The organism is Streptomyces sp. 3330 (genome assembly GCF_031456635.1).
Classification (GTDB): Bacteria; Actinomycetota; Actinomycetes; order Streptomycetales; family Streptomycetaceae; genus Streptomyces.
Window position 1 is genome coordinate 1 of the sequence record NZ_JAVDVA010000015.1, and the last position, 115,343, is coordinate 115,343.

Here is a 115,343-nt window from a genome sequence, read left to right on the forward strand (position 1 = left end):
CCGGGAAGACCCCCCCCTTGTTGGACGGGTTCGAGCTGCGCGGGCGGCGCCGCGGTTCCGCGCTGGGGGGCATCTGCCCCCCCACCACCCCCCCGCCGGGGGTGGGGGGGGGGGGGGCCCCCCCCGGGCGGGGGGGCCCCCCCCTCGACATTTGCCCGTGCCCTGCCGCTTCCCCGCTACCACCGGGGCTTCGCGGTCACCGCGACCCGCGTCCCAGGCCCCTGCAGAGCCCTGTGACCACCTGCGCCGCCCATGCCGGGCCTGCGCGCGCTCCCGGGCCGGTTTCGGCTCCGCATGGCCCGGCCCCGATGCGGCCCGGCCCCGATGCGGCCCGGCCCCGATTCGGCCCGGGCCCGGTTAGGCCCGGTCAGGCCCGGGACGGGCGGCCGGGCTTCGCCGTGGGCGCTGCCCGGCCGGAGTCCGGCACCCGTGTGATGTCCTGCCCGGCCCCGGGCCCGCTGCTGCTCGGCCCGGAGCCGCTCATGCTCCTGCTCCTGTTAGGCCCGCTCCTGCTCCTGCTCGGCCCGGGCCCGCTGCTGCTCGGCCCGGGGCCGCTCCTGCTCGAACAGGGCTCAGGCGTGACTCGTGCCGGGCTCAGGCATTGCCCGGGCCGTGCGCGGGCGTGGTGCGGGCCGGGCGCGGGCGTGGTGCGGGCCGAGCCCGGCCCTCCGTCGGGAGGCCGGCCCGGCCCTTCCTCAGGCGCTCGGCTGCTCGCCCTGCCGACCGGACGGGCGGCGCACGAGAGTCGCCAGACGGGCCGACCAGGACGCCTTGAGGGCCGTCCAGCGGTCGTTGAGGTCCCAGATCGCACGGATGGCGGAACGCGGCGCCACGACGGCACGTACCCGCGTGGTCCAGCCGACCCGCTCGCGCAGGGCCCCCCGCACCTTGCGCACCTCGTCGGCCAGGCCCGCCTCCGCTCTCGGCTCCGGAGCGAACAGCACCTGCTCCACGGCGCCCGCGACCCGGTGCACCGAACGGCCCACCGTCTCGTCCAGCTCCCCGATCCGGACGATCCGCGCGGCCGCCCGCCGTGGGGTCAGCGCGTCGTCCGGCTCGATGCCGTAGTCCCAGGCCGTGTCGGTGAGCTCGCGCCAGACCGCCAGCACGTGCTCGGCGGCCGCCTCACCGGCCTCCTGCGGCGGCACGTCCAGCAGCACCCCGGGACCGGTGTCGCCCGGCTGCCGGCCGTCCCCGCCGTCCTTGCGCCGGCCCGGGGGCGCCCCGGCCGCCGAGGCCGCGGAGTGCTGGGCGGACGCCAGCCGCACCGCACGCCGTCTCAGCCGCCAGAGCATCGGCAGCAGCGGGAGGGCGAGCGCGGCCGCGCCCAGCAGTGTCCATCCGGCGATCCCGTACCAGGGGGTGCCGCCGCCGTCCTGCTCGGTCGGATCCAGCGGCAGCGCGGCGGCGCAGCCCTCGAGCTTCTTGTCCTGGGCCGAGCAGCTCGTGCTCGCCGAGGGCTCGGTCGAGGGCACCGCGTCCGCCGAGCGGGAGGCCTGCGGCAGGTCGGGAACCGCCTCGCCCGAACTGTCCGGCAGCGTGTACGTGGGTGTCGAGCCCCGGGTCGGGGTCGGCTCGAAACGGGTCCAGCCGACGCCCTCGAAGTACAGCTCCGGCCAGGCGTGCGCGTCCTTCAGACCGACCGACAGCGACCCGTCCGCCTGCGGGGAACCGGGCGCGAAGCCCACCGCCACCCGGGCCGGTATGCCCAGCGTGCGGGCCATCGCGGCCATCGCGAACGAGAAGTGGACGCAGAAGCCCTGCTTGTCCTTCAGGAAGCGGGCGATCGCGGTGGGGCCGTTGCCGACCTCGACCTCGGTGTCGTACTCGAAGCCGCCCGTCACCGCGAAGTAGTCCTGGAGCGCGACCGCCTTCTCGTAGTCGCCCGCGGCGCCCTGGGTGATCGCCCTGGCCTGCTGCGCCACCACCGCGGGGAGGGAGTCCGGGACCTTGGTGTAGGTGCTCTTCACCGAGCCGGGCGCCTCGGGCGCCGAGGCCAGCTGCTCCGCCGTCGGCTGCACGTCGAGGCTCGTCACCTGGTACGTCTTGCCGCTGGTCTTCTGGCCGTGGTCGCCGACCAGGGTCATGCCGACCGGCTCGTACCGCCAGTTGCCCTTGATCTGCACGCTGCTGGGCGGGTACGGCATCGGCAGCCAGTCCTGGCCGTAACTGGCGGCCGCCGCGATCCGGGTCGTGACCTCCGTGCGCTTGACGTCCTGGCCCAGCCCGGTGGGCGTGGGGAACTCGTCCGGCACGGCGATGATGTGACGCTTCGCCGGTTTCCACGTCGTGCCGTCGAAGTCGTCCAGCGACACGATCCGCAGGTACAGGTCCGAGATGTTGCTGGTGGTGGTGCGCAGGGTCAGGACCGTGCGGTCCTCGTCCACGTTCAGGCTGTCGCGCAGCGACACCAGCGGGTTGACCGCGGAGATCGTGCCCCCGCTGCCGTTGCCCGCGCCGACTCCGGTGCCCGCCCCGTCCAGCAGACCGCCCTGGACGGCCGGCAGCGGCAGCAGCGGCACCACCAGGGCGACGCCCAGCGCGGCCATCCCGATGCGCCGGCCGGTGCGCACCGGAGCCACGGGGCCGGGCGCGCCGCCCGGAGCCCGCGGGGTCCCGCCGAAGACCCGGCCCCACTGCGAGAGCCGTTCCCGGCCCTCGGCGAGCAGCAGCATCAGATATCCGGCCGCGGCGACCAGGAACCACAGCCAGTCGGTCACCCCGTCGGACAGACCCGCGGCGACCGAGTACAACGCCAGCAGCGGCAGGCCGGCCGGGGCCGCGTTGCGGTAGGTCACCGCGAGGGTGTCCACCGCCAGACCGATCACCAGCACCCCGCCGATCACCATCAGCCGGATGCCGTCGGACAGCGGGGCCGGGATCGCGTACCGCCCCACGTCGTCGGTGCCCGCCTGGAGCAGGTCGCCGAAGTGGCGGAAGGCCTCCGGGCCGGGGACCAGACCGGCGAGGGCGTATTGCCGGGCGAAGAGCAGGGTCAGCAGCATCAGCGTGACCAGGGTCTGGGCGGCCACGGTCAGCGGCCGGGCCAGCGGCACCCGCCGGGTCGCCGCGCCCACCCCGGACTGGACCGCCAGCAGGAACGCCGCCTGGAGGAGCCAGGTCGCCGGGGTGACGAGGGGCAGCAGGGCGCAGGAGGCCATCAGCGTCGCCGCCGCCGAGCACAGCGTCAGTCGGGCCCGCCCGCTCATGACCATCCCTCCCCGCCGTTCGTCCCGCCGGCCGTCAGCACGCCCGCCCGCTCGCGGTCCGCCTGGCGCCACAGCTCGTTCAGCGAAGCGCCCCGCGGCACGCTCAGGGCCGTCCAGCCCGCCTCGCGCAGCATCCGCAGCCGCTCCTCCTGCCTGTTCATCGGATGGGGTGCGCCGTTCGGTTCACGCCCCCAGCTGTCGCCGTCCATCAGGAAGGCGACCGCGCCTCCGCTGCGCTGGCGCATCTTCGCGGCCACCGCCGCCTGCTCCTCGTCGAGATCGCCGAGGAAGGCCACCAGCAGTCCCTCGTTGCCGCCGCGCAGCACGTCGTACGCCCGGGACAGCCCCGTGCCGTCGGAGTGGTCGACCACCGCCAGGGTGTCCATCATCAGCCCGGCCGCGTCCGCCGACTCCTGGCTCGCGCCGGCGAACCCGTCGGAGCCCTCGCCGGGCACCGAGTTGCCCGTGTCCGTCAGCAGCCGCACCGAGAAGCCGCGCTCCAGCATGTGCACCAGCACGGAGGCGGCGCCCGAGACCGCCCATTCGAAGGCCGAGTCCGGGCCCGCGCCCTGGTAGGAGAGGCCCCGGGTGTCCAGCAGCACCGTGCAGCGGGAGCGTTGCGGCTGCTCCTCGCGGCGCACCATCAGCTCGCCGTAGCGGGCGGTCAGGCGCCAGTGCACGCGGCGCAGGTCGTCGCCGTAGCGGTAGCCGCGCGGGATCACGTCGTCCTCGCCGGCCAGCGCCAGCGCGCGCTGGCGCCCGTCGCCGTACCCCTTGGCCTCGCCGCTCAGGCGGACCGGGGGCAGCGACTCGACGCGCGGGATGACCGTCAGCGTGTCGTAGGTGGAGAAGGCCCTGGTGAGTTCGCACATGCCGAAGGGGTCGCTCAGGCGCAGCTGGAGCGGGCCCAGCGGGTAGCGGCCGCGCAGGTCGGAGCGGACCCGGTAGGACACCTCGCGGCGGCCGCCCGCCTCGACCCGGTCCAGGACGAAGCGGGGGCGCGGGCCGAGCACGTACGGCACCCGGTCCTGGAGCATCAGCAGGCCGGTCGGCAGCCGCGAGACGTTGTCCATCCGCAGGTGGACCCGGGCCTCGCTGCCGGCGGGCACCCGTGCGGGGGAGAGCCGACGGCTGCCGGCGACCCGGTAGCGGGTGCGGTAGACCACGGCCGCGCAGATCAGCGGCAGCGCGGCCAGCAGCAGCCCGACCCGCAGCAGGTCGGGCTGTCCGAGCACATAGGCGCAGACGGCGGCGGCGACGCCGGCGGCCAGGAAGGAGCGGCCGCGGGTGGTCAGACCGGCCAGGGCGGTGCGCACGCCGCCCTTCTCGCCCTTCTCCCCGTGGCCGGTGAACGGCTGTCCGGTCCCCCCGGCGGTCATCACAGCCTCCGCGACTGCTGGCCGTACGTCTGTGTGCCGTGGCCCAGGCCGTACCCGTGCTGCTGGGGGGTCGCGGGCACCGAGGTGTGCTGGATGATCTCCTCGACCACCTGCTCCGCCGTGCGGCGGTTCAGCTGCGCCTGCGCGGTGGGCAGCAGCCGGTGGGCCAGGACGGCCACGGCGAGGTTCTGCACGTCGTCCGGGAGCGCGTAGTCGCGGCCGCTGAGGGCTGCGGTCGCCTTGGCCGCGCGCACCAGGTGCAGCGTCGCGCGCGGGGAGGCGCCGAGTCGGAGGTCCGGGTGGGTCCGGGTGGCGGAGACCAGGTCGACCGCGTAGCGGCGGACCGAGTCGGCGACGTGGACACCGCGGACGGCGTCGATCAGCTTCACGATCTCGTGGGCGTGCGCCACCGGCTGGAGGTCGTCCAGCGGGCTGACCCCGCCGTGGACGTCGAGCATCTGGAGCTCGGCCTCCGGGCTCGGGTAGCCGATGGAGACCCGGGCCATGAAACGGTCGCGCTGGGCCTCGGGCAGCGGGTAGGTGCCCTCCATCTCGACCGGGTTCTGCGTGGCCACCACCATGAACGGGCTGGGTAGCTCGTACGTCGTCCCGTCGATGGTGACCTGGCGCTCCTCCAGTGACTCCAGGAGCGCCGACTGCGTCTTGGGCGAGGCGCGGTTGATCTCGTCGCCGATCACGATCTGCGAGAAGATCGCGCCCGGCTTGAACTCGAATTCCCGGCGCTGCTGGTCCCAGATGGACACCCCGGTGATGTCCGAGGGCAGCAGGTCGGGCGTGAACTGGATACGGCGCACCGAGCAGTCGATGGACTTCGCCAGCGCCTTGGCGAGCATCGTCTTGCCGACGCCCGGCACGTCCTCGATCAGCAGATGCCCCTCGGCGAGGAGCACGGTCAGCGAAAGCCGTACGACCTCGGGCTTGCCCTCGATCACTCCCTCCACCGAACTGCGGACACGCTCCGCAGTGGCGGTCAGATCTGTGAGGCTCGCTCGCTCGTCATAGGTCGTCACCCGGCCCTCCTCGGCCCAAACTTTCTCCGGGCCGACGCTCTGTGCGGCAAACCGGCCCACCCCGAATCACGGACGCCGTGCACGAACTGCTCAGCGTGACGTCACACCCGCATTCTTGCTGCCGTTACCGATTCGTGTCACTCGCCTGTGGACAACTGTCCGCGATATGTCGGTGTTATGACTATTTGGGCGTCCGCGGTAGGGAAATCAACAGCGAAACGACAGCGAACGACGGCATCCGTGAACGGTCGCACAGGGTGGAGGGAGCGGCTATCCGGGGTCGACCTCGCGCAGCAGGCCCGTCTTCACGTCGAACACGAAACCGCGCACGTCGTCGGTGTGCAGCAGGAACGGTGAGGTGCGCACCCGCTGCATCGACTGCCGCACGTCCTGGTCGACGTCACGGAAGGCCTCCACGGCCCAGGCCGGACGCTGGCCGACCTCCATCTCCAGCTCGGTGCGGAAGTCCTCGGTGATCGCCTCGAGGCCGCAGCCGGTGTGATGGATGAGCACGACGCTGCGCGTGCCCAGCTTGCGCTGGCTGATCGTGAGCGAGCGGATCACGTCGTCGGTGACCACGCCGCCGGCGTTGCGGATCGTGTGGCAGTCGCCGAGCTCGAGGCCGAGCGCCGCGTGCAGGTCGAGGCGGGCGTCCATGCAGGCCACGACCGCGACGTGCAGGACGGGGCGGGCGTCCATGCCGGGGTCGGAGAAGGCCGCCGCGTACCGTTCGTTCGCCTCGACGAGGCGGTCGGTGACGGTGCCGTCCGTTATGGCGCCTTCGGGCCGAGCGGGAACCGATGCAGAAGTCGTCATACCGATGACGGTACTGGTCACGCGCGTTCCGGGCCTGCTGTGAGAACGGAAAAAGAGTGTCATCACGTGCTCTTTGTGAGGTAAGCCACAGAGGAGACGGGGAGCGGGCCTCCCCTCGGCCGCGCCGCGCAGGCCGGTTGATTGACCGCGAGACACCGTGGACTAAAGTGACGCGAAGCGGGAGGCGACGATCTCCCTGCTGGACTGAACCCCGTGAGACCCCGGCCCGGCCGCCGGAGATCTCCCCGCGGCGCCGGCAGGCCTTCCCTTCCTCAGGGGGCGGGGACCCGGCGATGCGTACACCCGCCGGATCTGAGAGGGCCCCTTGAGTCACAGTCGACACGTCCCGGTGATGCTCCAGCGGTGCCTGGACCTGTTGGCCCCCGCCCTCCAGCGGCCCGGCTCGGTGGTGGTCGACTGCACGCTCGGCCTCGGCGGCCACAGCGAGGCGCTGCTGACGCAGTTCCCCGAGGCCCGGCTCGTCGCCCTGGACCGCGACAAGGAGGCGCTGCGCCTGTCCGGCGAGCGCCTCGCCCCGTTCGGCGACCGCGCCACCCTCGTCCACGCCGTCTACGACGAGCTGCCCGAAGTCCTGGACCGGCTCGGCATCGCGCGCGTGCAGGGCGTCCTGTTCGACCTCGGCGTCTCCTCCATGCAGCTCGACGAGGCCGACCGCGGCTTCGCCTACGCGCAGGACGCCCCGCTCGACATGCGGATGGACCAGACGACCGGAGTCAGCGCCGCCGAGGTCCTGAACACGTACCCGCCCGGTGAACTGGTGCGGATCCTGCGGGCGTACGGCGAGGAGAAGCAGGCCAAGCGGATCGTCTCCGCGGTGGTGCGCGAGCGCGAGAAGGAGCCGTTCACCAACAGCGCGCGGCTCGTCGAGCTGATCCGCAACGCCCTTCCCCAGGCCGCCAAGCGCACCGGCGGCAACCCGGCCAAGCGCACCTTCCAGGCGCTGCGCATCGAGGTCAACGGCGAACTCTCCGTCCTGGAGCGGGCGATCCCGGCCGCCGTGGAGGCGATCGACGTGGGCGGGCGCATCGCCGTCCTGTCGTACCACTCGCTCGAAGACCGGCTGGTGAAGCAGGTGTTCGCGGCCGGCGCCGCCAACACCGCGCCGCCGGGGCTGCCGGTCGTCCCCGAGCGCTACCAGCCGAGGCTCAAGCTGCTCACCCGCGGTGCCGAACTTCCCACCGAGGAAGAGATCGCCGAGAACCGGCGTGCCGCCCCGGCGCGCCTGCGCGGGGCCGAGCGGATCAGGGAGTCCATCGAATGACGGGCGTGAGCCGAGGGTTCGGAATTCCGACCCGGGGGAGGCCGAGTGAGTAGGAAACCCGAACTGAAGGGGAGGGCCGCCCGGCTCGCGCGGCTTTTCCCGGCCGGCCCGCGGCAGGCCGCCCGGACCCCGTTCGTCCTTCTTGTCGTCCTCCTCCTGGGCGGCGGGCTCATCGGACTGCTCGTGCTGAACTCCGCGCTCAGCGAGGGCTCGTTCAAGATGGACGACCTCCAGAAGGACACCAAGAGCCTCACCGACGAGGAGCAAGGGCTCCAGCGGGACATCGACTCGTACTCCGCCCCCGACGCCCTCCAGCGCCGCGCGCGTGAACTCGGCATGGTCCCCGGCGGAGACCCGGCCTTCCTGAACCCCGACGGCACCGTGAAGGGCGTCCCCTCGGCCGCCGCCCAGCAGTCCCTGGAGGAGGCCCCCGCCGCCGTGCAGCCGCCGGAGGCCATCCCGCTCTCCCGGACGGACGAGGCGCCGCCGTCCCCCGGGACGCCCCCGCCGAGCCCCCTTTCCGAGCCGGCCGAGCCGACCGGCCCTCCGGCCCCGAGCGCCGCCCCGACCGAAGCCATCCCCGAGAATCCCGGCAGGTGACGGAAGTGTCCGACAGGGAACCGCCGCGCCGGCGCGTGCCCGGCCCCGCCCGGCCCTCCCGCCCCGGGGCCGCCCAGCGGCGCCCGGGCCCCGGCGCCCGTCCCGCCCGTCGCCCGGCCGCAGCCGCGCCACGCCCCCCGGCCCAGCGCTCCATCCGGCTCGGCAGCCCCCGCCCGCGCCTGCGGATGGTCGGCCTCGCGCTGGCCCTGGTGCTGATCGCCTTCGTCGTCCGGCTGCTCCAGGTGCAGGCCGTCGACGCGAGCGCCTATGCCGCCAAGGCGGAGCAGAACCGGTACGTCGGCCAGGTGCTGGCCGCCGAGCGCGGCGAGATCACCGACCGCACCGGCGTGGCCTTCGCGACCAGCGTGGACGCCTACGACATCACGGCCGACCCCACGATGTTCACGCGCGCGCAGCTGAAGGTCGGCGACGCCCCCGAGCAGGCGGCCGCCCTCCTCGCGCCGATCCTCGGCCAGGAGCAGTCCGCGCTCGTCAAGAAGCTGCGGCCGAAGGACGCGGGCCTGCGCTACGTCAAGCTGGCGGGCCGGCAGACCCCGCAGGTCTGGAAGCAGATCAAGGACCTGAGGTCGGCGCTGTCCACCAAGGCGGAGACGGACAGCACCACCGTCAACGTCCTCGCCGGCGTCTTCTCCGTTCCCAGCAGCAAGCGCGTGTACCCCAACGGCAACCTCGCCGCCGGGATACTGGGCTGGGTCAACGCCGACGGCAACGGCGGCGGCGGTGTCGAGCAGCAGCTGAACGCGACCCTGACCGGCAAGGACGGCAAGATCCGCTACGCCCAGTCCGGCGGCCGCCAGGTGCCCACCGTGGGCTCCACCGAGACCCCCGCGGTGCCCGGCTCCGACGTCGAGCTGACCATCGACCGCGACATCCAGTGGGCCGCGCAGAACGCCATCACCGAGCAGGTGAAGGAGTCCCGGGCGGACCGCGGTTACGTCATCGTCCAGGACAACCGCACCGGTGAGATCCTCGCCATGGCCAACTCGCCCGGCTTCGACCCCAACGACCTCTCGCAGGCCGACTCCGCGGCCATGGGCAACGCCTCCGTGCAGGACGCCTACGAGCCCGGCTCCACGGCCAAGGTCATGTCGATGGCCGCCGTGCTGGAGGAGAACGCCGCCACGCCGCTGACGCACGTCACCGTGCCCAACCGGCTGCACCGCGGCGACCGGCTCTTCCAGGACGACATCGACCACCCCACCTGGTACCTCACGCTCAACGGCGTGCTCGCCAAGTCCAGCAACATCGGCACCATCCTGGCCACCGGCCAGCTCGGCAAGACGCAGGCGCAGGCCAACCAGGTGCTCTACTCGTACCTGCGCAAGTTCGGCATCGGCAGCCACACCGGACTCGGCTTCCCCGGCGAGACGAAGGGCATCCTGGCCCAGCCCGGCAAGTGGTCGACCTCGCAGCAGTACACGATCCCCTTCGGCCAGGGCATGTCCCTCAACGCGCTCCAGGCGGCCTCCGTGTACTCGACGATCGCCAACGGAGGGGTCCGGGTCGAGCCCACCCTGGTCCGCGGCACCAAGGGCCCGGACGGCCGCTTCACCCCCGCCGAGGCGCCCGCCAAGACCCGGGTCGTCAGCCAGAAGACGGCGAAGACCCTCGCCCAGATGCTGGAGTCGGTCGTGGACGACCAGGAGGGCACGGGCGCCAAGGCGCGCATCCCCGGCTACCGCGTCGCCGGCAAGACGGGCACCGCCAACCGGGTCGACCCGGCCACCGGCACCTACAAGGGCTACACCTCGTCGTTCGCCGGGTTCGCGCCCGCCGACAACCCCCGCGTCACCGTGTACTGCGCCATCCAGAACGCCACCCAGGGCAGCTACTTCGGCGGCCAGATCTGCGGTCCCGTCTTCAAGCAGGTCATGGAGTTCTCTCTGAAGACCCTGCAGATCCGGCCGACCGGCGCCAAGGCCGCGAGCCTCCCGGTCGCCTTCACCCCCTGACCTCCCGTACCGCCCGCCCCGACCCCCGCCCCGTCACTGTTCAGCGCCGAACAAGCCAGGAACCAGCCCGTGACCATGATCACTCCCGACCCCGGGAAGCCCGCACCGCCCGCCGCCGCGTCCGCGCCCTCGCTTCGCCCGCAGGCGGGTACGCCCGGTACGCTCACCGCCGTGCCACACGCTGATCAGTCCCAAACCACCCAGAAGGGCGCTTCCGTGACCTATCCGGGACCGCCGCGGCCGGCCCAGGTCTCCGCCACACCCCTCGCGGAGCTCGCCGACCAGCTGGGTGTCGAGCAGCCGGGGGGCGCCGCCGTCGAGGTCACGGGCATCACCCATGACTCGCGCGCGGTCCGTCCCGGCGACCTGTACGCCGCCCTGCCGGGCGCCCGCCTGCACGGCGCCGACTTCGTCACCCAGGCCGCGGGCCTGGGCGCGGTCGCCGTCCTGACCGACCCCACCGGCGCGGAGCGCGCCGCCGCGACCGGCCTGCCGGTCCTGGTGGCCGACGACCCGCGCGGACGGATGGGCGAACTGGCCGTCACGATCTACGGCGCCCCGGGCCGCGACCTGCTCCAGATCGGCATCACCGGCACCTCGGGCAAGACCACCACGGCGTACCTCATCGAGGGCGGCCTCAAGCCGGTCAGGTCCACCGGCCTGATCGGCACCGTCGAGATGCGCATCGGTGACGAGCGGATCAAGTCCGAGCGCACCACCCCCGAAGCCACCGACCTGCAGGCCCTGTTCGCGGTCATGCGCGAGCGCGGCGTCGAGGCGGTCGCCATGGAGGTCTCCAGCCACGCCCTGGTCCTGGGACGGGTCGACGGCTGCGTCTTCGACATCGCCGTCTTCAACAACCTCAGCCCGGAGCACATGGAGTTCCACTCCGGCATGGAGGACTACTTCCAGGCCAAGGCGCGGCTGTTCACCCGGGAACGCAGCAAACTCGGCGTGGTCAACTTCGACGACGAGTACGGCCGCCGGCTGATCCGGGAGGCGGAGGTGCCGGTCGTCACCTTCTCCGCCGAGGGCCACCCGGACGCCGACTGGCGCGCGGTCGACGTCGAGATCGGCCCGCTGGACTCGACGTTCACCGCCGTGGGCCCGGACGGGGTGCGGGTCGCCGCCAGGTCGCCGCTGCCGGGCTCCTTCAACGTGGCGAACACCCTCGCCGCGATCGTCTCCCTCGCCGCCGCGGGCATCGACCCGCGGACCGCCGCCGACGGTGTGGCCGCGGTGCCGGGCGTGCCGGGCCGGCTGGAGCGCGTGGACGCCGGTCAGCCCTACCTCGCCGTCGTCGACTACGCCCACAAGACGGACGCCGTCGAGTCGGTCCTGAAGGCGCTGCGCAAGGTCACCAAGGGCCGGCTGCACGTCGTCCTCGGCTGCGGCGGCGACCGGGACCGCACCAAGCGCGTCCCGATGGGGGCCGCCGTGGCCCGGCTGGCCGACACCGCCGTACTGACCTCCGACAACCCCCGCTCCGAGGACCCCCTCGCGATCCTCGCGACGATGCTCCAGGGCGCGGCGTCCGTGCCCGCGCACGAGCGCGGCGACGTCCTCCTCTTCGAGGACCGGACCGCCGCGATCGCCGCCGTCGTCGCCCGCGCGCACGCCGGGGACACCGTGCTGGTCGCGGGCAAGGGCCATGAGCAGGGCCAGGACATCGCCGGGGTGGTCCGTCCGTTCGACGACCGCCAGGTGCTTCGCGAAGCTATCCAGCAGACCCAGGGATGAACTTGTGATCGCCCTCTCCCTCGCCGAGATCGCAGCAGTCGTCGGCGGGCAGACGCACGACATACCGGATCCGTCCGCGGAGGTCACCGGACCGGTCGTCCGGGACTCCCGCGAGGTGGTGCCCGGCAGCCTCTTCGTCGCCTTCGTCGGCGAACGCGTGGACGGCCACGAGTACGCGGCCGCGGTCGTCGAGGCGGGCGCGGCGGCCGTACTGGCCTCGCGCCCCGTCGGCGTCCCCGCGATCGTCGTGGACGACGTCCAGGCGGCGCTGGGCGCCCTCGCCCGGCACGTCGTACGCAAGCTCGGCGCGACCCTCGTCGCGCTCACCGGCTCGGCCGGCAAGACCAGCACCAAGGACCTCATCGCGCAGGTCCTGCGGCGCAAGGCGCCCACCGTCTTCACGCCGGGCTCGCTCAACAACGAGATCGGGCTGCCCCTGACCGCCCTGTCCGCGACCGAGGAGACGAAGTTCCTCGTGCTCGAGATGGGCGCCCGCGGGATCGGCCACATCCGCTACCTCGCCGATCTGACGCCCCCGCGGATCGGCCTCGTCCTCAACGTCGGCTCCGCGCACATCGGCGAGTTCGGCGGCCGTGAACAGATCGCACAGGCAAAGGGCGAGCTCGTCGAGAGTCTCCCGGCGGCCGCCGAGGGCGGCGTCGCGATCCTCAACGCCGACGACCCCTTGGTCCGGGCCATGGCCTCCCGTACGAAGGCGAAGACGGTCTTTTTCGGAGAGTCCGGCGAAGCGGACGTTCGGGCCGAGAACGTGCGACTCACGGACAGCGGACAGCCCTCCTTCAGCCTTCACACACCCTCCGGGTGCAGCGATGTGACCATGCGCCTGTACGGTGAGCACCACGTGTCGAACGCGCTCGCAGCGGCCGCCGTCGCCCATGAGCTGGGCATGTCCGCGGAAGAGATCGCCACCGCGCTCTCCGAGGCGGGCTCCCTCTCCCGCTGGCGGATGGAGGTCACCGAGCGCCCGGACGGCGTGACGATCGTCAACGACGCCTACAACGCGAACCCCGAGTCCATGCGAGCCGCCCTGCGCGCGCTCGCGGCCATGGGCAAGGGGGGCCGGACGTGGGCGGTGCTCGGCAAGATGGCCGAGCTCGGGGACGAGGCGCTCGCCGAGCACGACGCGGTCGGACGGCTCGCCGTCCGGCTCAATGTCGGCAAGCTCGTCGCGGTCGGGGGCAGGGAAGCCGCCTGGCTGCAACTGGGCGCATATAACGAGGGTTCGTGGGGTGAGGAGTCGGTGCACGTGTCCGACGCACAGGCGGCGGTCGACCTGTTGCGCAGCGAGTTGCGCCCGGGGGACGTCGTACTCGTGAAGGCGTCCCGTTCGGTCGGCCTCGAGAGCGTCGCGCAGGCGCTGCTCGCGACCGGCACCGAGGGTGAGGTCGCCGCCCGATGATGAATCAGATCCTGTTCGCGGGTGTGATCGGCCTCTTCCTGACGCTGGTCGGTACGCCGCTGCTGATCAAGCTGCTGGCGCGCAAGGGCTACGGCCAGTACATCCGCGACGACGGCCCGCGCGAGCACGCCAGCAAGCGCGGTACGCCGACCATGGGCGGCATCGCCTTCATCTTCGCGACGATCGCCGCGTACTTCCTGTCCAAGGTGATCACCGGCAAGCCCCCGACCTACTCGGGTCTGCTGGTGCTCGGCCTGATGACGGGCATGGGTCTGGTCGGGTTCCTCGACGACTACATCAAGATCGTCAAGCGGCGTTCGCTGGGTCTGCGGGCGAAGGCGAAGATGGCCGGCCAGCTGATCGTCGGTATCGCCTTCGCGGTGCTCTCGCTGCAGTTCTCCGACTCGCGCGGCAACACCCCGGCCTCCACGAAGCTGTCGTTCATCACGGACTTCGGCTGGACGATCGGCCCGGTGCTGTTCGTCGTCTGGGCACTGTTCATGATCCTCGCGATGTCCAACGGCGTGAACCTGACGGACGGTCTGGACGGTCTCGCCACCGGCGCCTCCGTCCTCGTCTTCGGCGCCTACACGTTCATCGGCGTCTGGCAGTTCCAGGAGTCCTGCGCCAACGGCGAGACCCTGACCAACCCCAGCGCCTGTTACGAGGTGCGCGATCCGCTGGACCTCGCGGTCATCGCGTCCGCGCTGATGGGCGCCTGCCTCGGCTTCCTGTGGTGGAACACCTCGCCGGCCAAGATCTTCATGGGCGACACCGGTTCGCTGGCGCTCGGCGGTGTGCTCGCGGGACTCGCCATCTGCTCCCGCACCGAGCTGCTGATCGCCCTCCTGGGCGGCCTGTTCGTGCTGATCACGATGTCGGTGGTCATCCAGGTCGGCTCCTTCAAGCTCACCGGCAAGCGGGTCTTCCGGATGGCGCCGCTTCAGCACCACTTCGAACTCAAGGGCTGGTCCGAAGTCCTGGTCGTGGTCCGTTTCTGGATCATCCAGGGCATCTGTGTGATCGTCGGACTGGGCATCTTCTACGCGGGATGGGCAGCGGACAAGTGACCGACTGGCAGGGGAAGAACGTCACCGTCGCCGGGCTCGGCGTCTCCGGCATCCCGGCGGCCAAGGTGCTGCACGGGCTCGGCGCGAAGGTCACTGTCGTCAACGACGGCGACGACGCACGCGCGCGTGAGCAGGCCGCCGAGATGGAGGCGCTGGGGGTCACCGTGCGCCTCGGTGACGGGGCGACCCTGCCCGAGGGCACCGAACTCATCGTCACCGCGCCCGGCTGGAAGCCCGACAAGCCGCTGTTCGCGGCGGCCCGTGCGGCCGGGGTGCCGGTCTGGGGCGACGTCGAACTCGCCTGGCGGCTCAGGGAACTGGACGGCCGGAAGGCCGCGCCCTGGCTGTGCGTCACCGGCACCAACGGCAAGACGACCACCACCCAGATGCTGGCGTCGATCCTGAAGGCGGCAGGCCTGCGCACGGCGGCCGTCGGCAACATCGGCGTCTCCCTGCTGGACGCCGTCCTCGGCGAGGAGCCGTACGACGTCCTCGCCGTGGAACTCTCCAGCTACCAGCTGCACTGGGCGCCCTCGCTGCGCGCCCACTCGGCCGCCGTCCTGAACCTCGCCCCCGACCACCTCGACTGGCACGGCTCCATGGAGGCGTACGCCAAGGACAAGGGCCGCGTCTACGAGGGCAATCAGGTCGCCTGCGTCTACAACGTCGCCGACAAGGCCACCGAGGACCTGGTGCGGGAAGCGGACGTCGAGGAGGGCTGCCGGGCCATCGGCTTCACCCTCGCCGCCCCCGCGCCGTCCCAACTCGGCGTCGTGGACGGCATCCTGGTCGACCGCGCCTTCGTCGAGAACCGGCAGCAGAACGCGCAGGAGCTCGCCGAGGTCTCCGACGTCCGCCCGCCCGCCCCGCACAACATCGCCAACGCCCTTGCCGCGGCGGCCCTCGCGCGCGCCTTCGGAGTGCCCGCCAAGGCCGTACGGGACGGCCTGCGGGCCTTCACCCCGGACGCCCACCGCATCGCGCACGTGGCGGACGTGGACGGCGTCGCCTACGTCGACGACTCCAAGGCGACCAACACGCATGCGGCGGAAGCCTCGTTGGCGGCCTACGAGTCGATCGTCTGGATCGCCGGCGGACTGGCGAAGGGCGCCACCTTCGACGAACTGGTCGCCAAGTCCGCGAAGCGGCTTCGCGCGGCGGTGCTCATCGGCGCCGATCGCGCCCTGATCCGTGAAGCCCTGGCGCGACACGCCCCGGAAGTACCCGTCGTCGACCTCGACCGGACGGACACTGGGGCGATGCTCGCGGCTGTCCGGGAGGCCCGGCGCCTCGCCGTCGAGGGCGACACGGTGCTCCTCGCCCCGGCCTGCGCCTCCATGGACATGTTCGTCAACTACAACCAGCGCGGTGACATGTTCGCCCAGGCGGTCGGCGAACTCGGAACCTGACCCGGCCGCCTGCCGGGCGACCTTGGGAGGGACGCGTGGGAACGTCACGGCCGGCGTACGGCGCGGCAGCCGAGTCAAGCGGCTGCGCCGCGCGCCAGGGAGCAGCGGATGCCCGGTAGCCGTACCGGGCGTCCGCCCGTCCAGCGCACCGTCCGCAGACCCGCGGCAGCCTCCCGCCCGCTGCGCGACAATCCCGTACGACGGCTCCACACGCGCGCGCGGAAGGCCTGGGACCGCCCGCTGACGGCGTACTACCTGATCTTCGGCGGCAGCCTGCTGATCACCGTCCTGGGCCTCGTGATGGTCTACTCGGCCTCGCAGATCACCGCGCTCCAGATGTCGCTGCCGGGATCGTTCTTCTTCCGCAAACAGTTCCTGGCCGCCTCGATCGGGGCCGCGCTGCTGCTGGTCGCCTCCCGGATGCCGGTGAAACTGCACCGGGGGCTCGCCTACCCGATCCTCGCGGGCGCCGTCTTCATGATGGCGCTGGTGCAGGTGCCGGGGATAGGGATGTCGGTCAACGGCAACCAGAACTGGATCTCGCTCGGCGGCTCCTTCCAGATCCAGCCCAGCGAGTTCGGCAAGCTCGCGCTGGTGCTCTGGGGCGCCGATCTGCTCGCCCGCAAACAGGACAGGAAACTGCTCGCGCAGTGGAAGCACATGCTGGTGCCGCTGGTGCCGGTCGCGTTCATGCTGCTCGGGCTGATCATGCTCGGCGGCGACATGGGCACGGCGATCATCCTGACCGCGATCCTGTTCGGACTGCTCTGGCTCGCGGGGGCGCCCACACGGCTCTTCGTCGGGGTGCTGTCGATCGCCGCGACCCTCGGTGTGATCCTTATCAAGACCAGCCCGAACCGGATGGCCCGGCTGCAGTGCATCGGCGCGACCGATCCGGGCCCCGGCGACGCCTGCTGGCAGGCCGTGCACGGGATCTACGCCCTGGCCTCCGGCGGGATCTTCGGCTCCGGACTCGGTGCGAGTGTGGAGAAATGGGGCCAACTCCCCGAAGCCCACACCGACTTCATCTTCGCCGTCACCGGTGAGGAACTGGGTCTGGCGGGGACGCTGTCGGTACTCGCCCTGTTCGCGGCTCTAGGCTATGCGGGTATCCGCGTGGCCGGACGCACGGAGGACCCCTTCGTGAGGTATGCCGCGGGAGGCGTGACCACCTGGATCACCGCTCAGGCGGTGATCAACATCGGTGCGGTGCTCGGCCTGCTGCCGATCGCCGGCGTCCCGCTCCCGCTGTTCTCCTACGGGGGTTCCGCCCTGCTGCCGACCATGTTCGCCATCGGGCTGCTGATCGCATTCGCACGCGACGAGCCCGGTGCGCGGGCGGCGCTTGCGATGCGGCACCCCCGCTTTGGTAGAAAGCGGGGGGCTGGGGGCTCCGCGTTCGACCGGAGCCCCCGGAGATGGAACACGATGCGACGGCGTGCCTCGGCGGCGCGCGCGTCCGGAGAGCGGTGAATTTCGGTGCATGTCGTACTCGCTGGTGGGGGGACCGCCGGCCACATCGAGCCCGCGCTCGCCCTCGCGGACGCCCTGCGCAGGCAGGACCCCACCGTGGGGATCACGGCACTGGGCACGGAGCGCGGCCTGGAGACCACGCTCGTTCCGCAGCGGGGCTACGACCTCGCGCTGATCCCCGCCGTGCCGCTGCCGCGCAAGCCCACCCCCGAACTGATCACCGTCCCGGGCCGGCTGCGCGGCACGATCAAGGCCGCCGAGCAGATCCTTGAGCGCACCAAGGCGGACGCCGTGGTCGGCTTCGGGGGTTACGTGGCCCTGCCCGGCTACCTGGCCGCCAAGCGCCTCGGCGTGCCGATCGTGGTCCACGAGGCGAACGCCCGCCCCGGGCTGGCCAACAAGATCGGTTCGCGCTACGCGGCCCGGGTCGCGGTCTCCACGCCCGACAGCAAGCTGCGGGACGCCCGCTACATCGGCATCCCGCTGCGCCGCTCCATCGCCACCCTGGACCGCGCCGCCATGCGCCCCGAGGCCCGGCACATGTTCGGCCTCGACCCCAACCTGCCCACCCTGCTGGTGTCCGGCGGTTCGCAGGGCGCCCGCCGCCTCAACGAGGTCGTCCAGCAGGTCGCGCCCTGGCTCCAGCAGGCCGGTATCCAGATCCTGCACGCCGTCGGCCCGAAGAACGAACTGCCGCACGTGCAGCAGATGCCGGGGATGCCCCCCTACATCCCGGTACCGTACGTGGACCGGATGGACCTCGCGTACGCCGCCGCCGACATGATGCTCTGCCGCGCGGGCGCGATGACCGTCGCCGAACTCTCCGCCGTCGGGCTCCCGGCCGCCTATGTCCCGCTGCCCATCGGCAACGGCGAACAGCGGCTGAACGCCCAGCCGGTGGTCAAGGCGGGCGGCGGACTGCTGGTCGACGACGCGGAACTGACCCCCGAGTGGGTCCGGGAGACCGTCCTGCCCGTCCTCGCCGACCCGCACCGGCTGTACGAGATGTCCCGCGCCGCCAGCGAGTTCGGCCGCCGGGACGCCGACGATCTGCTCGTCGGCATGGTGTACGAGGCGATCGCCGCCTCCCGTGCACACCGTTAGGCACGTTTGACGAAAGGGCAGGGAGCGTGGCCGGATCCGCCACCGCCGAGCGCGGTGCACGCCAGCAGGAGTCGTCCGGCCCGCCCCTCGTCCGGTGGTGGGGGCCCCGCCGACTTCGTATGATCATCATCCTCGTGCTGGCCGTCGTGCTCCTCGGCGGAGGCGCCGGGTGGGTGCTGTACGGCTCGCAGTGGCTGCGGGTGGAGCGGGTCTCCGTGTCCGGCACGCAGGTGCTGACGCCGCAGCAGGTGCGCGCCGCCGCCGCCGTCCCGGTCGGATCTCCGCTGGTCTCGGTGGACATCGACGCGATCGAGAATCGGTTGCGTACGGAATTGCCCCGAATTCACTCGGTCGACGTGGTGCGTTCGTGGCCCCATGGAATCGGCCTGAAAGTGACGGAGCGTACGCCGGTCCTGCTTGTGCGAAAGGGGTCGAAGTTCGTGGAAGTGGACGACGAAGGCGTCCGTTTCGCCACGGTTTCCGAGGCTCCGAGAGGCGTTCCGCTGTTGGAAATGGCCGTTTCCTCCTCACGTTCGGCCGCCGCGAGCCTGCGCCGCTTCGGCGAGGACCGGCTGGTGCGGGAGGCGGTCGAGGCCGCCGGTTCCCTGCCCGCCGCCGTCGCCCGGGCGACCCGGGTCGTCAAGGTCCGTTCCTACGACGACATCTCGCTGGAGTTGAGCGGCGGCCGCACGGTCGACTGGGGCAGCGCCGAGAAGGCCGCGGCGAAGGGCCGTGCACTCACCGCTCTCATGAAAGCCGCCCCGGCCGCGCGGCACTTCGATGTCAGCGCTCCCACCGCCCCTGCGTCAGCGGGGAGTTGACGCACATCCGCGCAGGCCAGCACCCTGGTTGGGCAGTGACACGCCTGATCACATAGGGTGAAAAGAAAAACGGGAGGTTCGGCGTGTTCGTTGAACGGGCGCCACTTGTCGACTTAGTGTCCTGTTCAGAAGACTCCAAGGAACAGACACACTGGTAACCCTAAACTTCAGCGTTAGGGTTCGGGTCGGCGAAACGGACCGGCCCATTCGGCATCAGTCGTCGGATCACATCACCTGTGAGGCGACGACACGTAACTCGAGGCGAGAGGCCTTCGACGTGGCAGCACCGCAGAACTACCTCGCAGTCATCAAAGTCATCGGTGTCGGCGGCGGTGGTGTCAATGCCATCAACCGGATGATCGAGGTCGGTCTCAAGGGCGTCGAGTTCATCGCCATCAACACCGACGCGCAGGCGCTGTTGATGAGCGACGCCGACGTCAAGCTCGACGTCGGCCGTGAACTCACGCGCGGACTCGGCGCCGGCGCCAACCCGGCCGTGGGCCGCAAGGCCGCCGAGGATCACCGCGAGGAGATCGAGGAGGTCCTCAAGGGGGCCGACATGGTCTTCGTGACGGCCGGCGAGGGTGGCGGCACCGGCACCGGCGGCGCGCCCGTCGTGGCCAACATCGCGCGCAACCTCGGCGCCCTCACCATCGGCGTGGTCACCCGCCCCTTCACCTTCGAGGGCCGGCGCCGCGCCAACCAGGCCGAGGACGGCATCGCGGAACTCCGCGAAGAGGTCGACACCCTCATCGTCATCCCCAACGACCGGCTGCTGTCCATCTCGGACCGCCAGGTCTCGGTCCTCGACGCCTTCAAGTCGGCCGACCAGGTCCTGCTCTCCGGTGTCCAGGGCATCACCGACCTGATCACCACCCCCGGTCTGATCAACCTCGACTTCGCCGACGTGAAGTCGGTCATGTCCGAGGCCGGTTCCGCTCTCATGGGCATCGGCTCGGCCCGGGGCGACGACCGCGCGGTGGCCGCCGCCGAGATGGCGATCTCCTCGCCGCTCCTGGAGGCCTCCATCGACGGCGCCCGGGGCGTCCTGCTCTCCATCTCCGGCGGCTCCGACCTCGGCCTGTTCGAGATCAACGAGGCCGCCCAGCTGGTCAGTGAGGCCGCGCACCCCGAGGCCAACATCATCTTCGGCGCCGTCATCGACGACGCCCTGGGCGACGAGGTGCGGGTCACCGTCATCGCGGCCGGCTTCGACGGGGGACAGCCCCCGGCCCGCCGGGAGACCGTCATGGGCTCGTCCTCGTCCTCGGCGCGCCGCGAGGAGCCCACTCCGGTACGGCAGCAGCAGCCCGAGAGCCGGCCGTCCTTCGGCTCGCTGGGCAGCGTGACCCCCAAGGAGGACCCGCAGCCGGCGCCGGAGCCGGTGGCCGACCTTCCGGTCTCGCCGCCGGTGCCGCCGTCGCGGTCCTACTCGGACAGCGCGGCCGAGGAGCTGGACGTGCCGGACTTCCTGAAGTGATAGGACAGCGCGAGAGCGCGAGCGGCGCGCACTTTGCCTTCACCGACCGGTGGGGCGGGGTGAGCGCCGCTCCGCATGAGGAGCTCAACCTCGGCGGAGCGGTCGGCGACGACCCCGACGCCGTGCGCGTCAATCGTGAACTGGCCGCCAAGTCGCTGGGCCTGGACCCCGGCCTGGTGGTCTGGATGAACCAGGTGCACGGCAACGACGTCGCCGAGGTCGAGGGACCGTGGACCACCCGGCTCACGCCGCCGGTCGACGGTCTGGTGACCGCGACCCGTGGACTCGCCCTCGCCGTACTGACGGCGGACTGCGTGCCCGTCCTGCTGGCCGACCCCGTCGCCGGGGTGGTCGCGGCCGCCCACGCCGGGCGGCCCGGCATGGTCAAGGGGATCGTGCCCGCCGCGGTCGACGCCATGCGGTCGCTCGGCGCCGACCCCTCCCGGATCGTCGCCCGCACCGGACCCGCCGTGTGCGGGCGGTGCTACGAAGTGCCGGAGGACATGCGCGCCGAGGTGGCCGCCGTCGAGCCGGCGGCGAGCGCCGAGACCAGCTGGGGGACTCCCGCGGTCGACGTGGTCGCCGGGGTGCACGCGCAGCTCGACCGGCTCGGGGTGCGCGACCGGGAGCGGTCGCCGGTGTGCACACGGGAGTCGAACGATCACTTCTCGTATCGGCGCGACCGCTCCACGGGGCGACTCGCGGGATATGTCTGGCTGGACTGATAGGGCATGACGGACCGTAAGCACGAACTCGCCGCGAACCTGGCGAAGGTGGACGACCGGATCGCCGCCGCCTGCGCGGCCGCGGGCCGCGCGCGGGAGGAGGTGACCCTGATCGTGGTCACCAAGACCTACCCGGCGAGCGACGTCCGGCTCCTGTCGGAACTCGGCGTGCGCCATGTCGCCGAGAACAAGGACCAGGACGCGGCGCCCAAGGCGGCCGAGTGCGCCGGGCTGCCGCTGCGGTGGCACTTCGTCGGCCAGTTGCAGACCAACAAAGTGCGATCCGTGGTCGGTTACGCGGACGTGGTGCAGTCCGTCGACCGGGCCAAGCTGGTGACGGCCCTGTCGAAGGAGGCCGTGCGGGCCGGGCGCGAGGTGGGCTGTCTGCTCCAGGTCGCGCTCGACGCCGGCGCGAGCGAGCGGGGCGAGCGGGGCGGGGTGGCCCCGGGCGGGGTCGAGGAGTTGGCCGCTCTGGTCGCCGGATCGCCGGGGCTGCGGCTTGACGGACTGATGACCGTCGCACCCCTGACCGGGGAGTACGCGGGACGCCAACGGGAGGCCTTCGGGCGGTTGATGGATTTGTCGACTGACCTGCGCCGAGCCCATCCGGCTGCGAACATGGTGTCGGCAGGGATGAGTGCGGACCTCGAGGATGCCGTGGCGGCCGGAGCGACACATGTACGCGTCGGCACTGCGGTACTCGGAGTCCGCCCCAGGCTCGGGTAACGTCGCCAGGAAGTCGGACCACAGCAGAAAATATGGTCATTACCGCCGAAGGGCGGACACAAGGGCCACGTGGATCGCGGGACTTGGCAGTTGAAAGTCGATCCACCACAGAGCGGAGGACTCAGAGAATGGCCGGCGCGATGCGCAAGATGGCGGTCTACCTCGGCCTCGTGGAGGACGATGGGTACGACGGCCGGGGCTTCGACCCCGACGACGACTTCGAACCCGAGCTCGACCCGGAGCCCGAGCGGGACCACCGGCGACACGAGCCGTCCCACCAGTCACATGGTGCGCATCAGTCCCAAAGGGACGAAGAGGTGCGAATCGTGCAGCCACCGGCGCAGCGTGAGCCGGTGGCTCGTTCCGCTTCGCCAGGCGCGGAATCCGGGCGTCCGGCGCGCATCGCGCCCGTGGCATCCATCACACAAGAACGTCAGTCCCTGGAGAAGAACGCACCGGTGATCATGCCCAAGGTCGTGTCGGAACGAGAGCCGTACCGGATCACCACGCTTCACCCCCGGACCTACAACGAGGCCCGTACCATCGGGGAACACTTCCGTGAGGGCACCCCGGTGATCATGAATCTGACTGAGATGGATGACACAGACGCGAAGCGACTTGTCGACTTTGCGGCCGGTTTGGTGTTTGGTCTTCACGGCAGCATCGAGCGGGTGACGCAGAAGGTGTTCCTGTTGTCGCCTGCTAACGTCGATGTCACGGCGGAGGACAAGGCCCGCATCGCAGAGGGCGGGTTCTTCAACCAGAGCTGAGACACAAGGCCGGGAACAGCAGTACAGAGAAGCACGGAACAGGGGAGAGGGAAGCACCGAACATGAGCGTGGTCCTGGATGTCGTCTACATCGCGCTGATGGTCTTCCTCATCGTGCTCATCTTCCGGTTGGTCATGGACTACGTCTTCCAGTTCGCCCGCTCATGGCAGCCCGGCAAGGCGATGGTGGTCGTTCTGGAGGCCACCTACACTGTCACCGATCCACCGCTCAAGCTTCTGCGGCGGGTCATCCCGCCGTTGCGTCTCGGGGGCGTGGCGCTCGACCTGTCCTTCTTCGTACTGATGATCATCGTCTACATCCTGATCTCGATCGTGAGCCGGCTGTGAGCGATGTGAACTACCGTCTTGCCGATGCCGACGACTACGTTGAGGTGAAGAGATGCCGTTGACCCCCGAGGACGTGCGGAACAAGCAGTTCACGACCGTCCGCCTCCGAGAAGGCTATGACGAGGACGAGGTCGATGCCTTCCTCGACGAGGTCGAAGCCGAACTGACCCGCCTGCTTCGTGAGAACGAGGACCTGCGGGCCAAACTGGCCGCGGCCACGCGCGCTGCTGCCCAGAACCAGCAGAACATGCGCAAGCCGCCCGAACAGGACCAGCAGCAGGGTGGCATGCCCCAGCAGGGCGGCATGCAGCAGGGCGGTATGCAGCAGCAGGGCATGCCCCAGCAGGGGATGCCTCCGCAGGGCATGCCGCAGCAGGGCATGCGAGGCCCGGGCGCTCCGGTGCCCGCCGGCATATCGGGCCCGCCGCAGCAGCAGATGGGTGGCCCCATGGGTGGCCCGCCCCAGCTGCCGAGCGGTGCGCCGCAGCTGCCCGCCGGTCCCGGCGGTGGCCAGGGTGGTCCGCAGGGCCAGGGCCCCATGGGTCAGGGTCCGATGGGCCAGAACCCCATGGGTCAGGGTCCGATGGGCCAGGGCCCGATGGGTCAGGGTCCGATGGGCCAGGGCCCGATGGGCGGCCAGAACCCGATGCAGCAGCAGATGGGTGGCCCGATGGGCGGCCCCATGGGCGGTCCGATGGGCGGCCCCGGTCAGGGCCCCGGTGGCGACAGCGCCGCCCGTGTCCTCTCGCTGGCCCAGCAGACCGCCGACCAGGCGATCGCCGAGGCCCGTTCCGAGGCCAACAAGATCGTGGGTGAGGCGCGTTCGCGTGCCGAGGGTCTGGAGCGGGACGCCCGTGCCAAGGCCGACGCCCTGGAGCGGGACGCGCAGGAGAAGCACCGCGTCGCGATGGGCTCCCTGGAGTCCGCCCGCGCCACGCTGGAGCGCAAGGTCGAGGACCTGCGCGGCTTCGAGCGCGAGTACCGCACGCGTCTGAAGTCCTACCTCGAGTCCCAGCTGCGTCAGCTGGAGACCCAGGCCGACGACTCGCTCGCTCCGCCGCGCACTCCGGCCACGGCATCGCTGCCGCCGTCCCCGGCGCCTTCCATGGCCCCGGCCGGCGCGGGTGCCCCGTCCTACGGCGGCAACCCGGGCATGGGCGCTCCCAGCCCGGCCGCTCCGTCCTACGGCGGGCAGCAGCAGATGTCCCCGGCGATGACCCAGCCGATGGCTCCGGTGCGGCCGCAGGGCCCGTCGCCGATGGGTCAGGCTCCCTCGCCGATGCGTGGCTTCCTCATCGACGAGGACGACAACTGACGGCCTGTAGTACGCCTTAGGCGTCGGCAGCGTTCAAAGGGCGGGACCCCGGATCACCATCCGGGGTCCCGCCCTTTTTACGCGTGTTGACGGCGATCATGCAGGCGACTTGCCCCGCCGGGCCGCCGTGCGTGCGCCGTGTCCGCCGTGCGGCCGTACGCCGGAATGCGAAGGGCCCGGCCCCCCTCGGGGGGAGCCGGGCCCGCGCACGGGTGCCTACGCCTTGCGCAGGCGGAACGTCAGCGTCAGGCCCTCGTCCGTGAACGGGGCGCCGTAGGTGTCGTCCGCCTCGCCCTGGGCGAAGTCCGTGGCGAGGACCTCGTCGGCGATGAGGCCGGAGTGCCCGGTCAGGGCGTCGGCGGTCGCCGGGTCGGTCGCGGTCCAGCGGAGCGCGATGCGGTCCGCGACGTCGAGGCCGCTGTTCTTGCGGGCCTCCTGGATCAGCCGGATCGCGTCCCGGGCGAGGCCCGCGCGGCGCAGCTCCTCGGTGATCTCCAGGTCGAGGGCGACCGTGGCGCCGGAGTCGGAGGCGACCGACCAGCCCTCGCGCGGGGTCTCGGTGATGATGACCTCGTCGGGGGCCAGGGTGATCGTCTCGCCGTCGACCTCCACCGCGGCCGTGCCCTCGCGCAGGGCGAGGGAGAGCGCAGCCGCGTCGGCGTTCGCGACGGCCTTGGCCACGTCCTGCACCCGCTTGCCGAACCGCTTGCCCAGGGCGCGGAAGTTGGCCTTGGCGGTCGTGTCGACCAGGCTGCCGCCGACCTCGGAGAGGGACGCCAGCGACTCGACGTTGAGCTCCTCCGTGATCTGCCCGTGCAGTTCGCGGTCGAGGGCGTCGAAGCCGCTCGCGGCGATCAGGGCGCGCTTGAGGGGCTGGCGGGTCTTCACGCCCGACTCCGCGCGCGTGGCGCGGCCCAGCTCCACCAGGCGGCGGACCAGGAGCATCTGCTTCGACAGCTCCGGGTCGATCGCGGAGAGGTCGGCCTCCGGCCAGGCGGCCAGGTGCACGGAGTCCGGGGCGTCCGGGGTGACCGGCACCACGAGGTCCTGCCAGACCCGCTCGGTGATGAACGGCGTCAGCGGGGCCATCAGCTTGGTGACGGTCTCGACGACCTCGTGCAGGGTGCGCAGCGCGGCCTTGTCGCCCTGCCAGAAGCGGCGACGGGAGCGCCGGACGTACCAGTTGGACAGGTCGTCGACGAACGCGGAGAGCAGCTTGCCGGCGCGCTGGGTGTCGTACGCCTCCAGAGCCTGCGTCACCTGGTCGGTGAGCGCGTGGAGTTCGGACAGCAGCCAGCGGTCCAGGACCGGACGGTCGGCCGGGGCCGGGTCGGCCGCGCTCGGCGCCCAGCCGGACGTACGGGCGTACAGGGCCTGGAAGGCGACCGTGTTCCAGTACGTCAGGAGCGTCTTGCGGACGACCTCCTGGATGGTGTTGTGGCCCACGCGGCGGGCCGCCCACGGGGAGCCGCCGGCCGCCATGAACCAGCGGACCGCGTCGGCGCCGTGCTGGTCCATCAGCGGGATCGGCTGCAGGATGTTGCCCAGGTGCTTGGACATCTTGCGGCCGTCCTCGGCGAGGATGTGGCCCAGGCAGACGACGTTCTCGTACGACGACTTGTCGAAGACCAGCGTGCCGACGGCCATCAGCGTGTAGAACCAGCCGCGGGTCTGGTCGATGGCCTCGCTGATGAACTGCGCCGGGTAGCGGGACTCGAAGAGGTCCTTGTTCTTGTACGGGTAGCCCCACTGCGCGAACGGCATCGAACCCGAGTCGTACCAGGCGTCGATGACCTCCGGCACGCGCTTGGCCGTCCGCCCGCAGCCGTCCTGGGGGCAGGGGAAGGTGACCGCGTCGATGTACGGGCGGTGCGGGTCCAGCCCGGACTGGTCGGTGCCGGTCAGCTCGGTGAGCTCCGCGCGCGAGCCGGCGACGGTGAGGTGGTCTTCCTCGCAGCGCCAGATCGGCAGCGGGGTGCCCCAGTAGCGGTTGCGGGAGAGCGCCCAGTCGATGTTGTTGTTCAGCCAGTCGCCGTAGCGGCCGTGCTTGACCGTGTCCGGGAACCAGTTGGTCTTCTCGTTCTCCTGGAGGAGGCGGTCCTTGACGGCGGTGGTGCGGATGTACCAGGACGGCTGCGCGTAGTAGAGGAGCGCGGTGTGGCAGCGCCAGCAGTGCGGGTAGCTGTGCTCGTACGGGATGTGCCGGAAGAGGAGGCCGCGCTGCTGGAGGTCCTCGGTCAGCTTTTCGTCCGCCTTCTTGAAGAAGACGCCGCCGACCATCGGGACGGACTCCTCGAAGGTGCCGTCCGGGCGCACCGGGTTGACGACGGGCAGGCCGTAGGAGCGGCAGACCTTGAGGTCGTCCTCGCCGAAGGCGGGGGACTGGTGGACCAGACCGGTGCCGTCCTCGGTGGTGACGTACTCGGCGTTCACCACGTAGTGGGCGGGTTCCGGGAACTCCACGAGCTCGAACGGACGTTGATAGGTCCAGCGCTCCATTTCGGCGCCGGTGAAGGTCTGGCCGGTGGTCTCCCAGCCCTCGCCGAGCGCCTTGGCGACCAGCGGTTCGGCGACGACGAGCTTCTCCTCGCCGTCGGTCGCCACGACGTAGGAGACCTCGGGGTGCGCGGCCACGGCCGTGTTGGAGACCAGCGTCCAGGGCGTCGTCGTCCAGACGAGCAGGGCGGCCTCGCCCGCGAGCGGACCGGAGGTGAGCGGGAAACGGACGTACACGGACGGGTCGACGACCGTCTCGTAGCCCTGGGCCAGCTCGTGGTCGGACAGACCCGTGCCGCAGCGGGGACACCAGGGGGCGACGCGGTGGTCCTGGACCAGCAGGCCCTTGTCGAAGATCTCCTTCAGCGACCACCAGACCGACTCGATGTACTCGGGGTCCATCGTGACGTAGGCGTCGTCGAGGTCGACCCAGTAGCCCATGCGGGTCGTGAGCTCGGAGAACGCGTCGGTGTGGCGGAGCACGGACTCGCGGCACTTGTCGTTGAAGGCGGCGATGCCGTACGCCTCGATGTCCTGCTTGCCGGAGAAGCCGAGCTCCTTCTCGACCGCCAGCTCCACCGGGAGGCCGTGGCAGTCCCAGCCGGCCTTGCGGGCCACGTGGTAGCCGCGCATGGTGCGGAAGCGCGGGAAGACGTCCTTGAAGACGCGCGCCTCGATGTGATGGGCGCCCGGCATCCCGTTGGCGGTGGGCGGGCCTTCGTAGAACACCCACTCGGGGCGGCCCTCGGACTGCTCCAGGCTCTTGGCGAAGATCTTCTGCTCGCGCCAGAAGTCGAGCACCGCGTGCTCGAGGGCGGGCAGGTCGACCTGGGCGGGCACCTGGCGGTACTGCGGCTGCGTATTCAACGAGCTTCCTCCGGCGGACATACTGCCTTCCGTCGGAGGGACGAGAGCCGACTTGCCTGTCTACGCCATGTGCGGCGCGCTCCCGCGGTACCACCCTCCTTGGCCCTCCGGTGCGCTCTGTGCGCCGGTGAGCCCCCTCATTGGGGTCGCGATGCCGGTTCTACTGGCCCCCGCCTGTCGGCTGCGGCTTTCTTCCGGCGGCTCCGGGGTGATCTTCACGTCGCGCTCGCCCCCGGGCTTCCACCGTCCCCGGGTCGCTCTGGGCTGCGTACGCCGCTACTCGTCCCCATCCACACTTTTCGCTCCGCCCAGTGTACGGCTCCCCGACGACAGCGGCCGACGGGTTTTCGGGGGTGCGGGGCCCGGTCGACAGCGTGGCCCGGAATGACCCTAATGGTCGCTTTATGTGATGGTATGGGCGTTCGGATTCCGGGATGCCCGGCTCGGCGGATTACCCGGCGGGGAGCTGGGCACAACGGATGCAGGCTTGCCGCGTGGCGTGCGCGAGGCGGGCGAATCGGGCGGTGCGCCCCGTTGCCGCGGGCTCCAAGTCGATTTATCGTCCCAGCACGATTCGCGTGCAAGATCACAATATGTGAAGGGGCCGCGGCCATGGTGGCGAAGAAGACCGCCGTACAGCAGTCGGCGTCCGGCAGCTCCACGAGTGCCTCGGGTGCTTCCGGGAGCGCGGCCAAGGACCTCGGGGCCGTGAAGACGGTGCGGTCCGCGACGGCCGGGGCGCCGGGGAAGAGGGCGGCCGGGAAGGCCGCCGCCGCGAAGGCGGCGGCCCGAAGACCTGAGGAGGGGGAAGCGGCCGAGGCCGGGGCGACCGGGCCCGTCGAGAGGGACGGACCGGCCGGGAAGACGCCGGCCGCCAAGAGGAGCACCGCGAGGAGCGCGGTGAAGAAGGCGGCCCCGGAGGCGGCGGGTGCCCCGGACGCGGTCGCGACGAAGGCGGTCACCGAGAAGCCGGTCACCGAGAAGGCCGCGGCCGGGAAGACGGTCACCAAGAAGGCCGCGGCCAAGAAACCGGCCGCCAGGAAGACGGCCGCCAAGAAGGCCGCGGCGAGGAAGGCGGCCCCGGCGAGGACGACCGCGAAGGACGCGGCTGCCGGGAAGGTCACCGCCGGCGAGGGGGCGGGCGAGAAGATCGCCGGCGCCGAAGGCGTGACCGGGACGAGCGCGGGCAGGAAGAGCACGGCCAAGAAGGTGGGCGCGGCCTCGGCCGCGGAGCAGACGGGAGCCACGACTGTGGTTGCGAAGAAGACTCCGGGTACGGCCACGGCGGCGAAGACCGCTGTCCCCAAGGCGCGACTCGCGGCGGTGGAGCCCGGCGAACTCGCCGTGCGCCCCGGTGAGGAGCCGTGGACGCCGCAGGAGGTCGAGGAGGCCCGTGCGGAGCTCCAGTCCGAGCAGGGGCGGCTGCGCGCGGAGCTGGCCTCGTCCGAGGCGGCCCTGACGGGGCTGATGCGGGACTCGGGCGACGGCGCGGGCGACGACCAGGCGGACACCGGGACGAAGAACATCACACGTGAGCACGAGCTGGCGCTGGCCGCCAACGCGCGCGAGATGCTGATCCAGACCGAGCACGCCCTGGAGCGGCTGGACGCCGGCACCTACGGCCTGTGCGAGAACTGCGGCCAGGCCATCGGCAAGGCCCGGATGCAGGCCTTCCCGAGGGCCACCCTGTGCGTCGAGTGCAAGCAGAAGCAGGAGCGCCGGTACTGATCACCTGGCTGTCGGGGGGTGTGCCGTACCCTCGTCCTCAGTCAGGTACCTAGGTTGAGGGACTCACGTGGCAGAGGCGGAGCGCGTCATCGGTACGCCGGACATCCCAGAGGCGGGATCCGAGCCGGAGCAGTCGTCCGGCCCGGACGGGCAGGAGAGCACCGGGGCGCGGTCCCGGGGCAAGCGCCGGATCGCCGTGCTCTTCACCGTCGCCACGGTCGCGTACGTGATCGACCTGGTGAGCAAGATGATCGTGGTCGCCAAGCTGGAGCACCACGCGCCGATCGAGATCGTCGGGGACTGGCTGAGGTTCGAGGCCATCCGCAACGCCGGCGCGGCCTTCGGCTTCGGTGAGGCCTTCACCATCATCTTCACGGTGATCGCGGCGGCCGTGATCGTGGTGATCGCCCGGCTCGCCCGCAAGCTCTACAGCCTGCCCTGGGCGATCGCCCTGGGGCTGCTGCTGGGCGGCGCGCTGGGCAACCTCACCGACCGGATCTTCCGCGCGCCGGGCGTCTTCGAGGGCGCGGTCGTGGACTTCATCGCCCCGAAGCACTTCGCGGTGTTCAACCTCGCCGACTCGGCCATCGTCTGCGGCGGCATCCTGATCGTCCTGCTGTCCTTCAAGGGCCTGGACCCGGACGGCACCGTCCACAAGGACTGACCGACCGGCGGTTGTCCACAGGGCCGTACGGCGGTACCGGAGCCGTCCGGCATACTCGACGGGTGAGCACGATTCCCGAGACCCGCACCCTGCCCGTGCCGGACGGCCTGGAGGGCGAGCGCGTAGACGCCGCCATCTCCCGCATGTTCGGCTTCTCCCGTACGAAGGCCGCCGAGCTGGCTGCGGCGGGGAAGGTCACGGTCGACGGCTCGGTGGTCGGCAAATCCGAGCGGGTGATCGGCGGGGCCTGGCTGGAGGTCGAGATGCCGCAGGCGCCGGCGCCGGTGCAGATCGTCGCCGAGCCGGTCGAGGGCATGGAGATCGTGCACGACGACGACGACGTGGTCGTGATCGTCAAGCCGGTCGGCGTGGCCGCGCACCCGTCGCCCGGCTGGAGCGGGACGACCGTCATCGGCGGTCTCGCGGCCGCCGGGTACCGCATCTCCACCTCCGGCGCCGCGGAACGCCAGGGCATCGTGCACCGGCTCGACGTCGGCACCTCGGGGCTCATGGTGGTCGCCAAGTCGGAGCGCGCGTACACGTCGCTCAAGCGCCAGTTCAAGGAGCGCACGGTCGACAAGCGCTACCACACGCTCGTCCAGGGCCACCCCGACCCGACCAGCGGCACCATCGACGCGCCCATCGGCCGGCACCCGCACCACGACTACAAGTGGGCGGTCACGGCCGAGGGCAAGCCGTCCGTCACGCACTACGACCTGATCGAGGCCTTCCGCGCGGCCTCCCTGCTGGACGTGAAGCTGGAGACGGGCCGTACCCACCAGATCCGCGTCCACATGGCCGCCCACCGCCACCCCTGCGTCGGCGACCTGACGTACGGCGCCGACCCCACGCTGTCCAAGCGGCTGGGCCTGACCCGGCAGTGGCTGCACGCGGTGCGGCTGGGCTTCGAGCACCCCGGGGACGGCGAGTGGGCGGAGTTCTCCAGCGACTACCCCGAGGACCTGGCCAAGGCTCTGGAGCAGGTCCGCGAGGAGACCTACGGATGAGCGGGCCGCTCGGCTACGCGGTGCGGACCGCCGAGGACCCCGCCGACCGCGAGGCGTGCTTCGCGGTCCGCAAGGAGGTCTTCGTCGGCGAGCAGGGCGTGCCCGAGGACCTGGAGTACGACGCGCACGACGCCGACGCCGTCCATGTGCTGGCGGTCCGGGAGGACGGACTGCCGCTCGGCACCGGACGGCTCCTGTACGGCGAGGCGGCCGCCGCCAGGACCGGCGGCGACCCGTCGGTGGGCTCGCTGGGGCGGCTCGCCGTGACCCGGGAGGCGCGCGGACTGGGCGTCGGGGTCGCGCTGGTGCGGGCCGTCGAGGAGGCGGCACGCGCGCGCGGGCTCGCGGCCGTGGACCTGCACGCGCAGACGCAGGCGCTGGGGTTCTACGAGCGGCTGGGATACGCGGCGTACGGGCCGGAGGACATGGAGGCGGGGATTCCGCACCGGTCCATGCGGCGTTCCCTGTAGCGGAGGGTGGTCGTGCGACGCTGGAGGTCTGGATGTTCTTGATCGTCTAGACCGGAGCGCTGACCGTGGACCAGCTGGCCCTGTTGTTCGTCCTGTTGCTCGGGGCCGTGGTGAGCGTCCCGGTCGGGGACCGGTTCGGGTTGCCGGCGCCGGTGCTCATGACCCTGCTGGGGATCGTCCTCGCGGTGCTCGAGTTCGTGCCCAACGTGGACATCCCGCCGGACCTGATCCTGCCCCTGCTGCTGCCGCCCCTGCTGTACGCGGCGGTACGGCGGACCTCGTGGCGGCAGTTCGCGGCGAACGTGCGGCCGATCTTCCTGCTGGCCGTGGCGCTGGTGTTCGTCACGACGGTGTGCGTGGCGGCCGTGGCCCACGCGATCGTGCCGGGGCTGCCGATCGCCGCGGCCGTGGCGCTGGGCGCGCTGGTCGCGCCGCCCGACCCGGTGGCCGCCACCGCCGTGGCCGGACAGCTCGGGCTGCCCCGCCGGCTGGTGTCCATCCTCGAGGGCGAGGGACTGTTCAACGACGTCACGGCCATCGTGCTCTACCACGTCGCGATCGCCGCGGCCGTGAGCGGGTCGTTCTCGCCGTGGCAGGCCGGTCTCGACCTGGTGCTGTCCGCGGTGGTGGCGTTGGCGGTGGGCGTCGGGCTCGGCTGGGGCGCGAACAGGCTGCTGGACGTCCTCGGGGACACGACGTTGCAGATCGGGCTGACGCTCCTGGTGCCGTACGCCTCGTACGTGCTGGCGGAGGAGTTCCACGGGTCCGGGGTGCTGGCCGTCCTGACGACCGCCCTGTTCCTCTCCGAGTACGCCACCGACCCCGACGACGTGCTGACCCGGCTGGCCGGGCACACCTTCTGGGACATCATCGACACCCTGGTCACGGGCGTCGCGTTCGGGCTGATCGGCCTGGAGCTGCACAACGCGATCCGGACGGCGTCCGGGCGGTGGGGGGAGATGCTGGGCTGGGCGGCGGTGATCGTGGCCGTGGTCGTCGTCGTACGGCTGCTGTGGCTGCTGCCGGCGACCTGGCTGACACAGCGGCTGCACGCCAGACAGGACCACCTCGAGGACATCCCGACGAACTGGCGGGAGACCCTCGTCATGTGGTGGGCCGGGATGCGCGGGGTGGCCTCGGTGGCGCTGGCGCTGGCCGTGCCGCTGAAGACCGACGACGGCGGGCCCTTCCCCGACCGGGACGAGATCATCTTCATCGCGTTCGGCGTGATCATGGCGACGCTGGTCCTCCAGGGACTGACCCTGCCGTGGCTGGTGAAGCGCCTCGACGTGCGGTCGGACGCCGACCGGGAGAAGGAGTTCGAGAAGGAGCTCGCGGTGCGCGCCGCGAAGGCGGCGAAGCAGCGGCTGCGGGAGATCGAGGCCGAGGAGGACCTGCCGGAGGAACTGTCCGAGCAGATGCTGCGCCGGGCCTTCGACATCGGGCTGCGGATCAGCCCGGACGTCGGGGAGGACGAACGGCGCGAGGGCCACGACCATCGGGTGCGCAGGCTGAAGCGGGTGCGGCGGATCCAGGCGGAGATGCTCAGCGCGGCCCGGCACGAGGTGGTCGCGGCGCGCAGCGAGCCGGGCGCCGATCCGGAGATCGTGGACCGCGTCCTGCGGCACCTGGACGTGCGCAGCCTCAAGTGAGGCGACCGGGCCCGCCCTCGGCCGCGGCCCGTTCCGTGGCGGTCGTGTGAACCGCCACGTCCGCGGCCCGCACTCCTCGTACGCTCGGACCATGGCACGCAACGTGGTGATCAGTGGAGGCGGAACGGGAATCGGGCTCGCCGCGGCGCGGGTCTTCGCCGCGGACGGGGACCGGGTGCTGCTGCTCGGACGGCGGGCGGAGGTGCTGGAGAAGGCCGGGGTGGCCGGAGCCCTCACCTACGCCGCGGATCTGAGCGAGCCGGAGCAGGTGCGGGGCGTCGCCCGGTTCGTCGAGGCGGAGTTCGGCACCGTGGACGTGCTGGTCCACAGCGCCGGGGGCGCCGGGCACCTGGAACCGCCGGGGGAGAGCGCCGATCCGCTGGACCGCGTCGCGCACCACTGGACCGTCAACTTCCGCAGCAACACCCTCAGCGCCGCCCTGCTCACCGAGGCCCTGAAGGACCGGCTCGCCTCGCCGGGCGGGCGGGTGCTGTTCATCAGCTCGATCGCCGCCTACCGGGGCTCCGGCAGCGGGGCCTACGGCGGCGCCAAGGCCGCGCTGCACCCGTATGCGCGCGATCTCGCCCGGGAGCTGGGGCCCCGGGGCGTCACCGTGAACGTCGTCGCCCCCGGGTATGTCGAGGACACCGGGTTCTTCGGGGACGCCATCGACCCCGCGCGGCGCGAGCGGCTCGTCGGCGAGACCTTCACCGGACGTGCCGGGACGCCCGGGGACATCGCCGCCACACTGCACTGGCTGGCTTCCCCGGGCGCCGGTCACGTCACGTCGCAGGTCGTCCAGGTCAACGGCGGCGCGGAGCGCGGGAACTGACGGTCAGCGGCCGGCCCGCGGCGGCTCGTGGACGCGTCGGGCCGCGCCGTCGGGCGAGGTGGACTGGCCGGGCAGGCGGCCCGGGGGCAGCGCCGCGTCCGCCGTGTTGACCCTCGGGAGCGCGTACGGGTGCTCCCGCGACAGCCAGCGGATCATCTCCTCGCGGACCCTGACCCGCACCGTCCAGATGTCGTCGGCGTCCTTCGCCGTGACCAGGGCCCGCACCTGCATGGTGTTGGGCGTGGTGTCGGTGACGTCGAGCCCGCAGGCGCGGCCGTCCCAGGCCGGGCACTCGCGCAGGATGTCGCGCAGCTTCTCGCGCATCGCCTCCACCGGCGCCGCGTGGTCGACGTGCCAGTAGACGATGCCGGTCATCTCCGGGGTGCCGCGGGACCAGTTCTCGAAGGGCTTCGAGGTGAAGTACGAGACCGGCATCGTGATCCGGCGCTCGTCCCAGGTCCGCACGGTCAGGAAGGTCAGAGTGATCTCCTCGACCGTGCCCCACTCGCCGTCCACCACGACCGTGTCGCCGATGCGCACCATGTCGCCGAACGCGATCTGGAAGCCGGCGAACATGTTGCTCAGCGTCGACTGGGCGGCCACACCGGCGACGATGCCGAGGATCCCGGCCGAGGCCAGCAGGGAGGCTCCCGCCGCGCGCATGGCCGGGAACGTCAGCAGCATCGAGGCCGCCGCGACGACTCCGACGACGGCCGCCACCACCCGCATGATCAGCGACACCTGGGTCCGCACCCGCCGGACCCGGGCCGCGTCACGGTGCACGCGCGCGTAGCGCGAGTAGGACGTTTCGACGATCGCCGCCGCGATCCTGATCACCAGCCAGGCCGCCGAGCCGATCAGCACCAGGGTGAGGAACTGGCCGATGCCGGTCCGGTGGTCCTCCAGCAACCGGGCGGCGTCGTACGAGCCTCTCAGCAGCGCCGCGCAGAGCACGAGCTGATAGGGGATGCGGCCACGGCGCAGCAGACCCCACAGCGGGGTCTCCGGGTGGCGCAGGTCGGCCTTGGACAGCAGGCGGTCGGTGGCCCAGCCGATGAGGACTGTCAGCACGACCGAGCCGCCGACCACGATCACGGGGCGGAGCAGGTTCTCCATGCCTTCGAACGTAACCGGGTCGGAGGGGTCCTGAACATGCGGTTTCTGTGAGGAGACGCACGCACGGGGTTGTCGGTGCAGGCTGGCACCATGGGCACATGAACATCATGCTCTTTCACTCGACCTACGGTCCGCGGCCCGCGGTGGGCGCCGCGGCGGACCGGCTGCGCGCCGCCGGGCACGAGGTGTGGACCCCGGACCTCTTCGAGGGCCGCACCTTCGACACGGTCGAGGAGGGCATGGCGTACAACGAGGAGATCGGCAAGGACGAGCTGCTGAAGAGGGCCGTCCTGGCCGCGGCGCCCTACTCGGAGCGCGGGCTGGTGTACGCGGGGTTCTCGCTCGGCGCGTCGATCGCCCAGACCCTCGCCCTGGGCGACGCGCGGGCGCGCGGCCTGCTCCTCCTGCACGGCACCTCGGACCTCGCGCCGAACGTCTCGGTGGACGGCCTGCCGGTGCAGCTGCATGTCGCGGAGCCGGACCAGTTCGAGACCGACGACTGGCTGAGCGCGTGGTACCTCCAGATGGGCAGAGCGGGCGCCGACGTGGAGGTCTACCGGTACGCGGGAGCCGGACACCTGTACACCGACCCCGATCTGCCCGACTACGACGAGGAGGCGGCCGAGGCCACCTGGCGGGTGGCGCTCGGCTTCCTCGATTCGCTCTAGACGGGACGTGACGCGGCCCCGGGCGGGGGCCCGTGCCGCGCCCTAGACCGGGTCGTAGGTCCGTTCCACCTTCTGCGTGCCGCTGCGCGTGCGGTACGAGCGGGACCAGGCGGAGGTCGCGGTGCGGCTGGTCCGGTCGGACAGGACGTAGTAGTCCATCTGCGCGCGCTCGGCGGTGATGTCCAGGACGCCGTAGCCGTGCCGGTCGGTGTCCACGTAGTGGACGTGCCGGTTCGCGGCCCGGATGACCGGGGAGGCGATCGCGGTGAGCGTGCCCTCCGGGACCTTCACGATGTCGTCCAGGTTGTCCGAGGTCACCGAGGTGACCACGAACTCCGTGGCGGCCGAGGCCGACAGCGGGTAGGTCCCGGCGTCCACCGGCACGTCGTTGGCCCACGCCATGTGGATGTCACCGGTCAGGAAGACGGTGTTGCGGATCGCGTTCGCGCGCAGGTGGGCCAGGAGCTCACGGCGGTCGTCGGTGTAGCCGTCCCACTGGTCGGTGTTGAGGGCTATGCCCTCCTGCGGGAGGCCCAGCAGCTTGGCGAGCGGCTTGAACAGGTCCGCGGAGAGCGCGCCGATCGCGAACGGCGAGATCATCACCGAGTTGCCGACCAGCCGCCAGGTGGTGTCGGAGGACTTCAGCCCGGCCTTCAGCCAGTCGAGCTGGGCGCGGCCGGTGAGCGTGCGGTCCGGGTCGTCGACGGTGCCGTTGCCGACGGCGGCCTGCTGCGAGCGGAAGGACCGCAGGTCCAGCAGGGACAGATCGGCGAGCTTGCCGAAGCGCAGCCGTCGGTAGGTGGTGCCGGCGATGGCCGGCCGGACCGGCATCCACTCGAAGTAGGCCTGCTTGGCTGCCGCCTGACGGGCGGACCAGGCCCCCTCGGCGCCCTCGGTGTGGTTCTCGGCGCCACCGGACCAGGTGTCGTTGGCGAACTCGTGGTCGTCCCAGATCGCGACGACCGGCGCCTTCGCGTGCAGGGCCTGGAGGTCCGGGTCGGTCTTGTACTTGCCGTGCCGGGTGCGGTAGTCGGCGAGGGTGAGGATCTCGTGCGTGGGCGCCGTCTGCCGGACGACGGTCCCGCGCGTGCCGTACTCGCCGGTGCCGTACTCGTAGATGTAGTCGCCGAGGTGCAGCCAGGCGTCCAGGTCGCCGCGGGCCGCGAGATGACGGTACGAGGAGAAGTAGCCGGCCTCCCAGTTGGCGCAGGAGACCACGCCGAAGCGCAGGCCCGGCACGGCCGCGTCCGCCGCCGGCGCGGTGCGGGTGCGCGCCACCGGGGAGTCGGTGCCGCCGGCCGAGAAGCGGAACCAGTAGTCGGTGGCGGGCGCGAGACCGCGGATGTCGGCCTTGACGGTGTGGTCGGTCGCTGCGGAGGCGGTCGTCGAGCCCTTGGCGACCACGTTCGTCAGCGCCTTGTCGGTGGCGACGACCCAACTCACGTCGGTGGCCGGGCCGAGCCCGGAGCCGGGGGTCGCCTCGGGGACGGGTGTCACCCGGGTCCACAGCAGGACGCCGTCGGGCAGCGGGTCGCCGGAGGCGAGGCCGTGCAGGAAGACGGGGGCCTCGGCGGCCCGGGCGGGCAGCGCGGCGGCGAGCGGGCCGGCCAGCACGGCGGTGGCGGCCACGGCCTTGAGCGCCGTACGGCGGCGCGGCGACAGCGAGTTGGGGCGCTCTGACGAGGTGTCGGCGCTCTCGGAGGATCTGTATCGACTGGTCACGGACGATCAGATTACTGACCAGTACGACAGAAGAGCGGCCGAACTCCCAAAAGTTCGCCCGCTCTTCATGCCGGTTGATCCCTGCCCGCCCCTCCAGCGATGGCAGCGGCGGTCAAGAGCCGCTGAGCATCAGGCAGTAGCCGATCCTCGGAACATGTTCTTCGGGGATCCGCCTGCCCCATCCTGGTGCCAGGTGATGACTGTGACCTTTTGGCCTTCCGTCAGGTTCTTGTTGCCCTCGGCGCAGGAGTTTCCCGAGCCGTTCGTGTCCTGAATCCGGAGTACGTGGCTTCCGCTGGAGTCACCCCACTGGACTTCCAGAACCGCCCGGTGTCCATCTGCGTAGTTGTCGCGGACTTTCCAGTGGTCGCCGTCGTGGTAGAAGTAGCCGTCTGCGTGCTCAATGGTGGTGCAGCCCAGGGCTCCACAACTCTCGCTGTATGACTTGAGATGAAGATTGGTTCCCGCGAAGGCCGGTGCGGCACTGAGCGTTACCACTGCCGCGGCCACGCCGGCCCCCGTCAACGCGCGCTTGATGTTGCTGCTCCAGTCGGTCAACTTGGAGTCACCCCGATTTCCACTTGTTCTTCCGTGATCACCCCACCCGAACAAACGTGCGAATATTCGGGTGGGGTGATCACGTTGCTGTGGAGATCGGACGTCGAACAAGGTCATAAACAGGCCGACGAGGCTGAGCCTGCCTGTCTTTGTGGGTTCGAAGGTGGGATCAGTCCTTGAGTGCTGCCGTGATCGCCGTGGTGAAGTCGGCCACGGTCATCGGGGCGTTCTGGCCGCCGGAGTCGGTCAGCTTCTTGCCGTCCATGACCAGGGTCGGGGTGCCGCTGACGTCGTCCTTGTTGGTGTCGAAGGTCTTCGACATGGCCAGCGCCCACGCGTCGTACGTACCGTTCTTGACGGCGGTCTGGAACTTCGTGTTGCCCTTCAGAGCGGGAACCGTGTCGGCCACCTCGATGAGATAGCTGTCGCTCTTGAACTTGTCTTCCGACTCTTCCGGGTGCCACTTTGCCGAGTAGAGCGCAGTCTTGTACTCCAGGAACGCCTCCTGGCTGACGTTCAGCGCAGCACCCATGGCGCTCATCGCGTTCTTGGAGCCCTCGCCGCGCGAGCCGATCGTGCCGTCCTTGAGCTGGTCGCCGTCCAGGAACGTGCCGCCGACGTACTGGATCTTGAACTTGCCGGCGTCGAAGTCGGTCTTCACCGCGGGACCCACAGTCTGCTCGAAAGAGGCGCAGACCGGGCAGCGCGGGTCCTCGTACATCTTGAGGACCTTCTTGGCCGTGCTCTTGCCGAGGATGACGGTCGTGCCGTTCGTGCCTGACGTGTTGGCGGGAGCGACGACCTTGGCGTCCTTGGCCTCCTCCCAGTAGCTCGGCTTGTTCGCCTGGACGACGGCGTAACCTATGCCGCCCGCCAGGGCGAGCACGCCGACGACCGAGCAGGCGACGATGATCTGCCGCTTGACCTTGGCGCGCTTGGCCTCGCGCTCGCGCTCGATGCGCAGCCGCTCCCTGGCCGCCGTCTTCGCCGCCGCGCTGTTCCGCTTGCTCATGGTGTTCTCCAAAGGGGCGCGCACGGATGCCGTACGCGGAAGTTCGTGTGGGGACTGAGGGACTGGGGGTGGTGCTCGGGGTGCCGGGCCCGCGCAGACGTGAGGGTCTGTTCAGGCCGCGGCGGGCGAGCACGGCGGTCCACGCCGTCCCAGGGAGTGCACGAGAATCCGCTCGCGGACGGTGGTCGACCGGCGGACGGGCCGCGGCAGGCGGCGGGCCGCCGGGGCGCGTCGCACGGTCACGGCGGCGACGGCCAGCAGCAGCGGCCGGAACGTGGTCGCGGTCGCGGCCCGCAGCAGCTGGGCCAGCGCCCGCTCGCCCCGGCGCAGCCAGGCGGCCGCGATCAGGCCGACGCAGACGTGCGCGCCGAGCAGCAGCCACGCGGCGGCCGGGTCGGGGTGGGCGAGGAGCCCGCCGAGCTGGTCCGGGTCGGTGCCCGTGACCTGGGCCAGCGGGGTGCCGACGGGTGTGCCGTCGCCGCACAGCACGTCCCAGCCGACCGAGGCCAGCGGGCCGGCGACGGGGCCGCCCGCCCGGCCGTAGCAGACGTGCTGGCCGGTGGTGAAGACCGTGTCGGCCGCCAGCTCCAGCGGGATCAGCACGGCGGCGATCCGCCCGAAGCCGCACTCGCGGCCCGCGAGGACGTACGCGAGGGCGAACACGGCGGCCGCGACGGCGGCCACCGTGTTGAGCGGCAGCGGGGCCCGCGACAGCAGCACGTGCGACGCGGTGCTGAGCGTCACGACGCATGCCGTGAACAGCGCCGCGCGTACGGCTCTGAGGCGGGTCCCGGATATGTCCATAGCGGAGGAGAGTGTGTCACGTGCTCCCGTAGGAGGCCCCTAAAGGGTCCCTGTGAGAACGCGGACCGTCACAGACCTGGAATACGGCCGTTGCGGAACAGGTCGACGAAGATCTGGTGGTCGGTGCGCGCGCGGGCGCCGTAGGTGTGCGCGAAGTCGACCAGGAGCGGCGCGAAGCCGTCCTCGTCGGCCGCGATCGCCGCGTCGATGGCGCGCTCGGTGGAGAAGGGCACCAGGGACTCGCCGGAGGTGTCGTCCGCCGCCGCGTGCATGGTGGCGGTGGCCCGGCCCAGGTCGGCGACGACGCCCGCGATCTCCTCCGGGTCGTCGATGTCGCCCCAGTCCAGGTCGACCGCGTACGGCGAGACCTCGGCGACCAGCTGCCCCGCGCCGCCCAGCTCGGTCCAGCCCAGCCACGGGTCGGCGTGCTGCTGGAGGGCGCGCTGGGAGATCACCGTGCGGTGACCCTCGTGCTGGAAGTAGTCCCGGATCGCGGGGTCGGTGATGTGCCGGGAGACGGCCGGCGTCTGGGCCTGCTTGATGTAGATCACGACGTCGTTCTCCAGGGCGTCGCTGTGGCCCTCGAGGAGGATGTTGTACGACGGCAGGCCGGCCGAGCCGATGCCGATGCCCCGGCGGCCGACGACGTCCTTCACGCGGTAGGAGTCCGGGCGGGCCAGGGAGGTCTCCGGCAGCGTCTCCAGATAGCCGTCGAAGGCCGCGAGCACCTTGTAGCGGGTGGCGGCGTCCAGCTCGATCGAGCCGCCGCCCGGCGCGAAGCGGCGCTCGAAGTCACGGATCTCCGTCATCGAGTCCAGCAGCCCGAAGCGGGTCAGCGAGCGGGCGTCGCGCAGCGCGTCGAGCAGCGGGCCCTGCGCGGTGTCCAGGGTGAAGGGCGGCACCTCGTCGCTCTTGGCGCCGGTGGCCAGCGCGTGGATCCGCTCCCGGTACGCGCCCGCGTACACCTCCACCAGCTCGCTGATCTGCTCGTCGCCGAGCGCCTTGGCGTAGCCGATGAGGGCGATGGAAGCGGAGAAGCGCTTCAGGTCCCAGGTGAAGGGGCCGACGTACGCCTCGTCGAAGTCGTTGACGTTGAAGATCAGCCGGCCGGTCGCGTCCATGTACGTGCCGAAGTTCTCGGCGTGCAGATCGCCGTGGATCCACACGCGCGAGGTGCGCTCGTCGAGGAAGGGGCCGCCCCGCTTCTCGGCGTCCACATCGTGGTAGAAGAGGCCGGCGGTGCCCCGGTAGAACGCGAACGCGGAGGCCGCCATCTTCCGGAACTTCACCCGGAACGCGGCCGGGTCGGCGGCCAGGAGCTCGCCGAACGCGGTGTCGAAGACGGCGAGGATCTCCTCGCCGCGGTGCTCGTCGTTGAGCTGCGGAACCGACATCGCTGGTGCCTCCTGGTGCATGACATGTACGACAGCGTTTCTGTCGCATCCAACGGGCGGGGGCGGACGAAAGTGCCCGCGGCCCCACCCGTGAAGGTACGTGGGGAACGAGCCCGGGTGTCAGTCGCGAGGCATAGACTTCGACGCTGTCCCCCGGACCGCCCGCAACCTGTGGGACACCTGTCGACGCATGTTCCCCTTGGAGGCCGCAGCCGTGTCAAAGCCGCCGTTCACGCACCTGCACGTCCACACCCAGTACTCGCTGCTGGACGGTGCCGCGCGGCTGAAGGACATGTTCAACGCGTGCAACGAGATGGGCATGACCCATATCGCCATGTCCGACCACGGCAACCTGCACGGGGCGTACGACTTCTTCCACACCGCGAAGAAGGCCGGAGTCACCCCGATCATCGGGATCGAGGCGTATGTCGCCCCCGAGTCGCGGCGCAACAAGCGCAAGATCCAGTGGGGCCAGCCGCACCAGAAGCGCGACGACGTCTCCGGTTCCGGCGGCTACACCCACAAGACGATCTGGGCGGCCAACGCGACGGGCCTGCACAACCTCTTCCGGCTCTCCTCGGACGCCTACGCCGAGGGCTGGCTCCAGAAGTGGCCCCGGATGGACAAGGAGACCATCGCCCAGTGGTCCGAGGGGCTCATCGCCTCCACCGGCTGCCCCTCCGGCGAGCTCCAGACCCGGCTGCGCCTCGGCCAGAAGGAGGAGGCGCTCAAGGCGGCCGCCGACTACCAGGACATCTTCGGCAAGGACCGGTACTTCCTGGAGCTGATGGACCACGGCATCGAGATCGAGAGCCGGGTCCGCGACGGCCTCCTGGAGATCGGCAAGAAGCTCGGCATCCCGCCGCTGGTCACCAACGACTCGCACTACACGTACGCGCACGAGGCGACCGCCCACGACGCGCTGCTGTGCATCCAGACCGGCAAGAACCTCTCGGACCCGGACCGCTTCCGCTTCGACGGCACCGGCTACTACCTGAAGTCCACCGACGAGATGTACGCCATCGACTCCTCGGACGCCTGGCAGGAGGGCTGCGCCAACACGCTCCTGGTGGCCGAGCAGATCGACACCACCGGCATGTTCGAGGCGAAGAACCTCATGCCGAAGTTCGACATCCCCGACGGCTTCACCGAGGTCACCTGGTTCAAGGAGGAGGTCCGCCGGGGCATGGACCGCCGCTTCCCGGGCGGCGTCCCCGAGGACCGGCAGAAGCAGGTCGAGTACGAGATGGACGTCATCATCCAGATGGGGTTCCCGGGCTACTTCCTCGTCGTCGCCGACTTCATCATGTGGGCGAAGAACCAGGGCATCGCCGTCGGTCCCGGCCGTGGTTCCGCGGCCGGCTCGATCGTCGCCTACGCGATGGGCATCACCGACCTCGACCCGATCCCGCACGGCCTGATCTTCGAGCGGTTCCTCAACCCCGAGCGCGTCTCCATGCCCGATGTCGACATCGACTTCGACGAGCGCAGGCGCGTCGAGGTGATCCGGTACGTGACGGAGAAGTACGGCGCCGACAAGGTCGCCATGATCGGCACCTACGGCAAGATCAAGGCGAAGAACGCCATCAAGGACTCCGCGCGTGTGCTGGGCTACCCGTACGCGATGGGCGACCGCCTCACCAAGGCCATGCCCGCCGACGTCCTGGGCAAGGGCATCGACCTCAACGGCATCACCGACCCCTCGCACCCGCGCTACAGCGAGGCGGGCGAGATCCGCGCGATGTACGAGAACGAGCCGGACGTCAAGAAGGTCATCGACACCGCCAAGGGCGTCGAAGGACTGGTCCGGCAGATGGGTGTGCACGCGGCCGGCGTGATCATGTCCAGCGAGCCGATCGTCGACCACGCCCCGATCTGGGTGCGGCACACGGACGGCGTGACCATCACGCAGTGGGACTACCCGCAGTGCGAGTCGCTCGGCCTGCTGAAGATGGACTTCCTCGGCCTGCGCAACCTGACGATCATGGACGACGCCGTCAAGATGGTGAAGTCCAACAAGGGCATCGACCTCGACCTGCTGGCCCTGCCGCTGGACGACCCGAAGACCTTCGAACTCCTCCAGCGCGGCGAGACCCTCGGCGTCTTCCAGTTCGACGGCGGCCCCATGCGCTCGCTGCTGCGCCTGATGAAGCCCGACAACTTCGAGGACATCTCCGCCGTCTCCGCGCTCTACCGGCCCGGCCCGATGGGCATGGACTCGCACACGAACTACGCGCTCCGCAAGAACAAGCTCCAGGAGATCACCCCGATCCACAAGGAGCTCGAGGAGCCGCTCGAAGAGGTCCTCGCGGTCACCTACGGCCTGATCGTCTACCAGGAGCAGGTGCAGAAGGCCGCCCAGATCATCGCCGGGTACTCGCTCGGCGAGGCCGACATCCTGCGCCGCGTGATGGGCAAGAAGAAGCCCGACGAACTGGCGAAGAACTTCACCATCTTCCAGGCCGGCGCCAAGAAGAACGGCTACAGCGACGAGGCGATCAAGGCCCTGTGGGACGTGCTGGTCCCGTTCGCCGGCTACGCCTTCAACAAGGCGCACTCCGCCGCGTACGGCCTGGTCTCGTACTGGACCGCCTACCTGAAGGCGAACCACCCCGCCGAGTACATGGCCGGACTGCTCACCTCGGTCAAGGACGACAAGGACAAGTCGGCCGTCTACCTCAACGAGTGCCGGCGCATGGGCATCAAGGTGCTCCCGCCGAACGTCAACGAGTCGGTGCACAACTTCGCCGCGCAGGGCGACGACGTGATCCTCTTCGGCCTCGAGGCCGTGCGCAACGTCGGCACCAACGTCGTGGAGTCGATCATCAGGAGCCGCAAGGCCAAGGGCAAGTACGCCTCGTTCCCCGACTACCTCGACAAGGTCGAGGCGGTCGCGTGCAACAAGCGCACCACGGAGTCGCTGATCAAGGCGGGCGCGTTCGACACCCTCGGGCACACCCGCAAGGGCCTCACCGCGCACTTCGAGCCGATGATCGACAACGTGGTCGCGGTCAAGCGCAAGGAGGCCGAGGGCCAGTTCGACCTCTTCGGCGGCATGGGCGAGGAGGAGACGAGCGAGCCCGGCTTCGGACTCGACGTCGAGTTCACGACCGACGAGTGGGAGAAGACGTATCTGCTCGCCCAGGAGCGGGAGATGCTCGGTCTGTACGTCTCCGACCACCCGCTCTTCGGCCTGGAGCACGTGCTGTCCGACAAGGCGGACGCGGGCATCGCCCAGCTCACCGGCGGCGAGCACGCGGACGGCGCGGTCGTCACCATCGGCGGCATCATCTCCGGTCTCCAGCGGAAGATGACCAAGCAGGGCAACGCCTGGGCGATCGCGACCGTCGAGGACCTCGCGGGCTCCATCGAGTGCATGTTCTTCCCGGCGACCTACCAGCTCGTCTCGACCCAACTTGTCGAGGACGCCGTCGTCTTCGTCAAGGGCCGCCTGGACAAGCGGGAGGACGTGCCGCGGCTCGTCGCCATGGAGCTCCAGGTCCCCGACCTGTCGAACGCGGGCACCAACGCCCCGGTGATCCTCACCATCCCGGCCACCCGGGTCACCCCGCCGATGATCAACCGGCTGGGGGAGATCCTCACGCACCACCGGGGCGACAGCGAGGTCCGAATCAGGCTCCAGGGCCCGACCAAGACGACCGTCCTGCGGCTGGACCGGCACCGGGTCAAGCCGGACCCCGCGCTGTTCGGCGATCTGAAGGTGCTGCTCGGCCCGTCCTGCCTGGCCGGCTGAGCGCGGCGGGCACGAAGGACACGTCGTTCCCCGGAACACCCGGCGGACGACAGGGCAGGACACGCGCGAGGGGCGCATCCGGTACCGGATGCGCCCCTCGGTGCGTCCGGGCCGTCACGGCCCGTCGCCCGGCTGTCAGTTGTGGCCGAAGCGCTTCTGCCGGCCCTTGCGGGCGACATCGGCCGGCGTCACCTGTGCGATGCGCTGCTCGGCCTGCGACTCCATCGAGGACTGCTGGGCCGCCTGCTGGCCACGCTCGGACTGCGGCTGTTTACGCTCCTGCTTCTTGTTCTTGGCCATGGTGATCTGCCTCCTGGGGGGATCGGGGGGCCATCGACGGGACCAGACTCACATAGGCTGACTTACAACGCATTTCGGATAATTACCGTCTGTAACAGGGGTTGTCGGAGCGGAAGCTCCCGAAACGCCACGCCGAAGATCGAGTTCCGGCCGTTAACCTCCGCGCCGTCGGGCAGACTCGAAGAAGGCCCGATGCAAACCTCCCGGAAAGAGGGTGAGTCGTGTGGACCGCTGCATCGTCCTGGTGGACGCCGGGTATCTGCTGGGGGCCGCCGCCAGCCTCCTCGCCGGGGAGCCCTCGCGATCGAGGATCACCGTCGACCACAACGCCCTCGTCCAGGGTCTGCGCGAACAGGCCGAGTCCGAGACCGAGCGGCCGCTGCTGCGCATCTACTGGTTCGACGGCGCCCCGGACCGCGTTCCCCAGCCCGAACACCGCAGACTGCGCGTGATGCCCCGGGTGACCGTCCGGCTGGGCGCGCTGACCCGCAGCGACGGCCGCTGGGCCCAGAAGGGCGTCGACGCCGCCATGCACGCCGAGCTGACCGAACTGGCCCGCAACCGCGCCTGCTCCGACGTCGTCCTCGTCACCGGCGACGGCGATCTGCTGCCCGGCATGATGGCTGCCAAGGAGCACGGCGTCGCCGTCCACCTGTGGGCCGTCCAGGCCGCCGACGGCGACTACAACCAGTCCGAGGACCTCGTCGCCGAGGCCGACGAACGACGGGTCCTGGACCGCACCTGGATCACCAAGGCCGTCCGCGCGAAGGAACTCGCCGGCACCTGCGCGTCGCCGCCCGCGCCCCGGCCCGAGATCGCCGCGATCCTCTCCGCGCCGCTGCCCGACTCCGGCCTCGCCCGCCCCGCCGAGCGGGGCCCCGAGGAGACCGAGCACGCCTCCGCGGCCGGCGCCTCCGAGAACGGCGCCGAGGAGCGGGCGCCGGCGCCCAAGGGCGGTGTGCCGACCCCCAAGGACCTGGCCGCGCTGCGCGCCCCCGGCGCGCTGGCCGTCCAGCACCCCACCACGGCCACCCTGCGCTGGTCCTCCGACAAGGGGTGGGTCGACCGTCCCGGGATCCCCGCCGAGCCCTCCGAGGTCGCCGCGATGCCGACGCTCGCGCAGCTCACCACGGCGGAGCAGCGGTGGGCCGACCGCGAGGAGGACATCACCACCGTCGGCGGCGACCCGTACGAGGTGGGGCAGGTCTTCGCGCGCCGGTGGATGGCGCGCCTCGGCGAACAGGGCCAGCTCCAGAAGCTGTCGGGCATGTACCCGCGCATCCCGCACCGGATCGACGGCGAGCTGCTGAGATACGCGGCCCGCTTCGGACTCCTCGCGCACAAGGACGACCAGATCGACGAACACGACCGGTACGCCATCCGGGCGGGATTCTGGCGCGAGATCGACGTGCGGACCGCCGCCGAGCACGCCCCGGCGGGGGACTGAACCCCCCGCGGGAGACGCCCCGACGGACAGCGACGGTCCGTGACCCCGTAGGCTCGTCCCTTGTGAGTAAGCGCGCGGCACCGCCCATTCGGCACCGGGACGAGGTCGTGTGTGCCGTGCGCGGGCTGACCAAGACCTATCCGGCCGTCCGCGGCCGGCGCGGCACTCCCGCGACACCCGAGGTCCGGGCCACCGACGACGTGCACCTCGACATCCGGCGCGGTGAGATCTTCGGGCTGCTCGGGCCGAACGGCGCCGGGAAGACCACCCTCGTACGCCAGATGACCGGGCTGATGCGGCCCGACACGGGCAGCGTGGAGATCCTCGGCCACGACATCGTGCGCCACCCCGAGCGGGCCGCGCGGATCCTCGCGTACCTCGGGCAGGAGTCCACCGCCCTCGACGACCTCACCGTCTCGCTGGCCGCCGAGACCACCGGACGGCTGCGCGGCCTCGACGTGCGCACGGCGCGCCGGGAGCGCGACGCCGTCCTCGACGAGCTGGGGCTCACACCGATCGCCGGACGTCCGCTGCGCAAGCTGTCCGGCGGGCAGCGGCGGCTGGCCTGCTTCGCGACCGCGCTGGTCGGGGAGCGGTCCCTGCTCGTGCTGGACGAACCGACCACCGGCATGGACCCGGTGGCCCGGCGGGCCGTGTGGGCCTCCGTCGACCGGCGGCGGGCCGAGCGCGGGACGACCGTGCTGCTCGTCACCCACAACGTCATCGAGGCGGAGACCGTCCTCGACCGGGTCGCCGTCATCGACCAGGGCCGGGTCATCGCCTGCGACACCCCCACCGGGCTCAAGGAGCAGGTCGCCGACGAGGTGCGGGTCGAACTCGTGTGGCGGGAGCGGGCGCCGCTGGACGTGCCCGAGGTCGCCGCGCTGCGCGAGCGGGCCGTGGAGTCGGGACGCCGCTGGACGCTGCGGCTCGCGCCCGACGAGGCCCGCGCGGTCGTCGCCACCGTCACCGGCGGGGCCGCCTTCGCCGCCCTGGACGACTTCACGCTCGCCACCCCCAGCCTTGAGGACGTCTACCTGGCGCTGGGCGGGGCGGCGCGGCAGGGACTGGTGCGGGCATGAGGGCGGCGGGAGCGCCGGGCGCCGAGGTGAGCGCGCGAGCCTCCGCGCCCGTATGGCACGGTAGGGGAACCGTAGGGAAGAGGAGCAACGTCACGTGAGTGTCGTACCCGCCGAGGTTCTGCCGGGAAGCGCCCGGGCCGCCGCACCGACGGCCCCCCGCGCCACCGCCGCCGAGCTGGCCCCCCGCGCGCGGCTGTGGCCGTCGCTGGTGGCCGTGTACCGGGCGCAGCTGTCCCGGGCCCGGGTGGCGCGCATCCCGCTGCTGTTCGTGGCGACCTTCCAGTCGGTCGGCATCCTGATCATGATGCGCGGTGTGGTCGACGGCGGCCGCGAGGCGGAGGCCGTGGTGGCGGGCTCCGCGGTCCTCGTGGTCGCGTTCGTCGCGCTGAACCTGCTCGCGCAGTACTTCGGGCAGCTGCGGGCGAGCGGCGGGCTGGACCACTACGCGACCCTGCCGGTGCCGCCGGCCGCCGTGGTGCTCGGGGCGGCGGGCGCGTACGCGTCCTTCACCGTGCCGGGCACGCTGGTGACCGCGGTCTTCGGATGTGTGCTGTTCGGGCTGCCGCTCACCCATCTGTGGGTACTGGTGGCCGTGATCCCGCTGGCCGGCGCCGCGCTGTCCGGGCTCGGCGCGGCCTTCGGGCTGCTCGCGCCGCGGCCCGAGCTGGCCACCGTCCTGGGGCAGCTCGGCATGTCGGCGGCGCTGCTGCTGGGCGTGCTGCCGCCGGACCGGATGCCGGAGGCGGTGCGCTTCGCCCGCGATCTGCTGCCGTCGACGTACGGGGTCGAGGCGTTCGCCCGGACCTTCCGGGCCAGTCCCGACTGGGCGTTCGTCCTCGGTGACCTCGCCGTGTGCGCCGGGGTCGGCGTCGTTTCCCTGGGCGTCGCCACCTGGGCGTACCGCCGGGCCGCCGTCCGGTGACGCGCGGCACAGGCGCGCCTGGCACGATGTCAGAGTGACCGCACCGCTGACTCCGCCTCCGCCGCCGCACGAGCCCTCCCCGCACACGGCCTGGCCGCCGCCGCCCGGCGGGTACGCGGGGGTGGCCACCGCGCCCCACGACGTCGCGTACGGACAGGACGGGCCCGGCATGAAGACCGAACTGCGCGAAGCCGCCGTCATCACGGTGGCGGTCGCGGTCGCCGGGGCGCTGCTCGGGCTGCTGTGGGTGTGGCTGGCGCCGAAGGTGCCGCTCGTCGGCGAGCTGGTGGACGACAACTGGGTCGTCTACTTCAAGGACACCGAGGGCGAGCAGGCGATCGGCGTGGACGGGACGTTCACGCTGCTGGCCCTGGCGTGCGGGGCGGTGAGCGCCGTGGCCGTGTTCCTGTGGCGGCGGCGCGGCGGAGTGCCGCTGGTGATCGCTCTCGCCGTCGGCGGGTTCCTCGGCTCGCTGCTGGCGTGGCGGCTGGGGGTGTGGCTGGGACCCGAGTCCGATGTGATCGCGCACGCGCGCTCGGCGGGCAAGGGGGTCACCTTCCCGGCGCCGCTGAAGCTCGGCGCGAAGGGCGCGTTGCTGGCGTGGCCGTTCGCCGCGGCGCTGGTGCATCTGGGGCTCACGTCGCTGTTCGGGCCCCGGGACCCTGATCCGTATCAGCTGCAGACGAGTGTGCCCAAGGACGGGTACGGGTCGCCGATGGGCTGAGGGAGGGGTCCGCCCTCAGCCGGCCTGTCCCCGCCCTTCCCGCCCGTTCCCGTCCCGGTCGCAGCGCCCGGGGGCTCCGCCCCCGGAACTCCCGGCAACGGCCCGTTGGCCCCGGCCCCGGGAGCCGGACGGGCTGTTCAGGCGCGGGCGATCCCGGACAGGACCGCCCCCGTGAGGCCCGCCAGATCGGCCGGGGAGAGTTCCACCTCCAGGCCCCTGCGGCCCGCCGAGACGCAGATCGTGGAGTGGGCCGTGGCCGAGGCGTCCAGGACCGTGGGGAGCTTCTTGCGCTGGCCCAGCGGGGAGATGCCGCCCCGGACGTAGCCCGTGGTGCGCTCCGCGAGCGTGGGGTCGGCCATCGCCGCCCGCTTCCCGCCCACCGCCGACGCCAGGGCCTTCAGGTCCAGGGAACCGGCCACCGGGACCACGGCCACCGTCAGGGCGCCGTCCACGTCCGCGACCAGCGTCTTGAAGACCCGGTCGGGGGAGACGCCCATCGCCTCGGCCGCCTCCTCGCCGTAGGACGGGTGGCTCGGGTCGTGGTCGTAGGCGTGGACGGTGAAGTCCACGCCCGCCGCCGTCAGGGCCACCGTCGCGGGCGTGCCCGCGGACTGCTGTTTCTTCGGCTTCTTCGCCATGCGGGCCTTCAGTTGAGACTGGTCGGGCCGCGCGTCAGGTCCGACGCGGGCAGCGAGGGCAGGCTGCGGATGATCGCCGTCTCCGCGCGCAGCAGCCTGAGCTCGTCCCGCAGGCGGGAGGCCGTGTCGGGGGCCTGGAGCAGGCGCTGCTTGGTCGGGGTGTCCAGCATCATCGCGGCCGCCACCAGGTACGACACCACCGACGGGTCGTCCGGGAGGTCCGCGCCGGTGGTCAGTGAGCGCTCGCGCGCTCCCGCCAGGCGCTTCTGGTACTGGCGGAAGGCCCGCAGCACCCCCTCCGCGAGCGCGCCCGCCTCGTCGCCCGGGTCCTCGGGCAGTTCCTGCAGCTCGGCGGTGAGGAACGGGCCCGACGCGTCCACCGACAGCAGTTTCACGCGGGTCGTGCCCGTCGCCAGCACCTCGAAGGTGCCGTCGGCGCGCTCGCGGATCGTCGCCGCGTCGGCCACGCAGCCGACGTCGTGGAACGCCTTGAGCGGGGCTTCGCCGAAGCCGGCCGCGGGGCCGCGGTCGGGCAGCGCGGTCTGGTCGGGCAGGCCGGGGGAGCTGGGGGCCACCTCATGGCCGTCGCGGACGGCCACGACGGCGAACCGGCGCGATTCGTCCTCGGGGGTCTTCAACAGATCGCGCATCATGGCGCGATAGCGCTCCTCGAAGACGTTGAGCGGAAGCACGAGCCCCGGGAACAACGCCGAGTTCAGGGGGAAGAGCGGCAGACGGACGGTGGTCACGACGCAGAAGCCTAGTGGTCCGGGGCGTGGGCTCGTCCGCCGTGCCCGATCCCTGGACTCCAGGGCGGCCGCTCGGACGGCCCCGAGCGCACGTCCTCGCGTACCGCCAGGAAGTGTCCCAGCGGGTCGTCCGACAGCCGGTCCCAGGGGAACGACGTGGCGTACGGGCCGATCAGGCGCAGCTGCGTGAGGGCCTCGTCGTGACGCTCCAGGCGGACCAGGACGTACGTCAGCACGTTGCGGATCTCGGCCGGCCACGGGTCGCCGGACGGGAAGCGGGCGGAGAGCGCGAGGGCACGGTCGGCCGCCGCGTCCAGTCGCTCGCGCGGCACCTCGGGCCCGCAGCCGTCGGTCAGGTACGCGAAGGCGGCCCGGGCCGGCAGCGCCTGGACGAGGGAGCCGGCCGGCGCGTCCTGCGCGGCGCGGTCGGCGAAGTCGAAGCACTCCCGGTGGGAGCCGTGCCACGACTCGGCGAGATAGCGCTTGGCGGCCACATGGCAGCCGTAGTGGTGCGGTGCGCGGCGGACCGCCGCCGACCACAGCTCGCCGAAGTACTTGTGTCCCGCACGGGTGCCGCGCGCGTGGTCCAGGGCGATCCGCCACGGCACCGGATCGCGGACGTCGCTCTGCGCGGCGGCCGTGATCAGCGGGCTCACCTCGCGCAGCAGCTCGGCCCGGGCCGGTGAGCGCCAGGCCCGGTCCACCGCGAGCTGGGCGGCGACGAGCAGCACGTCCGGGTCGCGCGGGGCGGCGGCGCACCAGTCCTCGAACCACTCCGAACGCGAGTGCGCGAAGGACGCGAGCCGGGTCGCGTACCGGTCCCGGTACTCCCACTCGGCGCGTTCCCGGGTCTCCGCCATGAGCCGGGCGGCGGGCGCGTAGGCGCCGAGCCCGGCGGCGACCAGGGCGGGTCCCAGCCGGTCGTCGGGCACGTCGAGGAGCACCTCGTCGTCGGCGGGGAGCCCGGCGGCGCTGTGGGGGGCGGCGGCGTTCCGTGCCGTCCGGGAGGCCCGGGAGGCGCGGATGAACGGGGGCAGCAGAGCCATGGTGCCGACCATTGAAAAGCCGCGGGTTCAGATTGCGCCAGAGGGTTCCGGCACCTTCACGAAAGTTGTACACCCCAAGGTCAAGGGGCGGTAAAAGGTGACCGTCCGCCGACCGCCCGGCAACCGTCGGTGAGCCCGCCGCCGGTCAGCCCCGGCGCAGCAGCCGCGTGGCCCCCGCCGCCACCGTCGTCGCGAGGATCCAGCCCAGCAGGATCAGCGCCGCGGACAGCCACTGCCAGCCGCCGCGCAGCTGCCACTCGCCGACCTGCCCGAGGTCGATGACCGGCAGCAGCAGGTCGAGGGCGAAGAGGGCGGGATTCCAGGGCGGGTGCCCGTCCCGGTGGACGGGCGGATGCGCGGCGTGCGCGAAGGCCAGCGAGCCCGCCGCCCACAGCACCGCCATCCACACCGCCGCGCGGCCCGGCCGGTACCCGTAGGCGACCGTCCAGTCCTGGACGTAGCCCCAGAGCTTCGCGGCCGGCGGCAGGGTCTCGCGGCGCCGCCGCTGCTTGGCCAGCAGCACCTCGCGGGCGTCCTCGTCCTCCCCGCCGGCCCGCAGCACCGTGGCCAGCCGCTCGTACGGCTCCGGGGCGTACTCGGCGGTCGCCGCGGCCACCCAGCGCAGCCGCTCGGCCAGCGGGAACGGCCCCTGCGGCACCAGGTTCTCGTAGGCGAAGCCGCCCATGTGGACGCTGCCGGGGCCCGGCCACGCGCTCGCCCGGTCCACCAGGTTGATCACCCGGGCGCCCGACAGCACCACCTTGCCGCGCGGCGGCCGCTCCCCGAGGAAGCGCAGCTCGGGCGTCTGCACCCGGCGCAGCGACAGCTCCTGGTCCTCCAGAAGGACGAACCGGGCCCGCTCCAGGTCCACGGCGTCCCCGAACCGCCCGTCGTCCAGCCGCAGCCCGCCCCGGCACTCGAAGCGCTGGATGCGGGTCCCGCGCGCGGGTGTCGTGCCGCTCAGCGCCTGGCCGCCCACGCCGGCCGGGGTCAGGTACAGCGAGCGCTCCACCGTCAGCTGGGGCGCGTTCAGCGCGAGCCGCGCGTACGGGTTGGACAGCCGCGCCCCGCGCAGGCTCAGCGACACGCCGATCTTGGCGCTGCGCAGGCTCAGCTCGCCGTGCGATTCGAGCAGCTCGGCCTGGAAGTCCTGGCCGACCGTCAGGCCGTCGGCGGCGATCGAGCGGCCGCTGCGGTCGCGGTCGACGATCGCCTGGTTGAGCAGCAGGTCCGTGCCGATGTGCGCGTCGGTCAGCCGCACGCCGTTGTGGAAGCGGCAGCGGGGGAGGTGCAGATCGCCCTCCGTGTGCACCCGGGCCGCCTCCAGCCGCGGCACCGAGCAGTCCACCATCCGCAGGGTGGTGAACCGCGCCTCGGGCAGCAGCACCTCGTGCTCGAACCGGCAGCGCTTCATCTCCAGGTACGGCACCACCGTGCCGCCCGCGAGGTCCAGGGTGCCGCTGATCTGCACCCCCGCCAGTTTCAGCGAGGCGACCCGGCCGGCCAGCGCGGGCGGCCCGGCCAGCAGCAGCCAGGCGACGATCCGCGCCCGCACGGTCCGCGACGCGCCCCACGGATGCCCGCCGTGCGGGTCGTCGACGACCGTGTCCCCGCTGCTCAGGTCGTACACGCTGCCGTTGCGGAAGGCCTGCCACATGCCGGCCTCGGCGGCGGTCAGGTCGTCCGGCAGATCCCCGGGATCGTCTCCCGCCCGGCTGCCCACACCCTCGGTCACACCCCTCACCTCCCTCGCCACTCACCGTGTTCGCACAGCTGTTCATGCCCGGTGAGTGACGCCCCGAACGCCGGGCGTGAACGTGATCCTCCGGATTCCGGCCAGGTTCTGTATCAGCCATTGATACGCGCGGACGACGCCCGATCCCGGTCTGAGAGAATTGACGGCGTGATCTCCCGAATCGATCTGCGCGGCGACGCCCTCCCCGAGGGCCCCGCCCTGCGCGACCTGCTGCCCCGAGCCGACTTCGACGTCTCGGCCGCCCTCGAGAAGGTGCGTCCGATCTGCGAGGCCGTGCATCATCGGGGCGACGCGGCGCTGATCGACTTCGCCGAGAAGTTCGACGGGGTCCGGCTGGAATCCGTACGCGTCCCGGCGCGGGCGATCACCGACGCGCTCGAGCAGCTCGACCCGGCGGTCCGCGCGGCCCTGGAGGAGTCCATCCGCCGCGCCCGTCTGGTCCACCGCGAGCAGCGCCGTACGACCCGCACGACCCAGGTCGTGCCGGGCGGCTCGGTCACCGAGAAGTGGGTGCCGGTCGACCGCGTCGGTCTGTACGCGCCCGGCGGACGGTCGGTCTACCCGTCCTCCGTCGTCATGAACGTCGTCCCGGCCCAGGAGGCCGGCGTCGAGTCGATCGCCCTCGCCTCGCCGGCGCAGGCCGAGTTCGGCGGTCTCCCGCACCCGACGATCCTCGCGGCGTGCGCGCTGCTCGGCGTCGACGAGGTGTACGCGGCCGGCGGCGCGACCGCCGTCGCGATGTTCGCGTACGGCACCGAGTCCTGCCCGCCCGCCGACATGGTCACCGGCCCCGGCAACATCTGGGTCGCCGCGGCCAAGCGCTACTTCACCGGCAAGATCGGCATCGACGCCGAGGCCGGCCCCACCGAGATCGCGGTCCTCGCGGACTGCACGGCCGACCCCGTGCACGTCGCCTCCGACCTGATCAGCCAGGCCGAGCACGACCCGCTGGCCGCCGCCGTCCTGGTCACCGACTCCGTCGAGCTGGCGGACGCGGTCGAGAAGGAGCTGGAGCCGCAGGTCGCGGCGACCAAGCACGTCGAGGACCGCATCGTCCCGGCGCTGCAGGGCCGGCAGTCCGCGATCGTGCTCGTCGACGGCGTGGACGAGGGCCTGCGGGTGGTCGACGCGTACGGCGCCGAGCACCTGGAGATCCAGACGGCCGACGCGGCCGCCGTGGCCGACCGGGTCCGCAACGCGGGCGCGATCTTCATCGGTCCCTGGGCGCCGGTCTCCCTCGGCGACTACGCGGCCGGGTCCAACCACGTGCTGCCCACCGGCGGGTGCGCCTGCCACTCCTCGGGCCTGTCCGTCCAGTCCTTCCTGCGCGGCATCCACATCGTCGACTACACACGGGACGCGCTGGCCGACGTCGCGCACCACGTGGTGACGCTGGCCGAGGCGGAAGACCTGCCCGCGCACGGCGCGGCGATCAAGGCGCGGTTCGGATGGAAGGTTCCCGAGAGCAAGTGACCGGCATCGACGATCTCCCCGTACGGGACGAGCTGCGCGGCAAGTCCCCCTACGGCGCGCCCCAGCTGGACGTCCCCGTGCGGCTGAACACCAACGAGAACCCCTACCCGCTGCCCGACGCACTCGTCGAGCGGATCACGGAGCGGGTGCGCGAGGCGGCCCGCGACCTCAACCGCTATCCGGACCGGGACGCCGTCGAGCTGCGCACGCGGCTCGCCGCGTACCTGACGGACACCTCCGGCCACCCGGTCGGCCCGGCGAACGTTTGGGCCGCCAACGGCTCCAACGAGGTCATCCAGCAGCTGCTGCAGACCTTCGGCGGACCGGGCCGCACCGCGATCGGCTTCGAGCCGTCGTACTCGATGCACGGCCTCATCGCGCGCGGCACGGGCACCGGATGGATCTCGGGCCCCCGCAACGAGGACTTCACCATCGACATCGCGGCCGCCGAGAAGGCCGTCGCCGAGCGCCGCCCCGACGTCGTCTTCATCACCACCCCCAACAACCCCACCGGCACCGCGGTCCCGGCCGAGACGGTCCTCGCGCTGTACGAGGCGGCACAGCGGGCCAAGCCCTCGATGGTGATCGTGGACGAGGCGTACATCGAGTTCAGCCACGGCGACTCCCTGCTGCCGCTGCTCGAAGGTCGGCCGAATCTCGTCGTCTCCCGCACCATGTCGAAGGCCTTCGGCGCGGCCGGTCTGCGCCTCGGCTACCTCGCCGCGCACCCGGCGGTCGTGGACGCCGTCCAGCTCGTCCGGCTGCCCTACCACCTGTCGGCCGTGACCCAGGCGACCGCGCTGGCCGCCCTGGAGCACACCGACACCCTGCTGAAGTACGTCGAGCAGCTCAAGGCGGAGCGGGACCGGCTGGTGAGCGAGCTGCTCGCGATCGGCTACGAGGTCACGGCGTCCGACGCCAACTTCGTGCAGTTCGGCCGGTTCGAAGACGCCCACGCGGTCTGGCAGCAGATCCTCGACCGGGGCGTCCTGGTACGGGACAACGGCGTGCCCGGCTGGCTTCGGGTCACCGCCGGAACCCCCGAAGAGAACGACGCGTTCCTCGACGCGGTCCGTGATGTGAAGAAGGAGCAGAGGCCATGAGCCGCGTAGGACGTACAGAGCGCACGACGAAGGAGACGTCGGTCCTCGTCGAGATCGACCTCGACGGCACCGGCAAGGTCGACGTGTCGACCGGCGTCGGCTTCTTCGACCACATGCTGGACCAGCTCGGCCGGCACGGTCTGTTCGACCTGACCGTGAAGACCGACGGCGACCTGCACATCGACTCCCACCACACCATCGAGGACACCGCCCTCGCGCTCGGCGCCGCCTTCAAGCAGGCCCTCGGCGACAAGGTGGGCATCTACCGCTTCGGCAACTGCACGGTCCCGCTGGACGAGTCCCTCGCCCAGGTGACCGTCGACCTCTCCGGCCGGCCCTACCTCGTGCACACCGAGCCCGAGAAGATGGCGCCGATGATCGGCGAGTACGACACCACGATGACCCGGCACATCCTGGAGTCCTTCGTCGCCCAGGCGCAGATCGCGCTGCACGTGCACGTGCCCTACGGGCGCAACGCGCACCACATCGTGGAGTGCCAGTTCAAGGCGCTCGCCCGGGCCCTGCGCTACGCCTCCGAGCGCGACCCGCGCGCGGCGGGCATCCTCCCCTCCACGAAGGGCGCCCTGTAGCACCATGAGCGGACTGTCGACCGTCCTGATCGTCGTCGGCCTCTTCCTGGTCGGCGGCATCTACTCCTTCGTCAAGCAACAGATGCCGAAGAGCCTGATCGTGCTGCTCTCGATCGGCGCCGCCATGTGCCTCGTGGCCGGCGTCGTGCGGCTGGAGGTATGGAATTGAGCAGCGCCCCCCACAGCGCGAAAAGCGCGAAGAAGGTCGTCGTCTTCGACTACGGCTTCGGCAACGTCCGTTCCGCCGAGCGGGCCCTCGCGCGCGCCGGGGCCGACGTCGAGATCACCCGTGACTTCGACACGGCCATGAACGCCGACGGACTGCTCGTGCCGGGCGTCGGCGCCTTCGCCGCCTGCATGCGCGGCCTCAAGGAGGCCCGAGGCGACTGGATCATCGGCCGCCGGCTGTCCGGCGGGCGCCCCGTGATGGGCATCTGCGTCGGCATGCAGATCCTCTTCGCGCGGGGCATCGAGCACGGCGTGGAGACCGAGGGTCTCGACGAGTGGCCCGGCGCGGTCGAGCCGCTCCAGGCCGAGATCGTGCCCCACATGGGCTGGAACACCGTCGACGCCCCCGCCGACTCCGAGCTGTTCGCCGGCCTGGACGCGGACGCGCGCTTCTACTTCGTGCACTCCTACGCCGTCCAGGAGTGGTCCCTCGACGTGCACAACCCGCTGCTGCGGGCGCCGAAGGTGACCTGGTCGACGCACGGCAAGCCGTTCGTGGCCGCCGTGGAGAACGGCGCCCTGTGGGCCACGCAGTTCCACCCCGAGAAGTCCGGCGACGCCGGAGCCCAGCTCCTCACCAACTGGATCGGAACACTGTGAGCAAGCTCGAACTCCTCCCCGCCGTCGACGTCCGCGACGGCCAGGCCGTCCGCCTCGTGCACGGCGAGTCGGGCACCGAGACCTCCTACGGCTCCCCGCTCGAGGCCGCCCTCGCCTGGCAGCGCGCGGGCGCCGAGTGGCTGCACCTGGTCGACCTGGACGCCGCGTTCGGCACCGGCGACAACCGGGCCCTGATCGCCGAGGTGGCCGAGGCCATGGACATCAAGGTGGAGCTGTCCGGCGGCATCCGCGACGACGACACCCTCGCCGCCGCGCTGGCCACCGGCTGCACCCGGGTGAACCTGGGCACGGCCGCCCTGGAGACCCCCGAGTGGGTCGCCGAGGTCATCGCCGAGCACGGCGACAAGATCGCGGTCGGCCTGGACGTCCGGGGCACCACCCTGCGCGGCCGCGGCTGGACCCGCGACGGCGGCGACCTCTACGAGACGCTGGCCCGTCTCGACAAGGAGGGATGCGCGCGATACGTCGTGACCGACATCGCCAAGGACGGCACGCTCCAGGGCCCGAACCTGGAACTGCTGAAGAACGTGTGCGCCGTGACGGACCGGCCGGTCGTGGCGTCGGGCGGCGTGTCCTCCCTCGACGACCTGCGGGCCATCGCGGAGCTGGTGCCCCTCGGCGTCGAGGGCTCCATCGTCGGCAAGGCCCTGTACGCCAAGGCATTCACCCTGGAAGAGGCCCTGGAGGCGGTCGCCCGGTGAGCGAGGTACGACGCATCACGACCGGCGCGCCCTGGGAGGAGACCTTCGGGTACTCCCGCGCGGTGGCGCTGCCGAACGGCCTGGTGCTGGTGTCCGGCTGCACGTCGATAGTGGACGGCGAGATCGCCGGCGGCGGCCCCTACGAGCAGACGGTCAACGCCTTCGGCGTCGCGTTCGCGGCGCTGGAACAGCTGGGCCTCGGGCGCGACGACGTCGTGCGCACCCGGATGTACCTCACCCACGCGCGGGACGTGGACGACGTCGGACGCGCCCACAAGGAGCTGTTCGAGACCGTCCGGCCCGCCGCGTCCATGCTCATCGTCTCCGGCCTCGTGGACCCCAGTCTGGTCGTCGAGGTCGAGGTGGAGGCCTATCGAGGAGGGGCCCCGGCATGACCCTCGCCGTACGAGTCATCCCCTGCCTGGACGTCGACAACGGCCGGGTCGTCAAGGGCGTCAACTTCCAGAACCTGCGCGACGCGGGCGACCCCGTCGAGATGGCCAAGGTGTACGACGCCGAGGGCGCCGACGAGCTGACGTTCCTCGACATCACCGCCTCGTCGGGCAACCGCGAGACGACCTACGACGTGGTGCGCCGCACCGCCGAGCAGGTGTTCATCCCACTGACCGTGGGCGGCGGGGTGCGCGCCCCCGAGGACGTCGACAAGCTGCTGCGGGCCGGCGCGGACAAGGTCGGCGTCAACACGGCCGCCATCGCCCGCCCGGAACTGATCAAGGAGATCGCCGAACGGTTCGGCAGCCAGGTCCTGGTGCTCTCCGTGGACGCCCGGCGGACCCCCGCCGGAACCTTCGAGGTGACGACGCACGGCGGCCGCCGGGGCACCGGCATCGACGCCGTCGAGTGGGCGCACCGCGCGGCCGAGCTGGGCGCGGGCGAGATCCTGCTCAACTCGATGGACGCGGACGGCACCAAGGACGGCTACGACCTGGAGATGATCGCCGCCGTGCGCAAGCACGTCACGGTCCCGGTGATCGCCTCCGGCGGCGCCGGCAAGCTCGCCGACTTCGCGCCGGCCGTCGACGCGGGCGCGGACGCGGTGCTCGCCGCGTCCGTGTTCCACTTCGGCGACCTGCGGATCGGCCAGGTCAAGGACGCGCTGCGGGAGACCGGGCACCCGGTGCGCTGACCTCAGCGCTTCGGCTGGGTCAGCTGCACGAAGTTGCCCACCGTGTCGTCCAGGACGGCCGCGACGACCGGCCCCTGGTCCTGCGGGGGATGGGTGAAGCGCACGCCCAGCCCCCGCAGCCGCTCGTACTCCGCGTCGAGGTCGTCGACCGAGAAGACGATGCACGGCAGCCCCGCCTCCCGCAGGGCCGCCCGGTACGGCTCCGCGATGGGGCCGTGGCCGGGCTCCAGCAGCAGCTGGAGATCCGGCTGGGCCCCTTCCGCCGCGCCCACGGTGACGAACAGGGTGCCCCCGCCGAGATCCATGTGCAGACGCGTCTCGAAGCCCAGGACCCCGGTGTAGAACGCGTGGGCCTTCGTGACGTCGTCGACGTACACGCTCGTCATGGCGACCTTGATCATGTGCGGCCTCTCAGATTCCGAGCTGCTTCCCGCCGTGCAGCCTCGTGATCGCCTCTTTCTCGCCGTCCAGCTCCACCTCCGCGGCGCTCTGCCGGCCGTACAGGAACAGCAGCAGCTCCGAGGGCTCCCCGGTGGCCGTCACGACCGGCGTGCCCCGGTTGGCGACCGCCGTCCGCCCGTCCGGGCGCCGCAGCACCAGGCCGGTCGGGGCGCCGCGGCCCATCAGACGGGCGGTGCGCTCCAGACGGGACCACAGGGCGTCCTGGAAGACCGGGTCGAGCGCGCGCGGCGTCCAGTCGGGCCGGGCACGGCGGACATCCTCGGTGTGCACGTAGAACTCGATCGTGTTGGACGCCTCGTCGAGCTGCTTGAGCTGGAAGGGGGAGAAGCGCGGCGGGCCCGTGCGGATCAGCTGGAGCAGCTCCTCGTAGGGCTTCGCGGCGAACTCCTCCATCACCTTGTCCAGGCGGGACGCGAGCTGCTTGATCAGGATGCCTCCGGCGGCGTCCGGGCGGCGTTCGCGCACCACCACGTGCGCCGCGAGGTCCCGGGTCTGCCAGCCCTCGCAGAGGGTCGGAGCCTCGGGACCCGCCGTTTCCAGGAGGTCGGCGAGCAGAAGTCGTTCACGCTTGGCGAAAGTCGACATGCCGTCAGCCTACGACTGCGCGGAAGGTCCGCCCAGTGGACGCGGCCCGTCACTGTCAGTGGCGCACGGCACAATGGCAGACATGACCAGCACGCCCCCGCCCAGCGCACTCGACCCCCGGATCGCCGCGCGCCTCAAGCGCAGCCCCGACGGGCTCGTCCCCGCCATCGCCCAGCAGTACGACACCGGTGAGGTGCTCATGCTCGGCTGGATGGACGACGAGGCGCTGCACCGCACGCTCACCACCGGCCGCTGCACCTACTGGTCGCGCAGCCGCCGGGAGTACTGGGTCAAGGGCGACACCTCCGGCCACTTCCAGTGGGTCAGGTCCGTGGCCCTCGACTGCGACGCCGACACGGTCCTCGTCAAGGTCGACCAGGTGGGCGCCGCCTGCCACACCGGCGCGCGCACCTGCTTCGACGCCGATGTGCTGGTCGAGAACGCCGATTCCGGCGACGTGCCGGTCGCGGACGCCGATTCCGGCGACGTGCCGGTCGCGGACGCCGATTCCGGCGTACCCGCCGACGATCAGTAAGGTCAGCCGCCATGGACCTCGAGACGTTCCGCAAGCTGGCCACCGACCGTCGCGTCATTCCGGTCACCCGCAAGCTCCTCGCCGACGGCGACACCCCGGTCGCGCTCTACCGCAAGCTCGCCGCCGAGCGCACCGGCACCTTCCTGCTGGAGTCCGCGGAGAACGGCCGCTCGTGGTCCCGGTACTCCTTCGTCGGCGTCCGCTCCGCCGCGACCCTCACGGCGCGCGAGGGCCAGGCCCACTGGCTCGGCACCCCGCCCGTCGGCGTCCCGGTGGACGGCGACCCGCTCGCGGCCCTGCGCGCCACCATCGAGACCCTCCACACCCCCCACGAGGAGGGCCTGCCGCCCTTCACCGGCGGCATGGTCGGCTACCTCGGCTACGACATCGTGCGCCGCCTGGAGAAGATCGGCCCCGGCGACCGCGACGACCTGCGGCTGCCCGAGCTGACCATGCTCCTGACCAGCGACCTCGCCGTCATGGACCACTGGGAGGGCTCCGTCCTGCTGATCGCCAACGCGATCAACCACAACGACCTCGACACGGGCGTCGACGAGGCCTACACCGACGCGGTGGCCCGGCTGGACGCCATGGAGGCCGACCTCTCCCGGCCGGTCGCGCAGCCCCCGGCCGTCCTCCCGCCCTCGGAGCTGCCCGAGTACAGCGCCCTGTGGGGCGGCCCCGACTTCCAGAGCGCCGTCGAGGACATCAAGGAGCGCATCCGCGCGGGCGAGGCCTTCCAGGTCGTCCCCTCCCAGCGCTTCGAGACGGCGTGCACCGCGAGCGCGCTGGACGTCTACCGGGTGCTGCGGGCGACGAACCCGTCCCCGTACATGTACCTGTTCCGCTTCCCGCACGGGGACGGCGAGGCCTTCGACGTCGTGGGCTCCTCCCCGGAAGCCCTCGTCAAGGTCGAGGACGGCCACGCCATGGTCCACCCCATCGCCGGCACCCGGCACCGCGGGGCCACCCCGCAGGAGGACCAGGCTCTCGCCGACGAACTGCTCGCCGACCCCAAGGAGCGCGCCGAGCACCTCATGCTCGTCGACCTCGGCCGCAACGACCTGGGCCGGGTCTGCGAACCGGGCTCCGTCGAGGTCGTCGACTTCATGTCCGTCGAGCGGTACTCGCACGTCATGCACATCGTCTCGACGGTCACCGGGAAGGTGGCGGCGGGCCGCACCGCCTTCGACGTCCTCACCGCCTGCTTCCCCGCCGGCACCCTCTCGGGCGCTCCCAAGCCGCGCGCCATGCAGATCATCGACGAACTGGAGCCGTCCCGACGCGGCCTGTACGGCGGCTGCGTGGGCTACCTCGACTTCGCCGGCGACTCCGACACCGCCATCGCCATCCGTACGGCCCTCCTGCGCGACGGCACCGCCTACGTCCAGGCCGGCGCGGGCATCGTCGCCGACTCCGACCCGGTCGCCGAGGACCAGGAGTGCCGCAACAAGGCGGCGGCCGTCCTGCGCGCCGTCCACACCGCCAACCGGCTGGGCGGCCACGGCGCTTCCTGACGGACGGCCGGGGCGCGCGCCGAAGATAGGACGCGTCTCACGTGAACCCCGGGTGACGGTTCGCCCGGGGTTCAGGCGATAGTGGAGTACGTGACTGCTGTTCCGCACCCCCGATCCGAATCCGCCGCCCCCGCCGGGTCCGGCCGCCGAAGCCTCGCGCTCGCCCTGCTGTTCGGCGCGCTGGGCTCGGTCGTGACCCTGCTCTCCACCCGGCAGCGCTGGTCGGAGGGCGAGGCCACGGTGGCCGGCGGCGCCTTCCCGCTGACCGCCAGGGGCAGTGACGTCACGGGCGTGCCCGCGGCGCTCGCCATAGCCGCCCTCGCCGCGCTCGTCGCCGTCTTCGCCGTCCGCCGAGCGGGCCGCTTCGCGGTCTCCGGGCTGCTCGCGCTGTCCGGTGCCGGCATCATGGCCGCCGCCCTGCTCGGCGCCTCCGACGGCTCCGCGCTCGACGAGCAGGCCGCCCGGGCCTCCGGCGACACCTCGGCGACCGTCGCCTCCTTCAGCCACACCGCCTGGCCCTACGCCGCGGCCGCGGGCGGCGCCCTGATCCTGCTGGCCGGCCTGCTCGCCCTGCGCTACGGCCGCCTGTGGCCCGCGATGTCCGGCCGCTACGAGCGCGACGGGACGCCGCGCCCCCGGCGCGCGGCCAAGCCCGTCGACCCGGACCGGCCCGAGGACATCTGGAAGGCCCTGGACCGGGGCGAGGACCCGACAGGCGCGGACCCCGCCTGAACCCGACCGCGCGCGGCGTCCGGCCGGCGTCCGCTCGCGCGGGTCCCGAATGTGGTGCATCAGACGCGAGCGGAGGCCACCCCGGCGTCCACGACGCGCGCGAGTTACGGGACAATGGACGACGAGCGTCCGGCTCGGACGGACACAGAGACAGCAATGAGGAGCAAGTCATGGCGGGCAGCAGCCACGGACACACCCCGGCCGCCTGGACCGGTGTCACCATCGCCTTCATCGGGTTCGCCGTCGCGGGCGCGTTCATGGTGATGGCCGAGCCGCTCGGCTTCTGGGCCGGCATGGTGATCGTGGCCCTCGGTGGTGTCGTCGGCGGCGTCATGCGCGCGATGGGCCTCGGCATGCCGAAGGACGCCCACCCGGCGCCCCAGGTCACGGCCACCCGCGAGCCGGCGGCCGCGGAGGCCTGAGCCGCCGTACGACGTCGGCAGGACGTCCGCGGGACCTCGTGAGGGGCGGCCGGTGCTCACCGGCCGCCCCTCACGCGCGCGGGACGCCCCGGCGGGGCACAATGCGAGGCGTGAACGCCGACAGCCAGCGAGTGACACCCCGGACGCCCGGGACACCCCCGCCGACCGTGCTCGGACGACTGGCGGTGCCCGCCGGGATCCTCGCCGCGGTCGCCGGCGCCTTCGCGTACGTCGCGGCCGTCGACCCCAACGAACCCGGCCACTACCCGGTCTGCCCCCTGCTGAGCCTCACGGGCCTGTACTGCCCGGGCTGCGGCGGACTGCGCAGCGCGCACGCCTTCGCGCACGGGGACTTCGCCGCCGCGCTGCACGACAACGCGCTCGCGGTCGTCGGCTACCTCGGCTTCGCGGTGCTGTGGACCGTCTGGGTGGTCCGCGCGGTGCGCGGCCGCCCCGCGCGCGTGGAACCCACCCCGGCACGGCTGTGGACGCTCGGCGCGTTCCTGCTGGTCTTCACGGTTGTCCGGAACCTGCCGTTCGGTGGCTGGCTGCATCCTTGATCAACTGGCGAACGTCCAGTACGGGGGCACCTCCCGCCCGAGCATGCGAAGCTTGGTCGAGGGCGGGGGAGGGACCGCCGTCAACCGGATGTGAGGCCTTCGCCCTCCTCCGGATACCATCGCAGTGACCACCTCTTTTCTACTGGTCGCTGGAACGTCACCCGTCTCTCAACCGCTGGAAGGGGGCCGCTCGCGTGAGTGTGCTCGACGAGATCATCGACGGAGTCCGTGCCGACCTCGCGGAGCGGCAGGCGCGCGTCAGCCTCGACGAGCTCAAGGAGCGCGCGGCGAAGGCCCCCGCGGCCAAGGACGGGGTGGCCGCGCTCCGGGGCGACGGCGTCAAGGTGATCTGCGAGGTCAAGCGCTCCAGCCCGTCCAAGGGCGCGCTGGCCGCGATCGCCGACCCGGCCGGCCTGGCCGCGGACTACGAGGCGGGCGGCGCGGCCGTCATCTCCGTCCTCACCGAACAGCGCCGCTTCGGCGGCTCCCTCGCCGACCTCGAGGCGGTCCGCGCGCGGGTCGACATCCCCGTGCTGCGCAAGGACTTCATCGTCACCTCGTACCAGCTGTGGGAGGCCCGCGCGTACGGCGCCGACCTCGCGCTGCTGATCGTGGCCGCCCTCGAGCAGCCCGCCCTCGAGTCGCTGATCGAGCGTGCCGTCTCCATCGGCCTCACCCCCCTCGTCGAGGTCCACGACGAGGACGAGGTGGAGCGCGCGGTCGACGCGGGCGCCAAGGTGATCGGCGTCAACGCGCGCAACCTGAAGACCCTCGAGGTCGACCGGGGCACCTTCGAGCGCGTCGCCCCCGAGATCCCGGCCCATGTCGTCAGCGTCGCCGAGTCCGGCGTCCGGGGCCCGCACGACCTCATCGCGTACGCCAACGCCGGCGCCGACGCGGTCCTGGTCGGCGAGTCCCTCGTCACCGGCCGCGACCCGAAGACCGCGGTGGCCGACCTGGTGGCGGCGGGCGAACACCCCGCTCTGCGGCACGGCCGCGGCTGATCCCCCGGTAGGATCGGGCCCGATGACACCCACGACGACGGCCATGGACCGGTACGCCCGCCTCGCGCGCGGCTGCCGCCCCCGTGGCTGCCGCGCGCCCGCCCGCCGGGTGCACGGCAGGCGTGTGCGTTACGTCATCGGGGACGAGCCCGGCCAGGTCAACGGCATGCGATGGCAGCGCCCCGTCAGGGGCGCGGGGCTCTTTCGGATGTGCGGCTGCCGCCGCGCGGGCGTGACCGGCCACGACGGTCACGCAACCGGCTGACCATCCCCTCCCCGCCCCCACGGCGACCGTGTCCGACACACACTCACCGTGAGGTTTCCGCATGCCCAGCGAGTTCTTCATTCCCGACCCCGAGGGTCAGGTCCCCAGCGCCGAGGGCTACTTCGGCGCGTTCGGCGGCAAGTTCATCCCGGAGGCCCTCGTCGCCGCCGTGGACGAGGTCGCCGTCGAGTACGACAAGGCCAAGCACGACCCCGAGTTCGCCCGCGAGCTCGACGACCTGCTCGTCCACTACACCGGCCGGCCCAGCTCCCTCACCGAGGTGCCGAGGTTCGCCGAACACGCCGGCGGCGCCCGGGTGTTCCTCAAGCGCGAGGACCTCAACCACACCGGCTCCCACAAGATCAACAACGTGCTCGGGCAGGCACTGCTCACCCGGCGCATGGGCAAGACGCGCGTGATCGCCGAGACCGGCGCCGGCCAGCACGGCGTGGCGACGGCCACCGCCTGCGCCCTCTTCGGCCTCGAGTGCACCATCTACATGGGCGAGATCGACACCCAGCGCCAGGCGCTCAACGTGGCGCGCATGCGCATGCTGGGCGCCGAGGTCGTGGCCGTGAAGTCCGGCAGCCGCACGCTGAAGGACGCCATCAACGAGGCCTTCCGCGACTGGGTCGCCAACGTCGACCGCACCCACTACCTGTTCGGCACGGTCGCCGGACCGCACCCCTTCCCGGCGATGGTGCGCGACTTCCACCGCGTCATCGGCGTCGAGGCCCGCCGCCAGATCCTGGAGCGGGCCGGCCGCCTCCCCGACGCGGCGGTCGCCTGCGTCGGCGGCGGTTCCAACGCCATCGGCCTCTTCCACGCCTTCATCCCGGACGCCGGTGTCCGGCTGATCGGCTGTGAGCCGGCCGGTCACGGCGTCGACACCGGCGAGCACGCGGCGACCCTCACCGCGGGCGAGCCCGGCATCCTGCACGGCTCGCGCTCGTACGTCCTCCAGGACGACGAGGGCCAGATCACCGAGCCCTATTCCATCTCGGCGGGCCTGGACTACCCGGGCATCGGCCCCGAGCACTCCTACCTCAAGGACAGCGGCCGCGGCGAGTACCGCGCGGTCACCGACGACGCCGCCATGCAGGCGCTGCGTCTGCTGTCGCGCACCGAGGGCATCATCCCGGCGATCGAGAGCGCGCACGCGCTGGCCGGGGCCATGGAGGTCGGCAAGGAACTGGGCAAGGACGGGCTGATCGTCGTCAACCTGTCCGGCCGCGGCGACAAGGACATGGACACCGCCGCCCGATACTTCGGCCTGTACGACACCGACGCCGAGGTCGCCGCCAACGCGGCCGACACCGCCGAGATCGAGGGGGACGCCAAGTGAGCGGGTCCGAATTCACCGGTGGGAACAGCGGGCTGCTGTCGGACACCCTCGCCGAGGCCAGGGCCGAGGACCGCGCCGCGCTCATCGCCTACCTCCCGGCCGGGTTCCCGACCGTGGACGGCGGCATCGAGGCGATCAAGGCCGTCATCGACGGCGGCGCGGACATCGTCGAGGTGGGCCTGCCGCACAGCGACCCTGTCCTCGACGGCCCGGTCATCCAGACCGCCGACGACATCGCCCTGCGCGGCGGAGTGCGGATCGCGGACGTGATGCGGACGGTCCGGGAGGCCTTCGAGGCCACCGGGAAGCCGATCCTCGTCATGACGTACTGGAACCCGATCGACCGCTACGGCGTCGAGCGCTTCACCGCCGAGCTGGCCGAGGCGGGCGGCGCGGGCTGCATCCTGCCCGACCTGCCGGTCCAGGAGTCGGCGCTCTGGAGGGAGCACGCCCACAAGCACGGCCTCGCGACCGTCTTCGTCGTGGCGCCGAGCAGCAAGGACGCGCGGCTCGCGGAGATCACCGAGGCGGGCAGCGGCTTCGTCTACGCCGCCTCGCTGATGGGGGTCACCGGCACCCGTGAGTCGGTGGGCGCGCAGGCCCACGACCTGGTCGAGCGCACCCGGGCCACCGGCACCGGCCTGCCCGTCTGCGTCGGCCTGGGTGTCTCCGACGCCACGCAGGCCGCCGAGGTGGCCGGCTTCGCCGACGGCGTGATCGTCGGCTCGGCCTTCGTCAAGCGGATGCTGGACGCGCCGGACGACGCGGCCGGGGTCGAGGCGGTCCGCGCGCTCGCGGCCGAGCTGGCGAAGGGCGTGCGCCGACAGGTGTGACCGGGGACCGGCGCGACAGAGCGGGACATCGCGCCGGTCACTCGAACGGGTGGACCTGGGGTCGGGGAGGCGCAATGCGCCTCCCCGGTTCGTTCTGGGGGTGTGAGCGAGAAGAATCGTGCGGGAAAGCGCACCGCCAGGGAGCGGCTGGCGGACGAGCGAGAGAAACAGAAGGCCGCGGAGCGCCGGCGGCGGACGCTGATCGTCGCGTCGAGCGTCGTCTGCGTCCTGGGCCTGGCGGCGGTGATCGGGGTCGTCGCGGCCAACTCCGGGAAGGACGACAGCAGCGACAAGGCGGGCCCGGTCGTGGCCCCCTCGGGGGCGCAGGGCGAGGACGCGCTCGCGATCCCCGTCGGCAAGGACGGCGCCAAGTCCACGCTCACGGTGTGGGAGGACTTCCGCTGCCCGGCCTGCAAGGCCTTCGAGACGGCGTACCGCCCCACGATCCACGAGCTGACGAACGCCGGGAAGCTCCGGGTCGACTACCACCTGGCCACCCTCATCGACGGCAACATGGGCGGCAGCGGCTCCCGCAACGCGGCCAACGCGGCGGCGTGCGCGCAGGACGCCGGGAAGTTCCCCGCGTACCACGACGTGCTGTACGAGAACCAGCCGGAGGAGACGGACGACGCCTTCGCCGACAACGCCAAGCTCATCGAGCTCGCGGCCAAGGTCGACGGTCTCGACACGCCCGCGTTCCGCACCTGTGTCGAGGACGGCACGCACAACAGCTGGGTCGCCAAGTCCAACCAGGCGTTCCAGAACGGCCACTTCGGCGGCACGCCGACCGTGCTGTTCAACGGCAAGAACATCTACGCCGACCAGTCGATGACGCCGGCCAAGCTGAAGCAGATGGTGGAGGAAGCCGACCAAGGGTGACCAGGGGTGAGCCCTCCGCACACCCGCCCGTTATGGAGCCGTAGCCGGGCTGCCCGTCGTCGGCCCGGTCCGGCACGGTAGCGTCGACCCTGCCATGGAACTTGCCTACATTCCCAGCCCGTCGCACGGGGTGCTGTATCTCGGCCCCGTTCCGCTGCGCGGCTACGCGTTCTGCATCATCATCGGCGTCTTCGTCGCGGTCTGGCTCGGCAACAGGCGCTGGGTCGCCCGCGGCGGACAGGCCGGCACGGTGGCCGACATCGCCGTCTGGGCGGTGCCCTTCGGCCTGGTCGGCGGCCGGCTCTACCACGTGATCACGGACTACGAGCTGTACTTCAGCGAGGGCCGCGACTGGGTGGACGCCTTCAAGGTCTGGGAGGGCGGCCTCGGTATCTGGGGCGCGATCGCGCTCGGCGCGGTGGGCGCGTGGATCGGCTGCCGCCGCCGGGGCATCCCGCTGCCCGCGTACGCCGACGCCATCGCGCCCGGCATCGCCCTCGCCCAGGCGATCGGCCGCTGGGGCAACTGGTTCAACCAGGAGCTGTACGGCAAGCAGACCGACCTCCCCTGGGCGCTGCACATCACGTCCTCGGCGGACGGCCGGGTGCCCGGCTACTACCACCCGACGTTCCTGTACGAGTCGCTGTGGTGCGTCGGCGTCGCCCTGCTCGTCATCTGGGCCGACCGCCGGTTCAAGCTCGGTCACGGGCGGGCCTTCGCCCTGTACGTCGCCGCGTACTGCGTGGGCCGCGCGTGGATCGAGTACATGCGGGTCGACGACGCCCACCACATCCTGGGCCTGCGGCTGAACAACTGGACCGCGCTGGTCGTGTTCCTGCTCGCGGTGACCTACATCGTGATCTCGGCGAAGAAGCGGCCGGGACGCGAAGCGGTGGTCGAGCCGGGCGCGGGTGCCTCCGGCGGCGGGACGGAAGCGGACGGCGAGGACGCGTCGGAAGAGGCGTCGTCGGAAAAGGCGTCGAAGGACGCGGCCCGGGGCAAGGACCGGGCCGAGGACGAGACCGAGTCCGGCGCCGGTGCGAAGAGCGAGGCGAAGCCCGGCGCGAAGGGCGAAGGCGACGCGAAGGCCGGGACCGACGCCGACGTCAAGGGCGAGACGGCTGCCAAGGCCTCCGCCGACGCCGAGGCGCCTGCCGGTGCCGAGGTCCCCACCGGCAAGGTCTCCACCGCCAAGGCCCCCGCCACCGCCAAGGCCTCCGCCGACGCCGAGGCGCCTGCCGGTGCCGAGGCCGGTGTGAAAGCTGAGTCCGTGACGCCCGCGGTGAAGGCCGAGGCAGGGGACGCGGCCGAGGTCGAGGACGGAGCCGAGTCGGCCGGCAAGAAGAGCTGACGGCCGGTCGTTCGTACGACGACGAGGGCGCCCGGGGTCTGCCGGGCGCCCTCGTCGTCTGTGCGCGACGGGGGAGGTTCAGTCCACGCGGGCGGCCAGGGACAGGGTGCGCTGTGCCGTCGCCACCACGGCCGCGTCGACGAACCGGCCGTCGGGGAGGGCCTGGGCCCCCCGCTCGGTGGCCGCCGCCTTCACGATCGTCTCGGCCTCCTCCAGTTCGTGCTGGGTGGGCAGGTAAGCCTGTTCGATGATCGGGAGCTGGCGGGGGTGGATGGCGGCGCGGCCCAGAAAGCCGAGGGTGCGGCCGCGGGCGCAGCTGGTGGCCAGGCCCTCCAGGTCGCGGATGTCGGGGTGCACCGACTGGGGCGGGGGCGCCAGACCCGCGGCCCGGGCGGCGACCACGACCCGGGCGCGGGACCAGTCGAGGCCCGCGTCGTCGCGGACGCCCAGGTCGGCCCGCAGGTCCGCCTCGCCGAGGGCGATGCCGCGCAGCGAAGGGTGGGCGCAGGCGATGGCGTAGGCGTGTTCGATGCCGAGCGCCGATTCCAGGAGGGCGTGGAGGGGGGTGGCTCCACGGACCGCGGGCGGCACGGCCGCGGCGACGCGGGTGATCTGGTGCGGGGACGTCACCTTCGGCAGGCGCAGGCCGCAGACCCCGGGGAGGCCGGCCATCGTGCGGAGGTCCGCCGCGGCGAAGGGGCTGTCCAGGGCGTTCATCCGGACGTGGACCGGGACCCGCTGGGGCTCGCTGAGCCGCTCGGCGGTGGCCGTGCGGGCGTACTCCTTGCGGTCCGGTGCGACCGCGTCCTCGAGGTCGACGATGACGACGTCGGCGCCGCAGCCGAGGGCCTTGGTGACGGTCTCGGGACGGTCGCCGGGCACGTAGAGCCAGGTCAGAGGGGTCTTCGTCATACGGCGCCCGCCTCGCGGAGGGACGTCAGCTCGGCCGTGGTCAGGCCCAGCTCGGCCAGGATCTCCTCCGTGTCGGCGCCGTGCGGGCGGCCGGTCCAGCGGATCGCGCCGGGGGTCGAGGAGAGCCGGAAGAGGACGTTCTGCATGCGGATCCGGCCCAGCTCCGGGTCCTCGACCGCGGTGATCGTGTCGAGGGCCTGGTACTGGGGATCGGCCATCACGTCGCGTACGTCCTGGATCGGGGCGATCGCGGCCTCCGCCTTCTCGAAGGCCGCGAGGACGTCGGTGCGGCTGCGGGCCGCGATCCAGCTGCCGACCGCCTCGTCGAGCAGGTCGGCGTGGGCCGCCCGGTCGGCGCCGGACGCGAACCAGGGCTCGTCGATCAGGTCGGGGCGGCCGACCAGGCGCATCACGCGTTCCGCGATCGACTGGGCCGACGTCGAGACGGCGACCCAGGTGCCGTCGGCCGTGCGGTAGGTGTTGCGCGGGGCGTTGTTGGCGGACCGGTTGCCGGTGCGGGCCTGGACGTATCCCAGCTGGTCGTACCAGAGCGGCTGGGGGCCGAGGACGGTGAGGATCGGCTCGATGATCGCCATGTCGACGACCTGTCCCTCGCCGGTGCGGTCGCGGGCGGCGAGGGCCGTCATCACGGCGTAGGCGGTGGCCAGACCCGCGATCGAGTCGGCCAGGCCGAAGGGCGGCAGGGTCGGGGACGCGTCCGGCTCGCCGGTGATCGCCGCGAAACCGCTCATCGCCTCGGCGAGGGTGCCGAAGCCGGGGCGGTGCGCGTAGGGGCCGAACTGGCCGAAGGCGGTGACCCGGGCCAGGACCAGGCGGGGATTGGCCGCCGACAGCGCGTCCCAGCCGAGGTCCCACTTCTCCAGGGTGCCGGGCCGGAAGTTCTCGACGATCACGTCGGCGGTGGCGGCGAGGCGCAGCAGCGTGGCGCGGCCGCCGGGGCGGGAGAGGTTCAGCGTCATGGTGCGCTTGTTGCGGCCGAGGAGCTTCCACCAGAGGCCCACGCCGTCCTTGGACGGCCCGTGGCCCCGGGACGGGTCCGGCTGCGTGGGGTGCTCGACCTTGATGACCTCCGCGCCGAAGTCGCCGAGCATGGTGGCGGCGAGGGGGCCGGCGAAGAGGGTGGCCAGGTCGAGGACGCGGACACCGTGCAGGGGGGTCGTCTTCCCGGTCATGACGCGTACTGCGTCTCGATCTCGGAGCGGTAGGGCATCGAGGCGGAGGCGCCCGGGCGCTGGACCGACAGGGCCGCCGCCGCGGACGCCCAGGCCAGCGCCTCCTGCACGGGCCGTCCCTCGCCGAGCGCGACCGCGAGGGACCCGACGAAGGTGTCGCCCGCGCCGGTCGAGTCGACGGGGGTGACGCGCGGGGCGGGCACGGTCAGCGGCCGCGCTCCCCGGGCGGCGTACAGGCTTCCGGACGAGCCGAGCGTGATGACCACCTCCGGCACGCTGTCCAGCAGGGCGGCGGCGGCCTCGCGCGGGTCGGTGCGGCCGGTGAGCGTGGCCGCCTCGTGCTCGTTGGGGACCAGCAGGTCGGTGACCGACAGGAGTTCGGACGGGAGCGGCTGGGCGGGGGAGGGGGTGAGGATCGTCCGGACGCCGTGGGCGCGGGCCGCGCGGGCGCCCGCGACGACCGCGGCGAGGGGGACCTCCAGCTGGAGCAGGAGCGCGTCGGCGGAGGCGATGAGGACCTCGTCGCCGGGGACGAGGTGGTCGACGGTGCCGTTCGCGCCGGGGACGACGACGATCGCGTTGCCGCCCTCGGCGTCCACGACGATGTGCGCGGTGCCGGAGGGGCTCTCGACGGTGCGCAGGTGGTCGGTGTTCACGCCGGAGTGCTCCAGGGTGGAGCGCAGCCGGGTGCCGAAGGCGTCGTTGCCGACGGCGCCGATCATCGAGACGGTGCCGCCCGCGTGGGCGGCGGCGACCGCCTGGTTGGCGCCCTTGCCGCCGGGGATCGTGCGGAACTCCCGGCCCGTCACGGTCTCCCCGCGCTGCGGGGGTTTCTCGACATAGGCGACGAGGTCCATGTTCGTGCTGCCGAGCACGACGATGTCGGTCATGACGGGGAAGCCTCCCGGGGGATGAGGGACCAGGTGAGGTGGGCCAGGGTGTCGAAGCCGACGCCGTTGAGGTCGGCGACGGAGGTGGCCAGGCGGTTCTTGAGGGGGGCCGTCCAGTGCTCGGGCAGGGCGGCCGGGTCGCCGGTGAGCAGGGCGGCGATCCCGCCGGCCGTCGCGCCGGCCGAGTCGGTGTCCAGGGCGCCGGACACGGCCCGGCCGACGGAGCCGGTGAAGTCGCCGTCGGCGTGGGTGAGGGCGGCGGCGATCAGGGCGGTGTTGGGGATGGCGTGGACCCAGTGGTGGGCCTGGTGGGCGGCGTGGAGTTCGTCCACCACGGTGTCGAAGTCGGGGTGTTCCCCGGCGAGCCGGACGGCGTGGGTGACGGCCTGCGCGAGGCGGGAGCGGGGCGGGACGACGGTCAGGCCGGTGCGCAGACAGGCGTGGACGTCATGGGCCCCGGTCGCGGCGGCGGCGATGGCGGCGGCCGTGAACATCGCCGCGTAGACGCCGTTGGCGGTGTGCGTGAGGGTGGCGTCGCGGTGGGCCTGCTCGGCCGCCGCGGCCGGGTCCCCGGGGTTGGTCCAGCCGTGGACGTCGGCGCGGATGAGGGCGCCGATCCACTCGCGGAAGGGGTTGCGGTGGCGGGCGGTGAGCGGGGGTTCGATGCCGGAGAGGAGGTTGCGCAGGGCGAGGCGTTCGGCGGTGAAGGTGCGGCCCGCGGGGAGTTCGTCCAGCCAGAGCCGGGCCACGTCCGCGGTGCTGAAGTCCCGGCCGTGGCGGCGGAGCAGCAGCAGGTTGAGGAGCGGGTAGTTGAGGTCGTCGTCCTCGGGCATGCCGTCGATGTTCTCGGCGAGGGAGGTGGCCGCCGAGCGGCGGTTCCAGGGGTGCGTCTCGAGGAGCGCCTCGGGGACTCCGCGGGCGGTGAAGTAGCGGGCTAGGGGCCAGTTGCCGGTGGACCGGGCGAGCGCGCGGACGGCGTCCAGGGGGAGCTTCTCCACCGGTTTGCCCAGCAGGCAGCCGACGGCCCGGCCCAGCCAGGCCGCTTCCAGGGCGGCCGGGGCAGGAGCCCGCGCGTCGGCCGGGCGGGCCGGCCACTGCGGGCACAGGGCCTTGATCCTGTCGAGGCCGGTCGGCTCGTGCTCCGCCGAGCGGCTGGGCAGGTCCGCCAGTTCGTCGAGGAGGTCCTCGGCGAGGAGGCGCAGATAGCGCGAGGCGGGCTGCGGGGAGGCGCCCGCGCGGGCCGGCGCCTCGCAGCCGCCGGCCGCCTTCCAGCGCGCGGCGATCGCCCACGGCTCCCGCCCGTCCTGGGCCGCCTGGCGCAGTTCGTGGCCGAGGAGGTCCTCGGGCTGGACCCAGGTCAGTCGGAGCATCGCGGGCCTCCGATCGCGGAGAAGGCCCGCTCGTGGGCGCGCCGGTGGTGGACGTCGCGGTCGAAGATCTCCCGGGTGACCTCGGTGAGCGTCGCCGCGGGCTGCCAGAGGTCGAGGCGGCTGGCCTCGGCGACCTGCTTCGACCACGTCTCGGGGACCGGCGAGCCGAGGGCGCCGGCCACCGCTCCCGCCATCGTCGCGATCGAATCGCAGTCGCGGCCGTAGTTGACCGCGCCCAGGACCGCCTGCCGGTAGTCGCCGTCGGCGACGACCAACATGCCCAGGGCGACCGGGAGTTCCTCGATCGCGTGCAGGCGGGACGGGCGGCGGGCGGCCAGCGAGGGGCGGCGGTAGTCGGGGCCGACGGTGTCGTAGGGCGCCACCGCCTCCCGGAGCGGCACCAGCGCCGACTCGAAGTCGGTGTGCCGGGCCGCCGCTTCGCAGACCTTCTCGATCGCCGTGCGGGTCCCGTCCTGGGCCAGGGCCAGACAGGCCGTGACGACGGAGTCCGCCGTCGCGCCCGGCGCGCACGCGGCGGCCACCGCCGCCGCGAAGACTCCCGCCGCCTCGCGGCCGTACGACGACTGGTGGGCGCCGGCGATGTCGAGCGCCTCGGCGTACGCGCCCGCCGGGTTGGCCGCGTTGACCAGGCCCACCGGCGCCATGTACATCGCCGCACCGCAGTTGACGATGTTGCCGACGCCTGCCTCACGAGGGTCGACATGCCCGTAGTGCAGCCTTGCCACCAGCCATTTCTCCGCGAGGAAGATCCGCTGGAGGGGAAGCGCCTCCGCCTCCAGCTCCGGGATCCAGCGGGGTGTCGTCAGCAGGTCCGGAACCAGGTGGTCGGCGATCGCGTAGGCGTCCAGGTGATCGCGGACCGTGGCGTAGACCCTGATCAGCGCGTGCGTCATCAAGGTGTCGTCGGTGACGTGACCGTCGCCCTTGTGGTACGGGGCGATGGGGCGGGCGGTGCGCCAGTCGTCGCCGTTCCATGGACCGACGACCCCGTGGATCCGGCCGCCGTGGCGCTCGAGGATCTGTTCGGGGGAGTAGCCCTCGACGGGGCCGCCGAGCGCGTCGCCGACGGCCGCGCCGACCAGGGCGGCGGTGATGCGGTCTTCCAGGGTTCCGCCGTTGCTTTCTTGTGCTTTGGGCGTCATGCCCCGAATCATCCTCCTGGAGGGGCCGGTTGCGCGGCTTCCAGGAGTTCGGCGAGTTCCACCAGGTCGGTGCCGGTGAGCCGGGGCAGGACGCAGCCGGACAGGACGCGGCAGCTGTCCCGCCAGGTGACGGGGATCGCGGTGCCGCCGCCCAACGCGCCGGTCAGCGCGCCCGCCAGGGCCGGGGCCGAATCCGCGACCCGGGAGAGACAGGCCGCCGCGGGCACCGCTTCGCCGATACGGCCGCGGGACGCCGTCACCAGGGCCAGGGCCACCGGGACCGTCTCCGCCGCCGCGATGCCGTAGCTGTAGACGTGGTCGACGATCTGGTGCTCCAGGAGCGGGACGAGCGTGAACGCGCTGTCGGCGCGCCGGGCCAGTTCCAGGGCGTGCCGGGCGTTGCGGCCGATCTCGGTGTGGCCGGGGAGTTCGGCGAGCGCCGCCGTCACACAGGCGTCGGGGTCCGCGCCGACGAGGGCCAGTGCGAGGGCCGCCGCCATCGCGCGCGCGCCGTGCACGCCGTCGCCGTCCTGTGTGTAGCGGGCGTCGAACTCGGCGAGTTCGGCGGCGAGTCGGGGGTCGCCGGGGTGCGCCACGGCCAGGACGCAGGCGCGCACGCAGGCCGCGTCGTCGAAGTAGTGGGGGTTGTCGTGCCCGGTGGCGGGCGGCCGCAGGCCGGCGGCGAGGTTGCCGAGACCGGCGCGGACCGAGATCCGGGCGCGCAGGGGGAGGACGGCGGACTCGATCTCGGGCGCGCGGTCGGCGGCCGCCGCGACCTCGCAGGCGACGGCGTTCCAGGTGAGGTCGATGGCGGCGCGCATCCGGCGTTCCCGGCTGAGGTCGCCGAGGGCGGCGTCGTCCCCGGCCCGCAGGACCGCCTCGGCGGCGAAGGCCGCCCACTCGGCGTCGTCCGAGGGGCCCAGCCGGAGGGGTTCGGGGGGCTGGTTGAGGGCGATGGGGACGGGGAGGGTGGTCGTCGCGTTGTGTTCGGCGAAGGTGTCGAGTTCGCGGGTCAGGCGGCGGGTCCACTCCGGCATACGGGCGGCTCGGTGGCGGGCCGCGGGCCAGCCGGCGGCGTCGCCCGCGGCGAGGCCGAGCAGGAGGCCCTCGATGCGGCGCGCGTCCCGCGGGCGGACCGTCCCCGCGGCCTCGGTCGCGCCTGCCGCCTCCCCGTTCCCGCCCGCACCCGAGGCCTTCCCGCTGCCGCCCGTGCGGCTCTCGCCGCTCCCGGCGGCCGTGCGGCTTGTACCGCTCGCGCCGGTCCTGCGGCTTGCGTGGGCGGGTGGGGGCGGCCCCTGGGGGGCGTGTCCGCCGTCGGCGGTCGCGGGTGCGTGCGGCTTCGGCGCGGTCCCCGCGGCGGCGTCGCGGACCGGCGTGGAGCTCGTCGGGGCGCCGGCGGACTCCGACCCCGTCGCCCCCTCGTCCCACGGTGCGGGCGGTGTCATGAGCCCACCTCCGCGCCGTCGTTCGCCGCCAGGGTGAAGGCGCTCGGGTCGGGCAGGGGGAACCGGACGAGGCCCATCAGATTCGGCACCAGTTCCTCCACGACCGTCCCCTCGCCCCACTTGCCGCCCTCGCCCGGCACCAGCAACTCGGCGACGTCCAGCACGTGGTGGCCCGCCATGGACGGCAGGCAGCTGCCCCGGGCCGGGCCGATCGCCGCCGCCCACTCCGCCGGGATCGCCGACACGCCCTGCGTCGCACCCGCCAGGGCGCCCGCCACCGCGGCCGTGGTGTCCGCGTCGCGGCCCATGTTCACCGCCGTCAGGACGGCTTCGCGGAAGTCGCCGTCGGCGGCCGCGTAGGCGCCGAAGGCGAGCGCGACGGCCTCGGGGGCGAGGTCGGTCCACGGGTAGCCGCCGATGACGACGGCGGAGCGGACCGCCCGTTCGCCCCGGTGGGCCACCGCCACCGCCCGGCGCAGCGAACGCGCCGTCCAGGAGTCCTCGGGGACCACGGCCAGGGCGGAGGCGACCACGGCGATGGCCGGGGCCCCGGCCATCGCCGCCGCCACTCCGGCCGCGACCGCCTGGCCGCCGTAGATGCCCTCGCCGTCGTGGCTCACCGCGCCGTCGATGGCGACCAGCCGGGCCGCCTCCGCGGGGCGGCCCGCGGCGAAGACGCCGAACGGGGCCGCGCGCATCGCCAGGCCGTCGCTCCAGGCGTGCCGGTGCTGCGCCGAGATCGGCGCCGCCAGGCCTCGGCGGAGGTTCTCCAGGGTGCCGCGCTCGCTGAAGCCGGCGCCGCGGAACGGGCCCTCGTCGCGGTCGGCGATCCACTGGTGCCAGGCCGCCTCGACATGGGCCGGGGTGAGCGCCGAGCCGTGGCGGGCCAGCAGCAGGCCCGAGAAGATCGCGTACTCGGTGTCGTCGGTGCCCGCCGGCCGGTCGGCGACGAATCCCGTGATGCGGCCCCAGCGGGCGCGGATCTCGGAGGGCTTCATGTTCTCCGCGGGGGCTCCCAGGGCGTCTCCCACGGCCAGGCCGAGCAGGGCGCCGCGGGCCCGTTCGCGGAGTGCGGCGGCGTCCCCCGGCGCCGGGACCGAGGGGATGCAGGCGATCGATGCCATACGCGGCCTCTCCTCAAGGGGCTCCGCACGGGGCGCGGAGCACTCTGCGGATGTGTCCCACCATCGGCGGTTGACCTCAGCCTCGGAGGCCTCCATGTCACCCGGTCGACATCTGTGCAGACCAGTGATCGTATGAGCATTCGAAGGTAAAGCCGCAGGTTAGCGGAGCCTTTCCTTCCTGGCGGGCGGGAATCTCCCGGCGTATCTTCCTTGTTGTCGAAAAGTGGAATCAGTCCAGACTTAGCTTTGCCTCAGCTTGCTTGGGGCGCTCCGAACACCCTGGGGGATCACGTGGCCATCATCGAGACCGAAGCCGCCCTGCACGAGGCGCACCGCGACAACCACACCCACCGGGACGTCAACGGTGGCTGGCTGCGCCCCGCCGTCTTCGGCGCGATGGACGGCCTGGTCTCCAACCTCGCCCTGATGACGGGTGTCGTCGGCGGTTCGGTGAGCCACCAGACCGTCGTCATCACCGGACTCGCCGGGCTCGCCGCGGGCGCCTTCTCCATGGCGGCCGGCGAGTACACCTCCGTCGCCTCGCAGCGCGAGCTCGTCGAGGCTGAACTCGAGGTCGAGCGCCGGGAGCTGAAGAAGCACCCCAAGGACGAGGAGGCCGAGCTCGCCGCGTTGTACGAGGCCCGGGGCGTCGAGCCCGAGCTGGCCCGGCAGGTCGCCCAGCAGCTGTCGCGCGACCCCGAGCAGGCCCTGGAGATACACGCCCGCGAGGAGCTGGGCATCGACCCCTCCGACCTGCCCTCGCCGCTGCTCGCCGCCGTGTCCAGCTTCGGCGCGTTCGCGCTGGGCGCGCTGCTGCCCGTGCTCCCCTATCTCCTGGGCGCCGCCTCGCTCTGGCCGGCCCTGGTGCTCGCCCTGTTCGGGCTGTTCGGCTGCGGGGCGGTGGTGGCCCGGGTGACCGCGCGCACCTGGTGGTACAGCGGACTGCGGCAGCTCGCCCTCGGTGGCGCGGCGGCCGGTGTGACGTACGCCCTGGGCAGTTGGTTCGGAACGGCCGTAGGATAGTGCGGATGCTACTTATGCGATGGGCCGCATAAGTAGCCGTTACTGACTGGTTTCAATCGCTTAACCAGCGGGCATGAGCCGTAAGCGCTGTGGGCAATGACGCCTCCGGCGCACTCGCGAGGTGAACGAAGCCGCTCTCCTCGCCTGCCGGGCCGGCGGACACCGATCTGATCGATCTCGTCCCGTTCGGTCCCCACACACTTTCAGCCACGTGCGCGATACCCCCGATGCGACTCCGTGGCGTCCGCATGCTGGAACGGAGTATCCGGTTCCCGAGAACCGCTCCATCATGTAACCTGCACGAAATTTTGCGTTATCGCAGAGGGCCAACGTCGTCCCTTCGCCAGCAGATATGCCACTTGAGACGACGACGGGAGAGCCGATGCGTACGCCGCGCCAGCCGTCCCAGCATTCCGCGAATGGCCAGAACTGGTCTTTCATGGATGCTCGCCCTGCTGCGCAGGGTATGTACGACCCCCGCAACGAGCACGACGCCTGTGGCGTCGGCTTCGTGGCCAACCTCACCGGCGAGGCGAGCCACACGCTGGTCGAGCAGGCGCTCACCGTTCTGCGCAACCTCGAACACCGCGGCGCCACCGGCTCCGAGCCGGACTCCGGCGACGGTGCGGGCATCCTGACCCAGGTCCCGGACGCCTTCTTCCGCGAGGTGGCCGGACTTGAGCTCCCCGAGGCCGGCGGCTACGCCGTCGGCATCGCCTTCCTCCCCGAGGACGGCCTCGACGAGGTCGTCTCACAGATCGAGACGATCGCCGCCGACGAGGACCTCACCGTCCTCGGCTGGCGCGAGGTCCCCGTCGCCCCCGGGCTGCTCGGCGCCACCGCCCGCTCGACGATGCCGGCCTTCCGCCAGATCTTCGTCACGGACGGCGCGAGCACGGGCATCGAGCTCGACCGCAAGGCGTTCGTCCTGCGCAAGCGCGCCGAGCGCGAGGCCGGCGTCTACTTCCCGTCGCTGTCCGCGCGGACCATCGTCTACAAGGGCATGCTGACCACCGGCCAGCTCGAGCCCTTCTTCCCGGACCTGTCCGACCGCCGCTTCGCCTCGGCCGTGTCGCTCGTCCACTCGCGCTTCTCCACGAACACCTTCCCGTCGTGGCCGCTCGCGCACCCGTACCGCTTCGTCGCCCACAACGGTGAGATCAACACCGTCAAGGGCAACCGCAACTGGATGACCGCCCGCGAGTCCCAGCTCGTCTCGGACCTGTTCGGTTCCGACGGCAAGTCCATCGAGCGGATCTTCCCGGTGTGCACGCCGGACGCCTCCGACTCGGCGTCCTTCGACGAGGTGCTCGAACTCCTCCACCTCGGCGGCCGTTCGCTCCCGCACTCCGTGCTGATGATGATCCCGGAGGCGTGGGAGAACCACGACTCCATGGACCCGGCCCGCCGCGCCTTCTACGAGTTCCACTCCACGATGATGGAGCCCTGGGACGGCCCGGCCTGCGTCACCTTCACCGACGGCACCCAGGTCGGCGCCGTGCTCGACCGCAACGGCCTGCGTCCCGGCCGCTACTGGGTCACCGACGACGGCCTCGTCGTCCTCGGCTCCGAGGTCGGCGTCCTCGACATCGACCCGGCGAAGGTCGTCCGCAAGGGCCGCCTGCAGCCCGGCCGGATGTTCCTCGTCGACACCGCCGAGCACCGCATCATCGAGGACGACGAGATCAAGGCCCAGCTCGCCGCCGAGAAGCCCTACGCCGAGTGGCTGGAGGCCGGCGAGATCGAGCTGGTCGACCTGCCCGAGCGCGAGCACATCGTGCACACCCACGCCTCGGTCACCCGCCGCCAGCAGACCTTCGGCTACACCGAGGAAGAGCTGCGCGTCATCCTCGCGCCGATGGCCAAGACCGCCGGCGAACCGCTCGGCTCCATGGGCACGGACTCGCCGATCGCCGCGCTCTCCGCGCGCCCGCGGCTGCTGTTCGACTACTTCACCCAGCTGTTCGCGCAGGTCACCAACCCGCCGCTGGACGCCATCCGCGAGGAGCTCGTGACCTCGCTGCGCTCCTCCCTCGGCCCGCAGGGCAACCTGCTCGAGCCGAGCGCCGCGTCCTGCCGGACGGTCACCCTGCCGTTCCCGGTCATCGACAACGACGAGCTGGCCAAGCTCATCCACATCAACGCCGACGGCGACATGCCCGGCTTCAAGGCCGCGACGCTCTCCGGCCTGTACCGGGTGCACGGCGGCGGCGACGCGCTGGCCGCGCGCATTGAGGAGATCTGCGCCGAGGCCGACGCCGCCATCGACAACGGCGCCCGCCTCATCGTCCTGTCGGACCGCCACTCCGACGCCGAGCACGCCCCGATCCCCTCGCTGCTGCTCACCGCGGCCGTCCACCACCACCTCATCCGCACCAAGCAGCGCACCGAGGTGGGCCTGCTGGTCGAGGCCGGCGACGTCCGCGAGGTCCACCACGTCGCCCTGCTGATCGGCTTCGGCGCCGCCGCCGTCAACCCGTACCTGGCGATGGAGTCCGTCGAGGACCTGCTGCGCGCGGGCACCTTCCTCGACGGCATGGAGCCCGAGCAGGCGATCCGCAACCTGATCTACGCGCTGGGCAAGGGCGTCCTGAAGGTCATGTCCAAGATGGGCATCTCGACCGTCGCCTCCTACCGCGGCGCCCAGGTCTTCGAGGCCGTCGGCCTCGACGACGCCTTCGTCACCAAGTACTTCAGCGGCACCGCCACCAAGATCGGCGGCGTCGGCATCGACGTCATCGCCAAGGAGGTCGCCGCCCGCCACGCCAAGGCCTACCCGGCCAGCGGCATCGCGCCGGCCCACCGCGCCCTGGAGATAGGCGGCGAGTACCAGTGGCGCCGCGAGGGCGAGCCGCACCTGTTCGACCCGGAGACGGTCTTCCGTCTCCAGCACTCGACGCGCACGGCCCGCTACGACATCTTCAAGAAGTACACGGACCGCGTGAACGAGCAGTCCGAGCGCCTCATGACGCTGCGCGGCCTCTTCGGCTTCAAGTCGGACCGGCAGCCGATCCCCCTCGACGAGGTCGAGTCCGTCGACGAGATCGTCAAGCGCTTCTCCACCGGCGCCATGTCGTACGGCTCCATCTCCAAGGAGGCGCACGAGACCCTCGCCATCGCCATGAACCAGCTGGGCGGCAAGTCCAACACCGGTGAGGGCGGCGAGGACGCGGACCGGCTGTACGACCCGGCGCGCCGTTCGTCGATCAAGCAGGTCGCCTCCGGCCGCTTCGGCGTCACGTCCGAGTACCTGGTCAACGCCGACGACATCCAGATCAAGATGGCCCAGGGCGCCAAGCCCGGCGAGGGCGGCCAGCTGCCCGGCCACAAGGTCTACCCGTGGGTCGCCAAGACCCGGCACAGCACGCCCGGTGTCGGTCTGATCTCCCCGCCGCCGCACCACGACATCTACTCGATCGAGGACCTGGCGCAGCTGATCCACGACCTGAAGAACGCGAACCCGCAGGCGCGGATCCACGTGAAGCTGGTCTCCGAGGTAGGCGTCGGCACGGTCGCGGCCGGTGTGTCCAAGGCGCACGCGGACGTCGTGCTCATCTCCGGCCACGACGGCGGCACCGGCGCCTCCCCGCTCACCTCGCTCAAGCACGCGGGCGGCCCCTGGGAGCTCGGCCTCGCCGAGACCCAGCAGACGCTGCTGCTCAACGGCCTGCGCGACCGCATCGTCGTGCAGACCGACGGCCAGCTGAAGACCGGCCGTGACGTGATCATCGCCGCGCTGCTCGGCGCCGAGGAGTTCGGTTTCGCGACCGCGCCGCTCGTCGTCTCCGGCTGCGTCATGATGCGCGTCTGCCACCTGGACACCTGCCCGGTCGGCATCGCCACCCAGAACCCGGTGCTCCGCGACCGCTTCGCCGGCAAGGCGGAGTACGTGGTGAACTTCTTCAAGTTCATCGCCGAGGAGGTCCGCGAGATCCTCGCCGAGCTGGGCTTCCGCACCATCGAGGAGGCCGTCGGCCACGCCGAGGTCCTCGACGTGGAGCGCGCCGTCGACCACTGGAAGGCGCAGGGCCTGAACCTGGCCCCGCTGTTCCACGTGCCCGCCCTGCCCGAGGGCGCGGCGCTGCACCAGGTCATCACGCAGGACCACGGCCTGGAGAAGGCGCTCGACAACGAGCTCATCAAGCTCGCCGCCGACGCCCTGGCCGCGGACTCCGCGACCGACGCCCAGCCGGTGCGCGCCCAGGTCGCCATCCGCAACATCAACCGCACGGTCGGCACCATGCTCGGCCACGAGGTGACCAAGAAGTTCGGTGGCGCGGGCCTGCCCGAGGACACCATCGACATCACCTTCACCGGATCCGCCGGCCAGTCCTTCGGCGCCTTCCTCCCGCGCGGTGTCACGCTGCGCCTGGAGGGCGACGCCAACGACTACGTCGGCAAGGGGCTCTCCGGCGGCCGGGTCGTCGTCCGCCCGGACCGGGGCGCCGACCACCTCGCCGAGTACTCGACGATCGCGGGCAACACCATCGCCTACGGCGCGACCGGCGGCGAACTGTTCCTGCGGGGCCGCACCGGTGAGCGGTTCTGCGTCCGCAACTCCGGCGCGACGGTCGTCTCCGAGGGCGTGGGCGACCACGGCTGCGAGTACATGACCGGCGGCCACGCGGTGGTCCTCGGCGAGACGGGCCGCAACTTCGCGGCCGGCATGTCGGGCGGCATCGCCTACGTGATCGACCTGAACCGCGACAACGTCAACGCCGGCAACCTCGGCGCCGTCGAGACCCTGGACGAGACCGACAAGCAGTGGCTGCACGACGTGGTGCGCCGCCACGCCGAGGAGACCGGCTCGACGGTCGCGGCCAAGCTGCTCGTCGACTGGGACGCCGCCGCGGAGCGCTTCAGCAAGATCATCCCCAGCACGTACAAGGCAGTGCTCGCCGCCAAGGACGCCGCCGAGCAGGCGGGACTCTCCGAGTCCGAGATCACCGAGAAGATGATGGAGGCGGCGACCAATGGCTGACCCGAAGGGCTTCCTGAACCACGGCCGTGAGGTCGCCAAGTCCCGTCCGGTCGACGTGCGTCTGAAGGACTGGAACGAGGTCTACGTCCCCGGCTCGCTGCTGCCGATCATCAGCAAGCAGGCCGGCCGGTGCATGGACTGCGGCATCCCGTTCTGCCACAACGGCTGTCCGCTGGGGAACCTCATCCCCGAGTGGAACGACTTCGCCTACCGCGAGGACTGGACGGCGGCCTCCGAGCGCCTGCACGCCACGAACAACTTCCCGGAGTTCACGGGCCGGCTGTGCCCCGCTCCGTGCGAGTCGGCGTGTGTGCTGGGCATCAACCAGCCGGCCGTCACCATCAAGAACGTCGAGGTCTCGATCATCGACAAGGCGTGGGAGACCGGTGACGTCGCCCCGCAGGCGCCCGAGCGGCTGTCCGGCAAGACCGTCGCGGTCATCGGCTCGGGCCCGGCGGGCCTGGCCGCCGCCCAGCAGCTCACCCGGGCCGGCCACACCGTCGCCGTCTACGAGCGCGCGGACCGCATCGGAGGCCTCCTCCGGTACGGCATCCCCGAGTTCAAGATGGAGAAGCGGCACATCAACCGCCGCATCGAGCAGATGCGCGCGGAGGGCACCCGCTTCCGCACCGGCATCGAGATCGGCCGCGACCTCAAGGCGACCGACCTGAAGAAGCGCTACGACGCCATCGTCATCGCCGCCGGCGCCACGACCGCCCGTGACCTCCCGGTCCCCGGCCGTGAGCTCAAGGGCGTCCACCAGGCGATGGAGTACCTGCCGCTGGCCAACAAGGTCCAGGAGGGCGACTTCGTGACGCCCCCGATCTCGGCCGAGGGCAAGCACGTCGTGGTCATCGGCGGTGGCGACACCGGCGCCGACTGCGTGGGCACCGCCCACCGCCAGGGCGCGGCCTCGGTCACCCAGCTGGAGATCATGCCCCGCCCGGGCGAGGAGCGGGACGCGGTCTCCCAGCCGTGGCCGACCTTCCCGATGCTCTACAAGGTCACGAGCGCGCACGAGGAGGGCGGCGAGCGGGTCTACTCCGTCTCCACCACCCACTTCGAGGGCGACGAGGACGGCAACGTCCAGTGGCTGCACCTCACCGAGGTCGAGTTCATCGAGGGCCGGCTGACCCCGAAGCCGGGCACGGAGCGCAAGATCCCCGCCCAGCTGGTCACCCTCGCGATGGGCTTCACCGGCACCGACCGTGAGAACGGCGTGGTGGAGCAGTTCGGCCTGGAGCTCGACGAGCGCGGCAACATCGCCCGCGACGCCGACTTCCGGACCAACGTCCCCGGCGTGTACGTCGCCGGTGACGCGGGCCGCGGCCAGTCGCTCATCGTGTGGGCGATCGCGGAGGGCCGTTCGGCCGCCCGCGGCGTCGACCGGTTCCTGACCGGCACGAGCGAACTGCCCGCCCCGATCCGCCCGACGGACCGCTCCCTGCTGGTCTGACGGCCCCGGCCCCCAGGGCCCCGAGCGTCCCGTACAAAGGCGTACGGAACACAGACGGCGCCTGCCCCACAGTCCCCGACCGGACGACCGGGCAGGCGCCGCCGCATGTCCTCCGGCCGGTCCTCCCTCAGGTCCGCGCGGCCGCGCCGCCGTGTGCTCCGCCCCCGTGTGCTCCCGCCCGCCCGCCGGTACGCGGGTCCGCGCACCGGCCGCGCTACGACACCTCGTACGTCTCCCCGTACATCTGCCACCGCAGCGGCGGGCGCAGGCCGAGGTTGCCCTCGTTCAGGAACCGGCGCTGGGCGGTGTCCACGCGCGAGGTGTCGATGCCGGGGTGCCGGGTGAGCATGGCCCGGCGGCGGGCGTCCAGGAAGGCGTCGAGGAAGTCGGTCTCCTTGCCGCCCTGCGCGGGGGTGCGGGCCCGGCGCAAGGCGGCCGCACGGATGCCGTCGAAGCTGGTCGGGCCCGCGCCGGGGCCGTGGAAGACCAGGGCGTCGTAGTAGATGAACTGACCCAGCGCGCCCAGGCCGTCGACCCGGCCCCGGCGGACCGCGGGGCCGAAGTAGACGCGGTCGCGCTCGACGTCCTGGGCGGCCCGGAAGGCCGGCACCCTCGACTCCGTACGCCAGGCCGCCGGGAAACCCGGGTCCAGACCGGCGTGCGAGGCGGTGCCGTCGACCCGGCGCAGGGCGGGCAGATACCGGGCGAGGGCGTTGTCCGGGTGGGCGCGCGTATAGCGCTCGACGAGGGTGAGCAGATCGTGGGTGCCGGTGCAGAAGCCGATCAAACCCGCCGTGTAGCCCTGTCCGTCCCCGATGTCCTCGACATAGCCGTAGGCGCTGCGCCAGTCCAGGGTCCCGTTCTCGGCGCTCGCCACGATCTGCTGGGCCAGTTCCTTCTGGGTCGGTGCGGCGAGGCCCGGCGAGGTCGTCCGCGCGTCGGCGGTCGGCCGGGCGGGAGGCTGGGCCGGAGTGAAGAGGTACACCGTCGCCGCTACGGCGGCGCAGACCAGGGCGGCGGCACGTTTCATGCCGGACACCCTAGAGCGGGAATGTCGCGTTCCTCGTCATTCCATCCTCATGGGTCGACGAACGAACAAAAGGGCGAAGGCCGGTGGGTGTGGGAGGCTGTGCGCCATGGTCGCGATCAGTCTCACCAAGGTCCAGGAGACCGCACCCGCGCTGGTCAACCTGTACAAGAGCGCCGGGGTTTCCCTCACCAAGCACGGTCTCGACGGCCAACGGGCCGCCGTCTACCTCGTCGTGGACTATTCGGGGTCGATGAAGCCGTACTACCAGGACGGCAGCGTGCAGGCGCTGGCCGACCGGGTGCTGGGCCTGTCCGCGCACCTCGACGACGACGGCCGGGTGCCGGTCGTCTTCTTCTCCACCGACGTCGACGCCGTCACCGACATCGCCCTCGCCGACCACCAGGGGCGGGTGGACCGGATCGTGGCCGGGCTCGGGCACATGGGCAAGACCAGCTACCACCTCGCCATGGACGCCGTCATCGACCACTACCTGGACAGCGGGTCGACGGCCCCCGCGCTCGTCGTCTTCCAGACGGACGGCGGCCCGATCAACAAGCTCGCCGCCGAACGCTATCTGTGCAAGGCGTCGAAACTGCCCTTGTTCTGGCAGTTCATCGGCTTCGGCGACCGGGGCAGCAAGCAGTTCGACTTCCTGCGCAAACTCGACGAACTGCCCGTCCCGGCCAAGCGTGCGGTCGACAACGCCGGTTTCTTCCACGCCGGTTCGGATCCGCGGAAGGTGTCGGACGCGGAGCTGTACGACCGGCTGGTGGCGGAGTTCCCGAACTGGCTGCGGGCGGCCCGCGCGCAGGGGATCATCCGGTGACCGTCCTGCTGCCCGCCGCCGGGCGCGCGGCCACGGCCTGGAGGAACGGCGGCGGGGTGACCCGGGAGATCGCCTGCTCCCCGGCCGGCGCGGGCATGGCCGCCTTCACCTGGCGGGTCAGCCTCGCCGAGGTCGCCGCGGACGGCCCGTTCTCCGTGTTCCCCGGGGTGGAGCGGACCCTGACCCTCGTCGAGGGCGCGGGCATGGATCTGACCGTGGGCGGCAGGCGGCGGCTCGTCGACGCCCGTCACGTGCCCCAGGACCTCCCCGGCGACGAACCCACCGACTGCCGGCTGCTGGACGGGCCCGTCGTCAACCTCAACGTGATGTGGCGCAGAGGCGCTGCGGCCCCGGTCGTCGCCGTCGTCCGCGGCCGGCTCGGTCTGCGCTCGGCGCACGCGCTGGTCGTGGCCCTCGACGACGGCGGGTGCACCGGTGCCGACGGCGTGCGGCTCGCCCGTCACGACGCCCTCCTGCTGACCGGGGAGGACGCGCTCCTGCACGCCCACGGCCCGACGGCGGTCGTCGGCCTCGCCCCGTGACGGCGGCCGACGGTCCGGACGCCGCCGCCGAAGTCCGGCCGGCTGCCCCGTAGCCTGCCGCCCCCGCCGACGCCGTCGCGTGCCGCGCGCGCGTCCGCCGCAGCCTGCGGGCATTGCCCGGGCGGGCTGTTCGCACCGTTGGCTCAGCCGGTCCGCCGTGTCACCCTGGGGTTGATCCGGCGGGAGGGCGACGTATGAGTGACGACGCGCGATCGGTGAACGGGGCTTCTGGCGGGGGGACTTCGCGGCCCGGTGAGTCCGCCAAGGGCGAGCGGATCGCCGACTGGGCGGACGAACGGCTGGGGGTCTACGCGCTGGCCAAGGCCAACCTGCGCAAGGTGTTCCCGGACCACTGGTCCTTCATGCTGGGCGAGGTCTGCCTCTACAGCTTCCTGGTCCTCCTCCTCACCGGCGTCTACCTCACGCTGTTCTTCGAACCGAGCAGCGCCGAGGTCGTCTACGACGGCTCGTACGTCCCGCTCAACGGCGTCACCATGACGAAGGCGTACGAGTCGACGCTCGAGATCAGTTTCGACGTGCGCGGCGGGCTGCTGATCCGGCAGATCCACCACTGGGCGGCCCTGGTCTTCGTCACCGGCATGCTCGTGCACATGATGCGGGTGTTCTTCACCGGCGCCTTCCGCAAGCCGCGCGAGGTCAACTGGGTTTTCGGCTGGACCCTGTTGTTCCTCGGCATCCTCACCGGGCTGACCGGCTACTCGCTCCCCGACGACCTGCTCTCCGGCACCGGCGTCCGGTTCGCCGACGGCGCGATCCTGTCCGTCCCGATCGTCGGGACGTATCTGTCGTTCTTCCTCTTCGGCGGGGAGTTCCCGGGGCACGACATCATCTCCCGCTTCTTCCCGATCCATGTGCTGCTGCTGCCCGGGATCATGCTGGGGCTCGTCGTCGCCCATCTCATCCTGGTGTTCTTCCACAAACACACGCAGTACCCCGGGCCGGGCCGTGACCAGAAGTCGGTCGTCGGCATGCCGTTCATGCCCGTCTACATGGCGAAGGCGGGCGGGTTCTTCTTCCTGGTCTTCGGCGTGCTGACGGTGATGGGCGGCATCGCGAGCATCAACCCGGTGTGGGCGTTCGGCCCGTACCGCCCTGACCTGGTGACGACGGGCGCGCAGCCGGACTGGTACCTCGGCTTCTCCGAGGGGCTGATCCGGGTGATGCCGGGATGGGAGATCAACCTCTGGGGACACACCCTGGTTCCCGGCGTCCTCATCCCCTTCACGCTGTTCCCCCTGATCCTGCTCGCCATCGGCGTCTACCCGTTCGTCGAGGCGTGGATCACCGGCGACCGGCGGGAGCACCACATCCTCGACCGGCCGCGCAACGCGCCCGTGCGCACCGGCCTCGGGGCGGCCTGGCTGTCCCTGTACGTGGTGCTGCTGATCGGCGGTGGCAACGACATCGTCGCCACGCATCTGCACCTGTCCATCAACGCCATCACCTGGTTCGTCCGGGTCTCCGTGTTCGTCGCCCCGGTCGTCACCTTCATGGTCACCAAGCGGATCTGTCTGGGACTGCAGCTCCGGGACCGGGACAAGGTGCTGCACGGCCGTGAGACGGGGACCGTCAAGCGGCTGCCGCACGGCGAGTACGTGGAGGTCCACGAACCGCTGGACCAGGCTCGGTTGTTCACCCTCACCCAGCACGAGCAGCATCCGCCGTACGAGATAGGGCCGCTCGTCGACCACAACGGCGTGCGGCGGCCGGTCAGGGTGTCCGAGCGGGTGCGGGCGCGGCTCGCGCGCGCCATGTTCGGGGCGGACAGCCATGTCCCGAAGCCGACGCCGGAGGAACACCGCGAGCTGACCGGCGGGCACGGCCACGGGCACTGACACCGGCTCGCCCCGCCCACCGCCGGCCGGTCTGCCCGCCTGCCCGTCCGTCCCTCCGGCCGCCGGTTCGGCTGCCTGCCGGCCCGTCGGGCTGCCGGTCCGCCTCGGCGCCGGTCTCTGCCGCTCCGGTCAGCTCTGGGGCGGCCAGGCGCGCAGCAGGGCGTCCAGGGCGTCCAGGATCCGGGTCCAGGTCTCCTGGGTGTCGGGGGCGCTGTGGCTGAATCCGCCGCCGAGCTCCAGGCTGACGTAGCCGTGGAAGACGCTGCCCAGGAGCCGGACCGCGTGGGTCTGGTCCGGCTCGTCGAGGTCGTAGCCGCGCAGGATCGCCCGGGTCATGCGGGCGTGCCGCGGTCCGGCGCTCGCGGCCGCCGCCTCGGGGTCGAGCCGCAGCTGGGCCGCGGCGTAGCGGCCGGGGTGCTCGCGGGCGTAGTCGCGGTAGACGTCGGCCAGCGCGGTCAGGGCGTCCTTGCCGGCCCGCCCGGCCAGCGCGAGGTCGCCCCGGTCGGCGAGCTCCGCCAGGGCGAGCAGGGCGATCCGGGTTCTGAGGTCGTCGGAGTTCCGCACGTGCGAGTACAGGCTCGCGACCTTGACGTCGAAGCGCCGGGCGAGCGCCGAGACGGTCACCTGGTCGAAGCCGACCTCGTCGGCCAGTTCCGCGCCCGCCCGGACCAGCCGGTCCGTGCTCAGCCCCACACGCCCCATGGTCGTCCTCCTGTGCCCTCGCCGCCGACAACCATTATGCGTTTGCCTAAAAGCTTTAGGCAAATTAGCCTGCGTTATATGAAGCCGCTCACCGAGCAAGAGATCCGTGCCGCTTTCGTCAACTGCACCAAGGGCGAGGCCAAACGCCTGGCCGTCCCCCGCGACCTGGCCGACCGGCCCTGGGAGGACCTGGACTACCTCGGCTGGCGGGACCCCCAGGCCCCCGACCGGGCCTACCTCGCCGTGGAGCTGGACGGCCGGCCGAAGGCCCTGGCGCTGCGCTCCTCCACCTCGGGTTCCTGGCAGGCGCGGCGCAGCATGTGCACGATGTGCCTCACCACCCACTCCGGCGGTGTCTCGCTGATGGTCGCGCCGAAGGCGGGCCGGGCCGGGCAGCAGGGCAACTCCGTGGGGGCGTACATCTGCAGCGACCTCGCCTGCTCGCTGTACGTGCGGGGCAAGCGGGACGCGGGTGTCGGCGCCCGGCTGCCCGAGACGATCACGCTGGAGGAGAAGATCGGCCGGACGGTGGCGAACCTCGCCGCGTTCGTCGCCAAGGTGACCGGCTGAGGCTATCCGCGGCCGCGCAGGACCTCCGCCCGGCAGTCGTCCGGGGCGCCCCAGGCCGTGCGCAGGGCGCGGGCCCTGGTGAGCCACAGCGACAGGTCGTACTCCGCCGTGTAGCCGATCGCGCCGTGCAGTTGCAGTGCGGTGCGCGCGGTCGTGTACGCCGCCTCGCAGGCGCTCGCCTTCGCGGCGGCGACGTCCGCCGGGCTCATCGTCACGGCGGCGCCCAGGACCAGGGGCCGGGCGAACTCCAGCGCGATCTTCGCGTCCGCCAGCCGGTGCTTGACCGCCTGGAACGAGCCGACGGGGACACCGAACTGGACGCGCTGCCCGACGTACGCCACGGTCCGCTCCAGCAGCGCCAGACCCACCCCGAGAGCCTGCGCCGCGGTGGCCAGACGCGCCCAGCGCAGGGCGCGCTCCGCGGGCGGGTCCGGGGTGAGGAGTTCGCCGCCCGGCAGCAGCCGGGTGAGGCGGCGGGCGGGGTCGAGGGAGCGGCGCACCGGGCCGTGCCCGGGGGCCAGCCGCAGACCGTCGGCGGCCAGCGCCAGCCGCAGCGCCGCCGCGTCACCGTCCAGGGCGTACGAGCCCTCGGGCGCCAGCGTGGCCATCGACTTGCCCGCGGCCAGCGCCGGGAGGAACCGCTCGGCCGGGCCCGGGTCACGCAGCAGCGCCGCCGCGGCGACCGTCTCCGCCAGCGGGCCCGGCACCGCGTGCCGCCCCAGCTCCACGAACGCGACGGCCAGGTCCACCGGCCGGGGCCCCAGCCCCTCGTACGCCTCCGGCACCGCCAGGGCGAACACGCCGGCCTCCGCGATCCGCGACCACAGCGCGAGGCCGCTCGCCCGCTCGCCCCGGCTCCACCCGCGCACCACTGCGGGGGTGTCGGCCGCGCTCAGCATCGCGTCCAACGACCCGGCGAACGCCCGCTGTTCGGCGTCCAGCAGGAAACACGGCGCCGGTGGAGCCGGCCTCGGCGAAGTCATCGGCGTCCCCTCGGCAGGCCGAGCAGCCGCTCGGCGACGATGTCCCGCTGGATCTCGTTCGTGCCCGCGTAGATCGGGCCGGCCAGGGCGAACACGTACCCCTCGGCCCAGTCGGTGTCGGCCGCCTCCCCCTCCGCTCCCGGCGCGCCGAGGAGATCCAGCGCCGTCTCGTGCAGCGCGATGTCGTACTCCGACCAGAACACCTTGTTCAGGCTCGACTCCGGGCCGAGCCGCTCCCCGGCGAGGAAGCGGGACGCGGCCGCGTAGGTGAACAGCTGGTACGCGCGGGCGCCGATCAGGGCGTCGGCGACCCGGGCCGCGGCGGCCTCCGGACTGCCCCTCTCCACCCAGAGGGCGTGCAGGCGGTCGGCGGCGGCGAGGAAGCGCCCGGGGGAGCGCAGGGTGAGCCCGCGTTCGTTGGCGGCCGTCGACATCGCGATCCGCCAGCCCTGGCCCGGCTCACCGATCACGTCCTCGTCCGGCACGAACACGTCGTCCAGGAACAGTTCGGCGAACGCCGGCTTCCCGTCCAGGCGGCCGATGGGGCGGACGGTGACTCCCGGGGCCCGCAGGCCGAACATGACGTAGGTCAGTCCCTGATGCGGTTTCGGGGCGCCGGGGCCGGTGCGGAACAGGCCGAAGGCGCGGTCGGCGAAGGCCGCGCGCGAGGACCAGGTCTTCTGGCCGCTCAGCCGCCAGCCGCCGGTCACCCGCACCGCCCTGGCGCGCAGCGCGGCCAGGTCCGAACCCGCCCCGGGCTCCGACCAGGCCTGCGCCCAGACGACTTCGCCGGTGGCCATCGGGGGCAGCACCCGGGCCCGCTGTTCCTCGGTGCCGTGGTCGAGCAGGGTGGGGGCGAGGAGACTCACCCCGTTCTGGTTGACGCGGCCCGGCGCGCCCGCCGCGTAGTACTCCTCCTCGAAGACGAGCCAGCGCATCAGCCCGCAGTCCCGCCCGCCGTAGCGCGTCGGCCAGTCGACCACCGACCAGCCGGCCGCGGCCAGTTCGGCCTCCCACGCGCGGTGCGCCGCGAAGCCCTCGGCGCTCTCCAGGGAGGGCAGCGGCTCGGACGGCACCCGCGCGCGCAGCCAGGCCCGGGCCTCGGCGCGGAACGCCTCGTCGGCGGGGGAGTGCGTGAGGTCCACCGGTCCCTCCTCGGGTCTGCGTCCTTCGTGTGCGGCCGTGACGTGCGTCTTCGGGTGCGTCCTTCGGGCGGTGCGGTGCGTGCGCCCTTCGTGCGCGTTCTCCGCGTGCGTTCTTCCCTAACAAGTGTTTGGTAGGTTAGCGTGCCGTCATGACGAACGTCGAGGGTCCGCCGTACGTCCCCGGGCACGCGCTGCTCGCGGGCCGCACCGCCGTGATCACCGCGGCGGCCGGCGCGGGCATCGGCGGGGCGACCGCGCGCCGCTTCCTGGAGGAGGGCGCGCGCGTGCTGATCAGCGACGCCCACGCGCGGCGCCTCGAGGCGTACCGGGCCGAACTGGCCGCGGAGTTCGGCGAGGCGTCGGTGGCCGCCCTGCCGTGCGACGTCACCGACGAGGGCCAGGTGCGGGCCCTGTTCGACACGGCCGTACGGGAACACGGGCGGCTGGACGTCGTCGTCAACAACGCGGGCCTCGGCGGGACCTCGGAGCTCGTCGACATGACCGACGAGCAGTGGTCGCGCGTCCTGGGCGTCACCCTCGACGGAACCTTCCGGTGCACCCGGGCCGCCCTGCGGCGGATGCGGGAGACCGGCGGGGGAGTCGTCGTCAACAACGCCTCCGTCATCGGCTGGCGCGCCCAGGCCGGACAGGCCCACTACGCCGCCGCCAAGGCGGGCGTGATGGCCCTGACCCGGTGCGCGGCGATCGAGGCGGCCCGGTACGGCGTACGGGTCAACGCCGTCTCGCCGAGCCTCGCCATGCACCCGCACCTGGTGAAGGTGACCTCGGCCGAACTGCTGGAGGAGCTCACCGCCCGGGAGGCCTTCGGACGGTACGCCGAACCCTGGGAGGTGGCCAACGTGATCGTCTTCCTGGCCTCGGGCTACTCCTCGTACATGACGGGCGAGGTCGTCTCCGTCAGCGGCCAGCACGCCTGACGGCCGGAGCAGACCACAATGTCTCCGTGCCGACCAAGAAGAAGCCCCAGGTGACCGCCGCGCCCGCGCGTCGCCGTGAACTCCTCGACACCGCCGCCGAGGTCTTCGCCGAACAGGGCTACAACGCCACCACCGTCCGCAAGATCGCCGACCACGCGGGCATGCTCGCGGGCAGCCTCTACTACCACTTCGACTCCAAGGAATCGATGCTGGAGGAGATCCTGCGGACCTTCCTCGACGAGCTCTGGGACGGCTACGACACCGTCCTGGGCGCCGGGCTCGGACCCCGGGAGACCCTCGCGGCCCTGGTCACCGAGTCCTTCCGGGAGATCGACCGGCACCGCGCCGCCGTCGCGATCTACCAGAAGGAGAGCAAACAGCTCGTGGCGCAGGAACGGTTCGCGTTCCTCGCCGAGTCACAGCGCCGGTTCGAGAAGGCGTGGCTGTCCACGCTGGAGCGCGGCGTCACGGACCGCGTCTTCCGCACCGACCTCGACGTCCGCCTCGCCTACCGGTTCGTCCGCGACACCGTGTGGGTCGCCGCGTCCTGGTACCGGCCCGGCGGACAGCACAGCCCGGAGGAGATCGCCCGGCAGTACCTGTCGATGGTGCTGGACGGGATCGCCGTACGTGAATAGCCCTTTCCTGTGAGGGAGTTGCCATGGCCGAGGCCTACATCGTCGAAGCGGTCCGCACGCCCGTCGGGCGGCGCGGAGGAGGACTGAGCAAGGTCCATCCGGCCGACCTGGGCGCCCATGTGCTCAAAGAACTCGTCGCGCGGGCCGGGATCGACCCGGCCGCCGTCGAGGACGTCGTCTTCGGCTGCCTGGACACGGTCGGGCCGCAGGCCGGGGACATCGCCCGGACCTGCTGGCTGGCCGCCGGGCTGCCCGAGGAGGTGCCGGGCGTGACCGTGGACCGGCAGTGCGGCTCCTCGCAGCAGGCCGTGCACTTCGCCGCGCAGGGCGTGCTGTCCGGCACCCAGGACCTGGTGGTCGCGGGCGGCGTGCAGAACATGTCGCAGATCCCGATCGCCTACGCCACCCGGCAGGCCGCCGCACCCCTCGGCTTCACCGAGGGCCCCTTCGCGGGCAGCGAGGGCTGGCGGGCACGGTACGGGGACCGGCCGGTGAACCAGTTCGCCGGCGCCGAGACGATCGCCGCGAAGTGGGGCATCAGCCGGCAGGACCAGGAGGAGTTCGCCCTGCGCTCGCACGGCCGGGCGGTGCGGGCGATCGACGAGGGCCGCTTCGCTCGGGAGACCGTCGCCCACGGGGAGGTCACCGCGGACGAGGGGCCGCGCCGGGACACCTCCCTGGAGAAGATGGCCGCGCTGAAGCCCGTCATCGACGGCGGGACCGTCACCGCGGCCTGCTCCTCGCAGGTCTCCGACGGCGCGGCGGCCCTGCTGCTGGCCTCGGAGCGGGCGGTGCGCGAGCACGGCCTGACGCCACGCGCGCGGGTGCACCATCTCTCCGTCCGCGGCGAGGACCCGATCCGCATGCTGACGGCGCCGATCCCCGCCACCGCGCACGCCCTGAAGAAGACCGGGCTGTCGATCCACGACATCGACCTCGTCGAGATCAACGAGGCGTTCGCCCCCGTCGTCCTGGCCTGGCTCAAGGAGACCGGCGCGGACCCGGAACGGGTCAACGTCAACGGCGGGGCGATCGCCCTCGGCCACCCCCTCGGCGCGACCGGCGCCAAGCTGATGACCACCCTCCTGCACGAACTGGAGCGCACCGGCGGCCGGTTCGGCCTGCAGACCATGTGCGAGGGCGGCGGCCAGGCCAACGTGACGATCATCGAGCGGCTGTGACGCCCCCGCGGGTGACGGTCAGCGGGCGGCTGTGACGGTCACCGGTCGGTGGTGACCGGTCGTCGGGCGGGGCCGGCGGTCGTCCGGCGGTGGTGACGGTCACGCGGCCGGCGGTCGCCGAGCGGGTCCGAGCCGGTCCAGGGAGGCGAGCGTCTCCTCCGCCTCCCTCATGATCCGTGCCACCAGCTCCGCGCACGAGGGCAGGTCGTCGATCACCCCGGCGACCTGTCCGGCCGCCATCACCCCCGCGTCCGTACGCCCCTCCACCATCGCGGACCTGAGCAGCATCGGGGTGTTGGCGGCGAGCAGTACCTGGCTCCAGGCGAGATCCCTGCCGTGGCGCATCGCCAGGCCGTCGCGGACCATCTCCCGCCAGCTGAGGCCGGACAGCTTGCGGAACCCGGCCGCGTGCCGCACCGCCCGCACCAGGGCCCCGGCCCGCCCGGCGTCCTCCAGGGCGTCGACCAGAGCGGTGCGCAGCATGCGGTGCGGGAGACCGTCCACCGCCCGCGTGACGGTGACGTCCCTGACCGTCGCCGCCAGGTACCGCGCCTTCACCGCCTCCGGGACCGGCGAGTCCGAGGTGAGCAGGAACCGGGTGCCCATCGCGACCCCCGCCGCCCCGTACGCCAGCGCGGCCACCAGCCCCCGCCCGTCGAAGAAGCCGCCCGCCGCCACGACCGGGATGTCCACGGCGTCCACCACCTGCGGCAGCAGGACCGTCGTGGCCACCTCCCCGGTGTGCCCGCCGCCCTCCCCGCCCTGCACGATCACCGCGTCCGCGCCCCACGCGGCGACCTTCTCGGCGTGCCGGCGGGCCCCGACGGACGGGATGACGACGACACCCCCCTCCTTCAGCTCGGCGATCAGCTCCGGGGACGGCGCGAGCGCGAAGGACGCGACCCGCACGCCCTCGTCGAGGACGACCCGCACCCGGTCGCCCGCGTCCGCCGCGTCGGCCCGCAGATTGACGCCGAACGGCGCCGATGTCCGCGACCGCACCTCACGCACCGCCTCCCGCAACCGGTCGACGGTCATCGTCGCGGACGCCAGGACGCCCAGCGCCCCCGCCTCCGCCGCCGCCGACACCAGGCGCGGGCCCGCCACCCATCCCATCCCGGTCTGCACGATCGGGTGACGCACCCCGACCAGCCGGGTCAGCGCCGTTTCCATCAGACGGCGACCTCCCGGGCCCGGGTGTTCCCCGGGTCGATCACCTCGCGGATCAGCCGCAGCTCGTCCGCCGCCGGCTCACGGGTGCGCGGCACCTCGTCGGGCACCACGAGGTCGAACCCCGTCGACTCCCGCACCTGCTCGACACCGACCCCGGGATGCAGCGAGGCCAGCCGCATCGACCGGTCGGGAGTGGCGAAGTCGAACACGCCGAGGTCGGAGACGACCCGCGGGATGCGGTGGTGGCGCGCGCCGGCCGCACGGTCGTACCCGACCCCGCACACCATGTCGACCCGCTCGACGAAGACCCGCCGGGAGTGCCGCGGCACCCAGTAACTCGTCGGGTTGTTCAGCGTGTTGACCGGCGCGCCGCGCACCCCCAGCAGCTGCCGGGCGGGTTTCGCCCAGTCGCCGATGCACGCGATGTTCTGGTTGCCGTAGCGGTCGATCTGGCTCGCGCCCATCATCACGTGCCGCCTGCCCCCGGTGACCAGCGCCAGGTGCTGCCGGTACGGCAGCCAGCCCTCGACGGTGCCGTCGGGCCCGACGAGCAGCGCCTCCCCGTCGGTCAGCAGCAGGTCCGGCGCGAAGGTGTGCCGGGCGAGGCGGGCGCCGACGGAGGGGATCACGCCCATGGGGCTCGCCAGGATCTCGCCCGCGCCGCGCCACGCCTCCGCGCAGGCGATCACGCAGTACTCGGCGCGCGTCACCCCGCTCGCGCCTCCGCTCGCAGCCCCGCTCATGACTCCTCCTCGACGGCCGACCGGTACGCCTGCTCGTCCCCGGCGAGGAACCGTGCCGCGAACTCCGGCCAGGGCGTCGTCGCGTACCGCTTCTGGAAGGCCTCGTCCCGCCCGTAGTCGGGGGCGCAGGACGTGAAGTGCGCCCCGCTCGGAGCCTCGATCACACCGGTCACCGTGTGCCGCTTGAGCAGCAGCGACTGCGGTGCCGCCGCCTTCGTCAACTCGGCCGTGTCGACGACTCGTTCGCAGCTGACGTAGGCCGCGTCCGCCGCCTCGCAGAACAGGTCGTCGAAGTACGGATCCGGGCCCAGGTACTGCCCGTTGCCCAGCCGGTCGGCCCGGTTGACGTGCACCAGGGCCGCGTCCAGCCGCAGGGCCGGCATGGCCACGAACGTCTCCTGGTCCTCGTACGGCGAAGTCACCGTCCGCAGAGCCGGGTTGACCCGCATCACGTCCGAGCCGAGGCCCGCCCGCACGGGCAGGAAGGGCAGCCGGTTCGCGGCCGCGTGCAGCCCCCACATGAACATCGCCTCGTCGACCTCCGCCAGTTCGAAGGCACCGCGCTCGCGGGCCGCGCGGTAGTGCGGCTCCAGCGGGATCGAATCGAGGGTGACGAACGCGGTGACCAGCTTCCGGATCCGGCCGGCCGCGGCGAGCATCCCGACGTCCGGGCCGCCGTACGACACGACCGTGAGGCCGGTGACCTCCGACCGGAGCAGCGCCCTGACCAGCGCCATCGGCTTACGGCGGGAGCCCCAGCCGCCGATCCCGAGGGTCATGCCGCTGCGCAGCCGGGACACCGCCTCGTCCGCGGACAGCACCTTGTCGGCCCTGTCGGCCCTGTCGGCCCTGTCGGCCGTGCCGGTCCCGTCGGAGGTGCCGGTCCCGTCGGTCCCGCTCGCGGCGGCGGGCCTGTCGGCGTCGGCGCTCACTCAGTCACCGTCCCTTCCGAAGGTGTCACGGACCCGGTCGGCCACCCCGCCGACGCTCGCCTCGTAGGTGAAGCCCTGCTCGAAGCGGTAGCTGCGGCGCACGTCGACCGGGTCGATGCCGTTGATGGCCGCCTTGGCCAGGCGCAGCAGCTCGCCGTCCTTCGCGGCGATCTCGCCGGCCAGCTCCAGGGCCGCCGCGCGCAGCCCGTCCCGCGGCACCACCCGCCACACCGAGCCGTGCCCGTGCAGTTCGGCCGCCGTGACCGTGCGCGAGGTGTAGTAGAGGGCGCGCAGCAGGTGCTGGGGGACCAGCCGGGCCAGATGCGTGGCCGCGCCCAGCGCGCCCCGGTCCAGTTCGGGCAGCCCGAACACGGCGTCCTCGCTCGCCACGATCACGTCCGCGTTCCCCACCAGGCCGACGCCGCCGCCCAGACAGAAGCCCTGCACCGCCGCCACCACCGGGACCTCGCACTCGTACACCGCCGCGAAGGCCTCGAAGCAGCCGCGGTTGGCGCCGACGAGCGCGCCCGGCCCCCGCGCCTGGATCTCCTTGATGTCCACGCCCGCGTTGAACCCGCGCCCCTCGGCGGCCAGCACCACGCACCGGGTGCCGGGATCGCGGCCGGCCGCGCGCAGGGCGTCGGCCAGGGCGGACCAGCCGCCGACCGGCAGCGCGTTCACCGGCGGGAAGTCGACCGTGACGAGCGCGATCCCCTTTTCCGGGGACGAGGTGGAGACACCCATGGAAGCATCAGCTACCTTTCCACCAAACGTTTGTTAGGTGGAAGGTAGCAGCGAATGGAGCTGGACGGGAAGGTCGCCGTCGTCACGGGCGGCACCCGCGGAGTGGGCGCCGGCATCGCACGCTCCCTCGCGCGCGCCGGCGCCCAGGTCGTGGTCTGCGCCCGACGGCCACCGGAACACCCCCTGGAGGAGGCCGAGTTCAGACCGCTCGACGTACGGGACGCCGACGCCGTACGGCACTTCTTCACCGACCTGGCCCGGCTCGACGTCCTCGTCAACAACGCGGGCGGCGCCCCCTACCGCCCGCTCGCGCACGCCGACGCCGCACGGCACGCGCGCGTGATCGAACTCAACCTCCTCGCACCGCTGACCGTCTCCCTCGCCGCGTACGACCACCTCAAGCGCGCCGGAGGCTCGGTCGTGATGATCGGCAGCGTCAGCGGCAGCCGCCCCTCGCCCGGCACGGCCGCCTACGGCGCGGCCAAGGCGGGCCTGGAGAACCTCGCCCGCTCCATGGCCGTCGAATGGGCGCCGGAGGTACGCGTGAACACCCTCGTCGTCGGCATGGTCCGCACCGAACTGACCCACCTCCACTACGGCGGCGAGGACGGCGTCGAAGCCGTCGCCCGCACGGTGCCGCTCGGCCGCCTCGCCCTCCCCGCCGACGTGGGCGCGGCGGCCGTCTTCCTCGCCTCCGACGCCGCCCGCTACATCAGCGGGGCGAGCCTGCTCCTGCACGGAGGCGGCGAACGGCCCGCCTTCCTCGACGCCGCAACCGCCAACAAGGAGACGTGAGATGAGCGGAATCTGCCAGCGGCGCGTCGTCGTCGTCACCGGCGCGGGACGCGGCCTCGGACGCGCCCACGCGCTCGCGTTCGCCGCCGAGGGCGCCCGGGTCGTCGTCAACGACCTCGGCGTCGGCCTCGACGGCACACCCGCCCCCCACAGCCCCGCCGGACAGGTCGTGGACGAGATCCGCGCGGCCGGGGGAGAGGCGGTCGCGCACGGCGCGGACATCGCGACCCCCGAGGGCGCGGCAGCCCTCGTCGACACCGCCCTGGACACGTACGGCCGTCTCGACACCCTCGTCAACAACGCCGGCTTCCTGCGCGACCGGGTGCTCGTCAACCTGGCCGACGACGACTGGGACGCCGTCCTGCGCGTCCACCTCAAAGGCCACTTCCTCACCCTGAAGCACGCCGCCGCGCACTGGCGCGCCGAGACCAAGGCGGGCCGCCCGCCCGCCGCCCGCGTCATCAACACCAGCAGCGGCGCCGGACTGCTCGGCTCCGTCGGGCAGGGCAACTACAGCGCCGCGAAAGCCGGGATCGTCGCCCTGACCCTCGTCGCCGCCGCCGAACTCGCCCGCTACGGCGTCCAGGTCAACGCCATCGCGCCCGCCGCCCGCACCCGCATGACCGAGCGCACCTTCGCCGCGGCCATGGCCGCCCCCGACGACGGCTTCGACGCCATGGCCCCCGAGAACGTCTCCCCGCTGGTCGTCTGGCTCGGCTCCGCCGCGAGCGAGGGCGTCACCGGACGCGTCTTCGAGACGGACGGCGGACGGATCACCGTCATGGAGGGCTGGCGGCCGGGCCCCACCACGGACAAAGGCGCACGGTGGACCCCGGCGGAGGCGGGGGAGGCCGTACGGGAACTCCTCACGCACGCGACCCCGCCGGGCCCCGTCCACGGCGCCTGACCCCTCCCGGCGGCCCCGAGCCCCCGCGCCCCCCGAATCGCAGGACGCGGGCGCCCCCAGAGCTCCCCAGAGCTCCCCAGAGATCCCCGAGAGAGGTCCCCTCGGAGCTCGCCGAGACCGTCCTACGTGTCGCACTCCAGCACCGTCCGGCACAACGCGCACCGCGCCCTGACCCGGCCCCGCACCGGCACCCTGATCCGCTGGTGACAGGTGGGACAGGGGAACGTCACCCGCAACGCCCCCGGCGCGTCCGGAGCGAAACTGTACGGACTGTCCGGGGCCGTCGCCGACGGACGGTCCCGGGCCTGCCGACGATCCCGCGCGTAACGCCGCCGCCCCGCCCAGCCCGCCGCCGTCAGCGGAGGCTGCCGCCCGTCGTGCCGGGCCCGCTCCAGACCCCGCCCGTACGCCGTGTACGCCTGCGCACTCGTGAACCACACCGACGGATCCTCATCGAACACCAGCGACCGCTTCGCCAGCACGTACCCGAACTCCTCCGGGGTCAGGTACCCCAGCTTCTGCGAGGACGCCGCGTCCTCCCGGTACGCGTCCAGCAGCAGCCAGCCGGCCCCCAGATACGTCGTCGCCGTGTCCGTCAGGATCTCGTTGTCCCGCGTGCCCGGGAACGACAGCCCCACCCGGTGCAGATAGACGTGCATGACCTCGTGCGCCAGCGCTGCCCCGATGTCCCGCCGATGCGTGCGGAACCGGTCGTTCAGCTCGACGAAGTACTCCGGACCCGCCGTCAGTTCCACGTTCGCCGCATGCTCCATCCGACGGAACGCGACGATCATCCGCGCCTCCGGCAACCGGAAGTGCCGCACCAGCTCACGCGCCACCCGCTGCACCCCCAGATGCAGATCGTCGGTGTCGCAGAACGCCACGTCCGCCGGGACCACACTCGACGTGAACTGACGGATGGTGTCGTACGACAACCGTCGGTACAACGCCGTCACGGCCGCCCGCACCGTGTCCAGGTGCGGGTACCCGTGCTCCACCGGCCCGCCGTTCGCCACGCCCGCACCCCCAAGACGCCGAGAGCCCCGTTCCACTGTAAGGGCAGGCCACCCCCCGAGCGGGTCCGGCGGACGCACTAGGGTGAACGCCCATGACCACCAGCAACACCCCCGGGACCGGAGACGTCGACCCCGCCGTCCGCGAGGAGCTCGCCCGGCTGCGCGACAGCATCGACAACATCGACGCGGCCGTGGTCCACATGCTCGCCGAGCGCTTCAAGGCCACCCAGCAGGTCGGCCACCTCAAGGCCCGCCACCAGCTGCCGCCCGCCGACCAGGCCCGCGAGGCCCGCCAGATCGCCCGGCTGCGCTCCCTCGCCGAGAACGCCAAACTCGACCCCGCGTTCGCCGAGAAGTTCCTCAACTTCATCATCGCCGAGGTGATCCGCCACCACGAGCGCATCGCCGAGGACACCGGCAACGGCGCCGCCCCCACGGCGGACTGACCCGCGAGCGGCCGTCACCACCGGTGACCGGTCGGACGCACCACGTCAGCACCGCCCGCCGCGCCCGCGGACCACACCCCCGGAACAGCGCTCCGGCGCGAGAAGGGACATAGGGCACGTACCGATCCGCCCCTGTGCCCGGCCAGCGGTATCAGGCAGCATGTCGTGCATGTCCGTACTGACGCGCGACGAAGCGCAGAGCCGTGCCAAGCTCCTAGACGTCCACCGCTACACCATCGAGCTCGACCTGACGACCGGCGACGAGACCTTCGAGTCCAGCACCGTCATCAGGTTCGCCGCGCGCGCCAACGGGGACACCTTCGTCGAGGTCAGGCCCGCGGCACTGCACTCCGTCACCCTCGACGGAGAGCCCCTCGACCCCGCCGCCCTCGACGGCAACCGGCTCCCCCTCGGCAACCTCACCGCCGGCGACCACGAACTGCGCGTCCGGGCGACCATGAGCTACTCCCGCACCGGCGAAGGCATGCACCGCTTCACCGACCCCACCGACGGCGAGACCTACCTCTACACCCAGCTCTTCATGGACGACGTCCAGCGCGTCTTCGCCGCCTTCGACCAGCCCGACCTCAAAGCCGTCTTCGAGCTGTCCGTCAAGGCCCCCGAAGCCTGGACCGTCCTCGCCAACAGCGTCACCGAACACCTCGGCGAAGGCCGCTGGCAGGCCGCCCCCACCCCCCTCATCTCCACCTATCTCGTCGCCGTCGCCGCCGGCCCCTGGCACTCCGTGCGCACCGAGCACCGCGGGCTCCCCTTCGGCCTCCACTGCCGCCGCTCCCTCGCCCCCCACCTCGACGCCGACGCCGACGAACTCCTCGACATCACCCGGCAGTGCTACGACCGCTACCACGAGAAATTCGAGGAGCCCTACCCCTTCGACTCCTACGACCAGGCGTTCGTCCCCGAGTTCAACGCCGGCGCCATGGAGAACCCCGGCCTCGTCACCTTCCGCGACGAGTTCGTCTACCGCTCCGCCGTCACCGACACCGAACGCCAGACCCGCGCCATGGTCATCGCCCACGAGATGGCCCACATGTGGTTCGGCGACCTCGTCACCCTGCAGTGGTGGGACGACATCTGGCTCAACGAGTCCTTCGCCGAGTACATGGGCTACCAGACCCTCACCGAAGCCACCCGCTTCACCGACACCTGGACCGACTTCGGCGTCGTCCGCAAGCCCTGGGGCTACGACGCCGACCAGCGGCCCTCCACCCACCCCGTCGCCCCCGAGAACGTCGACGACACCGCCTCCGCCCTCCTCAACTTCGACGGCATCTCCTACGCCAAGGGCGCCTCCGCACTGCGGCAACTCGTCACCTGGCTCGGTGAGAAGGACTTCCTCGCGGGCATCAACACCCACTTCGCCCGCCACCGCTTCGCCAACGCCACCCTCGCCGACTTCATCGACTCCCTCGCCGCCCACACCGAACGCGACGTCCACGCCTGGGCCGACGCCTGGCTGCGCACCACCGGCGTCGACACCCTCGTCCCCACCATCGACGGCAGCAACGGCGACCACACCCTCACCGTCGCCCGCCACGGCAGCCGCCCGCACCGCGTCGCCGCCGGCCTCTACGACCTCGACCTCACCGACGCGGGCGGCCTGACCCTGCGCGGACGCCTCGAGGTCGACGTGCCGCAGAGCGCGCCCCAGCCCATCGGCAAGCGCCCCGCCCTGGTGCTCCTCAACGACGGCGACCTCACCTACGCCAAGGTCCGCTTCGACCCGGCCTCCTTCGAAACCGTCCGCACCAGCCTGTCCGGCCTGCCCGACCCGCTCACCCGCGCCGTCGTCTGGAACGCCCTGCGCGACGCCGTCCGCGACGGAGACCTCGCCCCCGCCGCCTACCTCGACGCGGCCCGCGCCCACCTCCCGAGGGAGACCGACCTCGCCCTCGTCCAGGGCGTCCTCGCCTACGCCTCCGGGCAGGTCGCCGACCGCTACGTCACCCCCGAGCAGCGCCCCGCCGCCGTCGCCACCCTCTCCGCCCTCTGCCGCGACCTCATCCGCCGCACCGAGGACGGCGACCACCCCGGCCTGCGCCTCATCGCCGTACGCCACTTCATCGACGTCGCCGCCCACCCCGACACCATCGCCGCCTGGCTCGCCGACGGCACCGTCCCCGGCGGCCCCGAACTCGACCCCGACCTGCGCTGGCGCGTCCTCGCCCGGCTCGCCGTCCTCGGCGCCACCGACGAGCGCGCCATCGCCGCCGAACTCGACCGCGACCCCTCCGCCACCGGCCGGGAAGGCGCCGCCCGCTGCCGCGCCGCCCTCCCCGACGCGGACGCCAAACGCGCCGCCTGGGCCGCCATGTTCGAGGACGACACCCTCTCCAACTACCTCTTCACCGCCACCGCCCAGGGCTTCTGGCAGCCCGAACAGAGCGACCTCGTCGCCGACTACGTCCCGCGCTTCTACCAGGACGCCGTCGCCGTCGCGGCCCGCCGCGGCCCCGCCATCGCCGAAGCCGCCGGCCGCTGGGCCTTCCCGGCCCACGCCGTCGACCCCGAATCCCTGCGCCTCGGCGAAGCCTGCCTCGCCGACGCCGACCCCATCCCCGCCCTGCGCCGCAAACTCACCGACCAACTCGACGACCTGGCCCGCGCCTTGCGAGTACGGAAGGCCTAGCACCAGCGCCGACGACGGGCCTCGCCCCACGCCGGGGACGTGCCTCGTCCGATGCCGGCGGCGGGGCTCGTCCGGCGATGACCGGGGGGCGGGCTGTCCGGCGACGGGAACGGGCCTCGTCCGGCGCCGGCGGCACGTCCTCGCCTTACGCCGGGGACGTGCCTCGCCCCACGCCGGGGACGTGCCTCGTCCGGTGACGACCGCGGGGCTCGTCCCGGCGGCGAGGGCGGACCCCCCGGGCCCCCGGCTCCGACTCCGCGTCCGGCGCCCGCGCCGAGGCCCACGCGCCGAGGCCCCCGCCCGTGCCGTCGCCGTGTCCCGCGCCGTCTCCGGCGGGAACGCGTCCCCCTTTAGGGTTCCGCTCACCGGATCTTCCGGGCGCGACCGCGCGATCCCCGACAAGCTGGCACTCCCCGCTGCGGGCATCCGCCCCCGCGCCCCGGAGGTGCCCCCGTGAGCATGCCGCCCCTCGCCTCAGGACCCGAAGGCCCCGACGCCCTGCGGCCGTTGCTCGCGACCGTTCTCGACGCCCTCGCCACCGGCGCCCGGGCCCGCGGCGGACCACTGCCCGCCGGCGGACCCGGAGCGGTCGCCGACCGGGTACGGCACGCCGTGGGGGACCTGCTCCCCGAACACGGCGACCCCCACGCCCTCGCCACCCTCGTCCACGCCCTCGCCGAAGGCGCCGCCGACCCCGCCCACCCCCTCTGCGCCGCCCACCTGCACTGCCCGCCCCTCGCCGTCGCCACCGCCGCCGACCTCGCCGTCTGCGCCCTCAACCCCTCCCTCGACTCCTGGGACCAGGCACCGGCCGCCTCCGAACTGGAGGCGCTCCTCACCCGCACCCTCGCCGCGCGGGCCGGCATGGCCGACGCACTCGTCACCACCGGCGGCACCGAGGCCAACCAGCTCGCCCTCCTCCTCGCCCGCGAGACCCACGGCCCCGGCCTCACGCTCGTCTGCGGCGCCAACGCCCACCACTCCCTGCCCCGCGCCGCCTGGCTCCTCGGCCTCCCCGAGCCCGTCGTCGTCCCCACCCCCACCGGCACCCTGGACCCGGCCGCCCTCACCCACACCCTCACCACCCTGTCCGGCCCTCTCGTCGTCGCCGCCACCGCCGGCACCACCGACGCCGGACTCATCGACCCCCTCCCGGCCATCGCCGCCCTCGCCACCACCCACGGCGCCCGCTTCCACATCGACGCCGCCTACGGAGGCGGCCTCCTCTTCAGCGACCGCCACCGCCACCTCCTCGCCGGCCTCGACACCGCCCACACCCTCACCCTCGACCTGCACAAACTCGGCTGGCAGCCCGTCGCCGCCGGACTCCTCGCCGCCCGCGACGCGCACGACCTCACCGTCCTCCACCACCACGCCGACTACCTCAACGCCGACGACGACACCGACGCCGGCCTGCCCGACCTCCTCGGCCGCTCCCTGCGCACCACCCGCCGCCCCGACGCCCTCAAGATCGCCGTCACCCTCAAGACCCTCGGCCGCACCGGTCTCGGCGCCCTCGTCGACCAAGTCTGCGCGCACGCCCTGGAGTTCGCCGAGCTGATCACCGCACGCCCCGGCCTCGAACTCCACGCCCCGCCCACCATCAGCACCGTCCTCTTCCGCCCGGCAGGCGCCACCGACCAGGCCGTGGCCGAGATACGCCGCCGCCTCCTCACCCACGGCCGCGCCGTCCTCGGCCGGGCCCGCCTCGACGGCAGGCTCTGGCTCAAGGCCACCCTCCTCAACCCCCACACCCGCCCCCACGACCTGGCCGCCCTCCTCGACCTGGTGGAAGGAAACACCCCCCGATGAGCACACCCCCCCTCCCCGCCACCGACACCCCCCGTGACCTCGTCGGCATCGGCATCGGCCCCTGCAACCTCTCCCTGGCCGCCCTCGCCCACCCCCTCGCCGAACTCGACGCCGTCTTCTACGAACAACGCCCCCGCTTCGACTGGCACCCCGGCCTCCTCATCGACGGCGCCCGCGTCCAGGTCCCCTTCCTCGCCGACCTCGTCACCCTCGCCGACCCCACCAGCCCCTGGACCTTCCTCAACTACCTCAAGACCCACCAGCGCCTCTATCCCTTCTACTTCGCGGAGCGCTTCCACACGCAGCGCGCCGAATACGACACCTACTGCCGCTGGGTCGCCGACCAACTCCCCGGACTCCGCTTCCGCCACCAGGTCGACGCCGTCCGCTGGAACCCCGAACGCGACGTCTTCGAGGTCGACCACGCCCAACTCGACGCCGACGGCGAAGCCGAGGCCCTCGGCCGCACCCACACCCGCAACGTCGTCCTCGGCGTCGGCACCGAGCCCTACGTCCCCGACGCCCTGCGCCCCCTCGTCGACGCCCCCGGCGTACCCGTCGTCCACGCCGCCGACTACCTCACCCACCGCGACACCCTCCTCGCCGCGGGCCACATCACCGTCGTCGGATCAGGACAGTCGGGCGCCGAGGTCTTCCTCGACCTCCTCCGCCACCGCCCGCCCGGCCGCGAACAACTCCACTGGATCGGCCGCACCGACGCCTTCGCCCCCATGGAGTACTCCAAACTCGGCCTCGAACACTTCACCCCCGACTACACCCGGTACTTCCACGCCCTCCCCGAAAGCACCCGCGACCGCCTCACCGCCGCCCAGTGGCAACTCCACAAGGGCGTCGACGCCACCACCCTCGCCGCCATCCACGACGAGCTCTACCAGCGCACCCTCGGCGGCGGCTGGCCCGACACCGTCCTCACCCCCGGCGTCCGCGTCCGCACCGCAGGACGCATCGCCACCACCAAGATCGAACTCCACCTCGAACACCTCCAGCAGAACACCCGCACCCGTCTCACCACCGACGCCGTCGTCCTCGCCACCGGTCACCGCGAACGCTCCCTCGACCGCGTCCTCGCCGGCCTCGACCCCTACATCCGCCGCGACAACAGCGAACGGCCCCGCGTCGACGAACACTTCCGCCTCGTCCTCGACCCCTCCGTCACCGCCACCGGATGCAACATCTACCTCCAGAACGCCGAACGCCACACCCACGGCGTAGGCGCCCCCGACCTCGGCCTCGCCGCCTGGCGCGCCGCCACCATCCTCAACACCCTCACCGGCAAGGAGACCTACTCCCTCCCCACCCGCACCGCCTTCACCACCTTCGGACTCGAACAGCCCCAACCCCGAGTCCCCCAGGCCCGGCAGGCCCCCGCCCTCACCCCCCTCGTCGAACGACGCTGAGCACCCGGGCAGCGAAAAGGGCGGTGCTCCCACGGCGGCCGACCGGCCACCGCACGAAACACCGCCCCGCGCAGTCAGGGCGCCGGAGAACCGGCGAGGGCAAGAACTCAGGAACCCCGGGGCCCCTTCGCTTCCTGAGCCCCTGACCCCCCTGACCCCCCTGAGCCCCCTGGGCCCCCTGGAACTTACGGAACGCCTAGAAGACGGGCGTCCCGTCACGCGTCAGCTTCCAGTCCACCGACGCGAAGTCCTTCGGGTCCAGCACACCCTTCGCCGTCACCCACTCCGAGATCCGGGTACGGATCTCCGTCGACTCCGACCACAGCTCCTGCGCCGACGCCACATGCGGGAACGCGCCACCACCATTGGCCCGGTAGTTGTTCACCGCCAGCACGAACTGCTGCGCGTCGTCCAACGCCGCCCCGCCGAACGTCAGGTTCTTGATCCGCGAACCCGCCGGCTGCGCGATGTCGATCTCGTACGCCAGACCCGACACGTAGTCGTAGTTGTAGTCCGGACGCCCCGCCGCGTTCGTCAGCTTCTCCGTGTCGACGACCGTGCCCGCCGCCGTCTGCACGAAGTACTGCGCCGAGTACTCCAGGTACGCCCGCACCTGCGCACCCGTCAGCAACTTCGCCACCAGCGTGTTGTCGTAGACGTATAGGCTCGACAGATCCCGGATCGTCACCTCGCCGGCCGGGATCTCCGACGTGCGCGAGAACGGCGACGCCTGCGCGATCACCGGCAGCGACGCGTACGACGTACCCGCCAGCGCCGCCTTGACGACGTCCTCCTGCACCTTCGTGATCAGGTCGATGATCGGAGCGTCCTTGTACCGCGCCTCGACCGTCGTCAGCGTCTCCGTCGCCGTCCCGACCACCTGGTTGACGTACGCCACGACCTTCGCGTGCTCGTCACCCAGCAGCTTCGTGATCTTCGGGTCGTCCGCGACCGTGTTGGAGTTCAGCACCTTCGAGGCGACGGACTCGACCGTCCACCGCCCCTTCTCGAACACCAGCTCGACATCGAACACCGACAGCCGCTCCGCGTACGCCAGCGGCTCCGACAGCACCACCGTCTTCCCGGTCTTCGCGTTGACGACCTTCAGCTCCGGAATCTCCACATGCGCGTGGCCCACCAGAATCGCGTCGATGTCCGGCACCTGCTGCGCCACCAACGCCGCCGAGTTCTCCACGTACGGCAACTGGTCGCCGTACGACGACGTGCCCGACGAACCCGAGTGCGCCGACACGATCACCACGTCCGCACCCAGCGACTTCAGCTTCGGCACCCACTTCGCCGCCTGCTCCTCGAGCCCCGGGAACGCCAGCTTGCCCTGCACGTACGCCTTGTCCCAGATCGCGATACCCGGGTTCGTCAGCCCCAGCACGGCCACCTTCACCGGCGGCGCGCCCTTCACGCAGAACGTCTTGATCACGTAAGGCGGGAAGGCCGGCTTCAGCGTCTTCGCGTCCACCGCGTTCGCCCCGAGCAGCGGGAACCGCAACTGCGACTCGAACTTCCGCAGCGTCTCGATGCCGTAGTTGAACTCGTGATTGCCCAGCGCCGCCGCGTCGTACCCGATCGCGTTCATCGCCTGCGCCATCGGGTGCACCGGGCCACCCTTGGCGGTGATCGGGTCCACCTTCGCGTAGTAGTACGTCAGTGGCGTGCCCTGGATCGTGTCACCCGCGTCCAGCAGCAGCGTGTTCTCGCGCCCCTTCTCCGCACGGATCTGGTTCACCAGCGTCGAGATGCGCGCCAGCCCCTGCGCGTTGCCGGCCGTGTCCTTGTACTCCGCGTCCTTGAAGTAGTCCCAGTTGAACACGTGACCGTGCAGGTCGGTCGTCCCCAGCACGGTCAGCGCGTACCGCTTCGGCTGCTTGACCGGCTTCCCCGGCTTCTTCGTCTCGGCGGCCTGCGCCGGAGCCGCGGCAGTAGCCGCGATCGCCACCCCCGCCCCGGTCACGGCGGACTTCTTCAGGAACTTCCGGCGGTTCAACGGCATGTCTCATGCTCCTCGGGGATGGTGGACGACGCGCGTAGATTCTGACCCGGGCATGACCGGCGGCAACAGGTCCAGGAGGTTTCGATCTGATGACCAGAACGGTCAACTCCGGCCAGTGACCAGGGAAAGCCATGACAAGGTAGGACGTATGACCTCCCCGCAGAATCCCCCGTACGGCACACCCGAAGCCCCCCTCCTCACGGTCCGCGGCGAGGCCGAACTCGAGGTCGACCCCGAGATCGCCCGCATCGGCATCACCGTCACCGCCCGCGGCCGCGACCGCCGCACCACCCTCGACGACCTCACCCGCCGCAACACCACCGTCCTCGACCTCCTCAAGTCCTACGGCGACGAGGTCGAGAACCTCGCCACCGGCACCGTCTCCATCACCCCCGAACTCACCCAGCGCGGACGAGGCGAACGTGTCCGGACCTACCACGGCGCCGTCCACCTGACCGCCGAACTCGCCGACTTCACCGCCCTCGGCGAACTCACCACCCGCCTCGCCGACCTCGACCTCACCACCATCGACGGCCCCACCTGGGCACTCCGCCCCACCTCACCCGTCCACCGGCAAGCCCGCCGGCACGCCGTACGCGAAGCCCTGCAACGCGCCGAGGAGTACGCCGAAGCACTCGGCACGACCCTGGCCGCCCTCCTGGAACTCACCGACATCGGCACCACCGGCGGCCACCCCCGCGCCGCCTTCGACCGCCGCGCCGTCCGCTTCTCCATGGCCGCACCCGACGCGGAAGCCACCGCACCCGACCCCCTCGACCTCGAACCGCCGCGCATCCGGATCCGCGCCGAGGTCGGCGCACAGTTCACGATGAATCCACCGCGCCTGTGAATTCACCCATTCGGGGAAGCCGAACGATCCGAGGCCACTCCGGAAACCCGAAAACGGAACAGCGCTCATCGGAGCGGCAGCCCGCACAATTTATTGGTTGGCAACAACCCTTCACCCAAAGGTTGTTGAGCCGCCACCCGCTCCCAATTCCCTACCCATCGGTAAGACATAAGCTCGAAACATGCGCCGAGCGAAAATCGTCTGCACCCTGGGACCCGCCACCGACACATACGACCAGATCAAAGCCCTGGTCGATGCCGGAATGGACGTAGCCCGCTTCAACCTCAGCCACGGCGGCCACGCCGAGCACGAGGAGCGCTACCGGCGCGTCCGCAAGGCCTCCGACGAGACCGGCCGCAGCGTCGGCCTCCTCGCCGACCTTCAAGGACCGAAGATCCGCCTCGGCGCGTTCGCCGAAGGCCCCGTACTCCTTGAACGCGGGGACACCTTCACCATCACCGTGGAAGAAGGCGCGGAAGGCGACCGCCACAGGTGCGGCACGACCTACGCCGGCCTCGCCGACGACGTCACCCCCGGCGAACGCATCCTCGTCGACGACGGCAAGGTCTGCCTGGAGGTCACCGACGTCGACGGACCACGCGTCCGCACCCGCGTCGTCGAAGGCGGCGTGATCTCCGACCACAAGGGCCTCAACCTCCCCGGTGTCGCCGTCTCCGTCCCCGCCCTCTCCAAGAAGGACGAGGACGACCTCCGCTGGGCCCTCCGCACCGGCTTCGACGTCGTCGCCCTCTCCTTCGTCCGCAGCGGGCGCGACATCGTCGACGTCCACCGCATCATGGACGACGAAGGCCGCCGCCTCCCCGTCATCGCCAAGGTCGAGAAGCCCCAGGCCGTCGAGAACATCGACGACATCGTCGCCGCCTTCGACGGCATCATGGTCGCCCGCGGCGACCTCGGCGTCGAAATGCCGCTGGAGCAGGTCCCGATCGTCCAGAAGCGAGCGATCAAGCTGGCGAAGCGCAACGCCAAGCCCGTCATCGTCGCCACCCAGATGCTCGACTCCATGATCGAGAACTCCCGCCCCACCCGCGCCGAAGCCTCCGACGTCGCCAACGCGGTCATCGACGGCACCGACGCGGTGATGCTCTCCGGCGAGACCAGCGTCGGCAACTACGCCGTCCAGACCGTCCGCACCATGGCGAAGATCGTCGAGGCCGCCGAGGAGGACATCCTCGCCAAGGGCCTCCCGCCGCTCACCGCCTCGAACAAGCCGCGCACCCAGGGCGGCGCCGTCGCCCGGGCCGCCGCCGAGATCGGCGACTTCCTCGACGCCAAGTTCCTCGTCGCCTTCACCCAGAGCGGCGACACCGTCCGCCGCCTCTCCCGCTACCGCTCCCCGATCCCGCTCCTCGCCTTCACCCCGGAACCGGCGACCCGCTCCCAGCTGAACCTGACCTGGGGCGTCGAGACGTTCCTCGGCCCCCACGCGGACTCCACGGACGCGATGGTCGACCAGGTGGACGAGCTGCTGCTGAGGTACGGGCGCTGTCAGAAGGGTGACGTGGTGGTCATCACGGCGGGTTCGCTCACCGGCGTCTCGGGCTCGACCAACCTGGTCCGCGTCCACCACGTCGGAGAGGACGACAGCCCGAAGTAGGGGACTGCCAGTACGTGGGGCCCACGTGGGTGTCGATCAGGGCTACCGCGGCGATCAGGCTGTGCTGTTCCACGCCGCCCCTTTGAGCGGGAGGGCGCGACGACACGCAGCAAAAAAGCGGATGTTCACGAGAACGGGAACATCCGCTTTTCTTTCGTGACCTTGGGAACCAAGGAAAAGTGCCCCGAGTCGGATTCGAACCGACGCTGTATGGGTTTTGAATCCATGGCCTCTACCGCTGGGCTACCGGGGCCCCTTCGAAACGAAGGTCAGCGGTCACCCGCTGTGTCACTACCTTACCGCAGCTAGGTAGGCTCTTGTCAGCAGTGCCCCTGCCCTGAACAAGGAGCCCCCGTGACCGCCCCCGAGTCGCCCCAGCCCGTAGACGCGCCCGACGACGACAAGTCGCACGTGCCTCCGCTGACGACCCGTGTCGTCATCGCCGAGGACGAGGCCCTGATCCGCCTCGACCTCAAAGAGATGCTGGAGGAGGAGGGCTACAGCGTCGTGGGCGAGGCCGGTGACGGCGAACAGGCGATCGAGCTCGCCCGCGAGCACAAGCCGGACCTGGTCATCCTCGATGTGAAGATGCCCAAGCTGGACGGCATCTCCGCCGCCGAGAAGATCGCCGAGGAGCGCATCGCGCCCGTCCTGATGCTGACCGCGTTCTCGCAGCGCGACCTCGTCGAGCGGGCGCGTGACGCCGGTGCGATGGCGTACCTGGTGAAGCCGTTCAGCAAGAGCGATGTCGTCCCGGCGATCGAGATGGCCGTTTCGCGCTTCACGGAGCTGCGGGAGCTGGAGAACGAGGTCGCGGACCTGACGCTGCGGCTGGAGACCCGCAAGCTGGTGGACCGGGCGAAGTCGATTCTCCAGACGGAGTACGGGCTGACGGAGCCGGCCGCGTTCCGCTGGATCCAGAAGACGTCGATGGACCGTCGGATGTCGATGCAGCAGGTCGCCGAGGCGGTCATCCAGGACGCCGACGAGAAGAAGTCGTCCAAGGGCTGAGCCGCCCGGCCGGACATGCGACGAGGCCCGCGCCCGGAGAAGGGGCGCGGGCCTCGTCGTGTGCGAGGGGGGAGTGCTCAGTCCTCGCCGAGGTACGCCTTGCGGACGGACTCGTCGTGCAGGAGGTCCTGGCCGGTGCCGGAGAGGACGATCTTGCCGATCTCCATGACGTGACCGTGGTCGGCGAGCGACAGGGCGGCCTGGGCGTTCTGCTCGATGAGCAGGATGGTCATGCCCTGGGCCTTGAGCTCGACGATGGTCGACATGATCTTCTGCATCATGATGGGGGAGAGGCCCATGGAGGGCTCGTCCAGCATGAGCAGTTTCGGCTGGGACATGAGGGCACGGCCCATGGCGAGCATCTGCTGTTCGCCGCCGGACAGGGTGCCGGCGGCCTGCTTGCGGCGCTCTCCCAGGATGGGGAAGAGGTCGTAGGCGCGCTGGATGTCCTTCTCGATGCCGGGCTTGTCGCTGCGGAGGAAGGCGCCGAGGCGGAGGTTGTCCTCGATCGTCATGCGCGGGAAGATGTGCCGCCCCTCGGGGGAGTGGGCGAGTCCGAGCGAGACGATGTCGTGGGCGGGGACCTTCTTCAGCGATCTGCCGTTGAACCTGATCTGGCCTCCGACCGGCTTGAGCAGGCCGGACAGGGTGCGCAGGGTGGTGGTCTTGCCCGCGCCGTTGGTGCCGATCAGGGTGACGACCTCGCCGGCCTCGACCTTGAACGAGATGCCCTTGACGGCCTCGATCTTGCCGTAGGCGACCCGGAGGTCCTCGACTTCGAGCAGTGCGGTCATCGGTCGT

Annotated in this window: 102 protein-coding genes, 1 tRNA gene and 1 pseudogene (1 of these 104 running past the window's edge); 66 read left to right on the forward strand and 38 right to left on the reverse strand. The window is 72.0% G+C overall.

Annotation, left to right across the window (positions count from 1 at the left end; translation table 11 throughout):
- Positions 1-695: 695 nt before the first annotated feature.
- From J2X68_RS24035 to J2X68_RS24050, 4 genes are all read right to left on the reverse strand, one after another.
- On the reverse strand, positions 696-3,209 hold the full coding sequence (locus tag J2X68_RS24035) for a DUF3488 and transglutaminase-like domain-containing protein (RefSeq protein ID WP_310434634.1): 2,514 nt from the start codon (positions 3,207-3,209) through the stop codon (positions 696-698).
- Positions 3,206-4,588 (reverse strand): DUF58 domain-containing protein, encoded by a 1,383-nt coding sequence (locus J2X68_RS24040; protein ID WP_310434635.1) that lies wholly within the window; start codon positions 4,586-4,588, stop codon positions 3,206-3,208. Before J2X68_RS24040 ends, J2X68_RS24035 begins: the two co-directional genes overlap by 4 nt.
- Positions 4,588-5,619, reverse strand: a complete 1,032-nt coding sequence (locus tag J2X68_RS24045) for a MoxR family ATPase (protein ID WP_310434636.1) — start codon at positions 5,617-5,619, stop codon at positions 4,588-4,590. The genes J2X68_RS24040 and J2X68_RS24045 overlap by 1 nt, the downstream gene beginning before the upstream one ends.
- A 270-nt stretch (positions 5,620-5,889) precedes the next feature.
- A complete protein-coding gene (locus tag J2X68_RS24050) occupies positions 5,890-6,498 on the reverse strand; it encodes a beta-class carbonic anhydrase (RefSeq protein ID WP_399040681.1) in 609 nt (202 codons plus the stop codon).
- Between the two features lie 262 nt (positions 6,499-6,760).
- Between J2X68_RS24050 and rsmH the strand changes: the two genes are divergently transcribed.
- From rsmH to J2X68_RS24130, 16 genes are all read left to right on the forward strand, one after another.
- Positions 6,761-7,717, forward strand: coding sequence for a 16S rRNA (cytosine(1402)-N(4))-methyltransferase RsmH (gene rsmH / locus J2X68_RS24055; protein WP_310434638.1), 957 nt, complete (start codon positions 6,761-6,763; stop codon positions 7,715-7,717).
- 45 nt (positions 7,718-7,762) lie between these two features.
- Complete coding sequence (locus J2X68_RS24060; RefSeq protein WP_310434639.1) at positions 7,763-8,317, forward strand: septum formation initiator family protein; 555 nt, start codon at positions 7,763-7,765, stop codon at positions 8,315-8,317.
- A gap of 5 nt (positions 8,318-8,322) precedes the next feature.
- Positions 8,323-10,290 carry a penicillin-binding protein 2 gene (locus tag J2X68_RS24065; RefSeq protein WP_310434640.1) on the forward strand — a complete coding sequence of 656 codons (1,968 nt, stop codon included), beginning with the start codon at positions 8,323-8,325 and terminating at the stop codon, positions 10,288-10,290.
- 69 nt (positions 10,291-10,359) lie between these two features.
- Positions 10,360-12,030, forward strand: coding sequence for a UDP-N-acetylmuramoyl-L-alanyl-D-glutamate--2,6-diaminopimelate ligase (locus tag J2X68_RS24070; RefSeq protein WP_399040684.1), 1,671 nt, complete (start codon positions 10,360-10,362; stop codon positions 12,028-12,030).
- 4 nt (positions 12,031-12,034) lie between these two features.
- Positions 12,035-13,450 (forward strand): UDP-N-acetylmuramoyl-tripeptide--D-alanyl-D-alanine ligase, encoded by a 1,416-nt coding sequence (gene murF, locus J2X68_RS24075; RefSeq protein ID WP_310434641.1) that lies wholly within the window; start codon positions 12,035-12,037, stop codon positions 13,448-13,450.
- Positions 13,447-14,520 carry a phospho-N-acetylmuramoyl-pentapeptide-transferase gene (gene mraY, locus J2X68_RS24080; protein ID WP_020129934.1) on the forward strand — a complete coding sequence of 358 codons (1,074 nt, stop codon included), beginning with the start codon at positions 13,447-13,449 and terminating at the stop codon, positions 14,518-14,520. Before murF ends, mraY begins: the two co-directional genes overlap by 4 nt.
- Complete coding sequence (murD, locus tag J2X68_RS24085) at positions 14,502-15,929, forward strand: UDP-N-acetylmuramoyl-L-alanine--D-glutamate ligase (protein WP_310434642.1); 1,428 nt, start codon at positions 14,502-14,504, stop codon at positions 15,927-15,929. Before mraY ends, murD begins: the two co-directional genes overlap by 19 nt.
- Positions 15,930-16,037: 108 nt before the next feature.
- On the forward strand, positions 16,038-17,402 hold the full coding sequence (ftsW, locus tag J2X68_RS24090; RefSeq protein WP_310434643.1) for a putative lipid II flippase FtsW: 1,365 nt from the start codon (positions 16,038-16,040) through the stop codon (positions 17,400-17,402).
- A 6-nt stretch (positions 17,403-17,408) separates the two neighbouring features.
- A complete protein-coding gene (gene murG, locus J2X68_RS24095; protein WP_310434644.1) occupies positions 17,409-18,506 on the forward strand; it encodes an undecaprenyldiphospho-muramoylpentapeptide beta-N-acetylglucosaminyltransferase in 1,098 nt (365 codons plus the stop codon).
- Between the two features lie 26 nt (positions 18,507-18,532).
- A complete protein-coding gene (locus J2X68_RS24100; RefSeq protein WP_310434645.1) occupies positions 18,533-19,327 on the forward strand; it encodes an FtsQ-type POTRA domain-containing protein in 795 nt (264 codons plus the stop codon).
- A 277-nt stretch (positions 19,328-19,604) separates the two neighbouring features.
- Positions 19,605-20,807 (forward strand): cell division protein FtsZ, encoded by a 1,203-nt coding sequence (gene ftsZ, locus J2X68_RS24105; RefSeq protein WP_057599545.1) that lies wholly within the window; start codon positions 19,605-19,607, stop codon positions 20,805-20,807.
- A complete protein-coding gene (pgeF, locus tag J2X68_RS24110) occupies positions 20,804-21,532 on the forward strand; it encodes a peptidoglycan editing factor PgeF (protein ID WP_310434646.1) in 729 nt (242 codons plus the stop codon). The genes ftsZ and pgeF overlap by 4 nt, the downstream gene beginning before the upstream one ends.
- 6 nt (positions 21,533-21,538) lie before the next feature.
- The gene (locus tag J2X68_RS24115; RefSeq protein WP_310434647.1) at positions 21,539-22,258 is read left to right on the forward strand and encodes a YggS family pyridoxal phosphate-dependent enzyme; all 720 of its coding nucleotides are present in this window, start codon (positions 21,539-21,541) and stop codon (positions 22,256-22,258) included.
- A 128-nt stretch (positions 22,259-22,386) separates the two neighbouring features.
- Positions 22,387-23,028: a cell division protein SepF gene (gene sepF, locus J2X68_RS24120; protein WP_310434648.1), complete on the forward strand. Its 642-nt coding sequence runs from the start codon at positions 22,387-22,389 to the stop codon at positions 23,026-23,028.
- A 62-nt stretch (positions 23,029-23,090) separates the two neighbouring features.
- Entirely contained in the window at positions 23,091-23,375 is a 285-nt protein-coding gene (locus J2X68_RS24125) for a YggT family protein (protein WP_020129925.1), read from the forward strand.
- A gap of 52 nt (positions 23,376-23,427) precedes the next feature.
- The gene (locus tag J2X68_RS24130; protein ID WP_310434649.1) at positions 23,428-24,690 is read left to right on the forward strand and encodes a DivIVA domain-containing protein; all 1,263 of its coding nucleotides are present in this window, start codon (positions 23,428-23,430) and stop codon (positions 24,688-24,690) included.
- Positions 24,691-24,906: 216 nt separating this feature from the next.
- Here the strand turns inward: J2X68_RS24130 and ileS are convergent, their stop codons facing one another.
- A complete protein-coding gene (gene ileS, locus J2X68_RS24135; protein WP_310434650.1) occupies positions 24,907-28,053 on the reverse strand; it encodes an isoleucine--tRNA ligase in 3,147 nt (1,048 codons plus the stop codon).
- 612 nt (positions 28,054-28,665) lie between these two features.
- Here ileS and J2X68_RS24140 point away from each other — a divergent pair.
- The 6 genes from J2X68_RS24140 (at position 28,666) to J2X68_RS24165 (ending at position 34,406) form a co-directional block, all read left to right on the forward strand.
- Complete coding sequence (locus J2X68_RS24140; RefSeq protein ID WP_310434651.1) at positions 28,666-29,781, forward strand: TraR/DksA family transcriptional regulator; 1,116 nt, start codon at positions 28,666-28,668, stop codon at positions 29,779-29,781.
- A 67-nt stretch (positions 29,782-29,848) separates the two neighbouring features.
- Positions 29,849-30,445, forward strand: coding sequence for a signal peptidase II (gene lspA / locus J2X68_RS24145; protein ID WP_310434652.1), 597 nt, complete (start codon positions 29,849-29,851; stop codon positions 30,443-30,445).
- A 62-nt stretch (positions 30,446-30,507) separates the two neighbouring features.
- Positions 30,508-31,452: an RluA family pseudouridine synthase gene (locus J2X68_RS24150; RefSeq protein WP_310434653.1), complete on the forward strand. Its 945-nt coding sequence runs from the start codon at positions 30,508-30,510 to the stop codon at positions 31,450-31,452.
- A complete protein-coding gene (locus tag J2X68_RS24155; RefSeq protein ID WP_310434654.1) occupies positions 31,449-31,922 on the forward strand; it encodes a GNAT family N-acetyltransferase in 474 nt (157 codons plus the stop codon). Before J2X68_RS24150 ends, J2X68_RS24155 begins: the two co-directional genes overlap by 4 nt.
- A gap of 65 nt (positions 31,923-31,987) precedes the next feature.
- A complete protein-coding gene (locus J2X68_RS24160; RefSeq protein WP_310434655.1) occupies positions 31,988-33,574 on the forward strand; it encodes a Na+/H+ antiporter in 1,587 nt (528 codons plus the stop codon).
- A gap of 91 nt (positions 33,575-33,665) precedes the next feature.
- Positions 33,666-34,406: an SDR family oxidoreductase gene (locus J2X68_RS24165; RefSeq protein ID WP_310434656.1), complete on the forward strand. Its 741-nt coding sequence runs from the start codon at positions 33,666-33,668 to the stop codon at positions 34,404-34,406.
- A gap of 3 nt (positions 34,407-34,409) precedes the next feature.
- On the opposite strand, the gene J2X68_RS24170 is transcribed toward J2X68_RS24165, so the two are convergent.
- A complete protein-coding gene (locus tag J2X68_RS24170) occupies positions 34,410-35,522 on the reverse strand; it encodes a mechanosensitive ion channel domain-containing protein (RefSeq protein WP_310434657.1) in 1,113 nt (370 codons plus the stop codon).
- Between the two features lie 98 nt (positions 35,523-35,620).
- Here J2X68_RS24170 and J2X68_RS24175 point away from each other — a divergent pair, with 98 nt between their 5' ends.
- Positions 35,621-36,190 carry a dienelactone hydrolase family protein gene (locus J2X68_RS24175; RefSeq protein ID WP_310434658.1) on the forward strand — a complete coding sequence of 190 codons (570 nt, stop codon included), beginning with the start codon at positions 35,621-35,623 and terminating at the stop codon, positions 36,188-36,190.
- Positions 36,191-36,232: 42 nt separating this feature from the next.
- On the opposite strand, the gene J2X68_RS24180 is transcribed toward J2X68_RS24175, so the two are convergent.
- From J2X68_RS24180 to J2X68_RS24200, 5 genes are all read right to left on the reverse strand, one after another.
- Entirely contained in the window at positions 36,233-37,912 is a 1,680-nt protein-coding gene (locus tag J2X68_RS24180; protein ID WP_310434659.1) for an alkaline phosphatase D family protein, read from the reverse strand.
- Positions 37,913-38,041: 129 nt separating this feature from the next.
- Positions 38,042-38,470, reverse strand: a complete 429-nt coding sequence (locus J2X68_RS24185) for a hypothetical protein (RefSeq protein ID WP_310434660.1) — start codon at positions 38,468-38,470, stop codon at positions 38,042-38,044.
- A 169-nt stretch (positions 38,471-38,639) separates the two neighbouring features.
- Positions 38,640-39,482 (reverse strand): thioredoxin domain-containing protein, encoded by an 843-nt coding sequence (locus J2X68_RS24190; protein WP_310434661.1) that lies wholly within the window; start codon positions 39,480-39,482, stop codon positions 38,640-38,642.
- Positions 39,483-39,593: 111 nt separating this feature from the next.
- Positions 39,594-40,286 carry a hypothetical protein gene (locus J2X68_RS24195; RefSeq protein ID WP_310434662.1) on the reverse strand — a complete coding sequence of 231 codons (693 nt, stop codon included), beginning with the start codon at positions 40,284-40,286 and terminating at the stop codon, positions 39,594-39,596.
- A gap of 68 nt (positions 40,287-40,354) precedes the next feature.
- Complete coding sequence (locus tag J2X68_RS24200; RefSeq protein WP_310434663.1) at positions 40,355-41,680, reverse strand: DUF2252 domain-containing protein; 1,326 nt, start codon at positions 41,678-41,680, stop codon at positions 40,355-40,357.
- A gap of 214 nt (positions 41,681-41,894) precedes the next feature.
- Here J2X68_RS24200 and dnaE point away from each other — a divergent pair, with 214 nt between their 5' ends.
- On the forward strand, positions 41,895-45,434 hold the full coding sequence (dnaE, locus tag J2X68_RS24205) for a DNA polymerase III subunit alpha (RefSeq protein WP_310434664.1): 3,540 nt from the start codon (positions 41,895-41,897) through the stop codon (positions 45,432-45,434).
- Between the two features lie 135 nt (positions 45,435-45,569).
- Here the strand turns inward: dnaE and J2X68_RS24210 are convergent, their stop codons facing one another.
- A complete protein-coding gene (locus J2X68_RS24210; RefSeq protein ID WP_020129908.1) occupies positions 45,570-45,734 on the reverse strand; it encodes a hypothetical protein in 165 nt (54 codons plus the stop codon).
- Positions 45,735-45,957: 223 nt separating this feature from the next.
- Between J2X68_RS24210 and J2X68_RS24215 the strand changes: the two genes are divergently transcribed.
- The 4 genes from J2X68_RS24215 (at position 45,958) to J2X68_RS24230 (ending at position 49,909) form a co-directional block, all read left to right on the forward strand.
- Positions 45,958-47,181 (forward strand): NYN domain-containing protein, encoded by a 1,224-nt coding sequence (locus tag J2X68_RS24215; RefSeq protein ID WP_310434665.1) that lies wholly within the window; start codon positions 45,958-45,960, stop codon positions 47,179-47,181.
- Positions 47,182-47,288: 107 nt separating this feature from the next.
- Positions 47,289-48,263, forward strand: a complete 975-nt coding sequence (locus tag J2X68_RS24220; protein ID WP_310434813.1) for an ABC transporter ATP-binding protein — start codon at positions 47,289-47,291, stop codon at positions 48,261-48,263.
- Positions 48,264-48,357: 94 nt separating this feature from the next.
- Positions 48,358-49,185, forward strand: a complete 828-nt coding sequence (locus J2X68_RS24225; protein ID WP_310434666.1) for an ABC transporter permease — start codon at positions 48,358-48,360, stop codon at positions 49,183-49,185.
- Between the two features lie 34 nt (positions 49,186-49,219).
- A complete protein-coding gene (locus tag J2X68_RS24230; RefSeq protein WP_310434667.1) occupies positions 49,220-49,909 on the forward strand; it encodes a DUF2567 domain-containing protein in 690 nt (229 codons plus the stop codon).
- A 137-nt stretch (positions 49,910-50,046) separates the two neighbouring features.
- Here J2X68_RS24230 and ybaK read toward each other — a convergent pair whose 3' ends face one another.
- The 4 genes from ybaK to J2X68_RS24250 all read right to left on the reverse strand — a co-directional run bounded on the left by ybaK (position 50,047) and on the right by J2X68_RS24250 (position 54,077).
- On the reverse strand, positions 50,047-50,547 hold the full coding sequence (ybaK, locus tag J2X68_RS24235; RefSeq protein WP_310434668.1) for a Cys-tRNA(Pro) deacylase: 501 nt from the start codon (positions 50,545-50,547) through the stop codon (positions 50,047-50,049).
- Between the two features lie 8 nt (positions 50,548-50,555).
- Positions 50,556-51,296, reverse strand: coding sequence for an LON peptidase substrate-binding domain-containing protein (locus tag J2X68_RS24240; RefSeq protein WP_310434669.1), 741 nt, complete (start codon positions 51,294-51,296; stop codon positions 50,556-50,558).
- An 11-nt stretch (positions 51,297-51,307) separates the two neighbouring features.
- Positions 51,308-52,354 carry a hypothetical protein gene (locus tag J2X68_RS24245; RefSeq protein ID WP_310434670.1) on the reverse strand — a complete coding sequence of 349 codons (1,047 nt, stop codon included), beginning with the start codon at positions 52,352-52,354 and terminating at the stop codon, positions 51,308-51,310.
- A gap of 133 nt (positions 52,355-52,487) precedes the next feature.
- On the reverse strand, positions 52,488-54,077 hold the full coding sequence (locus J2X68_RS24250) for an oxidoreductase (protein ID WP_310434671.1): 1,590 nt from the start codon (positions 54,075-54,077) through the stop codon (positions 52,488-52,490).
- 168 nt (positions 54,078-54,245) lie between these two features.
- Here J2X68_RS24250 and hisD point away from each other — a divergent pair, with 168 nt between their 5' ends.
- Genes hisD through hisF form a run of 8 tightly spaced genes read left to right on the forward strand, consistent with a single transcriptional unit; the run spans position 54,246 to position 59,961 of the window.
- Positions 54,246-55,571 (forward strand): histidinol dehydrogenase, encoded by a 1,326-nt coding sequence (hisD, locus tag J2X68_RS24255; protein WP_310434672.1) that lies wholly within the window; start codon positions 54,246-54,248, stop codon positions 55,569-55,571.
- Positions 55,568-56,674: a histidinol-phosphate transaminase gene (locus J2X68_RS24260; RefSeq protein ID WP_310434673.1), complete on the forward strand. Its 1,107-nt coding sequence runs from the start codon at positions 55,568-55,570 to the stop codon at positions 56,672-56,674. Before hisD ends, J2X68_RS24260 begins: the two co-directional genes overlap by 4 nt.
- Positions 56,671-57,264, forward strand: a complete 594-nt coding sequence (gene hisB / locus J2X68_RS24265) for an imidazoleglycerol-phosphate dehydratase HisB (protein ID WP_310434674.1) — start codon at positions 56,671-56,673, stop codon at positions 57,262-57,264. The genes J2X68_RS24260 and hisB overlap by 4 nt, the downstream gene beginning before the upstream one ends.
- A 4-nt stretch (positions 57,265-57,268) precedes the next feature.
- Positions 57,269-57,433, forward strand: a complete 165-nt coding sequence (locus J2X68_RS24270) for a hypothetical protein (RefSeq protein ID WP_310434675.1) — start codon at positions 57,269-57,271, stop codon at positions 57,431-57,433.
- A complete protein-coding gene (gene hisH, locus J2X68_RS24275; protein WP_310434676.1) occupies positions 57,424-58,092 on the forward strand; it encodes an imidazole glycerol phosphate synthase subunit HisH in 669 nt (222 codons plus the stop codon). The genes J2X68_RS24270 and hisH overlap by 10 nt, the downstream gene beginning before the upstream one ends.
- Positions 58,089-58,814, forward strand: a complete 726-nt coding sequence (gene priA, locus J2X68_RS24280; protein WP_310434677.1) for a bifunctional 1-(5-phosphoribosyl)-5-((5-phosphoribosylamino)methylideneamino)imidazole-4-carboxamide isomerase/phosphoribosylanthranilate isomerase PriA — start codon at positions 58,089-58,091, stop codon at positions 58,812-58,814. Before hisH ends, priA begins: the two co-directional genes overlap by 4 nt.
- Positions 58,811-59,209, forward strand: coding sequence for a RidA family protein (locus J2X68_RS24285; protein WP_310434678.1), 399 nt, complete (start codon positions 58,811-58,813; stop codon positions 59,207-59,209). The genes priA and J2X68_RS24285 overlap by 4 nt, the downstream gene beginning before the upstream one ends.
- The gene (hisF, locus tag J2X68_RS24290; RefSeq protein ID WP_310434679.1) at positions 59,206-59,961 is read left to right on the forward strand and encodes an imidazole glycerol phosphate synthase subunit HisF; all 756 of its coding nucleotides are present in this window, start codon (positions 59,206-59,208) and stop codon (positions 59,959-59,961) included. Before J2X68_RS24285 ends, hisF begins: the two co-directional genes overlap by 4 nt.
- A 2-nt stretch (positions 59,962-59,963) precedes the next feature.
- On the opposite strand, the gene J2X68_RS24295 is transcribed toward hisF, so the two are convergent.
- On the reverse strand, positions 59,964-60,362 hold the full coding sequence (locus J2X68_RS24295; protein WP_310434680.1) for a VOC family protein: 399 nt from the start codon (positions 60,360-60,362) through the stop codon (positions 59,964-59,966).
- Positions 60,363-60,372: 10 nt separating this feature from the next.
- Positions 60,373-61,008: a TIGR03085 family metal-binding protein gene (locus tag J2X68_RS24300; RefSeq protein WP_310434681.1), complete on the reverse strand. Its 636-nt coding sequence runs from the start codon at positions 61,006-61,008 to the stop codon at positions 60,373-60,375.
- A gap of 82 nt (positions 61,009-61,090) precedes the next feature.
- Here J2X68_RS24300 and hisI point away from each other — a divergent pair, with 82 nt between their 5' ends.
- The 11 genes and pseudogenes from hisI to lgt form a co-directional block, all read left to right on the forward strand.
- Complete coding sequence (hisI, locus tag J2X68_RS24305; RefSeq protein ID WP_310434682.1) at positions 61,091-61,543, forward strand: phosphoribosyl-AMP cyclohydrolase; 453 nt, start codon at positions 61,091-61,093, stop codon at positions 61,541-61,543.
- Between the two features lie 11 nt (positions 61,544-61,554).
- Positions 61,555-63,060, forward strand: a complete 1,506-nt coding sequence (locus tag J2X68_RS24310; RefSeq protein ID WP_310434683.1) for an anthranilate synthase component I — start codon at positions 61,555-61,557, stop codon at positions 63,058-63,060.
- An 81-nt stretch (positions 63,061-63,141) separates the two neighbouring features.
- A complete protein-coding gene (locus tag J2X68_RS24315) occupies positions 63,142-63,792 on the forward strand; it encodes a TIGR02234 family membrane protein (RefSeq protein WP_310434684.1) in 651 nt (216 codons plus the stop codon).
- A 170-nt stretch (positions 63,793-63,962) separates the two neighbouring features.
- Entirely contained in the window at positions 63,963-64,214 is a 252-nt protein-coding gene (locus tag J2X68_RS24320) for an HGxxPAAW family protein (protein ID WP_310434685.1), read from the forward strand.
- 101 nt (positions 64,215-64,315) lie between these two features.
- Positions 64,316-64,774 (forward strand): DUF2752 domain-containing protein, encoded by a 459-nt coding sequence (locus J2X68_RS24325; protein ID WP_310434686.1) that lies wholly within the window; start codon positions 64,316-64,318, stop codon positions 64,772-64,774.
- Positions 64,775-64,968: 194 nt separating this feature from the next.
- Positions 64,969-65,778, forward strand: a complete 810-nt coding sequence (gene trpC, locus J2X68_RS24330; protein ID WP_028806852.1) for an indole-3-glycerol phosphate synthase TrpC — start codon at positions 64,969-64,971, stop codon at positions 65,776-65,778.
- Positions 65,779-65,800: 22 nt separating this feature from the next.
- The gene (trpM, locus tag J2X68_RS24335) at positions 65,801-66,043 is read left to right on the forward strand and encodes a tryptophan biosynthesis modulator TrpM (RefSeq protein WP_310434687.1); all 243 of its coding nucleotides are present in this window, start codon (positions 65,801-65,803) and stop codon (positions 66,041-66,043) included.
- A gap of 61 nt (positions 66,044-66,104) precedes the next feature.
- On the forward strand, positions 66,105-67,388 hold the full coding sequence (gene trpB / locus J2X68_RS24340; RefSeq protein WP_310434688.1) for a tryptophan synthase subunit beta: 1,284 nt from the start codon (positions 66,105-66,107) through the stop codon (positions 67,386-67,388).
- The gene (gene trpA, locus J2X68_RS24345; RefSeq protein ID WP_310434689.1) at positions 67,385-68,221 is read left to right on the forward strand and encodes a tryptophan synthase subunit alpha; all 837 of its coding nucleotides are present in this window, start codon (positions 67,385-67,387) and stop codon (positions 68,219-68,221) included. Before trpB ends, trpA begins: the two co-directional genes overlap by 4 nt.
- A gap of 102 nt (positions 68,222-68,323) precedes the next feature.
- Positions 68,324-69,100 (forward strand): thioredoxin domain-containing protein, encoded by a 777-nt coding sequence (locus tag J2X68_RS24350; RefSeq protein ID WP_310434690.1) that lies wholly within the window; start codon positions 68,324-68,326, stop codon positions 69,098-69,100.
- Between the two features lie 94 nt (positions 69,101-69,194).
- A pseudogene (gene lgt, locus J2X68_RS24355) lies at positions 69,195-70,017 on the forward strand (prolipoprotein diacylglyceryl transferase); the annotation flags it as partial.
- Positions 70,018-70,529: 512 nt separating this feature from the next.
- Here lgt and J2X68_RS24360 read toward each other — a convergent pair.
- From J2X68_RS24360 to J2X68_RS24390, 7 genes are read right to left on the reverse strand one after another with little or no spacing between them, the layout of a single operon-like run.
- Positions 70,530-71,363, reverse strand: a complete 834-nt coding sequence (locus tag J2X68_RS24360) for a CoA ester lyase (protein WP_310434692.1) — start codon at positions 71,361-71,363, stop codon at positions 70,530-70,532.
- Positions 71,360-72,556 carry a CoA transferase gene (locus tag J2X68_RS24365; protein ID WP_310434693.1) on the reverse strand — a complete coding sequence of 399 codons (1,197 nt, stop codon included), beginning with the start codon at positions 72,554-72,556 and terminating at the stop codon, positions 71,360-71,362. The genes J2X68_RS24360 and J2X68_RS24365 overlap by 4 nt, the downstream gene beginning before the upstream one ends.
- Positions 72,553-73,446, reverse strand: coding sequence for a ribokinase (gene rbsK / locus J2X68_RS24370; protein WP_310434694.1), 894 nt, complete (start codon positions 73,444-73,446; stop codon positions 72,553-72,555). Before rbsK ends, J2X68_RS24365 begins: the two co-directional genes overlap by 4 nt.
- Positions 73,443-74,816, reverse strand: coding sequence for an ADP-ribosylglycohydrolase family protein (locus J2X68_RS24375; RefSeq protein WP_310434695.1), 1,374 nt, complete (start codon positions 74,814-74,816; stop codon positions 73,443-73,445). Before J2X68_RS24375 ends, rbsK begins: the two co-directional genes overlap by 4 nt.
- Positions 74,804-75,979 (reverse strand): ADP-ribosylglycohydrolase family protein, encoded by a 1,176-nt coding sequence (locus J2X68_RS24380; protein WP_310434696.1) that lies wholly within the window; start codon positions 75,977-75,979, stop codon positions 74,804-74,806. The genes J2X68_RS24375 and J2X68_RS24380 overlap by 13 nt, the downstream gene beginning before the upstream one ends.
- Positions 75,980-75,987: 8 nt before the next feature.
- The gene (locus J2X68_RS24385; RefSeq protein ID WP_310434697.1) at positions 75,988-77,424 is read right to left on the reverse strand and encodes an ADP-ribosylglycohydrolase family protein; all 1,437 of its coding nucleotides are present in this window, start codon (positions 77,422-77,424) and stop codon (positions 75,988-75,990) included.
- Positions 77,421-78,548 (reverse strand): ADP-ribosylglycohydrolase family protein, encoded by a 1,128-nt coding sequence (locus J2X68_RS24390; protein WP_310434698.1) that lies wholly within the window; start codon positions 78,546-78,548, stop codon positions 77,421-77,423. The genes J2X68_RS24385 and J2X68_RS24390 overlap by 4 nt, the downstream gene beginning before the upstream one ends.
- A gap of 291 nt (positions 78,549-78,839) precedes the next feature.
- On the opposite strand from J2X68_RS24390, the gene J2X68_RS24395 reads away from it, so the two are divergent.
- The 3 genes from J2X68_RS24395 to J2X68_RS24405 all read left to right on the forward strand — a co-directional run bounded on the left by J2X68_RS24395 (position 78,840) and on the right by J2X68_RS24405 (position 86,008).
- Positions 78,840-79,571 carry a VIT1/CCC1 transporter family protein gene (locus J2X68_RS24395; protein WP_310434699.1) on the forward strand — a complete coding sequence of 244 codons (732 nt, stop codon included), beginning with the start codon at positions 78,840-78,842 and terminating at the stop codon, positions 79,569-79,571.
- A gap of 382 nt (positions 79,572-79,953) precedes the next feature.
- Complete coding sequence (gene gltB, locus J2X68_RS24400; protein ID WP_310434700.1) at positions 79,954-84,552, forward strand: glutamate synthase large subunit; 4,599 nt, start codon at positions 79,954-79,956, stop codon at positions 84,550-84,552.
- On the forward strand, positions 84,545-86,008 hold the full coding sequence (locus J2X68_RS24405) for a glutamate synthase subunit beta (protein ID WP_310434701.1): 1,464 nt from the start codon (positions 84,545-84,547) through the stop codon (positions 86,006-86,008). Before gltB ends, J2X68_RS24405 begins: the two co-directional genes overlap by 8 nt.
- Before the next feature lie 214 nt (positions 86,009-86,222).
- Here J2X68_RS24405 and J2X68_RS24410 read toward each other — a convergent pair whose 3' ends face one another.
- Positions 86,223-87,038, reverse strand: coding sequence for a chitosanase (locus tag J2X68_RS24410; protein WP_310434702.1), 816 nt, complete (start codon positions 87,036-87,038; stop codon positions 86,223-86,225).
- 106 nt (positions 87,039-87,144) lie between these two features.
- On the opposite strand from J2X68_RS24410, the gene J2X68_RS24415 reads away from it, so the two are divergent.
- The 3 genes from J2X68_RS24415 to J2X68_RS24425 all read left to right on the forward strand — a co-directional run bounded on the left by J2X68_RS24415 (position 87,145) and on the right by J2X68_RS24425 (position 90,262).
- Positions 87,145-87,864, forward strand: a complete 720-nt coding sequence (locus J2X68_RS24415) for a VWA domain-containing protein (protein WP_310434703.1) — start codon at positions 87,145-87,147, stop codon at positions 87,862-87,864.
- A complete protein-coding gene (locus J2X68_RS24420; protein ID WP_310434704.1) occupies positions 87,861-88,406 on the forward strand; it encodes a HutD family protein in 546 nt (181 codons plus the stop codon). Before J2X68_RS24415 ends, J2X68_RS24420 begins: the two co-directional genes overlap by 4 nt.
- 194 nt (positions 88,407-88,600) lie before the next feature.
- Positions 88,601-90,262: a cytochrome bc complex cytochrome b subunit gene (locus J2X68_RS24425; RefSeq protein WP_310434705.1), complete on the forward strand. Its 1,662-nt coding sequence runs from the start codon at positions 88,601-88,603 to the stop codon at positions 90,260-90,262.
- Between the two features lie 129 nt (positions 90,263-90,391).
- On the opposite strand, the gene J2X68_RS24430 is transcribed toward J2X68_RS24425, so the two are convergent.
- Entirely contained in the window at positions 90,392-90,964 is a 573-nt protein-coding gene (locus J2X68_RS24430) for a WHG domain-containing protein (protein WP_310434706.1), read from the reverse strand.
- A 78-nt stretch (positions 90,965-91,042) separates the two neighbouring features.
- Here J2X68_RS24430 and J2X68_RS24435 point away from each other — a divergent pair, with 78 nt between their 5' ends.
- The gene (locus J2X68_RS24435; protein ID WP_310434707.1) at positions 91,043-91,534 is read left to right on the forward strand and encodes an FBP domain-containing protein; all 492 of its coding nucleotides are present in this window, start codon (positions 91,043-91,045) and stop codon (positions 91,532-91,534) included.
- Between the two features lie 2 nt (positions 91,535-91,536).
- On the opposite strand, the gene J2X68_RS24440 is transcribed toward J2X68_RS24435, so the two are convergent.
- Both J2X68_RS24440 and J2X68_RS24445 read right to left on the reverse strand, forming a co-directional pair.
- Complete coding sequence (locus J2X68_RS24440) at positions 91,537-92,517, reverse strand: acyl-CoA dehydrogenase family protein (RefSeq protein ID WP_310434708.1); 981 nt, start codon at positions 92,515-92,517, stop codon at positions 91,537-91,539.
- A complete protein-coding gene (locus J2X68_RS24445; protein ID WP_310434709.1) occupies positions 92,514-93,662 on the reverse strand; it encodes an acyl-CoA dehydrogenase family protein in 1,149 nt (382 codons plus the stop codon). Before J2X68_RS24445 ends, J2X68_RS24440 begins: the two co-directional genes overlap by 4 nt.
- Positions 93,663-93,811: 149 nt before the next feature.
- Here J2X68_RS24445 and J2X68_RS24450 point away from each other — a divergent pair, with 149 nt between their 5' ends.
- Genes J2X68_RS24450 through J2X68_RS24460 form a run of 3 tightly spaced genes read left to right on the forward strand, consistent with a single transcriptional unit; the run spans position 93,812 to position 96,419 of the window.
- Positions 93,812-94,600, forward strand: coding sequence for an SDR family oxidoreductase (locus tag J2X68_RS24450; protein WP_310434710.1), 789 nt, complete (start codon positions 93,812-93,814; stop codon positions 94,598-94,600).
- A 26-nt stretch (positions 94,601-94,626) separates the two neighbouring features.
- Positions 94,627-95,238, forward strand: a complete 612-nt coding sequence (locus J2X68_RS24455) for a TetR/AcrR family transcriptional regulator (RefSeq protein ID WP_310434711.1) — start codon at positions 94,627-94,629, stop codon at positions 95,236-95,238.
- A 23-nt stretch (positions 95,239-95,261) separates the two neighbouring features.
- Positions 95,262-96,419, forward strand: a complete 1,158-nt coding sequence (locus tag J2X68_RS24460; protein ID WP_310434712.1) for an acetyl-CoA C-acetyltransferase — start codon at positions 95,262-95,264, stop codon at positions 96,417-96,419.
- Positions 96,420-96,518: 99 nt separating this feature from the next.
- Here J2X68_RS24460 and J2X68_RS24465 read toward each other — a convergent pair whose 3' ends face one another.
- The 4 genes from J2X68_RS24465 to J2X68_RS24480 all read right to left on the reverse strand — a co-directional run bounded on the left by J2X68_RS24465 (position 96,519) and on the right by J2X68_RS24480 (position 100,011).
- Positions 96,519-97,592 (reverse strand): nitronate monooxygenase, encoded by a 1,074-nt coding sequence (locus J2X68_RS24465; RefSeq protein WP_310434713.1) that lies wholly within the window; start codon positions 97,590-97,592, stop codon positions 96,519-96,521.
- Positions 97,592-98,335 (reverse strand): CoA-transferase, encoded by a 744-nt coding sequence (locus J2X68_RS24470; RefSeq protein ID WP_310434714.1) that lies wholly within the window; start codon positions 98,333-98,335, stop codon positions 97,592-97,594. Before J2X68_RS24470 ends, J2X68_RS24465 begins: the two co-directional genes overlap by 1 nt.
- Positions 98,332-99,156, reverse strand: a complete 825-nt coding sequence (locus J2X68_RS24475) for a CoA-transferase (protein ID WP_310434814.1) — start codon at positions 99,154-99,156, stop codon at positions 98,332-98,334. The genes J2X68_RS24470 and J2X68_RS24475 overlap by 4 nt, the downstream gene beginning before the upstream one ends.
- A gap of 111 nt (positions 99,157-99,267) precedes the next feature.
- Positions 99,268-100,011: an enoyl-CoA hydratase family protein gene (locus J2X68_RS24480; protein WP_310434715.1), complete on the reverse strand. Its 744-nt coding sequence runs from the start codon at positions 100,009-100,011 to the stop codon at positions 99,268-99,270.
- A gap of 54 nt (positions 100,012-100,065) precedes the next feature.
- On the opposite strand from J2X68_RS24480, the gene J2X68_RS24485 reads away from it, so the two are divergent.
- Positions 100,066-100,806: an SDR family oxidoreductase gene (locus J2X68_RS24485; RefSeq protein WP_310434716.1), complete on the forward strand. Its 741-nt coding sequence runs from the start codon at positions 100,066-100,068 to the stop codon at positions 100,804-100,806.
- 1 nt (position 100,807) lies between these two features.
- Complete coding sequence (locus tag J2X68_RS24490) at positions 100,808-101,713, forward strand: SDR family oxidoreductase (RefSeq protein ID WP_310434717.1); 906 nt, start codon at positions 100,808-100,810, stop codon at positions 101,711-101,713.
- Positions 101,714-101,835: 122 nt separating this feature from the next.
- Here the strand turns inward: J2X68_RS24490 and J2X68_RS24495 are convergent, their stop codons facing one another.
- A complete protein-coding gene (locus J2X68_RS24495; protein WP_310434718.1) occupies positions 101,836-102,729 on the reverse strand; it encodes a hypothetical protein in 894 nt (297 codons plus the stop codon).
- A gap of 92 nt (positions 102,730-102,821) precedes the next feature.
- Here J2X68_RS24495 and J2X68_RS24500 point away from each other — a divergent pair, with 92 nt between their 5' ends.
- The 4 genes from J2X68_RS24500 (at position 102,822) to J2X68_RS24515 (ending at position 109,055) form a co-directional block, all read left to right on the forward strand.
- Entirely contained in the window at positions 102,822-103,175 is a 354-nt protein-coding gene (locus tag J2X68_RS24500; RefSeq protein WP_310434719.1) for a chorismate mutase, read from the forward strand.
- A 169-nt stretch (positions 103,176-103,344) separates the two neighbouring features.
- Positions 103,345-105,825: an aminopeptidase N gene (gene pepN / locus J2X68_RS24505; RefSeq protein WP_310434720.1), complete on the forward strand. Its 2,481-nt coding sequence runs from the start codon at positions 103,345-103,347 to the stop codon at positions 105,823-105,825.
- Between the two features lie 453 nt (positions 105,826-106,278).
- Positions 106,279-107,637 (forward strand): aminotransferase class V-fold PLP-dependent enzyme, encoded by a 1,359-nt coding sequence (locus J2X68_RS24510; protein ID WP_310434721.1) that lies wholly within the window; start codon positions 106,279-106,281, stop codon positions 107,635-107,637.
- Positions 107,634-109,055, forward strand: coding sequence for a SidA/IucD/PvdA family monooxygenase (locus J2X68_RS24515; protein WP_310434722.1), 1,422 nt, complete (start codon positions 107,634-107,636; stop codon positions 109,053-109,055). The genes J2X68_RS24510 and J2X68_RS24515 overlap by 4 nt, the downstream gene beginning before the upstream one ends.
- Before the next feature lie 196 nt (positions 109,056-109,251).
- On the opposite strand, the gene J2X68_RS24520 is transcribed toward J2X68_RS24515, so the two are convergent.
- Positions 109,252-111,063, reverse strand: a complete 1,812-nt coding sequence (locus J2X68_RS24520; RefSeq protein ID WP_310434723.1) for a 5'-nucleotidase C-terminal domain-containing protein — start codon at positions 111,061-111,063, stop codon at positions 109,252-109,254.
- A 148-nt stretch (positions 111,064-111,211) separates the two neighbouring features.
- Between J2X68_RS24520 and J2X68_RS24525 the strand changes: the two genes are divergently transcribed.
- Complete coding sequence (locus tag J2X68_RS24525; RefSeq protein ID WP_310434724.1) at positions 111,212-111,913, forward strand: SIMPL domain-containing protein; 702 nt, start codon at positions 111,212-111,214, stop codon at positions 111,911-111,913.
- Positions 111,914-112,094: 181 nt separating this feature from the next.
- Positions 112,095-113,531, forward strand: coding sequence for a pyruvate kinase (pyk, locus tag J2X68_RS24530; protein WP_310434725.1), 1,437 nt, complete (start codon positions 112,095-112,097; stop codon positions 113,529-113,531).
- A 180-nt stretch (positions 113,532-113,711) separates the two neighbouring features.
- Here pyk and J2X68_RS24535 read toward each other — a convergent pair.
- A tRNA-Leu gene (locus J2X68_RS24535) sits at positions 113,712-113,784 on the reverse strand.
- Positions 113,785-113,885: 101 nt separating this feature from the next.
- On the opposite strand from J2X68_RS24535, the gene J2X68_RS24540 reads away from it, so the two are divergent.
- Complete coding sequence (locus J2X68_RS24540; RefSeq protein WP_189916700.1) at positions 113,886-114,542, forward strand: ANTAR domain-containing response regulator; 657 nt, start codon at positions 113,886-113,888, stop codon at positions 114,540-114,542.
- Positions 114,543-114,619: 77 nt separating this feature from the next.
- On the opposite strand, the gene J2X68_RS24545 is transcribed toward J2X68_RS24540, so the two are convergent.
- A complete protein-coding gene (locus J2X68_RS24545; protein WP_310434726.1) occupies positions 114,620-115,336 on the reverse strand; it encodes an ABC transporter ATP-binding protein in 717 nt (238 codons plus the stop codon).
- Positions 115,333-115,343, reverse strand: the 3' portion of a protein-coding gene (locus J2X68_RS24550; protein ID WP_310434727.1) for an ABC transporter ATP-binding protein. The gene runs 895 nt beyond the window's last position; 11 of the gene's 906 nt are visible here — the last part of the coding sequence; its start codon lies off the right edge, out of view — the gene reads right to left on this strand; its stop codon occupies positions 115,333-115,335. The genes J2X68_RS24545 and J2X68_RS24550 overlap by 4 nt, the downstream gene beginning before the upstream one ends.

Coding starts and splice junctions, on each gene's coding strand:
- J2X68_RS24035 (WP_310434634.1), bottom strand. CDS start 3,209: ATGAGCGGGCGGGCCCGACTGACGCTGTGCTCGGCGGCGGCGACGCTG.
- J2X68_RS24040 (WP_310434635.1), bottom strand. CDS start 4,588: ATGACCGCCGGGGGGACCGGACAGCCGTTCACCGGCCACGGGGAGAAG.
- J2X68_RS24050 (WP_399040681.1), bottom strand. CDS start 6,498: ATGACACTCTTTTTCCGTTCTCACAGCAGGCCCGGAACGCGCGTGACC.
- mraY (WP_020129934.1), top strand. CDS start 13,447: ATGATGAATCAGATCCTGTTCGCGGGTGTGATCGGCCTCTTCCTGACG.
- murD (WP_310434642.1), top strand. CDS start 14,502: ATGGGCAGCGGACAAGTGACCGACTGGCAGGGGAAGAACGTCACCGTC.
- ftsW (WP_310434643.1), top strand. CDS start 16,038: ATGCCCGGTAGCCGTACCGGGCGTCCGCCCGTCCAGCGCACCGTCCGC.
- J2X68_RS24115 (WP_310434647.1), top strand. CDS start 21,539: ATGACGGACCGTAAGCACGAACTCGCCGCGAACCTGGCGAAGGTGGAC.
- sepF (WP_310434648.1), top strand. CDS start 22,387: ATGGCCGGCGCGATGCGCAAGATGGCGGTCTACCTCGGCCTCGTGGAG.
- J2X68_RS24125 (WP_020129925.1), top strand. CDS start 23,091: ATGAGCGTGGTCCTGGATGTCGTCTACATCGCGCTGATGGTCTTCCTC.
- J2X68_RS24130 (WP_310434649.1), top strand. CDS start 23,428: ATGCCGTTGACCCCCGAGGACGTGCGGAACAAGCAGTTCACGACCGTC.
- J2X68_RS24140 (WP_310434651.1), top strand. CDS start 28,666: ATGGTGGCGAAGAAGACCGCCGTACAGCAGTCGGCGTCCGGCAGCTCC.
- J2X68_RS24155 (WP_310434654.1), top strand. CDS start 31,449: ATGAGCGGGCCGCTCGGCTACGCGGTGCGGACCGCCGAGGACCCCGCC.
- J2X68_RS24165 (WP_310434656.1), top strand. CDS start 33,666: ATGGCACGCAACGTGGTGATCAGTGGAGGCGGAACGGGAATCGGGCTC.
- J2X68_RS24170 (WP_310434657.1), bottom strand. CDS start 35,522: ATGGAGAACCTGCTCCGCCCCGTGATCGTGGTCGGCGGCTCGGTCGTG.
- J2X68_RS24175 (WP_310434658.1), top strand. CDS start 35,621: ATGAACATCATGCTCTTTCACTCGACCTACGGTCCGCGGCCCGCGGTG.
- J2X68_RS24190 (WP_310434661.1), bottom strand. CDS start 39,482: ATGAGCAAGCGGAACAGCGCGGCGGCGAAGACGGCGGCCAGGGAGCGG.
- J2X68_RS24195 (WP_310434662.1), bottom strand. CDS start 40,286: ATGGACATATCCGGGACCCGCCTCAGAGCCGTACGCGCGGCGCTGTTC.
- J2X68_RS24200 (WP_310434663.1), bottom strand. CDS start 41,680: ATGTCGGTTCCGCAGCTCAACGACGAGCACCGCGGCGAGGAGATCCTC.
- J2X68_RS24210 (WP_020129908.1), bottom strand. CDS start 45,734: ATGGCCAAGAACAAGAAGCAGGAGCGTAAACAGCCGCAGTCCGAGCGT.
- ybaK (WP_310434668.1), bottom strand. CDS start 50,547: ATGGCGAAGAAGCCGAAGAAACAGCAGTCCGCGGGCACGCCCGCGACG.
- J2X68_RS24245 (WP_310434670.1), bottom strand. CDS start 52,354: ATGGTCGGCACCATGGCTCTGCTGCCCCCGTTCATCCGCGCCTCCCGG.
- hisB (WP_310434674.1), top strand. CDS start 56,671: ATGAGCCGCGTAGGACGTACAGAGCGCACGACGAAGGAGACGTCGGTC.
- J2X68_RS24270 (WP_310434675.1), top strand. CDS start 57,269: ATGAGCGGACTGTCGACCGTCCTGATCGTCGTCGGCCTCTTCCTGGTC.
- hisH (WP_310434676.1), top strand. CDS start 57,424: ATGGAATTGAGCAGCGCCCCCCACAGCGCGAAAAGCGCGAAGAAGGTC.
- hisF (WP_310434679.1), top strand. CDS start 59,206: ATGACCCTCGCCGTACGAGTCATCCCCTGCCTGGACGTCGACAACGGC.
- J2X68_RS24295 (WP_310434680.1), bottom strand. CDS start 60,362: ATGATCAAGGTCGCCATGACGAGCGTGTACGTCGACGACGTCACGAAG.
- J2X68_RS24300 (WP_310434681.1), bottom strand. CDS start 61,008: ATGTCGACTTTCGCCAAGCGTGAACGACTTCTGCTCGCCGACCTCCTG.
- hisI (WP_310434682.1), top strand. CDS start 61,091: ATGACCAGCACGCCCCCGCCCAGCGCACTCGACCCCCGGATCGCCGCG.
- J2X68_RS24310 (WP_310434683.1), top strand. CDS start 61,555: ATGGACCTCGAGACGTTCCGCAAGCTGGCCACCGACCGTCGCGTCATT.
- J2X68_RS24320 (WP_310434685.1), top strand. CDS start 63,963: ATGGCGGGCAGCAGCCACGGACACACCCCGGCCGCCTGGACCGGTGTC.
- J2X68_RS24325 (WP_310434686.1), top strand. CDS start 64,316: ATGCGAGGCGTGAACGCCGACAGCCAGCGAGTGACACCCCGGACGCCC.
- trpM (WP_310434687.1), top strand. CDS start 65,801: ATGACACCCACGACGACGGCCATGGACCGGTACGCCCGCCTCGCGCGC.
- trpB (WP_310434688.1), top strand. CDS start 66,105: ATGCCCAGCGAGTTCTTCATTCCCGACCCCGAGGGTCAGGTCCCCAGC.
- J2X68_RS24360 (WP_310434692.1), bottom strand. CDS start 71,363: ATGACGAAGACCCCTCTGACCTGGCTCTACGTGCCCGGCGACCGTCCC.
- J2X68_RS24365 (WP_310434693.1), bottom strand. CDS start 72,556: ATGACCGGGAAGACGACCCCCCTGCACGGTGTCCGCGTCCTCGACCTG.
- rbsK (WP_310434694.1), bottom strand. CDS start 73,446: ATGACCGACATCGTCGTGCTCGGCAGCACGAACATGGACCTCGTCGCC.
- J2X68_RS24375 (WP_310434695.1), bottom strand. CDS start 74,816: ATGCTCCGACTGACCTGGGTCCAGCCCGAGGACCTCCTCGGCCACGAA.
- J2X68_RS24380 (WP_310434696.1), bottom strand. CDS start 75,979: ATGACGCCCAAAGCACAAGAAAGCAACGGCGGAACCCTGGAAGACCGC.
- J2X68_RS24385 (WP_310434697.1), bottom strand. CDS start 77,424: ATGACACCGCCCGCACCGTGGGACGAGGGGGCGACGGGGTCGGAGTCC.
- J2X68_RS24390 (WP_310434698.1), bottom strand. CDS start 78,548: ATGGCATCGATCGCCTGCATCCCCTCGGTCCCGGCGCCGGGGGACGCC.
- gltB (WP_310434700.1), top strand. CDS start 79,954: ATGCGTACGCCGCGCCAGCCGTCCCAGCATTCCGCGAATGGCCAGAAC.
- J2X68_RS24405 (WP_310434701.1), top strand. CDS start 84,545: ATGGCTGACCCGAAGGGCTTCCTGAACCACGGCCGTGAGGTCGCCAAG.
- J2X68_RS24410 (WP_310434702.1), bottom strand. CDS start 87,038: ATGAAACGTGCCGCCGCCCTGGTCTGCGCCGCCGTAGCGGCGACGGTG.
- J2X68_RS24415 (WP_310434703.1), top strand. CDS start 87,145: ATGGTCGCGATCAGTCTCACCAAGGTCCAGGAGACCGCACCCGCGCTG.
- J2X68_RS24425 (WP_310434705.1), top strand. CDS start 88,601: ATGAGTGACGACGCGCGATCGGTGAACGGGGCTTCTGGCGGGGGGACT.
- J2X68_RS24430 (WP_310434706.1), bottom strand. CDS start 90,964: ATGGGGCGTGTGGGGCTGAGCACGGACCGGCTGGTCCGGGCGGGCGCG.
- J2X68_RS24435 (WP_310434707.1), top strand. CDS start 91,043: ATGAAGCCGCTCACCGAGCAAGAGATCCGTGCCGCTTTCGTCAACTGC.
- J2X68_RS24440 (WP_310434708.1), bottom strand. CDS start 92,517: ATGACTTCGCCGAGGCCGGCTCCACCGGCGCCGTGTTTCCTGCTGGAC.
- J2X68_RS24450 (WP_310434710.1), top strand. CDS start 93,812: ATGACGAACGTCGAGGGTCCGCCGTACGTCCCCGGGCACGCGCTGCTC.
- J2X68_RS24460 (WP_310434712.1), top strand. CDS start 95,262: ATGGCCGAGGCCTACATCGTCGAAGCGGTCCGCACGCCCGTCGGGCGG.
- J2X68_RS24465 (WP_310434713.1), bottom strand. CDS start 97,592: ATGGAAACGGCGCTGACCCGGCTGGTCGGGGTGCGTCACCCGATCGTG.
- J2X68_RS24470 (WP_310434714.1), bottom strand. CDS start 98,335: ATGAGCGGGGCTGCGAGCGGAGGCGCGAGCGGGGTGACGCGCGCCGAG.
- J2X68_RS24480 (WP_310434715.1), bottom strand. CDS start 100,011: ATGGGTGTCTCCACCTCGTCCCCGGAAAAGGGGATCGCGCTCGTCACG.
- J2X68_RS24485 (WP_310434716.1), top strand. CDS start 100,066: ATGGAGCTGGACGGGAAGGTCGCCGTCGTCACGGGCGGCACCCGCGGA.
- J2X68_RS24490 (WP_310434717.1), top strand. CDS start 100,808: ATGAGCGGAATCTGCCAGCGGCGCGTCGTCGTCGTCACCGGCGCGGGA.
- J2X68_RS24500 (WP_310434719.1), top strand. CDS start 102,822: ATGACCACCAGCAACACCCCCGGGACCGGAGACGTCGACCCCGCCGTC.
- pepN (WP_310434720.1), top strand. CDS start 103,345: ATGTCCGTACTGACGCGCGACGAAGCGCAGAGCCGTGCCAAGCTCCTA.
- J2X68_RS24515 (WP_310434722.1), top strand. CDS start 107,634: ATGAGCACACCCCCCCTCCCCGCCACCGACACCCCCCGTGACCTCGTC.
- J2X68_RS24520 (WP_310434723.1), bottom strand. CDS start 111,063: ATGCCGTTGAACCGCCGGAAGTTCCTGAAGAAGTCCGCCGTGACCGGG.
- J2X68_RS24525 (WP_310434724.1), top strand. CDS start 111,212: ATGACCTCCCCGCAGAATCCCCCGTACGGCACACCCGAAGCCCCCCTC.
- pyk (WP_310434725.1), top strand. CDS start 112,095: ATGCGCCGAGCGAAAATCGTCTGCACCCTGGGACCCGCCACCGACACA.
- J2X68_RS24545 (WP_310434726.1), bottom strand. CDS start 115,336: ATGACCGCACTGCTCGAAGTCGAGGACCTCCGGGTCGCCTACGGCAAG.